Consider the following 113,062-nt stretch of genomic DNA (forward strand, 5'->3'; position numbering starts at 1 on the left):
GAGTAATTGCGGCTTCGAGGTGCAGGCCTGGAGCGAGTTGATGGTCAGCAAATTCGCCGGCGCACCGCTGAAAAACATCGCCATTGGCCTCAATGACGACGTCCCACGGCTCGGCGAATGTGTGATCACGGTGACCGGGATTGAAGGCAGTTTGATCTACGCCTTGTCGGCGCCGATCCGCGAAGCCATCAATCAGCACGGCTCGGCGACGATTCACCTCGACCTGTTGCCGGGCAGGGCTGTGGATAAAGTCCAGACTGCGCTGAGCAAACCGCGTGGGTCTCGTTCCATGTCGAAACATTTGCACAGCCAGCTCGGGATCGAGGGTGTGAAAGCGGCGTTGCTGCGCGAACTCACTCCGGCCGAATGCTTCGCTGATCCGGCGCTGCTGGCCAAAGCGATCAAGGCGTTGCCACTGACGTTGGTGAAAACCCGTCCGCTGGATGAAGCCATCAGCAGCGCCGGTGGCGTGATGTTCGAATCGATGGATGAACGATTGATGCTCAAGCAACTGCCTGGCGTGTTCTGCGCGGGGGAAATGCTGGATTGGGAAGCGCCGACGGGGGGGTATTTGCTGACGGCGTGTTTTGCCAGTGGTAGAGCGGCGGGGTTGGGGATGGTGGAGTGGTTGAAGCGAGGGGCGTGATGATCGTTCCCACGCTCTGCGTGGGAATGCCTCTTCGGACGCTCCGCGTTCGGCTTTGAAGGGACGCGGAGCGTCCCGGGCTGCATTCCCACGCAGAGCGTGGGAACGATCAACAGACGCCGCAGAGAATCAAGGCTTACGCTTACGCGGCCCAGTATTAAACACTGGCACCTTGCGCACAGGCTTGATCGAAGGTTCCGGCGCCGAAGCATCACCACTCTCAACCCACTTGCCCAGATTGCGTTTGCCGCCGCCGGACGTCTTCGGCTTCTTCGGTTTTTTCGGCTTCTTGACCACCTGACCGCTGGCATCGGTATCCGGCACCCGGTGCTCAGGCTCGAAGTCATGCTCCATCTGGCGAGGCAATGTCTGACGGGTCAACGTCTCGATGGCCGACAGCAGATTCACTTCATCGGCGCAGACCAGCGAAATAGCCTGCCCGGTGGCACCCGCGCGACCGGTACGACCAATCCGGTGGATGTAGTCCTCAGCCACGATCGGCAGGTCGAAGTTGACCACCAATGGCAAATCTTCGATATCCAGACCACGGGCCGCGACGTCGGTGGCCACAAGAATCTGCACTTCACTGGCCTTGAAACGGTCCAGCGCACGCTGACGGGTCGCCTGCGGTTTGTCACCGTGGATGCCGTCGGCGTTGATGCCCAGGCCCTGGAGTTTTTCCACCAGCGCGTCCACGCCATTGCGGGTCTTGGCGAACACCAGCACCTGCTTCCACTTGCCCTTGCGCAGCAAATGGATGAACAGCTCCGGCTTGCGCTTCTTGTCCACCACCACAACCCATTGCTTGACGGTGTTGGCAGCGACGTTGCGCGGGCTGACTTCGATGCTCAACGGATCGTTGAGCATTTGTCCGGCCAGCAAACGGATCGCGTCGGAGAAGGTCGCGGAAAACAACAGCGTCTGACGTTGCTTCGGCAGCACACGGTAAATGTTCCCCAGCTCCTCGGAAAAACCCAGATCCAGCATGCGGTCGGCTTCGTCAAGAATCAGGGTTTGCAGCTGATTGAACTTTAGGGCCTTCTGGCGATACAGGTCGAGCAAACGACCCGGGGTCGCCACCAGCACGTCGACACCTTTGCGCAGCTTCATCATTTGCGGGTTGATGCTGACGCCGCCGTACACCGCGTAAGTGCTCAACGGTAGATTCTCGGCGTACTGACGCACGGCTTCGTGAACCTGTTCCGCCAGTTCGCGGGTCGGCACCAGGATCAGGGCGCGCACCGAGTTGGAGGCAACTTTCGGCCCTTCCATGGCCAGCAACTGCAGCAGCGGCAGCGCGAAACCGGCGGTCTTGCCGGTGCCGGTCTGGGCCGCAGCCATCAGGTCGCGACCGGCCAGCACCGCCGGAATGGCTTGCGCCTGAACCGGCGTAGGAGTCTGGTAGCCGAGCGTCTCGAGAGAGCGCAGCAAGGGTTCGATCAGGCCAAGGGAGGCGAAAGTCATGGGATTACCGTAGGAAAATTCAGCGCGGGTTTTTCAAAACAAGTGTGCAAAACGAGATGCAATGGCGCGCAGTTTACCCTAATTCACACGGGATTCTGTCGGCACCGCTACGGCAGGTCGAACGGGAGCTCGACGCCACTGCGGCAACCCGATCAACACTACGGCACTGATGATCACCAGCATCGCCAGCCCTTCTTCAATACCGATGGTCTCACCGACAAACACGATCCCCAGCAACACCGCCACCGCCGGGTTGACGTAGGCATAACTGGTGGCCGCCGCCGGACGCACGTTTTTCAACAGGTACATGTAGGCGTTGAAAGCGATGATCGAACCGAAGACCGTCAGGTAGGCCAAGGCTGCCCAGCCTTCAATCGGCGGCATGCTTTCCAGATGTTCACCGCTCAGCGCACTGCCGATCAACAACGCCACGCCGCCCACCAGCATTTCCACGGCACTGGCCATCGCGCCCTGGGGCAACGGCAAATGTTTGCTCCAGACTGAACCGAAGGCCCAGGAAGCTGCCGCGAATATCAGCAATGCGGCGCCCAGCGGGCTCGATTGCAAGTTGGAGCCGAGGTTGAGCATGGCAATGCCGATCAGCCCGAGCATAATCCCGGCCCATTCGAGACGGGTATTACGCGCACCCCAGAAGTATCCGCAAAGCAAGGTAAACAGCGGCACTGTCGCCACCGCCAGCGCGGCAACGCCGGAAGCGACACCCGTGTGTTCGGCGACACTGACCGCACCGTTGCCGCACGTCAGCAGCAAGATCCCGATGATCCCGGCGGCCTTCCACTGCGCCCAGGTCGGTGCCGGCGCCCCGCGCCAACGCAGGAACGCGTACATCAGCGTCCCGGCGATCACGAAACGAATACCGGCGAGCAGCAACGGCGGCCAGTACTCCACGCCGATGCGAATCACCAGGTAGGTCGAGCCCCAAATCACGTACAACGCGAAAAAGGCGGCGATCAACGGCAAGGGAAAACGGCGTAGGCCAGGCATGGGGCGGCTCGTAGGCAAGACAAGTGAACAGCTATTCTAGAAAGGCCAGCGGCGTAAAATAAGTTACAAAACCTGTTTATAGCGCCGGTACACTTTTCAAAACACGGAGATTGCCGTTATAAACCGTGCTTTCGAAAGTCAGTCATTTTTCAGGATTACCACGATGGATAAATACGACCGCACGCTCCTCAGCGCCCTGCTGGAAAACGGTCGTGCGTCCTACGCCGACCTGGCGCGCAAAGTGAACCTGTCCGCCCCGGCCGTGGCCGAGCGCGTGGCCAAACTCGAAGCCTGCGGGGTGATCACCGGGTACCAGGCGAAAGTCGACATGGCCAAGCTTGGATTGCCGATCCAATGCGTCATCGAACTGCGCCTGAACCAGCACGGTAATCAGAAGGCCTACGATGATCTGGTCAAAATCCCACAACTGACCGAATGCCACCGGGTGACGGGTGATCCGTGCGTGATCATGCAGGCGGCGGTGGGATCGATGCCGGAGCTGGAAGAGTTGATTAACCGGATTGCCAAGTTCGGGTTCAGCAAGACGTCGATTGTGTTGTCGAGCGCGATAGAGAAGCGCGTGCCGTTGGGGCAGCTGGAAGGAATACGATAACAACACCCAACTGCCACAACTTAAACGATACGATCAACTAGTTAACAAAACTATTAAACCAACCATTTTATGCATTTAACTTTCTCTGAGAAAATATATTTATCTTCCTGCGAAACTCCTGATACGACGCCAGCTCTCTAACGGGACCATCGGGATTCAGGTCAACAGTTAATCGAGCACGCATCTCAGAAAACCGCTTCTTGAATTTTCCCAGTCGCGCCCCTTGCGTTTCACTAGCCTCGCACAAAGCATCCATCAATAATTGTTTTGTATCTCGAGCACCTTCGAGTCGACGTATCGTTGGAATACTAAGAGCCCCACGATACCCTGAATTACCGGCAACGAGCTTTATCGCATCTACATCAGCCAATAGCCAAGTTTCAAGCATGGTGACTGGAATTACTGGAACGACACGCTCAGCATCAACAACCCCTTCACTTGCAGCCCATATTTCTTGTTCCCGGACGGCTGCACCAACATTATCAGCATCACGATGAACAAGTATCAAATCGGCATGAGGATAGTATTTCATCAAAGCTAAAAGTTTTTCCCGAACGGAACGCCCCACTGCGGGCGTGAACATACCTAAATCTGGGATCTCACCACTAACTTCAGAAAATCCCTCATTAATCAGAATAGTTTGTATATGTTCAACCAGCCGAAGATCTGAGGATCCCTCCCCAGTAAGCACAAATCTTATTTTCATACCTAGGTGTCCTTGATCTCAGTCTTCAAATTCCATTGAGATTTGGCTGTCCGGAGGAAGCGCGAGATAAGCTATAATTGAGCCCTTATCAATACACTCAGAGCCAGATTTAAAGCGCCAACTTTCGCGCAGACTTTTGCAGCGAATTGTAGATGCCGGCATCCCATCGGGACCACGCACCTTAACGACGTCCGCATAAATCAAGTCATCTGGAGTCTCCAACTTAACTAGCACTGGAGAATGCGTAGCAATTAATATCTGGCGCATAGGATTGTCTTCTCCTACCGGATAGTTAGTATCAACAGCCAACTCTTTCAACAAAGACAGCATCGCACCCATTTTTGCTGGATGAATACCATTTTCCGGTTCCTCGAAGCACAGTAACCCCTTGAAGTCAGGGTCTTCAGCCATGATACACAAAGCCATAAAGCGCAGCGTCCCATCTGAAAGTGCACGAGCAGGTAAAAAAGCGCCGGAGCGTTCTTTAACCTCAACAGTCAACAGCTGCCGGACCTGATCAACATCAACTCTCACGTCCGTTGTAGGCACTATCTCAGAAAGACGGCTAGCAATTCGCGAATAAACATTTGCATCTTTACGATGCAACTTATGCAATGCCGCGGCCAGTCTTCCGCCATCGGCTCCAACGCTAGTTTCTTCGTGCATCTTATTTGAACGCCTCATGGCGCTCGGTTCTAAAGACAGAAAACGCCACGACTGCATTTCCCGTCGCGCGGCTAATATAGTTGGCCAAACGGCACTATTAGTGTTAGCAACCACTGTTTTTGGAATATATCTAGCAGGAATTTTCTGCGGCTGCCCGCTACTACCACCATCCTGATGTAAATGTATCTCTACCACTCCGTCATCTACTTTTTGGGTCGAAATAAAACCAGCACCCTTTCGCTTGTTCAAGACAACCTGATCACGAAATTGCGAAACACTCAAAGGAAAATGCAAAAGATTGGTAGCTTCGCCCTTATTTATATGAACAAGCGTTTCTCGAGAAAGATACAAACCTAGAGATCCCGACTTTTCCTCTGATGGGTCTCTAGCAATCTCCACCTCGTAGCGCAGAAACGTGGACGTAGCTTGAGCCTTACGACCAAAGTCATCAACAATATCTAATGGAACAATCATTTCAACGGCGAGTTTTAAGCTCTCAACTCGGTAGTCTCCATTAGTCCAAAAAATATCTAAAGGATCAGTAGACTCAGAGTCTCGAACAGCTAACGCTGCCTCGACAATCGACTTATCGCTAAGCAGTGATAGAAATTTTATAGCATCAAAAATATTCGACTTCCCAACACCATTGAGCCCTGCGATACAATTAAAAGGGCCGAAAGATACAGAAAATTCAAGGAGATTTTTGAAACCATGAGCTTCGAGTTTGGTAAGCATATGAGCTCTCTGTCATCGAGCAGTGGCTAAATTCTACTGGAGTATCTTTGAAGTGACCGCTGGACTCAAGCGAAGAAAAAATACGTGTCGATATCCAGAGCTGACGACACTAGCACCTATGGGACGTACTCAGGCATAGCTCCGTACATACCGACCTAGCCTACCTTGCAGATACGCATAATTCTGAGAAATTTAGCCACGAAAAAAACGATAACAAGGTTTGAAATCAACCCGTAATTTGCCTTAGTAAAATTCTTCGCTGCCCTTCACTGCTCATTGATCTTCACCGAAGGCGCTTCTCGCAAGCGGGAGAACAAATCATGCGAAATAGACTAGTCACTCGGGCCGGCAAACCGCACCACAGGCACAACATCGTACTTGCGGGGTGGGCTTGCCGGCGAAGCGATGTGTCAAACGCCGCTATAACCTGCAGACAACAAACTCGGCATATCGCGCAGACGAACCCAAGGTTCTTTCCGCCAATGCAGCAGCCGCAGCGTTCCGCCGGCCCACTCCATCACCCGCATATGCGGCGTTTGGGTCGATACGGGTCCCGCCTCCTCCCGCAACATCGGCACCACATGGTGGGTCAACCAACGCCGTAAATGGCGGTTTTCCGGGCAGTAGTGATAGACCAACATCGCGTACACGCCCGACTCACTCAGCATCAATGTCTCTTGCGAGTCGTCGCTTTCGGACAAACACATCATCCGCCGCTGATCCGCATCAAGCTTGAGCGCTTGTCTCCCGTTTATATCTACTCCCATCAACCGGCCGATATCGCGGGCGCAGAACCACGCTTCAGCATGCAGTAACAGTGCTCGCAGCTGGATGTGGTGACGGATGAATGTTTTTGGAATGAAGTGAGCTGCGCTCGTAGCTGCTTGCGCAGAGTCTTCAGGGGGATTGGAGGTAACTTTAGCCATGGCGGATCTCCTATAGAAAGTCGGAGCTGCCAGCATCACTTGCAGATGATGGGTGGCAGCTGTGCGCGGGTCTGCAAGACCGAGTAGGAGACCAATCCCGGCAGACCCGAAGGTCTCCCGCACACAGCTACCATAAATCGATGGTCGCTAATTAAAGCGACGCGATTATAGGTGCGCATGTGGCCTCCTCACAAACTATCGGCGGGCTTGCAGTCCCGGTCGCTGAATTGGCAGCGACGTCCCAGAGGTTATCGATGCTCCAGATGGGGAGCAAGACGGACAATCCCTAAAGTTCGGTAGGATCGATCGTCGAGCCAGAGGCAGCTTTAAACACACCAATAAACCAGCATCGCAATAGAGAAACGGGCGCCGTTGGGGCAGCTGGAAGGGAATGGAGAGGTTTGATAGGACACAGCCCCTGTGGGAGCGGGCTTGCCCGCTCCCACAGGGTTTATGTGCGATTCAAAACCCGCGATGGCGCTTCAGATGCTCATTGATCTTCGCCGCCGGCACTTTCTGCAAGCTGACCAGCAGATCATGCGACAACTCGCGCAACCCGTGCTTGTGCCGCAGTTCCTGCGCGAGGTGCGCCGTCAGGTTGGCCGCCATCTCGGCATCGGCCATGGCCCGGTGAGCCTTGCCGGTGTTGGGCAGGCAGGCAAACGTGGTGAGGGTGCCAAGTTTGTGGTTCGGCGCGGCGGGCATCAAACGGCGGGCGAGTAGCAGCGAGCAGGCAAAGTTCTGCAAGCGTGTGCGCTTGATGCGGCCGAGTTCAAAGTCCCAGAACTTCTGGTCGAACGCGGCGTTGTGCGCCAGCAGCGGTGTGATGCCGACGAACTCGTTGACTTCGTTCATTACCTGCTCGGCCGACGGCGCGGTGCGCAGCATGGCGTTGCTGATGCCGGTGAGTTGTTCGATAAAGGCCGGGACGCGCACGCCGGCATTCATCAGGCTCTGGTAACGCTCGACGATGCGCCCCTGTTCAAGGATCACCACGGCAATTTCCGTGGCCCGGCAGCTGCTGCTCGGGGAGATCCCGGTGGTTTCAAAGTCGATGACTGCTATGCGTTCCAAACCTGTTTCAACTCCGTAAAAATCAATTCTTGAGCAGCAACGCGCCTTCGATCGGCACGTAGCGGCTGGCGGCGCGGATCAGCGAGTTGGCCGTCAGGCCCGGCACGCCGTAGGCCACTGCTTGCACCCCGTGTTTAGTGATGATGCGCTCCAGCAGCATGTCGAAATCACCGTCACCGGAGGCCAGCACCACTTCGTCGACATGATCGGCGGCGTCCATGATATCGAGGGTGATGCCCACGTCCCAGTCGCCCTTGGCCGAGCCATCGCTGCGCTGGATGTAGGGCTTGAGCTTCACGGTGAAACCGAGGTTGCGCAGGATCTGCTGGAATTGCTGCTGTTTGCTGTCGCCACGATCGATCGCGTAGGCATAGGCCTCGACGATCTGCCCCTGTTTGCTGATGTCAGCCCACAGGGCGGCATAGTTGAAGTGGCAACCATAAGCCTGACGCACGGTGTAATAGAGGTTCTGGACATCGGCGAACACTGCGATTTTTTTCACCGGTCATCCTCATTAGCGCGCCGGAGCGCGGGCAGGATCAGGCACCAGGCCCGAAAAGTGGTCCAGTATGCCAGCCCGAAGGATTGTTCCGCGAATAATCGGTCCGAAGCGCCAGAGCGCTCCAGACGAATGGCGTATCAGACGAAGGAATCGTCGTCGCCGAAGAACGATGAGCTGTCATCGCTATAGTCGGCGTCGGTAAAGCCGCCCTGATCATTGCTGTAAGAATCGTTACCAGCCACGCGCTGATCATCGCCTCCGCCATTGCCGCTGTCGCTCTGATCATTGACCTGAGCCGGTTCTTCCTTGATGACTTCAGCCACTTCCGGCTGCTGATTGTGGTGGAACAGGCTGCTGATGCCTTGCGCCAGCATCACGCCACCGGCCACACCGGCTGCGGTTTTCAGCGCACCACCGAGGAAACCGCTGCCGGCAGGCTGTTGCGCAGCGTCATTCTGCTGAGGAGGCGCTGAGCCGAAGTTCTGTTGTGGCGGCTGCGAATTGAACGACGGCCCCGCCGGTTCACGCCAGCCGCCACCGCTCGATGCGGGTGGGCTTTGGGTTGGAGCAGGCTGCGAATCACGGGAACCGCCACCGAATATGCTCGATAGAAAGCCGCCGCTGGTTGCCGGAACCGCCGGCTGAGCTTTGGCCTGCTGCAGTTCGGCCTGCAATTGCTGGATTTGCTGGGCGAGCTGCTTGTTCTGTTCGTCGAGGCTCTTGATGGCCGCCTCTTGCACCAGAATCGCCTGGGTCATGAAATAGCCTGCCGCTGGCTGGCGAGTCAGATGTTCCTTGATCCGCGCCTCAGCCTGGGCGTCGCGCGGGGCTGAGTCCGTTTCGGCCTGTTGCAGCCGGGAAAACAGTCCATCGATCAGGGTTTGTTCTTCGCTGTTCATGGCGACCTCGTAGATTGCCGGGAATATCTGCCCTATCCACTGTGGATAAGGGACACCCCTCTAATGGAGGTTGATGCAGGATGTTTCAATGGTCTTTACCGAACGTTTACGTTTGCGCCCCAAAGCGCTTCATCGGTTAAAGTGTGCCACTGCTTCCAACCTGCGATACCGACTGATGAATTCGTTCGATGTACTGCGTGACTCTCTGTATTTCTTCAAACGCAATCTGGGCCAGATCGTTCGGCTGTGCCTGCCGCTGGTGATCTTCGAGGCGCTGTTGCAACTGGTGGTCGACCACTCCACCGAGCCGGACAGTTTTCCTGGTATCAGCGTGATGGTCGGCTTGCTGGTCTACCCGCTTTACACCGGCGCACTGATCCTGTTTCTCGATGCCCGCAGCCGTGGCGAATCGCCGCGCAATCGCGACCTGCTGGCGATGTCCGCGACCCTGTGGCCGCGCTTCGCCCTGCTCACCGCCCTCAATACCCTGCTGATCCTGATCGGCCTGTCGCTGTATTTCCTGCCGGGCATCTGGCTGATGGTGACCCTGGCGTTTGGCGAATACCTGTTGGTGCTACGCGGCCTGGCCCCGCTGGCGGCGATGAAGGAAAGCCTGCGCCTGACCCGCGGCCACTTCCTGCGCATTCTGGTGTGCATTTTGTGCGTGATGGCGCCGTTGTGGCTACTCAAGGGCGCGACCCTCGCGGTTTACCCAGAGCCGCAGAACCCGGTGTTTTCTCTGCTGATCGACAGTGCTCACAGCTTCCTGCAACTGTTCACCAGCGTGGTGCTGTTCCGCTTGTTCATGCTGATCAGCGATGTGCCCGAAAAAATTGACGGGCCGCTCTGACTAGACGACGCGCCCCTTGTAGCAGCTGGCGCAGCCTGCGTTCGGCTGCGAAGCAGTCGCAAAATCAGTGCTCAGGGTGAATCAGGTAAATCGCGTGAGCCGGTTTAACGACTGCTTCGCAGCCGAACGCAGGCTTCGCCAGCTGCTACAGGGGCGTGTCACGGCTAATTGATGGGTATGCCGTTTCGCCCTTGGGCTTAAGCCGGATGCTCGGTTATGCTCGGGGTCAACTTTTGTAACGCTATAAGCCGAGCCATGACCCGTCTACTGCGCTACACCCTGCTGGGCCTGTTGATGATGACCGGCCTGATTGCCTTGCTGATCTACAACCTGACCTGGCGTCCCGAACCCAAGGAAGCATTACCGGTCAGTTGCAACGCCCAGGCACCGACGCTGGTGCCCGGTCAGGCGCTGAAGGTGATGACCTGGAACGTCCAGTACCTGGCGGGAAAACGCTACGTATTCTGGAATGACCTGGCGGCCGGCAATGACGAAAAACCCACGCCCGATGACATGGCCTTCAGCCTCGATGAAGTGGCGCGGGTGATCCGCGACGAGCAACCGGATGTCGTGCTGTTGCAGGAGATCGATGACGGCGCCAAGGCCAGTGATTACCAAAACCAGTTCACGCTGCTTCAGGAGCGGGTCGCGGACCTTTATCCGTGCAGCGCTCATGCCTTCGACTGGAAAGCCGATTTCGTGCCTGAGTCGCACATTTTCGGCAGCGTCGGCCGGCAACTGGCCGCCCTCAGCCGCTATCAGATCGAGCACGCCGAACGCCTTCAATTACCGGTCGCGCCGGCCAACTTCGTCACCCGCCAGTTCAAACCGAAAAACGCCTTGCTGGTCACCTATCTGCCGTTGAGCGACGGCGGTCAGGTAGCGGTGCTCAACACCCATCTGGACCGCGTTACCCAGCCCGACGAAACGCTGCAAGCCCAGGTGACGGCCGTGGCCAAAGTCCTCGACACGTTCGAAAGCCGCGGCACGCCGTGGTTGATCGGCGGGGACTTCAACCTGTTGCCGCTGGGGCAATATCGACGCCTGCCCGATGAGCAACGCACGCCCTACTCCGCCGACAGTGCGCTGCATGTGCTGTGGGACAAGTACCCGATGATCCCGACCAACAACGAAGCCAGCGGCATTGATCGAGCGCGGTGGCTGACCCACTACCCGAACGATCCGGGCTTGAACGGCCCGGACCGGACGGTCGACTACCTGTTCTACAGTCCACGGATCAAACGGGTCGAGGCGATGGTGAGGCAGGACGACACCTTGCGCATTTCCGATCACTTGCCGGTGATCGCACGGTTCCTCTTGCCTGCGGCGCCTTAGGGCTGAATCAATGCTCCTCCTCCAGCTCATCGTGCAATAACCCGAAGATCTTGCGCTTCATGTCGATGAACGAGCGCTCCATGACCCTGTCCAGGGTCCGTGGGCGCTCGATCGGTACGTCCAGAATCTGCTTGATCCGCCCAGGCCTGGCCCCCATCACGTAGACCCGGTCACCCAGCAGAATCGCCTCGTCGATATCGTGGGTCACGAACAACACAGTCTTCTTGCTGTTGCCCCAGACCCGCAACAACAGCTGCTGCATTTGCAGGCGCGTCTGGCTGTCGAGTGCGCCGAAGGGCTCGTCCATCAGCAGGATTTGCGGGTCGTTGGCCAGCGCCCGGGCAATGGCGACGCGCTGCATCATGCCGCCGGAAAGCTGCTTGGCGTAGTTATCGGCGAACCCGGTCAGACCCACTTCGTTGACGTAGTAGTCGACGATATCCTTGCGCTGGGCGGCCGCCATGCCGCGACGCTTGAGGCCGAACTCGACGTTCTGGCGCACGGTCAGCCACGGGAACAGCGTATAGCTCTGGAACACCATGCCGCGATCCGCGCCCGGGCCCTGCACGTGCTGACCGCCGACGTAGATTTCGCCTTCCGTGGGCTCATTCAGACCTGCCGTGAGATACAGCAGACTCGACTTGCCGCAGCCCGAAGGCCCGACCAGTACGGCGAATTGTTGATCCGGCACTTCGAAAGACACCTGCTCTAACGCTGTGAATATTCCGCCATCAGGCTTCTGATAACGCAGGCTGACCTTGTCCACTTGCAGCCGTGGCGCGGCGTGCACCGGGGCCGCCTGTGGCGTGATGAAACGCGGGTTGACGGCGCTTACTGAGCCCATGCGGTGATCCTCAGACGTAGGAAACGAAACAGTTGATCGGTGACCAGGCCCAACAGGCCGATGATCGCGATGGCCAGAAAGATCACATCCACTTGAAAGCCGCGCATGGCTTTAAGGCTCAGGTAACCCAGGCCGCTGGACGCCGCAACCAGCTCGGCGACCACCAGGTAAGTCCAGGCCCAGCCCATCGTCACGCGCAAGGCATCGAGCACACCCGGCAACGACGCCGGGGCAATCACATGCAGCACCGCATCGCGGCGGTTCGAACCCAAGGTGTAAGACGCGTTGATCAGGTCCTTGGAGATACCTTTGGACACGTCCGCGATCATCACCAGTTGCTGGAAAAACACGCCGAAGATGATCACCGAGACCCGCTGCTCCAGACCGATGCCGATCCACAAAATGAACAACGGCACGAACGAAGTGACCGGCAGGTAGCGGATGAAATTGACCATCGGCTCAAGGAACGCCTGGACGATGCGAAAGCTGCCCATCAGCAACCCCAGCGGCACCGCCACCAACGACGAGACGATGAAACCGACCATCACCACTTCGAGGCTGGCCCATACATGCAGGCCGAGGGTGCCGTCGCGGCTCAGGCGCACGGCGGCCTCGACCACCGCGCCCGGTGTCGGCAAGAACATGCCCGGCACCACGCCGCCGTAAGACAATCCGGCCCACAGGCCGATCAACAACACCCAGGCCAGACCGCTCGCGCTCCAAATCACCGAAACCGGCAAACCGGTCTTGGGCGTGATGCAGCGGCTCAGCCATGAATTGCGCTTGAACATGCGGACCTCCTAGAGCGGGCTGACGAAGCGGTTGTCGATCAGGTCGTCATTGCTGACGTTGTAGGGTTTGCCCTGCAATTCACTGGCGGTCTCGTTGGCCAGTTTGATCAGCGGTGCGCTGTCGCCCGGTTTGCCTGGCGAGCCGAAGAGTTTTTCGCTCATGGCCTGATCGTAAAAGCGCACGCCTTGTGCGGCAGCCGCCAGCTCCTTCGGATCGGCGAGGTAACCGCCGACGCCTTTGGCCATGATTTTATAGGCTTCTTCTGGATGGTCCTTGGTGTACTGGACCGCTTTGTACAGACCAGCCACCAACGCCTTGACGTCTTCCGGCTGCTTCTCGATGACCGTGCAGTTAAGCGCGACCACGTCGACAATCACTCCCGGCGTGCTGCTGCTGTCGATCAGCACCTTGCCTTGTTGCTTGTTGCGGACCATCGACAGATGCGGTTCCCAGGTCACGGCGGCCGGCACGCGACCGGCGATGAACGCGGTGGCGGCATCGTCGGCGGTCATGTTCTGCACGGTGATGTCGCTCATTTTCATGCCGTGTTTTTTCAGCAAGTACGACAGCCAGAACTGCGAGGTCGAACCTTCGTTCACCGCCACGGCTTTGCCCTTCAGCTCCTGCAGACTCTTGACGTCCTTGCCCACGAGCACGCCGTCGCCACCATGGCTGTCATCGAGTGCGGCCACCGCTTTGAAGCAAAATTGCGGGCGGTACTTGAGCACTTCGTCGATGGTCGACGCCGAGCCCGACAACTCTCCCGAGGCTTGCGCAGCCATGTACATCGAAGCCTCTTCGACGACGGGCAATTCGACGGTCAGACCGTTTTCCTTGAAGTAGCCCAGATCCCGGGCCAGGTAGAGCGTGCCATATCCGACCCACGTGGTGTGGCCGATGGACAGGGTGCCGGCCTGGGCGCTGGTAGCGACCGTCGCGGCGATGGCGGTGACCGCCAGTGGATGAGCGAAGCGGGTAAGCAAGGACTTGATCATGGAGCACTCCCAAAGCTGTTGATTTAGTTTTGTCATGGGCAGTACGGCCAGTGGCCTTGGAGCAGAAGCAACCTGAGGTCTCTGATGGACCTTTCGGTGGTCAGCGTTTGGCTGACTGGCGAGGTCGATGTTGGCCCAAGGCGGGGATTAGGAAAATTAGGAAATATGTCGATGGGAGTGATGAAAAAACTGGGTAGCGTGCGCGGTAAAAGGGCAGTGTTGGCGGGGGTGCACGGGGTGGGTGCAAAAGGTGAGACGATGATCGTTCCCACGCTCCGCGTGGGAAATGCAGCCCGGGACGCTCCGTGTCCCAAAGCGGACGCAGAGCGTCCATTGAGGCATTCCCACGCAGAGCGTGGGAACGATCAGTGGAGCTCAGAGTCGGCCGTATTCCTGCGCCGTGCGATCGACTGCCTTGAGGGTCTTGCCGACCAACTCATCAACCTCTTCGCGACTGGCAATCAACGCCGGCGCCATGATCATCCGCCCCAGCGTCGAGCGAATAATCACCCCTTCTTCGAAGCCGATCGTGCGGCAACGCCAGGCAATGTCGTTCTCATTGGCGAAGCGCTTGCGACTGGTTTTGTCCTCCGCCAACTGCAGCGCCGCGACCATGCCGACACCCTGAATATCGCCCACCAACGGGTGATTGCCGAATACCTCGCGCAAGCACTGTTGCAGGTACGGGCCGATGTCATCCTTGACCCGCGTCACCACCCCTTCATCACGCAAGGCCTTGAGGTTGGCGATGGCCACCGCCGCCGCCACCGGGTGCCCGGAGTAGGTCAAGCCGTGGGCAAACACCCCGCCCTGCTCCACCAATACCTGGGCGATTTTCTTCGACAGAATCAGACCGCCCATGGGGATGTAACCCGAGGTCAACCCCTTGGCGATGGATAAGGTGTCCGGCTCGAAACCGAAGTGCTCGTGGGCGAACCATTCACCGGTACGACCGAAGCCACCGATCACTTCATCGGCGCACAACAGCACGTCGTACTGGCGGCAGATTCGTTGAATCTCCGGCCAGTAACTCTCCGGCGGAAAGATCATTCCGCCGGCGCCCTGGAACGGTTCGGCGATAAACCCTGCGACCTTGTCGGCACCCAGTTCGAGAATCTTCGCTTCCAGTTGCTGCGCCGCCCGCAGGCCAAATTCAGCCGGGGTCAGATTGCCCTCGTGGGCGAAAAAGTACGGCTCGTCGATGTGCTCGATGTCGGGGAGCATGCCGCCCATTTCGTGCATGAACTTCATGCCACCGAGCGCCGTCGCCGCCAAGGTCGAGCCGTGGTAACCGTTCCAGCGACCGATCATGATTTTCTTCTCGGGCTTGCCGAGAATCGTCCAGTAACGACGCACGGTGCGGATCAGCACCTCGTTGGCTTCGGAGCCGGAGTTGGTGTAGATCGCGTGGCTGTAGTGCCCCGGCAACAGGCTGAACAGCAACTCCGAAAGCTCGATGACCTGTGGGTGGGTGGTGTGGAAAAACATGTTGTAGTACGGCAACTGTTCCAGCTGCCGGGTCGCTGCAGCCGCCAGATCCTTGCGCCCGTAACCGAGGTTGGTGCACCACAGCCCGGACATGCCGTCGAGGTAACGCCGACCATCGTTGTCCCACAGGTGCAGACGCTCGCCACGGACCATCACCCGAGGGCCTTCATCGTTGAGCGCTTTTTGATCGACGAATGCGTGGATGTGGTGCGCAGCGTCGGCGGCCTGGTAGTCGCGGGTTTCACGTGGTGTGGTCATCGCCAGTTCTCCGTTTTGTTATTAGCGGCTGTTATGAGCGCAGCTGAAACCAGGTGGTTTTCAACTGCGTGTATTTATCGAATGAATGCAGCGACAGGTCGCGGCCGAAACCGGATTGTTTACCGCCGCCGAAAGGGACGGTCACGTCCAGCGCATCGACGCTGTTGACCGACACCGTGCCTGCTCGCAATTGCCGCGCCACGCGGTGGGCACGATTGAGATCATCGGTCCACAGCGAGGCCGCCAATCCGTAGACGCTGTCGTTGGCCAGCTGCAAGGCGTGAGCCTCGTCATCAAACGCCGTGACCGCCAGCACCGGGCCGAACACTTCATCGCGAAACAGCGGCATGTCCGGGCTCACGCCGGTGAAAATCGTCGGCTGGATGAAGTTGTCGGAACCGTGGAAAATCGACTGCCGCCCACCGCACACCTTCGTTGCACCGTGGCGCTCAGCCTGCTGAATAAACTTCATGATGCGCGCGGTCTGACGGCTGTCGACAATCGCCCCGGCGCGGCTCGACGGGTCCAGCGGATCACCCGGCTGCCAGCACTCGGCCTGCGCCTTGAGGCGCTCGACGAACTCGTCATGGATCGAACGTTCCACCAGCAACCGCGAGTTGGCCGAACACACTTCACCCTGATTGAAGAAGATCCCGAATGCGGCTTTCTGCGCCGCCAGATCGAGGTCCTGGCAATCGGCGAACACCAGATTGGCGCTCTTGCCGCCGCACTCCAGCCACACCTGTTTCAGGTTCGATTGCGCGGAGTACTGCATGAAATACTTGCCCACTTCGGTGGAGCCGGTGAACACCAGGCAATCGACATCCGGGTGCAAACCGAGGGCTTTGCCGGTCTGCTCGCCGAGCCCCGGCAGCACGTTCAGCACGCCGGCTGGCAAGCCGGCTTCCAGCGCCAGCTCGGCCAGACGCAACGCGGAAAACGGTGATTGCTCGGCGGGTTTGAGGATCACTGAATTGCCCGCCGCCAGCGCGGGAGCGAGTTTCCAGGCGGCCATGTCCAACGGGAAATTCCACGGCACCACCGCAGCGACCACGCCCAGCGCCTCGCGGGTGATGGTTGCCAACACGTTTTGCGCGCTGGGGGCGATCTGGTCGTAGAGTTTGTCGAGACTTTCGGCGTACCAGCGAAACACCCCGGCGGCGCCCGGTACGTCGATGTTGTAGGCGTCCATCACCGGCTTGCCCATGTTCAGCGAATCGAGCAGCGCCAGTTCTTCGCGGTGGGCCATGATCAGGTCGGCGAGGCGCAGCAGCACTTGCTTGCGCTCGCCCGGCGATCGCGCCGACCAGGTCCCGGCCTCGAACACTTGCCGCGCATTGCTGACCGCGGCGTTCACCTCTTCATCGCCGCACGCAGTCACATTTGCCAGACACTGGCCGGTGGCCGGATTGATCGCTGCGAAAGTCTGGCCCGACTGCGCCGAGCGAGATTTGCCGTCGATGACGGCCTGGTCGGGTAACCGCAGCGCGGCAGCTTTGTTTTGCCAATATGCAAGCTCGAACACGTTCAGATGCTCCATGGACTTTTCTTGTGTCTGGATGGTGGCCCAGGCCCGTGTCCAGGAAAAATAGTAAAAATATCTTCGCAGACCATGAAAAAACTGGGCAGCCAATCTCCCCGGTGGCGCGGTATGTGGTTATTGTTCAGGCATAACAACACCGTCGTCAGAACGGATGCAGTCGGCGCAAAAATTGCCTGGATGTCGAGTCCATCCACCCCGAGGTTTGCCGTGGCTGCCTACAACCTGCGTCAATTGAAATACTTCATCACCACCGTTGATTGCGGCAGTGTCGCCGAGGCTTCGCGTAAGCTGTACATCGCCCAGCCGGCGATCTCCACGGCGATCAAAGGCCTGGAGGACAGCTTCGGCGTGCAACTGCTGATCCGTCATCATGCCCAGGGCGTGTCCTTGACCCCGAGCGGCGCGCGCTTTTATCGAAAGGCCCAGGATCTGCTGCGCATGGCCAAGGAGTTCGAACAGAACGCCCTCGCCGACAACGACGTGGTGGCCGGGCAAATCGATATCGGTTGCTTCGAAACGGTCGCTCCGCTGTACCTGCCACAGTTGATTGCCGGGTTCTCGGCGCTGTACCCGGGGGTGAAAATCCGCATCCGCGACGGCGAGCAGCAAGAGCTGGTGCAAGGCCTGACGTCGGGCACCTTCGACCTGGCGATCCTGTACGAACACGACCTCGACGCCACCATCCAGACCGAACCGCTGATGCCGGCGCAGCGCCCTTATGCGTTGTTGCCGGCGGATCATCGCTTTGCTCAGCTCAAGCAAGTGTCGCTGCGCGATCTGTGCCTGGAGCCGATGATTCTGCTGGATGTGCAACCGAGCCGGACCTACTTCGTCAGCTTGTTCGAAGAGTTGGGGCTGACGCCGAACATTGCCTTCAGCTCACCGTCGATCGAGATGGTGCGGGGGATGGTCGGGCAAGGGTTCGGTTTCTCGATCCTGGTCACCCGGCCGCATTCGGAATGCACCTATGACGGCCAGAAAGTGGTGTGCGTGGACATCGTCGAAGACGTCACCGGCTCAGGGCTGGTGGCGGCGTGGCTCAAGCGCGGGCAGTTGACCAAACCCGCGCAGTTGTTTGCGGATTATTGCCGGGAGCAACTCACCGCCAAGGCCGGGGCCAGGCCTTAGCGATTATTTGCGGGGCTTGATTCGCGCCGTTGCTTCAGCCACCAGCGGATCATCCGGCCAGTAGTGCTTGGGGTACCGACCCTTCAAGTCCTTCTTCACCTCGGCATACGTGCTGCGCCAGAAGTTTGCCAGGTCCTGGGTCACCTGCACCGGCCGTCGCGCCGGGGACAGTAAATGCAGTTTGACCACCTGCCGACCACCGGCAATCCGCGGGGTTTCGGCCAGACCGAACAGCTCCTGCAACCGCACCGCCAGAATCGGCGGCTGCTCGCTGTAATCCAGACGAATCGACGAACCCGACGGCACGCTCAGATGATGCGGCGCCAGCTCATCGAGCCGTTGCGGCAGCGGCCACGGCAATAGGTTATGAACAATGCTCGACAGGTCCAGATTGGCGAAATGGCTGAGCCGCGAAACTCTCCCCAGATACGGCATCAGCCACTGTTCGAGGCTTTTGAGCAACGCAGCATCGCTGACATCCGGCCATTCACTCTGCTCCTTACTGCCGAGGTCCAGCTGCCGCAACAACGCCACCCGCGCCTGCCATTGACGCAGTTCTGGCGTCCACGGCAACAGCTCCAGACCTTTGCGTCGCACCAGATTGACCAGTGCCTGACTGCGGGCCGTTTCATCGAGGCCGGTCAGGGGTTCGCGGCTGAGGATCAATTCACCAACCTTGCGCTGACGCTCGGCCCGCAACACGCCTTCACGCTCGTCCCAATCCAGTTGATCGACGCAGCGCACCTGTTCGGCCAGCACCGAATCGAACAGCGCCGGATCGAAATCCGCCGCCAGATAAATTCGTTCTTCACGCTGGCCCTGACGACTGCCGAGGTCGGCGATCACCAGCCAGGGTTGCTTCATCAAACTGTCGGCTTCGGCAAACAGCGCTGCACGACCGTTGGCCAAACGATATTCCGCACCACCGGCCCGGCGCTGTTGGGCGACCCGATCCGGATAGGCCAACGCCAACAGCGCGCCGAGCCAACGCGGATGATCCGGATCGCTGACCGGCTCCGATGCTTTACTCCGCAGGTAACCGCGGTACTGCCGCGCCAATTGCCGAGCCCTTTGCACGCCACCCTGAGCGCCGCGTGCGGCCCGTTCTTCGCCGGACAACAACACCAATCGGCTGTGCAGATCCGCGCCGGCGCCACGCAAAATATCCCGCTCACCGAGCAAGGCCGCGACATCGCACGCCATGTCGGCCAAGCCGAGCGCCTGACCGCGCAACAACAAATGCGCGATGCGCGGATGAGCCGGCAGTTCGGCCATGGCCTGACCGTGCCGGGTCAATGCTTCACCGTCCAATGCGCCCAAGCGCTCCAGCAGATCTTGAGCCTGTGCATATGCCGCCGCGGGCGGTACGTCGAGCCAAACCAACTGCCCCGGCGTAACGCCCCAGCGACTGAGTTGCAATGCCAGACCGGCGAGGTCCGCCGAAAGGATTTCCGCGCTAGCGTAGGCCGCCAATTGTTCGTGCTGATCCAGCGACCACAACCGATAACACACGCCCGGTTCCAAGCGCCCTGCCCGACCCGCACGCTGAGTGGCGCTGGCGCGAGAAATACGTTGGGTGTCGAGGCGGGTCATGCCGCTACCGGGATCGAACCGCGGCACTCGCGCCAACCCGGCATCAATCACTACGCGCACGCCGTCGATGGTCAGACTGGTCTCGGCGATGTTGGTGGCCAGCACCACTTTGCGAAAGCCTGCCGGTGCCGGGTCGATCGCGGCGCGTTGCGCGGCCAGGTCCAGTTCACCGTGCAATGGGCAGAGCAACACCTGCGTGCTCGCGCCCAGCGCATCGGCGAGTTGCTGATGCACCCGACGGATTTCCGCCTGCCCCGGCAGGAACACCAGCACGCTGCCGGTTTCATCATTCAAGGCTTCAAGGATGGTCTGTACCAGACGTGGCTCGATGAATTCACCGGGCTGGAACGGTCGGCCCCAGCGCATCGCCACCGGGTACATGCGACCTTCGCTGCGCAAGATCGGCGCGTCATCCAGCAACCCCGCCAGGCGTTCGCCTTCAAGGGTTGCCGACATCAACAGGATCTTCAGCGCTTGATCATCACGAAACAGCTCGCGGCCATTCAGGCTCAAGGCCAACGCCAGGTCGGCGTCGAGGCTGCGTTCGTGGAATTCGTCGAAGATCAGCAAACCCACACCTTCCAGCGCCGGGTCGTCCTGCAAACGCCGGGTGAGGATGCCTTCGGTGACCACTTCGATACGGGTGTTGGGGCCGACTTTGCTGTCGAGACGAATGCGATAACCGACGGTTTCACCGACCTTCTCGCCCAGCTCACTGGCCAAGCGCTCCGCCGCCGCCCGCGCCGCCAACCGGCGCGGTTCGAGCATCAGAATGGTCTGCCCGGCCAACCAGGGCTCGTTGAGCAAGGCCAACGGCACGCGGGTGGTTTTACCGGCACCGGGCGGTGCTTCGAGCACGGCTTCGTGGCGTGTAGCCAAGGCTTCACGCAGGGCGGGTAAAACTTCATCAATCGGCAAAGAAATCATGCTGGGTCCCCAGGGCGTGCCCACAGTAAATTGCGAGTCGCGTTGAAGCTGTGGGCGTGCCAGGCAAGGCGCGGGACGCCGGTAAGGGTCGTTTCCTTACCAAGTTCCGCAACGCAGCATGGCGCGTCCACAGCTTCAGCCCGGAGGGCCGAACCCCGATAAAATTTATCAGCCGTCGCGCGTTGTCGATCTGGAAAAAACAACATCAATCCTCAACAATTCCAGTGGGGGTGAGACGAGGGCGCAATTTACTGTGGGCACGCCCTGCCGGCGCGAGTATAACGGCGAACTGCTTGTCGCTCGTTGCTGTCCTAATTCATATCGACGACGCTTCGTTTTCCAGATGACTCAGGAGATTTCATATGCGTATTCCCTTTCGCTTGATTGGCGGTGTATTGGTCGCGACGTTGCTGACGCAAGTGACCGCTTGCGGATCGATTTTCTACCCTGACCGTCGTGGTCAGATCGACGGCAAGATCGACCCGGCCATCGCCGCGCTCGATGCCGTGGGCCTGCTGTTCTACATCATTCCCGGCCTGATCGCGTTTGCCGTGGACTTCGCCACTGGCGCGATTTACTTCGAGCCCGGCAAGACCACCCAAGTGGCCCCGGAAAAACTCAAGGAAGCCATCGGCGCCGACGGCAAGGTCGATAACCACAAGTTGCAGACTATTCTCGAAACCGAACTGGGACGTAGCTTCCCGCTGGACGACCCGCGTCTGATTCAGCATAAGGGCAGCGCGCAGCAACTGGCCATGTTCGGCCTGCAACCTGCCGCGTAATCCGTGCCTGTGAAGGAACACTTAAAGGACAAGCCGCCCCTATGATCGCAAGCTCCGAACACGCCCGCCTGTTGCGGCTGGCGACCCGCGCCTCGGTCGCGGTGGCGTGTACGCTGATCGTCGCCAAAGCCATCGCCTGGTGGTTGAGCGGTTCGGTGAGCATGCTCGCCGGGCTGACCGACTCGACCCTCGACGGCGTCACCTCGCTGCTCAACTTGCTTGCGGTGCATTACGCCTTGCGCCCGGCCGACGACGATCACCGTTATGGTCACGGCAAGGCCGAGTCGCTGGCAGGCATGGCTCAGGCGTTGTTCATTGGTGGCAGTGCTGTGCTGATTGCCTTGCAGGCGATCGATCGACTCAAACACCCGGAACCGGTGGGGGCGCCATGGATCAGCATCGGGGTGATCGTGTTTTCCCTGGTGCTGACGCTGGCCCTGCTGATGTTGCAACATCGGGTCGTCAAGGCGACCGGCTCCAACGCGGTGCGCGCCGACTCTCTGCATTACCGCTCGGACATGCTGCTCAACGGCAGCATTCTGGTGGCGCTGGTGCTCGCCGGGTTTGGCTGGCATCAGGTCGACCCTTGGTTTGGATTGGCGATCGCCGTCTACATTCTCTGGAGCGCGATTCAGATCGGCCGGGAAAGTTTTACGGTGCTGATGGATGAAGAACTGCCGTCGGACGTCAGCCAGCACATGCTCGAACTGGCCTGCGGCGTACCGGGAGTATTGGGGGCGCACGACTTGCGTACACGGATTTCCGGTAGCCAGTGGTTCGTGCAGTTGCATCTGGAATTACCGGGGGATTTGACCCTGTCAGTCGCTCACGGCATCAGCGACCAAGCCGCCGATGCTATTCATGCCGCCTACCCGCGAGCCGAAGTACTGGTGCACGCCGACCCGCAGGAAGTGGTGCAGACCACCAGGGCTCAGAAACTCACCTGATAACCGCGACTGCTCAGGCAGTTGCCCTGGGCCTGGCGGTAGGCTTGCACCACCGAGGGGTCCGGCTGGTAGGTGGCCGTTCGCGGATCGAAGCCACTCTGCTGCACTGCGTATTGATAGCACTCGTAACCGTCCTGGTTGACCTGCTCCGGCGACTGACCGTTGGCTGGATACGCCACCACGTCATAACTATTGCTGACCGGTTGCAGCTGCGGTTGCACGGGCGGCTCGACCACGATGTAATCCTGAGTGCTGTCCTGATAGGCGTAATACGAGCCGGCCGCCAGGAACAACAGCGCACCGCCGATCCACACTTCACGCGCGTAATCGGGCAAGTAGCGGGTGCGAATCCCGCGTGGAGGCTGCACCACTACATAACGCGGGCCGAGCGGGCGATACCAGTAGCCGCCGGAGTAGAAGTAATCCTGCCCACGATAGGGCACGCGGTAATCACGGTCCGGGAAGCGATCGATCACATGACCGGGTCGGTACTGCGGGCCGGAGCCCCAGCCATTACCGTGCCCATCCGGGCGACCGGTCCAGCGATGGTCATTGGGACGCGGACCGTTGTTCTGCCAATGCGGGTTGTTATCGTTGCGCCGCGGCACGTCCTGATAGTAACCACGCTGCGGCTGCTGGGTCTGGCGCACGGTGTCGGGCCGACCCTGGATCGGCAGGTCATTGGCCGGTAGTTGCGGCGGCGGCGGTGGTGGTCGAACCGGACTGTTGTAGTCGTGCGGCTGACGGTTCTGCTGATTCTGGCCGTTGTGCTCGAACTGGCGACTGTTGTCGCCACGAATGATGTCGTTGTTCTGCGGACGCGATTGATTCTGCTGCTGATTATCGCCGCCATGGCCCTGATTGTTTCCCTGATGGCCGTCCGAGCCACGTTGTCCACCATCGGGACCCCGGTTTTGCGGCTCATCGGCCAGCGATTGCGCAGTGACACATACACACAGCAAACCAACACCGGCCAAACGCCAGATGCGCGACTTCATGCTTTTCCTCACTGCGGGTTAGGGCCTGTACGTAAGACTGGGAAAGCACCGGCCGGTTCTGCAACAGGTTATCAGCCCTCCACTTATTTATTGAGGAAGACTTTATCTAGGGCATGCCAAATTCCGGGCAAAAGAAAAGGGAGACCCGTCGGCCTCCCTTTGAGAACTTCGTCCGTGCTCGACGCTTTTGACGTCGGCTCACCTCACGCCGTCTTCTGGACAGTGTGTAGCTCGGGGGCCGGCTCATCCCCTGTGGGGGTGGCGACCGCAGCTGGCCTGATTGGGCGAGCCGCACTGGACTGTTTGTCCGAGCAGTGATTCTGGTGATAAGAATAGGCTCGCGGCGCCAGCAGAGGATTGCGAAGATTGCTCAAATAAACATCACTTGCGCAATTTTTAACCCTGGATAGATAATCCGCCGCAATAGTTATGACAAAGGCCTGATTGATGAGCAAACTCGACCGATACGACCTGAGCATTTTGGCGGAATTGCAGCGTGACGCGCGCATCTCCAACCAGGAGCTGGCCGAACGCATCGGCCTTTCCCCTTCGCCATGCTCTCGACGGGTCAAGCAGCTGGAAGACGACGGTTACATCTCCCGTCAGGTGGCCCTGCTGGACCGCAAGATGCTCGGCCTGAGCCTGACGGCTTACGTGTTGATCGGCATGGACCGACACACACCGGAGCGTTTCGAAAACTTCGAAGCGGCCATTCGTACGTTGCCGCAGGTGCTGGAATGCAGTTTGGTGACCGGAATGGATGCCGACTATCAGCTCAAGGTGGTGGTGCCGGACATGGACCATTATCAGAAATTGCTGCTGGGGCATCTCACACGGATTGAAGGGGTGACGAGTGTGCGGTCGAGTTTTGTGTTGAACCAGGTGCTCAATAGTACCGAGTTGCCGTTGACTCATTTGCGCGGCTGAACGATCACTACCAGGGCGACGAATAGCTGCGACACACTGCCGCAGGTCAATGCCCGGCCAATCCCCCATGACGTATACTCCAGCGCCTTTTAGCCCCGCCAGCGCTGGAGATGTTCGATGGATCCTGCAGTATTCGAAGAGTGGATGATGACCAGCCTGGTCAGCATCCTGATCATTTTCATGGGTTTCATCGTTTGGGACCTGGCGAAGAAGTCCAAGGCCGGGCGCTTTGGCTCGTTCATTCTGTTTTCCGTACTCGGCCTGGGCGTGGCCGCGTTCGTGATCAAAAGCGTGGTGATCGGCCTGATCGAATCCGGCTCGTTATAAACGCGCCGGCACTTCCTTCCACTGGCCCTGATCAAGCCCTTCGATGGTCCAGTCGCCAATTTTGACCCGCACCAGGCGCAATGTCGGCAACCCCACCGCCGCGGTCATGCGCCGTACCTGACGGTTGCGCCCTTCGCGAATCACCAGCTCCAGCCAGCGGGTCGGCACGCTTTTGCGAAACCGCACCGGCGGATTGCGTGGCCACAGCTCGGGCTCTTCCAACTGTCGCGCCTCGGCTGGCAAGGTCATACCGTCATTCAGCTCGACGCCATCGCGCAAACGCTGCAATTGCTCGGCACTCGGCTCGCCTTCCACTTGCACCCAATAGGTCTTGGCCAGTTTGTGTTTCGGGTCGGCGATCCGCGCCTGAAGCTGGCCGTCGTTGGTCAGCAGCAGCAAACCTTCGCTGTCACGGTCAAGCCGTCCTGCCGGGTAAATCCCGGGAATCTCGATGAAATCCTTGAGCGTCGCCCGCCCTTCGCCGTCGCTGAATTGCGTTAGCACATCGAACGGTTTGTTGAACAGAATCAGCTTCGGCTCGGCCGGCGGCGCTTTGGCGACACGACGCGGGGCTGAAGGAGCTGGCTTCGCACCTGGATGGCGGGAAGGAGGACGCGGGGGACGGGACATGGGGAAAACAACATCTAACGGTCAGGACTGCTAATGCTAGTGCCCCGACCGCCAAATGACCACGACAAACCGTTAGCGGAACGGCGGCTCGTCGAAGCTGCGCAGTTTGCGTGAGTGCAGAGAGTTGAGCTCGGTGCGCAACAAGTCCACCGCCTCGATGCCGATCTTCAAGTGCTGGCTGACCGCGCGCTCATAGAAAGCGTTGGCCGAACCCGGCAGCTTGATTTCACTGTGCAACGGTTTGTCCGAGACACAGAGCAACGTGCCATATGGGACCCGCAAACGATAACCTTGCGCGGCGATGGTGCCGCTTTCCATGTCCACCGCCACGGCGCGAGACAGGTTGATCAGCGGACGTTCTTGAGCCCAGCGCAATTCCCAGTTACGGTCGTCGTAGGTCAGTACGGTGCCGGTGCGCAGGCGTTTTTTCAGCTCGTCGCCCTTCTCTCCAGTGATGTTGGCCGCCGCTTGCTGCAACGCCATCTGCACTTCGGCCAGGGCCGGAATCGGGATATTCGGCGGTACGACCCGATCGAGAATCCCGTCGCGGCGCATGTAGGCGTGCGCCAGCACGTAATCGCCAATGGTCTGCGACTGACGCAAGCCGCCACAGTGGCCGATCATCAGCCAGCAGTGCGGACGCAGCACTGCCAGGTGGTCGGTGATGTTCTTGGCGTTGGACGGGCCGACGCCGATGTTGACCAGAGTCACGCCATGGCCGTCGGTGGCGATCAGGTGATAGGCCGGCATCTGATAACGGTGCCAGACCACGCCCGCGGCAATCGCCGAGGCTTCGCCGTGGTCCATGCTCTTTTCGATGATGACGTTGCCCGGCAAGACCATACGCACGAAACGCGGATCGCTGCGCAACTGTTCCAGACCATGAACGATGAACTGGTCGACGTAGCGGTGGTAGTTGGTCAGCAGAATCCACGGTTGCACATGGCGCCAGTCGCTGCCGGTGTAATGCACCAGGCGGCGCAGGGAGAAATCCACCCGCGCGGCGTCGAACAAAGCCAACGGCAGCGGATCGGTGTTTTCCCAATCGTACAAACCATCGGCGATGCCGTCGGTGGCGGCGGACAGGTCAGTACTCGGAAACACCCGCGCCAGCGTCGCTGCGGTGACGCCGGAGCCGGCCAGTTCATCGCCCTGCTCAACCACGTACGGATAAGGAATGTTTTGCTGGCTGATACCGACTTCCACCGTCACGGTGAAGTCGTGCATCAAAGGAACAAGCTGTTCCAGCAGATATTTACGGAAAGCCGCCGGATGGGTGACGGTGACGCTGTACGTCCCCGGCAATTGAACCTTGGCATAGGCGCGCGTGGTCTGTGGGACTTCGCCCTGGCAGAGGTAGGTCAGGCGCAGTTCGGGATAACGAAACATCGCACGCTGTTCGGCGTCCGGTTCGACACGATCCTTGAGGTAACGCTTGAGCGCCTGGTTCAGCGCGGTGGTTGCACGATTGTGCAAGAGCGCAAGCCGATCCACGGCTTGCTCGGCGGTTTGAACGACAATAAAAGCTTCGGTCACGATCAGCATCCTGTGTTCTGACTTGCAGACCTTCATCTTGCCTGCAAGTCAGCGCGATCAGAAGCCCTGTGGTGTCGAGCGGGCAACAATCGCTTCCACATCCAACCCACGTGGCAACGCGCCATACACCCGACCGGCGGAACCCAAGCGGCTCGCAATGAACGCATCACTGACGGCGCTGTTGCCAGCCTCCAGCAACAGCTTGGCCTGAAGGCCCAAGGCGATGTCTTCGGTGAGCTGGCGGGCGCGGTATTGAATATCGCGGGTGTCCTTGAAGGCCGCCTTCAATTGGCTGATGTGCGCGGCCAAGCGTTGGTCGCCATGACCATCGCCCAATTCGCTGAACAATACGTCGAGCACACCCGGCTCCTTCGACAACGCTCGCAAAACGTCGAGGCATTGCACGTTGCCGGAACCTTCCCACGTCGAATTGACCGGTGCCTCACGGTACAACCGCGGCAAGATGCTGTCTTCGACATAACCGGCGCCGCCCATGCATTCGGCGGCTTCGTTGATCATCCCTGGCGCGCGTTTGCAGATCCAGTACTTGCCCACCGCCGTGACCAGCCGAGCGAATTTGGCTTCATGGTCGTCATCCAGATGATCCAGCGCCTGGCCCATGCGCAGGCTCAACGCCAGGGCGGCTTCGCTTTCCAGAGCCAGGTCGGCCAGTACGTTCTGCATCAAGGGTTGTTCGCTGAGCAACTTGCCGCCAACCCTACGGTGAGCGCAGTGATGGCTGGCCTGGGTCAGGGCCTGGCGCATCAGCGAACTGGAACCGACCATGCAATCGAAGCGGGTCATGGCGACCATTTCGATGATGGTCGGAACGCCCCGCCCCTCCTCGCCGACCATCCATGCCAGTGCACCACGGAACTCCACTTCACTGGAAGCGTTGGAGCAATTGCCGAGCTTGTTCTTCAGGCGCTGTATGTAGAACTGATTGCGCGAGTCGTCCGGGCGATGGCGCGGCAACAGGAAACAGGTCAGCCCCTTGTCAGTCTGGGCCAGGGTCAGGAAGGCATCGCACATCGGCGCCGAACAGAACCACTTGTGACCCACCAGCTCATACGCCTGGCCCGGACCACTGGCGCCGACCGGATAAGCCTTGGTGGTGTTGGCCCGCACGTCGGTGCCGCCCTGTTTCTCGGTCATCGCCATACCGATGGTGACCCCGGCCTTGTGGGCCATGCCGACATTGCGCGGGTCGTATTCGGTGGAGAGGATTTTCGGCAGCCATTGCTTGGCCAGATCCGGCTGCAAACGCATCGCCGGGACGCTGGCGAAGGTCATGGTTAGCGGGCAACCACTACCGGCTTCGGCCTGGCTGTGCAGGTAGGTCAGGGCGGCGCGGGCGACGTGGGCGCCGGACTGCGGATGCGCCCAGGGCAACGAGGTCAAACCGTGCTCGACCGCCGTGCGCATCAGTTCGTGATAGGCCGGGTGAAATTCCACCAGGTCAATGCGATGGCCGTAACGGTCATGACTGCTGAAAACCGGCTTGTTCTGATTGGCCAGGAACCCCGCGTCCATCAGCGGCCCGCCTGCCAGGGCGCCGTAAGCGTCGATCCGCGACTCGGCCCACCCGGCCCCGAAACGCCGCGACCACTCCTGCAACGGCAGGTCGATGCGATACAGGTTGGTGCCGTCCAGCGACGGTGGCTGGTTGGTGACTTCGTGGGTTTCGGCGAACTGATGCAGGTTCATGACGGGGCTCCTTTGGTCAGCCAAGGGACTTCAGTTAAGCACCGCCCCTTAGCGGAACAAAGTGTCATATCTGCCTAACTGCCGGCGCTTTCGCCTTGCCTTGGACAGAGCACGCGACGATAGAGCGCTGCCTGCAGGTCCTCGAACTTCACCGGTTTGTTCAGGTAATCGATCAAGGCACCGGTCGGAAAGCGTTCCCGATCAATGCTCAAGGCAATCACGAATACTGGCAATTCGCTGCAGCCCGGCAACGCGCGGATCTGGCAACAGAGGGACGCGCCGTCCAGAGGTGTTAGCTGGCAATCGAGCAATACCGCATCAAAGGTTTCGCGCTGCAAGTGATCAAGCGCGGTAGCGCCATTGTCGGCGGTGCGCACCCGGAACCCCAGTTTGAGCAACATCCCGCGCATCACCAACTGATTGATGCTGTTGTCATCGACCAGCAGCACCGTGCAGTCCTGAGGCAATCGCAGGCGAGGAAATTCCTGGGTCATCAAGGGCACTGACGGCCGTTCCACCACGGGCAGTTCGAGTTCGACGTCGAGCTGGAAGCGGCTGCCCCGGCCAGGCTCGGAGCGGTGAGTCAGGCGCCCGCCGAGTAATTCCACCAACTGCCGACAGATCGCCAGGCCGACGCCCAGACCGCCGTATTCTCGGGTCATCGAGCCGTCGAGCTGGAAGAACCGCTGATAAAGGGTCGCCTCTCCCAGATCGCTGAAGCCGATGCCGGTGTCGATCACCGCAAACGACAGTGCCAGTCGGTTGGGCTCCACGGGTTTACCCGTCACCCGCAGCGCTAACCCGCCAATTCGAGTGAACTTGATCGCGTTATCCAGCAGGCATTCCAGGCACTGCGCCAACTTGGCGCTGTCGCCGTGCAAGCGATCCGGCAGCCCCGCCGTCACGTCAACTTTGAAGTCCAACGACTTGCTCAGGGCGTTGCCCTCAAACTGCAGGCGCAAAGCCTCAACCACGCCGCGCAAACTGAAGGTAGCCGGATAGGTCTTGAGTTTGCCGGCCTGCAACTCGGTCAGGGTCAGGATGCCGTTGACCATGCGCATCATGTCTCGCGCCGAACCTGCGGCTGTTTGCTGGTATTGCTCCAACTCCGGGCCCATCTCGACGGTCTGCATCAGCTCCAGCGAACCGATCACGCCATTCATAGGCGTGCGCAGTTCGTGGGTCAGGGTGGCGAGGAATTCGTCCTTGAGCTTGTTACTGTGAGCCAATTGCTGGTTCAGCACTTCGAGCTTTTGACCGGCATCGAACAGGGTCTGCGCCTGTTGCTCGCGCATGGCATTGATGCGATCGGCCAGTGCCAGGGACAGCAGCGCCACTTCAATCGCCGAGCCGATCTGGCTGGAATACATGGTCAGGAACACGTTCGGCAGGTAACCCAGCACCATCAGCGTGTTGACGATGCCGCCGAGCAGGAAGGCCGACCAGGCGATGATGAAATACCGCGCCACTCGCAGGCCACGCAGCCAGGCGAAAATCCCTGCGGCAAAAATCACTAGGGTGAAGGCCAGTGCCAGCGCTGTCGCCAGACGCAAGGCCAGGGCGTAACTGGCCATCAATGACAACCCGACCACCACCGCGCTGAACGCAATCAATGCCAACAGCAAGCGGTCGAGCCAACGGCTGTACGTTGTGATCTGCAAGAAACTACGGGCGAACTGGCTGCCGAAGAGCCCCGAGCAACCGATGAAAAACGGCGTGGCGGCGTTGGCCCACCACGGGTTGTCTGGCCAGAAATATTCCACGGCTGCGCCGTTTACCGACAGCTGATACAGGCCGAACGAGGCGATGTAGAAGATGTAATAGAGGTAACTGGTATCGCGCACGCTGAGGTAGATGAACAGGTTGTAGACCAGCATGCCCAACAACACGCCGTAGATCAGGCCCAACACATAGAGTCGGACCGGTTGTTCTTCGAGCAAAGCAGTACTCGACCACAACGTGACCGGCGCCTGGATCGACCCTTCACTCTGCAGGCGCAGGTACACGGTTTGCGCTTGATCAGCGGTGAAGTTCATATCGAACAGGTAGTTGTTCTGGCGGATTTCGCGAGTGGCGAACGGCAAGGCATCACCGGTCTGTCGGGCCAACTGATAGCCACCGGCAGCATCGGGCAAGTACAGATCAAGGTGATCAAGGGGCGGATAGGCCAGTTCCAGCAACCAGGTGCGTTGCACCGCGGGATTGGTCGGGCGGTAATGCAGGTCAATTTTCAACCAGAACGCTGAACGCGAGTAACCGGCGTTGAGGGTCGCTTTGTCGTGAGGCTTGAAGTTTCCGCCCGCGGCTTGCGCACGGACGTCGGCGATGGTCGCCTGACCGCCCGCGTCTTCAAACACTTGCAGGGTTCGGCCCAGGGGAAGGCTTTGAGTGAATTCATCGAACTCGACGGCACTCGCCATGAGGGGCAAGCACAACAGTAACATCAGCAAATAGCGCATTTAAGCCCCAGCGTGGCCTGTCCGGTTATCTCAGGAAGCCCCTCATTCCTTTTGAGTAGACGTAAAACCGGTATTACCTGTTATTGGTTTGGATCCACTCTAGCATAGCCATTGATGGCCATTGAGCACTATTAAAATTTTTCCTACAAAGGCTCTAACACGGGCGTTCCAGCTCAATGCGTTGGGATAGAGCTGTTTACCCGTCAGCGTGTGGCAATGGCTTATTCCCTGCAGCAGCTGGCGAAGCCTGCGTTCGGCTGCGTAGCAGTCGTAAAATGAACACGCGGTCTGCCTGATGCACCGCAGCGACTGACTTCACGACTGCTGCGCAGCCGAACGCAGCCTTCGGCAGCTGCTACATGGACCGCCTCATGACTCACTGGTCGACACCCGAAAAAAGATGTTTGGTGGTAAGCTCGCGCACCATGAATATCTACAGCTCCCGCCCCGTTGTCCTCTGTCTCTCCGGCCACGACCCAAGTGGTGGCGCCGGCTTGCAGGCAGATATCGAAGCCCTGCTCGCTCAGGGTTGTCATGCGGCCCCGGCCGTCACCGCCCTGACCGTGCAAGACACGGTCAATGTCACTGACTTCCGCGTCCTCGACCGTGAGTGGGTGTTGGCCCAGGCCAATGCCGTGCTCAACGACTCGACGGTAGCAGCGGTCAAACTGGGCATGCTCGGTTCCCTGGAAATGGTCGACACCGTGGTCGAACTGCTGTCGGCCCACCCGGATTTGCCGGTGGTCTGCGACCCGGTGCTGCGCGCTGGCGGCGGCGGACGCCTGGGCAAGGACGAAGTCGGCTACGCCATGCGCGAACGCCTGCTGCCCCTGTCGATCATCGCCACCCCTAATCTTCCCGAAGCCCGCATCCTCGCCGAACTGCCCGAAGGCACCGCGGACGAGTGCGCTGAAAAACTCCTGCCATTCGTCAAACACCTGCTGATCACTGGCGGCCATGGCGATGAACACGAAATCCACAATCGCCTGTACAGCCGCGACGGTCACCGCGAAACCTTCACCTGCCAACGCCTGCCCGGCAGTTATCACGGTTCCGGTTGCACGTTGGCCAGCGCCCTGGCGGGTCGTCTGGCCCTCGGTGAAAACCTCGCCAGCGCCGTACAGTCGGCACTTAACTACACTTGGCGTACCCTGCGTGACGCGGAGCAGCTAGGCAAAGGCCAGTTCGTGCCGCGCCGCCTGCCGCTGGACTTCTGTTCGTAACTTTTCATTTGTAATGCGGGGAGGCTTGTCCGATGAAACTACGTGGCCTGTACGCCATTACCGATAGCCAACTGCTGGCCGGTAAATTTCTTTCGTACGTGGAGGCGGCGCTGGAAGGCGGCGTCACCCTGCTGCAATACCGCGACAAGAGCAGCGATGAGGCCCGCCGACTGCGCGAGGCCGAAACGCTGCGCGATCTGTGCGATCGCTACAAGACCCAGCTGATCATTAACGACGATGCCGAACTGGCCGCGCGTCTGAACGTCGGCGTGCACCTGGGCCAGACCGATGGCCCGCTGACTCCGGCCCGCGCGTTGCTCGGTCGCCAGGCGATCATCGGTTCGACTTGCCACGCGCAGCTCGAACTCGCCGAGCAAGCCGCCAAAGAAGGCGCCAGCTATGTTGCCTTTGGTCGTTTTTTCAACTCCAACACCAAACCCGGCGCACCGACTTGCAGTCTCGAACTGCTCGACAAGGCCCGCAGCAAACTGCACCTGCCGATCTGCGCGATCGGCGGTATCACCTTGGATAACGCCGCCCCGCTGGTGGCCCACGGGGTCGATCTGCTGGCGGTAGTCCATGGCCTGTTTGGCGCCGAGAGCACTGCCGAAGTGACGCGCCGCGCCCGCGCCTTTAACGAATTGTTCAAATCCTGATTTTTGAGAGCCCGATCATGTCTCGTTCCGAAACGCTGTTTGCCAATGCCCAGAAACACATTCCCGGTGGCGTGAACTCGCCTGTTCGCGCGTTCAAAAGCGTCGGCGGCACGCCGTTGTTCTTAAAGCACGCTGAAGGCGCCTACGTCACTGACGAAGACGACAAGCGTTACGTGGATTACGTCGGTTCCTGGGGGCCGATGATTCTCGGTCACAGTCATCCCGACGTGCTGGACGCGGTACGCAAACAGCTTGAGCACGGATTGTCCTACGGCGCCCCGACCGAGATGGAAACCCAGATGGCTGATCTGGTTTGCTCGATCGTGCCGTCGATGGAAATGGTGCGCATGGTCAGCTCCGGCACCGAAGCGACCATGAGCGCGATCCGCCTGGCCCGTGGTTTCACTGGCCGCGACAGCATCATCAAGTTCGAAGGCTGCTACCACGGTCACTCCGACAGCCTGCTGGTCAAGGCCGGTTCCGGCGCCCTGACCCAAGGCGTGCCGAGCTCGGCCGGTGTGCCGGCGGCCTTCGCCAAACACACCCTGACCCTGCCGTTCAACGACATCGAAGCCGTAGACACCCTGCTCGCCGAAGTCGGCCAGGAAGTGGCGTGCATCATCGTCGAGCCAGTGGCCGGCAACATGAACTGCGTGCCTCCGGCGCCAGGTTTCCTCGAAGGTCTGCGGACCCTGTGCGACAAGCATGGCGTGGTGCTGATTTTCGACGAAGTGATGACCGGTTTCCGTGTCGCCCTCGGCGGCGCACAAGCCCACTACGGCGTGACGCCTGACCTGACCACCTTCGGCAAGATCATCGGTGGCGGCATGCCGGTTGGCTGCTTCGGTGGCAAGCGCGAAATCATGTCGCACATCGCGCCATTGGGCCCGGTCTATCAGGCGGGCACCTTGTCGGGTAACCCGCTGGCTATGGCTGCCGGTCTGACAACATTGCGTTTGGTCAGCCGTCCGGGTTTCCACGCCGAGCTGAGCGACTACACCAGCCGCCTGCTCGATGGCCTGCAACAGCGCGCCGATGCGGCGGGCATTCCGTTCGTGACCACACAGGCCGGTGGCATGTTCGGCCTGTACTTCAGCGGCGCCGACGACATCGTCACCTTCGATGACGTGATGGCCAGCGACGCCGCCCTCTTCGGGCGCTTCTTCCACCTGATGCTCGAAGGCGGCGTGTACCTGGCGCCAAGCGCATTCGAAGCGGGCTTCACTTCGATCGCCCATGGTGAAACCGAGCTGAAACTGACGCTGGATGCCGCCGAGCGTGCATTTGCCGCATTGAAATAACGCTGTGCCGCTGACGTTGGCGATTGCCAGCGTCAGCTTTCACCTACCTTTACGTCCTTATTCCTACGCTTCTGCTCAATATCCCCAGCAAAGTGGGCGATATATTCCCCGCGCAGCAGAAAAACGAGTAAAGACTTTGTAAGGTTGGCCCTGCTTATTTCATAATGCGCGCTTATTGGATCCCTCGATGGGTCCGCGCGCCCTTCAGAGGTAAGTCGATTCCCATGAACCGCACCGGCCGCGCCCTTGCATTGGGCTGCCTGTTGCTCCTTCAGCCCCTGCTCGCGCTCGCACAAGCAGGCGGCAACTCGTTGTTAATCCCAGCGATGGGTCGTTGCACCCTCAATACTCAGCCGCAAGACCTGGCGCAGGCTCTCGCCGCCTGCCAGAAAGCGTCGGATGAAGGGGATGCGCAAGCGCAATACGAGTTGGGTGAGTTCTACTACGACGGCAAAAACGCGCCGCGCGACCTCAAAAAAGCCATGGGCTACTTCGAAAAGGCCTCGCTGCAAGGCCACGCACAGGCGCAATTCAAACTTGGCACCATGTTCTTCCACGGCGAAGGCGTGCCGGCCAATAACATCCAGGCTTACATCGTGCTGAAAATGGCTGCGGTCAATGGCGCTGAAGATGCGTTGGATACCGCCGACGAAGTCGCCGAGAAAATGCCCCGCGAAGAACTTGAGGTGGCTACCCAGGTGCTCGGGCAAATCTTCCGCAAGTACCTGATGGAATTGCAAAGCGCCGATGGGCGTACGCCGTTTTCACCACTTCCCTGATTAGCCGGATCCGATAGCTCCCACGCTCTGCGTGGGAACGATCAATCTGAATCTGCTTACTTCTCAGGCATCGGCATCGGAAACGGCATGACATTGCCTACCGCACCGCGGGCTTCGCTGATTTTCGGCGTGCCGAGGCGCTCGACCTCGTCGATGCGCACGATCGAATGCATCGGCACAAAACTGCGCACAACGCCTTCGAACTGAGCCTTGAGCTTCTCTTCGCTCGGATCGACGACCACTTGCGTGCGCTCGCCAAAGACGAACTCTTCCACTTCCAGGAAGCCCCACAGATCACTTTGATAGATCTGCTTGGCATACATTTCGTACACCTGGCCCTGGTTGAGGAAAATCACCTTGTAGATTGGGGCTTCACGTTTGGTCATGGTGGGCGGGCAACACATCGGAGATAAAAATGAGGGCGCGAACTATAGCATAGCCACCGGACGCACAGCGGTAGGAACCTTGGGACATGTTCCCTATAATGCGCGGTTCTTTGAATCACGTGACGACTCTTTCCATGGCCAAGAAGCTTTACATCGAAACCCACGGTTGCCAGATGAACGAGTACGACAGCTCGCGCATGGTCGATCTGCTGGGTGAACATCAGGCCCTGGAAGTCACCGCTCGCGCTGAAGATGCCGACGTGATCCTGCTCAATACCTGTTCGATCCGCGAACGCGCCCAGGACCGTGTGTACTCCCAACTCGGCCGCTGGCGCGAATTGAAACTGGCAAACCCGGACATGGTCATCGCCGTCGGCGGTTGCGTGGCCAGTCAGGAAGGCGCCGCCATCCGCGACCGCGCCCCGTATGTCGACGTCGTGTTCGGCCCGCAGACCCTGCACCGCCTGCCGGAAATGATCGACGCCGCGCGCGCGACCAAACTGCCGCAAGTCGACGTCTCGTTCCCGGAAATCGAAAAGTTCGACCACTTGCCCGAGCCGCGCATCGATGGCCCAAGCGCCTACGTGTCGGTCATGGAAGGCTGCAGCAAGTACTGCACCTTCTGCGTGGTGCCTTACACACGAGGTGAAGAAGTCAGCCGACCGTTCGATGACGTGATCGCCGAGGTCATCCACCTGGCCGAAAACGGCGTGCGCGAAGTGACCCTGCTGGGGCAGAACGTCAATGGCTATCGCGGGACCACTCACGATGGCCGCCTGGCGGATCTCGCCGAGCTGATCCGCGTGGTGGCCGCCGTCGATGGCATTGACCGCATCCGCTACACCACCTCACACCCGCTGGAGTTCTCCGACAGCCTGATCCAGGCCCACGCCGACGTGCCGGAACTGGTCAAGCATCTGCACTTGCCGGTGCAGTCGGGCTCGGACCGAATCCTGGCGGCGATGAAGCGCAACCACACCGCGCTGGAATACAAATCCAAACTGCGCAAGCTGCGTGCCGCCGTGCCGGGGATCTGCATCAGTTCTGACTTCATCGTCGGCTTTCCGGGCGAAACCGAAAAAGACTTCGAACAGACCATGAAGCTGATCGAAGACGTCGGTTTCGACTTCTCCTACTCGTTCGTCTACAGCCAGCGCCCGGGCACTCCGGCTGCCGATCTGGCCGACGAAACGCCAGAAGCGTTGAAGAAAGAACGCCTGAATGCGCTGCAACATCGCCTGAACCAGCAAGGTTTCGAGATCAGCCGACAAATGGTCGGTTCAATCCAGCGGATCCTGGTGACCGATTATTCGAAAAAAGACCCCGGCGAACTACAAGGCCGGACCGAGAATAACCGCATCGTCAACTTCCGCTGCGACAATCCCACGCTGATTGGCCAGTTTGCCGACGTGCACATCGACGCCGCCCAGCCGCACTCGCTGCGGGGCTCGCTGCTGTAGGAGCGATGCTTGCTCGCGAAGGCCACGCCGCTATCTGTCTGACGGATCGCGTTATCGTTCTTCGCGAGCAAGCTTCGCTCCTACAGGGACGGTGTTTGGCCTTGCGATATTTAAGAGCTTTCGCACCCAGGCCACTGGCGTTATCCTTGATTTCATCTTAATTGCCCCAGGGCGGCTAAATACGACCTTGAACGCACCCATAGAACCACATCGTTTTATCCTCGAGCCCTTTGAGGCTCGCCGCTTCGCCAATCTGTGCGGGCAATTCGACGAGCATCTGCGCTTGATCGAACAGCGCCTGACCATCGAGATCCGCAACCGCGGAAACCAGTTCGAACTGATCGGTGAGCCCAAACACACCACCTCCGCGGAAAACCTCCTGCGCCGCCTGTACCAGGAAACCAAGGGTACCGAGCTGTCGCCGGACGTGGTTCACCTGTTCCTGCAGGAATCGGCCGTCGAAGAGATGGACAACGTCTCCCCCGGCGAACCCTCCGTGGCCCTGCGCACCAAGAAAGGCATGATTCGCCCTCGCGGCTTGAATCAGTTGCGCTACGTGAAGGAAATCCTCGGCAACGACATCAACTTCGGCATCGGCCCGGCCGGTACCGGCAAGACCTATCTGGCCGTTGCCTGCGCGGTAGACGCGCTGGAACGCGAGCAGATTCGCCGCATCCTGCTGGTGCGTCCGGCGGTTGAAGCGGGCGAAAAGCTCGGTTTCCTGCCCGGCGACCTGTCGCAGAAGATCGACCCGTACCTGCGCCCGCTCTACGATGCCCTCTATGAAATGCTCGGCTTCGAACACGTCGCCAAGTTGATCGAGCGTCAGGTGATCGAAGTTGCGCCGCTGGCCTACATGCGCGGTCGTACCCTGAACAACAGTTTCATCATCCTCGACGAAAGCCAGAACACCACCGTCGAGCAAATGAAGATGTTCCTGACCCGGATCGGCTTCGGCTCCACGGCGGTCATCACTGGTGACATCACCCAGGTCGATCTGCCAAAAGGCACCAAGTCCGGGCTGCACCATGTGATCGAGGTACTTAAAGACGTGCCGGGCATCAGCTTCACCCATTTCAAGCCCAAGGACGTAGTGCGCCATCCACTGGTGCAACGCATCGTCGAAGCCTATGAGCGCTTCGAAAATCGCGTGGCCGATGATGCCCCGAAGGATAGCCGCCGCGATGCTTGAGCTTGATCTGCAACTGGCTACCGAAGCGTCTGCCCCAAGCGAAGCCGAGTTCCGCCAATGGTGCGAACTGGCTCTGCGTCAGCGCACAGCTGACTCCGAAATGACCATCCGTTTGGTCGATGAAGAGGAAGGTCGCGAGCTGAACCACACCTGGCGGCAAAAGGATTACGCCACTAACGTTCTTTCGTTCCCCGCCGACGTTCCGGACGAATTTCTGGATATCCCGCTGCTGGGCGATCTGGTGATCTGCGTGGCGGTGGTCGAGCGCGAAGCTGCCGAACAAGGCAAGGAACTCAAGGCCCATTGGGCGCATCTGGTGATTCACGGCTGCTTGCATCTGCTGGGTTACGACCATATAGATGACGACGAAGCCGAAGAAATGGAAGCACTGGAACGAACGTTGCTTGCTGAGTTGGGCCATCCCGACCCTTATGCGGACGACGAAACAGACGCATCCCCTATCGTTACAACAAAGGATTCAGAGTAATCGCTATGAGCGAAGATCGATCGAGCAACGGGCAAAAGTCATGGTTGGGTAAACTCACCCAAGCTTTTGCCCACGAGCCGAAGAACCGCCAGGAGCTGCTGGAGCTGCTGCGCGATGCACACCAAAACAAGTTGCTGGACAGCGAAGCGCTGGCCATCGTCGAAGGCGCCATCCAGGTCGCTGACCTGCAAGTACGGGACATCATGGTCCCGCGCTCGCAGATGATCAGCATCAAGGCGACCCAGACACCCCGCGAGTTCCTGCCTGCCGTGGTCGACTCGGCCCACTCCCGCTACCCGGTGATCGGCGAAAGCCACGATGACGTGATGGGCGTATTGCTGGCCAAGGACTTGCTGCCGTTGATCCTAAAAGAGAACGGCGACAGCTTCAACATCAAGGACCTGCTGCGCCCGGCCACTTTCGTGCCCGAGTCCAAGCGCCTGAATGTGCTGCTGCGCGAGTTCCGCGCCAACCACAACCACATGGCCATCGTCATTGACGAATATGGCGGTGTGGCGGGCCTGGTGACCATCGAAGACGTGCTGGAACAAATCGTCGGCGACATCGAAGACGAGCATGACGTCGAAGAAGACAGCTACATCAAGCCGCTGCCCAGCGGTGACTTCCTGATCAAGGCCCTGACGCCGATCGAGAACTTCAACGAGTTCTTCGACAGCCAATTCTCCGACGACGAATTCGACACCGTCGGCGGCCTGGTGATGAGCGCGTTCGGACACCTGCCAAAACGCAACGAAATCACTGAAATCGGCCCTTATCGCTTCCGCATTCTGAACGCCGACAGCCGTCGGATTCACTTGCTTCGCCTGACGCCCATTGCCCGTTAAGGATTGACATGCTCCGCGTAACCCGCCCCGGCTGGCCCGGTAATCTGCTGGCCGTGGCGGCCGGTGCAATCACCACTCTGGCCCTGGCGCCGTTCGATATCTGGCCGTTGGCGTTGCTGGCGGTCGGATTCTTCTATGCCGGCTTGCGAGAACTGAACCCCCGCCAGGCTCTCGGACGTGGCTGGTGTTTCGGTTTCGGCCTGTTTGGCGCCGGTACCAGCTGGATCTACTACAGCATTCACCACTTCGGCGGCGCTTCAGTGCTGCTGGCCGGTTTCCTGATGTTGATCTTCACGGCGGCGATTGCCTGGTTCTTCGCCCTGCCCGCCTGGATCTGGGCGCGCTGGCTGCGCCGTAACGAAGCGCCGCTGGCCGACGCCCTGGCGTTCGCGGCGTTGTGGGTCGGTCAGGAAGCCTTTCGCGGCTGGTTCCTGACCGGTTTCCCCTGGCTCTATTCCGGCTACAGTCAGCTCAACGGCCCGCTGGCCGGGCTCGCGCCAGTTGGCGGAATGTGGCTGATTTCCTTCACTCTGGCCCTGACGGCCGCGCTGATCTATAACGCCTTGCGCCTGGTTCGCACGGGGCGCAAAGGTTTCATCGCCGCAGGTGTGTTGCTGCTGGTCGGCCCTTGGGTGGCCGGCGTGGCGCTCAAGGAGCATGCCTGGACCAGCCCGGCGGGCGCACCGCTGAGTGTCGCGGCGATTCAGGGCAATATCGAACAGAGCATGAAGTGGGACCCGGCGCAGCTCAACGCGCAACTGGCGCTGTACCGCGACATGAGCTTTAGCTCGAAGCCGGTCGACTTGCTGATCTGGCCGGAAACGGCCATCCCGGTGCTCAAGGAGTCCGCCGAGGGCTACCTGAACATGATGGGAAACTTCGCTGCAGAGCGTAAGTCCGCGCTGATCACCGGCGTACCAATCCGCCAGGAAGTCCATCACGAGAAGCGCTTCTTCAACGGTATCACCGTGGCGGGTGAAGGCGATGGCACTTACCTCAAGCAGAAACTGGTGCCGTTTGGCGAATACGTTCCGTTGCAGGAAGTGTTGCGGGGGCTGATCGCTTTCTTCGACCTGCCGATGTCGGACTTTGCCCGTGGCCCTGCCGATCAGCCGATGCTGCAAGCCAAGGGTTATCAGATTGCACCGTTCATCTGCTACGAAGTGGTTTACCCGGAATTCGCCGCCAGCCTCGCGGCGCGTAGCGATTTGCTGCTGACCATCAGCAATGACACCTGGTTCGGCACCTCCATCGGCCCGCTGCAACACTTGCAGATGGCGCAGATGCGCGCGCTTGAGGCCGGTCGCTGGATGATCCGCGCCACCAACAACGGCGTAACCGGTTTGATCAACCCGTTCGGCCAGATCACCGTGCAGATCCCGCAATTCGAACGCGGCATTCTGTACGGTGAAGTGGTGCCCATGCACAACCTGACGCCCTATCTGGAATGGCGCTCGTGGCCGCTGATCATTGTTTGCGTGCTGTTGTTTGGCTGGGCGCTCGTGGCGAGCCGGATGGCCAAGACTGTCTGAGAATGTAAGGTGTAAGCCAAAAGATCGGGCCGCGTTCGGACGATCTTTTGCTTTTCAGCGGTAAAACACCGAATAGCCGATCTGCCCCACCGCCTCATTCATCAGCTGCCCACTCTGCCAGATAGACTTGAATTCCGGCATCCAGCCGCCCAGTGGCCGAGCGTTGTCCACGCCTAAAAACCCCATCGGCGCTGGCACCACTTCAAATCCTGCCTTCTTGAAACTCCAGACCGCTCGCGGCATGTGCCAGGCCTGAGTCACGACGACCACGCGCTTGATTCCTTGCGGCAACAACACCTCGGCGCTGAACTGCGCGTTCTCCCAGGTCGTGCGGCTGCGCCCTTCCTGCCAACGCACAGTCACGCCGAAATCATCGAGCAAAGAGTCTGCCATCAACTTGGCTTCGGTCGGCGGTGTGCCGTAATGCAGGCCGCCACTGGTCAGGATCGGCAGGCCCGACGCCTTGGCCAATCGCGCCGCATAACGCTGGCGCTGCAGCGCCACACCCGTCGGCTGGTCGCCACCCCAGGCCAGATCACCACGTTCACGCCCCGCACCCAGCACCACAATCGCGTCAGCGTGCTGAGCCAACGTCGCCCATTCGTCGCGAGCCAACGGTGCTTCTCGCTCCAGCGCCTTGGCGCCCCACTGCACCACCACCGGCAGGCTCATCAGCCAGAAGCCGCCCACGCCCAGCGCAAAGCACCATCCGGCAAGGCGCGGTCTTGAGCGGCGGAACCACCAGGCAAGCACCAATAGCAGCAAAAGAATGCCGGGAGGCAGCAGAAGTTGTTTAACGAAATATCGAAAAGGCATCGAGCATCTCCAAAAGATGCTCGAAGCCTAAGTGGGTTGACGCAATGCGACAACAAATGCGGAAGGACTATGCTTCAAAAAACCGTACGTCATGGCTTCAAGTGCCCTTACTTGAATTGCAGAGACCGGACCTTTACCGCGTCCCTGCCGGGTGTTTTGTCCTTGAGCCAGATGATCTTGGCCGAACGTGGTGCGTCGAGTTGCTTCACTGCTTCTGACAGGCATCCGTGTGTCTCACGTTCACTGCGATCGAGATACGCCTTGACCAGTGCAAACTCTGCGGGGCTCAAGCCTCGCAATTCCAGTTCCAGCGGACGCTCATCGCGTAACCGGCCAGCGGTTTTGGCCGCGTCCAGGGCCATTCCCAGACGATCGATCAATCTTTCGTACAGCTCCGGTTTTGTAACTTTTTGCCGTGACTCAACCATCCCTCACCTCATTGAAGATAAGACTCACTCCCCATTTAGAGCTTAGCTTCCATGAACAAACCGGCTGAGTGCTGCGACCAACGGCCCTCGCAGCGGTTTTTGGGAGGCCCGCAGCAGTAATCAGGGTTTCCCTCGGTAGAGTGCGGTCATGTATGCTACGGCGCTTCCTGTAACTCCACTTCCAGCTCGCCTGGACACCGAAACGTCGATTTGACGTGCTCACCGTCCAGCGTTGCATTGAAGAGGATTAGGCCACCCCTATTCAGTTCAAAAGTAGCCATGCACGAACAATATCAGCCCCGTGAAATCGAAGCCGCCGCCCAGTCGTTCTGGGACGAGCAAAAGTCCTTTGAAGTCAGTGAACAGCCAGGCAAGGAGACCTTCTACTGCCTGTCGATGTTCCCTTACCCCAGCGGCAAGCTACACATGGGGCACGTGCGCAACTACACCATCGGCGACGTAATCTCCCGCTACCAGCGCATGCAAGGCAAAAACGTCCTGCAACCCATGGGTTGGGACGCCTTCGGCATGCCGGCGGAAAACGCCGCGATGAAGAACAACGTAGCGCCCGCCAAATGGACCTACGAAAACATCGCCTACATGAAAACCCAGCTGCGCAGCCTGGGCCTGGCGGTGGACTGGTCCCGCGAAATCACCACCTGCAAGCCTGATTACTACCGCTGGGAACAATGGCTGTTCACTCGCTTGTTCGAAAAAGGCGTGATCTACCGTAAAAACGGCACCGTGAACTGGGACCCGGTCGATCAGACCGTTCTGGCCAACGAACAGGTGATCGACGGTCGCGGCTGGCGTTCCGGCGCGCTGATCGAAAAACGCGAAATTCCGATGTACTACTTCAAGATCACCGCTTACGCGGATGAGTTGCTGTCGAGCCTCGACGAACTGACGGGCTGGCCTGAACAGGTCAAGACCATGCAGCGCAACTGGATCGGCAAGTCCCGAGGCATGGAAGTGCAGTTCCCGTACAACGTCGATTCCATCGGCGAAGCCGGCGTACTGAAAGTCTTCACGACCCGTCCGGACACCCTGATGGGCGCGACCTACGTTGCTGTGGCCGCCGAACACCCTCTGGCGACCCTGGCCGCGCAGAACAACCCTGAGCTGCAAGCGTTCATCGCTGAATGCAAGGGCGGCAGCGTCGCAGAAGCCGACGTCGCCACTCAAGAGAAAAAAGGCCTGCCGACCTCGCTGTTCGTCGAGCACCCGCTGACCGGTGAGAAACTCCCGGTGTGGGTCGCCAACTATGTGCTGATGCACTACGGCGATGGCGCGGTAATGGCCGTCCCGGCGCACGACGAACGTGATTTCGAGTTCGCCACCCAGTACAACCTGCCGATCAAATCGGTAGTGCGTACCAGCTCCGGCAGCACTAACCCGTCGCCATGGCAGGACGCCTACGGTGAACACGGCACGCTGATCAATTCCGGCGAGTTCGACGGCCTCGACTTCGAAGGTGCCTTCGACGCCATCGAAGTCGCGCTGATCAAGAAAAACCTCGGTGCCTCTCGCACCCAGTTCCGCCTGCGCGACTGGGGCATCAGCCGCCAGCGCTACTGGGGCTGCCCGATTCCGATCATCCACTGCGACACCTGCGGTGATGTGCCGGTCCCGGAAGATCAGTTGCCCGTTGTGTTGCCGGAAGACGTTGTACCGGACGGCGCGGGTTCGCCGCTGGCGCGCATGCCGCAGTTCTACGAGTGCGAGTGCCCGAAATGCGGCGCACCGGCCAAGCGTGAAACCGACACCATGGACACCTTCGTCGAGTCCTCGTGGTACTACGCCCGCTACGCCTCGCCGCACTATGAAGGCGGCCTGGTGGAAAAAGCCGCGGCCGACCACTGGCTGCCGGTGGATCAGTACATTGGCGGTATCGAACACGCCATTCTTCACCTGCTGTACGCGCGCTTCTTCCACAAGCTGATGCGCGACGAAGGCCTGGTGAGTTCCAACGAGCCGTTCAAGAACCTGCTGACCCAAGGCATGGTGATCGCCGAGACTTACTACCGTCGCGAAGCCAACGGCAGTTACACCTGGTTCAACCCGGCGGACGTCGAACTCGAGCGCGACAGCAAGGCCAAGATCATTGGCGCCAAACTGATTTCGGACGGCCTGCCGGTGGAAATCGGTGGCACCGAGAAAATGGCCAAGTCCAAGAACAACGGCGTTGACCCGCAGTCGATGATCGACCAGTACGGTGCAGACACCTGCCGCCTGTTCATGATGTTCGCCTCGCCGCCTGACATGAGCCTGGAATGGTCCGACTCCGGCGTCGAAGGTTCGCACCGCTTCCTCAAGCGCGTCTGGCGTCTGGCTCAGGCCCACGTCGGCCAAGGCTTGCCGGGGAAACTGGACATCGCCTCGCTGAACGACGAACAGAAAGTCATTCGTCGCTCGATCCATCTGGCCATCAAGCAAGCCAGCCAGGACGTCGGCCAGCACCACAAATTCAACACCGCCATCGCCCAGGTGATGACGCTGATGAACGTGCTGGAAAAAGCCCCGCAAGGCACCGCGCAGGATCGCGCACTGATTCACGAAGGTCTGGAAACCGTGGCCCTGCTGCTGGCACCGATCACTCCGCACATCAGCCATGAACTGTGGCATCACCTGGGTCACGCCGAACCAGTGATCGATGCAGGTTGGCCGGTACTGGACGAGAGCGCTCTGGTGCAAGACAGTCTGCAGCTTGTCATTCAAGTGAATGGCAAACTGCGCGGCCACATTGAAATGCCCGCCAGTGCCAGTCGCGAAGAAGTCGAAGCCGCTGCACGGGCCAACGAGAACGTACTGCGCTTTGTCGACGGCCTGACTATTCGTAAAGTGATCGTAGTGCCCGGGAAACTGGTCAATATCGTCGCCAGCTAATTGGATCAGGCGCCAGGTGAGCCTGGCGCCGCGTAAAACCTTTCGGGCCGCATGATCGGCCCACCTGGTTTCAAGGGGAGCAACAAGATGATCAAACGCAATTTGCTGGTGATGGGCCTTGCGGTCCTGTTGAGCGCCTGCGGTTTCCAGCTGCGCGGCACCGGCACCACTGAACTGGCGATCAAGGAACTCGACCTGAGTGCCCGCAATGCCTACGGCGAAATCGTGACGCAACTGCGTCAGGTGCTGCAAAGCAGCGGCGTCAAGGTCTACAGCGGAGCACCTTACAAACTGGTGCTGACCGACGAGCAGGAAAGCCAGCGCATCTTGAGCTATGCCGGTGCCGGTCGTACTGGCGAGTATCAGGTGAGCACAGTGTTGAACTACGACATCCGTGGTGAGAGCAACCTGACGCTGCTGAGCGACAAACTCGAAGTACAAAAAATCTTTATCCACGACGGTAGCAACCTGGTGGGTTCCGACCAGGAAGCCAACGACGCCCGCAAGGAAACCCGTCGTGAACTGGTTCAACGCATGATGCTGCGCCTGCAACAGCTCACTCCGGTTCAGTTGGATCAGCTGCAACAGACCGCTAACGCCAAAGCCAAGGCTGAAGCCGATGCACTGGAAGCGGCGCAGAAGGCTGAAGCGGCAACCCCGCGCCAGTCGCCTATCGAACTGCCGCAGCAGTAAGACTTACGGGGCGCGCAGGCGCCCCGTTCGCCCTCTCCTATGAAACTCGCCCCCGCCCAACTCGCTAAACACCTGCAAGGCGCCCTCGCGCCGGTCTACATCATCAGTGGCGATGACCCACTGCTGTGTCAGGAAGCCGCCGACGCCATTCGTGCCGCCGCCCGCCAACAGGGATTCGACGAGCGCCAGGTCTTCGCCGCCGACGCCAGTTTCGACTGGGGTACGTTGCTGCAGGCCGGAGCGAGCATGTCGCTGTTCGCCGAAAAGCGTCTGCTGGAACTGCGTCTACCGTCCGGCAAACCCGGTGACAAAGGTGCCGCCGCGTTCATTGAGTACTGCTCGCGACCGGCCGAAGACACGGTGCTGTTGATCAGCCTGCCCAAGCTTGATGGCAGCGCGCAGAAAACCAAGTGGGGCAAGGCGCTGGTCGAAGGCCAGCAGACCCAGTTCGTGCAAATCTGGCCGGTAGAGGCCAACCAGTTGCCGAGCTGGATCCGTCAACGGCTGTCCCAGGCCGGCCTTTCCGCCAGCCAGGACGCCGTCGAATTGATCGCCGCACGGGTCGAGGGCAATTTGCTGGCTGCCGCCCAGGAAATCGAAAAGCTCAAACTGATGGCCGAAGGCGGTCAGATCACCGTTGAAACCGTGCAAGCGGCCGTTGCTGACAGTGCGCGCTTCGATGTCTTTGGACTGACCGATGCGATTCTTAACGGCGAAGCGGCTCATGCCCTGCGCATGCTCGAAGGGCTGCGTGGCGAAGGCGTCGAACCACCCGTGATTCTCTGGGCGCTGGCTCGGGAGCTGCGTCTGCTGGCCAGCTTGTCGCTGCAATACAGCCAGGGTGTGCCGCTGGACAAAGCCTTCAGCTCTGCCCGACCGCCGGTCTGGGACAAACGCAAACCGCTGATGAGCAAAGCCCTGCAACGCTACTCGGCGCAACGCTGGGCGCAGTTATTGCTGGAGGCGCAGCGCATCGATGCACAGATCAAAGGCCAGGCCGCCGGCTCACCGTGGATGAGTTTGAGTCGGTTGTCGTTGTTGATGGCCGGCCAAAGATTGTCGTTACCCGCCGAGTAAACACGCCCTCTGTAGCAGCTGGCGAAGCCTGCGTTCGGCTGCGAAGCAGTCGCAAAATCAGGCGACGCGGCGTGTCAGATGATCCCGGATTCAGGGTTTACGACTGCTTCGCAGCCGAACGCAGGCTTCGCCAGCTGCTACAGGGCGATCGGCGAAAAGTCCTACACATCACGTGGACTAGACAAAACCCAGACTTCGGCCGATGATTTGCACCGCAAAACCCACTCACTTGCGAGAAATCATCATGAGCAAAAAGCCATCCAAAAATGGCCCCAACAAGGCCAAATCCATCATCGCCCAGCCACTGTTCCGCAGCCGTCAGGAACCCGCCGGCAAGGGCAAAGGCAGCTACCGCCGCGAAGCCTTCCAGTCTAATAGCTGGGAGGCTTCTTACTTTCTGGCGGCCTGAAAGGCAAGCGCTCGCTCAACATGTTAAGGTCTGCACCTGATTCGTACTCTCTGGACCCGTGCATGCCCTTTTGTATTTCCCGTCGTTGGCACCTGCGCCAACTGATCGCTGCCTCCAGCCTCATTTTGCTTGTTGCCTGCGCGGAAAAACCCACCGCGGCCAACGCCAAGCCGCTTCAGACCCTTCCCGTCGCGACAGCCCCTGCGGTCATTCCGCCCGTGGTTCCGACCGGTGAAAACCTCGACATCCAACCAACCCAGACCTTCGCCGAATGGCAGGCGGGTTTCCGCAGGGATGCGCTGGCCGCCGGCATCCGCGCCGACCTGTTCGATCGCGCCTTCGCCAATGTCAGCCTGGACACCAGCGTCATCCGTGCCGACCGCAGCCAGCCGGAATTCTCCCGCCCGGTCTGGGAATACCTCGACGGCGCCCTTTCGCCACTGCGGGTACGCAACGGTCAGGCGCTGGTCAGCCAGTACGCTGACATCCTGCAAAGCATCGAACAGCGCTACGGCGTCGACCGTCAGGCGCTGGTCTCGGTGTGGGGCATGGAAAGTAACTTCGGGCAGTTCCAGGGCAACAAGTCGGTGATTAATTCCCTGGCGACCCTGGCCTATGAAGGCCGGCGTCCGGGATTTGCCCACGCACAACTGATCGCCGCCCTGCAGATCCTGCAACAAGGTGATATCGAACCGGAAAAAATGCTCGGTTCCTGGGCTGGCGCCATGGGCCAGACCCAGTTCATCCCGACCACCTACAACACCCACGCCGTGGACTTCGATGGCGATGGCCGCCGCGACATCTGGGGCAGCCCCGCCGACGCCCTGGCCTCGACGGCGCACTACCTGCAAAGCTCAGGCTGGCAGAAAGGCCAGCCGTGGGGTTTCGAAGTGCAACTGGCGAGTGGCTTCAACTACGTCCTGGCCGATGGCACGACTCGCAAGAGCGTCGCTGAATGGCTGCAACTGGGCGTCACCCTGCCCAATGGCGGTCAGGTTCCGGCAGGCTCCGAGCACCTGTCAGCCGCCCTGCTGCTGCCGGCCGGTTACCGTGGCCCGGCGTTCCTGGTCCTCGACAACTTCCGCGCGATCCTCAAGTACAACAACTCGTCGTCCTACGCGTTGGCCGTGAGTCTGTTGTCCGAGCGTTTCAACGGTGCGGGCCTGATCAACGGCACATGGCCGAAAGATGATTTGCCGTTGAGCCGTACCGAGCGGATCGAATTGCAAAGCCTGTTAAGCGCGCAGAACTACGACGCGGGCAACGCCGACGGCATTATCGGCGCCAATACGCGCAAAGCGATCCGCAGCGCCCAGCAGTCGTTTGGCTGGCCGGCGGATGGGTATCCGACGCACAAGTTGCTCGAAGGCCTGCGTAACCGCTAAAAGCATCGCGGGCAAGCCTCGCTCCTACGGATCACGCAATCGTGTAGGAGCGAGGCTTGCCCGCGATGACTGACTGTCAGACGACCAATATCTAACGTTTGACGACCACATCCTGCTCCAACATTAATTCCTTGTTCCCCGCATCCAGCCTCACCAGCGCGCCCATCGGTAACGTCAGGTTCGGATCGCAATGCCCGCTGCGCCACCCGGCCAGCACCGGGATGCGCAACGGCGCAAAGGTCTGCTTGAGCAAACGCTCCAGCGCAACCCCATCTACCCCCGCCACATCCCCCACCAGAACCCCGCGCAGTTTGTTCAACGTGCCCGCCAGGCGCAGATGGGTCAGCAGCCGGTCGATTCGATACAACGGCTCGTTGATGTCCTCGATGAACAGAATGACGCCCTCGGCATCCATTTCGTAAGGCGTACCCATGGTCGCAGCGATCATCGACAAATTACCCCCAAGCAAACGCCCGTGAGCGATGCCAGGCCCAATCGTGGCAAGCGGGTAGGCTACCGGGTGCGTCAGCACGCTGCCGGCCCTCACCTGTCCTCTCAGCATGTTGAAGAACGAAGACTCGGTAGGTTTTTGCTTGTCGCCGAGCAGGTCGGCGTTGAGCATCGGGCCATGAAAGGTCACGAAACCCGCATAACGGCTGATCGCCAAGTGCAGCGCGGTGACGTCACTGTAGCCGATGAACGGCTTGGCATTGTTGCGCAGCAATTCGAAATCAATACGGTCAAGCAAACGCGGCGTACCGTAACCACCGCGCAGACAGATGATTGCGTCGACCTCACTGTCAGCGAACGCCCGGTGCAGATCATTGAGCCGTACATCATCACTGCCGGCCAGATAGTCATCTTTCTCGTACACGCCGGGGAAAACCCGCAGCGAATATCCGCGAGCGCGCATCCAGGCGATGGCTTTATCGGTGTCCAGCGGTGCGGGACCGGCGGGCGCAATGACGCCAATCAGCCCTTGCGACGGCAAGGCCGGAACGGGTGTGTGAGGGCAAAGCGTGTGGGTCGGTCGAACGGTCATCCATGAATCTCCCTGCGTGCAAGCGTCAAGCACACAGTAGTCAGGAACGGGGACAAACAGAAGAGGATCAGTCGCCCCGCAGGTTGCAGGAAAAGACTGCAGTGGCCGTAGGCACGGCCAACAAAAACGCCCGCAAGGCTGAAAAGCCTTGCGGGCGCTTTGTTATAAGGACGACATCAATTCAGCTTTAACCAGCTTCGCCTGCTCGTCGGCGTGGTACGAGGAACGTACCAGCGGGCCGGAAGCGACGTTCTTGAAGCCCATCTTGTAACCTTCCTCGGCGAACCAGGCGAAGATGTCCGGGTGCACAAAACGCTGCACCGGCAAGTGGCTACGGGACGGTTGCAGGTACTGGCCCAGGGTAAGCATGTCGATGTCGTGTTCGCGCATGCGCTTCATGACTTCGATGACTTCTTCGTCGGTTTCGCCCAAGCCCAGCATCAGGCCGGACTTGGTCGGAATGTGCGGCATCATTTGCTTGAAGCGTTGCAGCAGGGTCAGCGACCACTGGTAATCCGAGCCCGGGCGCGCAGCCTTGTACAGGCGTGGCACGGTTTCCAGGTTGTGGTTGAACACATCCGGCGGCTCGGCAGCGGTGATTTCCAGCGCTACGTCCATACGGCCGCGGTAGTCCGGGACCAGGGTTTCGAGCTGTACGTTCGGCGACAGTTTGCGGATTTCGCGAATGCAGTCGGCAAAGTGCTGGGCACCGCCGTCACGCAGGTCGTCGCGGTCTACCGAGGTAATCACCACGTACTTGAGTTTCAGGTCGGCAATGGCAATGGCCAGGCTTTCCGGCTCGTTGACGTCCAGCGGCTTCGGACGACCGTGACCCACATCGCAGAACGGGCAGCGACGGGTGCAGATGTCACCCATGATCATGAAGGTCGCAGTGCCACCGGAGAAGCATTCGCCCAGGTTCGGGCAGGACGCCTCTTCGCACACACTGTGCAGCTTGTGTTTGCGCAGCAGGGCCTTGATGCGGTCGACTTCCGGGGAAACCGGGATGCGCACGCGGATCCAGTCGGGTTTCTTCGGCAGTTCGGTGGTCGGAATGATCTTCACCGGGATACGTGCAACCTTCTCGGCGCCGCGCAGCTTGACGCCGGCTTCAACCTTGGCACGCGGGGCCGGACGTTCGGTGACATCGAGCGTCGGGATCATGGTTTGCACTGCATCAGTAGTCATATCAGTCGATTCCGCCCGTTAGGGTCGTCTGCTCAGCATAGTCGAGGTGTTTGACGAGCTGCGCGCGCAGCCGGGCACTTACCTCGGCAAATTCAATCGATCCTGCGTGATCGCGCAACTGGGTCATCGCCAGCCCGGCGTAGCCGCAGGGATTAATCCGTCGAAACGGTTCCAGGTCCATGTCCACGTTCAGGGCCAAGCCATGAAAGGAGCAACCATGGCGGATCCGCAGGCCGAGAGAAGCGATTTTCGCCCCATTGACGTAGACACCCGGAGCATCCGGTTTGGCCACGGCGGTGACGCCGTAGCTGGCCAGCAACTCAATCAGGCAGTGTTCCATGCGGCTGACCAGGTCACGCACGCCAAAACCCAGCTTGCGAACGTCGAGCAACAGGTAGGCCACCAGTTGACCGGGGCCGTGATAAGTCACCTGACCACCGCGATCAACCTTTACCACCGGAATATCCCCCGGCAGCAACACGTGCTCGGCCTTGCCGGCCTGCCCCTGGGTGAACACCGGTGGGTGCTCGACCAGCCAGATCTCGTCGGCGGCATCGCTGCCGCGTTCGTTGGTGAAGCGTTGCATGGCATGCCAGACCGGCTCGTAAGCCAGCTGGCCGAGCTCGCGAAAGCCCAGCGTGCCAGACATCACAGCACCATGTGCACGAAACCGGTAGCACGCAACTCACTGTTGATGTCGTACAGCTGATCTTGACCGGTGGCGATGATGTGCAACTGGATGGTGGTGTACTTGCCGTTACTGCTTTGGCGTTCGTCCACTTTCTCATCGTTGATCGTCGCGTGTTTCTTGACGATATCGATGATCTTTTGCTTGATGTCGACAATGGTGTCGCCGATCACTTTGATCGGGTAATCATTGGCAGGGAATTCGATCTTTGGCGCCTTTACTTCGGTGTCTGTCATGGCGTAACGGCCTCGTAAGCCGTGGCAACGGACATGGCCCCGTTCCGGATTGGAACAGGGCCATGCAAGTCCACACTAATTCAGTTGAACAAGCCGTAGAAGAATAGACGGATGCTATCCCACATGCGACGGAAGATACCACCCTCGTCAACCGCGTCCAGAGCGATCAGATCAGCGCTGTGCACGACCTTGTCGTCCAGTTTCACTTCGACTTTACCGATCACGTCGCCCTTGGCGATTGGCGCAACCAGTTGCGGGTTCATGGTCATGCTGGCGGCGAGCTTTTTCAGCTGGCCTTTCGGCAGGGTCATGGTCAGGTCTTGGGCCAGGCCGGCCTTGACTTGATTGGTGGTGCCTTTCCAGACAGGAGCCTGAGCCAGCTCGGCGCCTTTCTGATAGAACGTCTGGGTTTCGAAGAAGCGGAAACCGTACGTCAGCAACTTCTGGGTTTCAGACGCACGCGCCACTTCGCTGTTGGTGCCGAACACCACGGCGATCAGGCGCATGCCGTCACGCACAGCCGAAGACACCATGCAGTAGCCGGCTTCGTCGGTGTGACCGGTTTTCAGACCGTCGACAGTCTTGTCGCGCCACAGCAGCAGGTTACGGTTAGGCTGCTTGATGCCGTTCCAGAAGAACTCTTTCTGCGAGTAGATCGCATAGTGAGCCGGGTCTTCGTGGATGATCGCGCGAGCCAGCACGGCCATGTCGTGAGCCGACGAGTAGTGCTCAGGGTTCGGCAGGCCGGTCGGGTTCATGAAGTGGCTGTTGGTCATGCGCAGGTCGGCCACGGTTTTGTTCATCATGTCAGCGAAGGCGTCTTCGCTGCCGGCGATGTGCTCGGAGAGCGCAACACTGGCGTCGTTACCCGACTGAATGATGATGCCGTGCAGCAGGTCGCTGACAGTCACCTGCGAGCCGACTTTAATGAACATCCGCGAACCGCCGGTACGCCAGGCGTTTTCGCTGACGGTCACCGGATCGTTTTCACCGATCTGGCCACGACGAATTTCCAGGGTCGCGATGTACGCGGTCATCAGCTTGGTCAGGCTGGCCGGAGGCAGACGCTGGTCACCGTTGTTCTCTACCAGCACGTTGCCGCTGCTGGCATCCATGAGTACGTAGGCTTTGGCGGCCAGTTGCGGTGGCGACGGCATCATCTCGACCGCGAAAGCGGCAGGCGAGAGGAGCAGCGGGACTAGCAGGCACAGGCGTTTGGCAAAGGTGGTGATGTTCATCCGTCTCTCGAAATCGCTAATGGAAACTGCCTAAAGGCAAAACTAATCAGATGACCTTCTAACGGGTCATCGCGTGTTCAGTTGCTCACTCTTTAACCCTTGCCGGGCTTTTGTTCTTCAACGAGCCAACAACCCGGTTCGCCCCCCAAAACCGCAAGCGAACCGTCAATCAAGTACTACGTATTACTCGGCAGTGACCAGGCTCGGCGAACCGAGATTGGCCATTCGCACGCTGTTCTGCACTTGCTGGATTTCACCCGGCGAACCGATTGGCCCCAGGCGCACCCGATGCAGCGTCTGTTGATTGCGCACGATCGAGCTGATGAACACCGGAGCGCTCACCATCCCGCTGAGCTTCGATCTCAGGAGTTCTGCAGCGTCCGGGTTGGCGAACGCGCCCACCTGCAGATACTGGCCAGAGGCTGGTACAGAAGCGTTTTTTTTTGCATCGATCTGCAAGGGCACAACGGCCGCGGCGTGTTGCTGCGGCGGTGGCGTCCATTGCTCGACCGTGCCGGCCGAAGCGGTAATCACCGGGGCGCTATTCTGCGCGACTTGCGGCTCGTTGAGCATCAAAGGCGCCGGACGGCCCTTTTGTGCCCACCACTGCTGCGGATCGATACCTTCGACCTTGACCCGCGCGGTACCAGTTTCGGCGTAACCGAGCTTTTTGGCGGCGGCATAGGACAAGTCGATGATCCGGTCCGAGTAGAACGGCCCGCGGTCGTTGACACGCAGGATCACCGTTTTGTTGTTGTCCAGGTTGGTCACCCGAACGTAACTCGGCAGTGGCAAGGTTTTGTGTGCGGCGCTCATGCCGTACAGGTCGTAAACCTCGCCATTGGCGGTGTTCTGACCGTGAAACTTGGTGCCGTACCACGACGCTGTGCCCGAAGCGACGTAAGTCTTGGACTCTTGCAGCGGGAAGTAAGTCTTGCCCAGCACGGTGTACGGATTGGCTTTATAAGGACCGGAATGCAGGGTCGGCGTGGCATCCGGGATGCGCGATACATCGACGTCCCACCACGGCGCGCCATCTTTGTGCGCACGGTTGATGTCCAGTCCCGGCGCTGCACGCACGGCGGTGGACGACTTTTGGGCCGGCGAACGGCTGGTAGAACAACTGGCGACCAGCACCGCCAACGCGGCGAATGCCATCAGCTTCAGGGGTTTATTCATAGGCAATGCCCGCATTACTTGACGCCCCGTGCTTGGACCAGCTGTTCAGACAGTTGATGTACGGCCATGGCGTACATCACGCTGCGGTTATAACGCGTGATTGCGTAAAAATTCGTCAGGCCCATCCAGTATTCGGGGCCATTGTCACCTTCCAGGCGGAAAGCCGTGACCGGCATATCATCGCGCAGCGCATCATGACTTGACCACCCTAGCGCCCGCAACTCCCCGACGGTTTTAGTGGGTTCGATGCCCGTGGTCAAACCTTCGTCCACCTGCTCGCCACGAACATCGGCGCGGCTGACCACCGGTTCGCCGGCGACCCAGCCGTGACGCTTGAAATAACTGGCGACGCTGCCAATGGCATCGTCCGGATTGGTCCAGATATTGATGTGGCCATCACCGTCGAAGTCCACCGCATAGGCGCGAAAACTGCTCGGCATGAACTGCGGCAAGCCCATTGCTCCGGCGTAAGAGCCTTTGAGGGTCAGCGGATCGACCTGCTCTTCCCGGGCCAGCAACAGGAACTCACGCAATTCCTTGCGGAAAAATTCGGCACGGGGAGGATAGTCGAAACCCAGGGTCGACAAGGCATCGATCACCCGGAAATTACCGGTATTTCGCCCAAAAAAGGTCTCAACACCAATGATCGAAACAATAACCTGCGCCGGCACGCCATATTCCTGCTCGGCACGGGCCAGTACCGCCTCGTGCTGACGCCAGAAGTCGACACCACGGGCGACACGCGCGTCGGTGATGAACATCGGGCGATACTCGTTCCACTGCTTGACCCGCTCGGCAGGTTTCGAGATAGCGTCCAGAATCGACTGCTTGCGCTCTGCGTCGCGGAACACGCCCATCAGTTGTTCACCGGCGAAACCGTAGTCGCGGGTCATTTCACCGACGAATTCGGCCACCTGGGGTGAGCCTTCGTAATCGCCGGCCAACGCTTCCTGCGCTGTGCCAAGGATGCTTACCAGGCCGACCCATGGCGCATATCGAGTCGCCCAGCCACGCATTACTTGCATTGAGATCTTCACCTTATTCAAACCTGAGCGATCCACTTACGATGGGTATGGATCGACATCAAAACCCCAAACGCTGACAGCAGCGTCACCAGCGAAGTTCCTCCGTAGCTAATGAACGGCAACGGCACCCCCACAACCGGCAACAGGCCACTGACCATACCGATGTTGACGAAAACGTAAACAAAAAACGTCATGGTCAGGCTGCCCGCGAGCAATTTGCCGAACAATGTCTGTGCCTGGGCAGTAATCACCAGTCCCCGACCGATCAACAACAGGTAAATCAGCAGCAACGCGCAGATACCCACCAAGCCGAATTCTTCGCCCATGACCGCAATAATGAAGTCGGTGTGGCTTTCCGGCAGGAAGTCCAGGTGCGACTGAGTACCGAGCAGCCAGCCCTTGCCGAACACACCGCCGGAACCGATGGCGGCTTTCGACTGAATAATGTTCCAGCCAGTGCCCAGCGGATCGCTCTCGGGGTCGAGGAAGGTCAGTATTCGCTGCTTCTGGTAGTCGTGCATGATGAAGTACCACATGCCGACCGCCACCGGCACAGCCGCGGCGAGCACGCTGAGGATCCAGCGCCAGCGCAGGCCGCCCATGAACAACACGAAAGCACCACCGGCGAGGATCAGCAGCGAAGTGCCGAGGTCGGGCTGGCGCACGATCAGGATGAACGGCAACCCGATCAGAAACAGACTGACGCCCACATGCTTGAGCTGCGGTGGCAAGGTGCGCTTGGACAGGTACCAGGCGATGGTCGCCGGCATCAGGATCTTCATGAATTCCGAGGGCTGGAAGCGGATCACCCCGGGAATGTTGATCCAGCGCGTGGCACCCATGGCGTTATGGCCCATGACGTCCACCACCACCAGCAAGAGCACACCAAGCACATAACCGACGGGCACCCAACGGGCCATGAAGCGTGGTTCGAACTGAGCAATGACGATCATCGACACCAGGCCGATGCCGAACGAAGTGGCTTGCTTGGCCAGCAGATCCCAGCTCTTGCCGCTGGCCGAATACAGCACGAACAGGCTGCCAGCGGCGAGGGTCAGCAGCAGGATCAGCAACGGGCCGTCGATGTGCATGCGTTGCAACAGCGTCGCGCGGCGACGCATCACGTCCTCGCTGGAGAGGATGCGATCGAAATTACTCTTCACGGGCCGTAGCCTCCGCACTGATAGGGCTGGCGTATTCGGCCTTCAACCGACCGTCCTGGTCCAGAAGCCAGGCGTCCATGATCTGACGCACCACCGGCGCGGCAACGCCGGAGCCGGATTCACCGTTCTCGACCATCACCGACACTACGATTTGCGGGTTATCGGCCGGCGCGAAGCCGACGAACAAGGCGTGGTCGCGATGGCGCTCCTGAACCTTGGAGCGGTCGTACTTCTCGCCCTGCTTGATCGCGACCACCTGGGCCGTACCACTTTTACCCGCGATGCGGTATTGCGAACCGATCGCCGCTTTGCGTGCCGTACCACGGGCACCGTGCATGACCTGCTGCATCCCGTGATTGACCTTGGTCCAGTCGGAGGGGTCACGCAGGACGATGTCCGGCATCGGGTTTTCGTCCTTCGGCTTCTCGCCTTCGACGGTCTTGGCCAGGTGCGGACGGTTCCAGACACCTTTGTTGGCGACCAGCGCGGTGGCCTGGGCCAGCTGCAACGGCGTGGACTGCATGTAGCCCTGCCCAATCCCGAGAATCAGTGTTTCGCCCGGGTACCAGGCCTGACGTCGGGTTGCACGCTTCCATTCCCGTGTCGGCATCAATCCCGGCGACTCTTCGAACATGTCGAGGGAGACCTTCTGGCCAATGCCGAATTTGCTCATGTAGGCCGACAACCGATCAATCCCCAGCTTGTGCGCCAAGTCATAGAAGTAGGTGTCGTTGGACCGCATGATCGCCGTGTCCAGATCGACGTAGCCGTCACCGGTACGGTTCCAGTTACGGTATTTGTGGTCGTAATTGGGCAACTGGTAATAGCCGGGATCGTAGACCCGACTCGACGCAGTCACGACACCAGCATCCAGCCCGGCAATCGCCACCGCCGGCTTGATGGTCGAGCCCGGCGGGTAGAGGCCACGCAGCACGCGGTTGAACAGTGGCCGGTCGATGGAATCGCGCAGCTCGGCATAGGCTTTGAAGCCGATGCCGGTGACGAACAGGTTCGGGTCAAAACTCGGCTGACTGACCATCGCCAGGACTTCGCCGGTTTTCGGGTCCAGCGCCACCACCGCGCCACGACGACCGCCGAGTGCAGCTTCGGCCGCTTCCTGCAATTTGATGTCCAGGCTCAAGACGATGTCCTTGCCGGGAATCGGATCGGTACGCTTGAGCACACGCAATACGCGGCCTCGAGCGTTGGTCTCGACTTCTTCGTAACCCACCTGACCGTGCAGCTCGGGCTCGTAAAAGCGCTCGATACCGGTCTTGCCGATGTGGTGGGTGCCGCTGTAATTGACCGGATCGAGCGACTTCAGCTCTTTCTCGTTGATCCGCCCCATGTAACCCACCGAGTGCGCAAAATGCGCGCCCTGCGGGTAATGACGCACCAGCTGCGCGACCACTTCCACACCGGGCAGGCGGAACTGGTTCACCGCGATGCGGGCGATCTGCTCTTCGGTCAGCTCGAACAGGATTGGCACCGGTTCGAACGGCCGGCGCCCCTGACGCATGCGCTTCTCGAAGATCACCCGATCTTCGGGCGTCAGCTCCAGCACTTCGACGATCACGTCGAGCACTTGCTGCCAGTCGCCCGAGCGCTCGCGGGTCATGCTCAGGCTGAAGCTGGGCCGGTTATCGGCCACCACCACACCATTGCGATCGAAGATCAATCCGCGAGTCGGCGGAATCGGCTGCACATGGACGCGGTTGTTTTCCGACAGGGTCGAGTGGTACTCGTACTGGATCACCTGGAGGAAATACAGCCGCGCAATCAGCACGCAGATCAGCACCACCACCGCAATTGCCCCGAACACGACGCGGCCACGCACCAGACGGGCGTCTTTTTCGTGGTCCTTGATGCGGATCGGCTGGGGCATGAGGGCAGAACTACTTGTGGTAAGGGTGGCCGGACAAGACTGTCCAGGCACGATACAGCTGTTCGCCGATCAGAATTCGCACCAGCGGGTGCGGCAACGTCAACGGCGAGAGCGACCAGCGCTGATCGGCCCGGGCACAGACTTCCGGCGCCAGCCCTTCGGGGCCACCGACCATGAAATTCACCGTGCGCGAGTCCAGCCGCCAACGATCGAGCTCGACCGCCAGCTGCTCGGTGCTCCAGGGCTTGCCGTGGACTTCGAGGGTCACAACGCGCTCGTTCGGCCCGACCTTGGCCAGCATGGCTTCGCCTTCCTGACGGATGAAGCGTGCCACGTCGGCGTTCTTGCCACGGGTGTTGAGCGGTATTTCCACCAGTTCCAGCGCCAGCTCGGACGGAAGACGCTTGGCATATTCATGCCAGCCTTCTTCCACCCACTTGGGCATGCGTGAACCGACGGCGATCAGTCGCAGTCGCACAGCGGTCCCTTATTGCTGGTCTTTGTTGAGCTTGACGAAGTGCTCATGGGTGTTTTCCGGGCTGTGGTGAGCCGCGTTCAGAGCACGGCTCTGTTCTGCACCGGACCACAGACGCTCCAGGTCGTAAAACTGACGAGCCGAGGCGGTCATCATGTGCACGATGACGTCATCCATATCCAGCAGCACCCAGTCGCTGTCGCCCTTGCCTTCTTCACCCAGCGGCTTGACGCCCAGGGCTTTGACCGCTTCGCGGACCTTGTCCAGCATCGCGCCGATCTGACGGTTCGAAGTACCGGTGGCGATGATCATGAAGTCAGTGATGCTCTGCTTTTCACGAACGTCGATGACCTGGATGTCCTGGCCCTTCACGTCTTCCAGGGCCGCTACGGCAACCTTGACCAGTTCTTCACCACGCAGCTCAGGGCCGGTTTGAGCCTCTACTGGCAGCGGGGCGCTCTTGAACGTGCCTTTGCGCTTTACTTTAGTTACGTCTTTGTTCGTCATATAAAACTCGTTTTGCTCGTATGTTCGGGCGCTTCGTTACACGTGATCACGTGCCTTGAAGCGCGCCCTTTTTCAGTTCGACGCACGGTAAAGTCCGTGCGCATCGATGTAGGCCAGGACCGCGTCGGGCACCAGGAAACGTACCGACTTACCGCTGGCCAGCAGTTGACGGATCTGGGTGGCGGATACCGCGAGCGGTGTCTGCCAGACGAATGCAATCTGTCCACTCGGCCCCTTCAGGGCCAGCGGGTCGCTTACCGAGCGCGCTGCCAGCAGATTGCGCAAGGCATCCGGCGGTTCGCTGTCGGCATCCGGGCGTTGCAGCACCAGGATGTGGCAATGCTGGAGTAAGTCTTCCCAGCGGTGCCAAGTGGGCAGGCCGCAAAATGCGTCCCAGCCCAAAAGTAGAAAAACCTGGTCTTCAGCGGCCAATTCAGCGCGCATCAGTTCCAGGGTGTCGATGGTGTAGGACGGTTTGTCCCGCTGCAATTCGCGGGCGTCCACCACCAACGGTGCCACGCCGGCCACCGCACACTCGACCATCGCCAGACGGTCCTTTGCCGACACCTGCGGCGTACCGCGATGCGGCGGTCTGGCACTGGGTGTCAGACGCAACTCGTCGAGCGCCAGCGATTCGGCGACTTCCAGCGCACCGCGCAAATGGCCGATGTGCACCGGGTCGAAGGTCCCGCCCAACACGCCAATGCGTCGAGGCGCAGGCTCGCTGGCGGTTTCCGGGGCTGACGCTTTGAGGTCGCCCAAGTCAGACCGACGCCTGGCCGCGCAACTGACCATCACCGACCACGATGTACTTCTCGCAGGTCAGCCCTTCGAGGCCCACCGGGCCGCGGGCGTGCAGCTTATCAGTAGAAATGCCGATCTCGGCACCCAATCCGTATTCGAAGCCATCGGCGAAGCACGTCGGCGTGTTGATCATCACCGACGAGGAATCAACTTCCGCGACGAAACGCCGGGTATCTGCAAGGTTTTCGCTGACGATCGAATCGGTGTGGTGGGAGCCGTACGTATTAATGTGCTCGATGGCCTGGTCCAGCCCGTCGACCACGCGGATCGACAGAATCGGTGCCAGGTATTCGGTGTTCCAGTCTTTTTCTGTTGCCGCGACAGCATCGATGATCGCCCGCGTGCGTTCGCAGCCGCGCAGTTCGACGCCTTTTTCGCGGAACTGTGCCGCCATCGACGGCAGGAAATCTCTGGCAACGACTTGATCCACCAGCAGGGTTTCCATGGCGCCGCAGATGCCATAGCGGTAAGTCTTGGCATTGAACGCGATGCGCTGGGCTTTCGGCAGGTCGGCGTGGGCACTCACGTAGACGTGACAGATGCCGTCCAGGTGTTTGATCACCGGTACACGTGCATCGCGACTGACCCGTTCGATCAGGCCACGGCCGCCACGGGGCACGATGACGTCGACGTATTCAGGCATGGTAATCAGCGCACCAACGGCGGCACGATCGGTCGTTTCGACCACTTGCACCACGGCGGCGGGCAAATCGGCCTCGGCCAGACCGCGCTGGAGGCAGGCCGCGATGGCACGATTGGAATGAATCGCCTCGGAGCCGCCACGCAGGATGGTCGCGTTGCCGGACTTCAGGCACAGGCTGGCGGCATCGATGGTCACGTTCGGTCGAGATTCGTAGATGATCCCGATCACGCCCAACGGCACGCGCATCTTGCCGACCTGAATGCCCGAAGGCCGATAGCTCATGTCGCGGATCGCACCGACCGGGTCCGGCAGCGCCGCCACCTGACGCAGACCCACAATCATGCCGTCAATGCGTTCCGGGGTCAGCGCCAGGCGCTCAAGCAATGCGGGTTCAAGACCATTGGCACGGCCAGCAGCCAAATCCAGCTCATTGGCAGCCGTCAGCTCGGCGCGTGCAGCGTCCAACGCATTGGCAGTAGCCTGCAACGCACGGTTTTTCTGCGCAGTGCTGGCACGGCCGATGACGCGAGAAGCTTCGCGGGCAGCGCGACCCAAACGGGTCATGTAGTCAAGAACGGACTCAGTCATTGTCTGTGGTGGTCTTTGCTAAGGTCTTGGTAAAGAGTAAAGCGGCAGATTATAGCTGGCGCGCCCCCCGACTAACAGCGGTGACGGGCGGATGGTCGAAATGGAGGGCAATTTGCCGACGTTCAGCCGTGATTAAGCTGCAAATTGTTATCATCACGACTCAATCAGCCCTGATTAACGCCGTTCATCATGTCCAATCTGACTGTTCGCACGTCCGCTACGAGCCTGCCCAAGGGGCTCGCGGATGCTTTTTTCGACAGAGATGCCCAAACGCTGGCCCGGGATCTACTCGGCAAAGTCATCCGTCACCGGGTCGGTGATCTGTGGCTCAGTGCCCGGATTATCGAGACTGAGGCCTATTACTTCGAAGAAAAAGGCAGCCACGCCTCTCTCGGCTACACAGAAAAACGTAAGGCTTTGTTTCTGGATGGCGGCCATATCTATATGTACTACGCCCGCGGTGGCGACTCCCTGAACTTCAGCGCCAAAGGCCCCGGCAATGCGGTGCTGATTAAATCCGGCTATCCATGGGTTGATGAGCTGAGCGGGCCGGCGAGCCTGGCGCAGATGCTGGTGAACAATCCCGATGCTCAGGGCCGCCCTCGCCCCTCGCAAAAGCTTTGCGCCGGACAGACTTTGCTCTGCAAGGCGCTGGGCCTGAAGGTACCGGTCTGGGACGCCAGGCGCTTCGACCATGAAGTGCTGCTGGTGGAAGATGTCGGCCCGGCGCCTGGTCACATCATACAAACCACACGCCTGGGCATTCCCCACGGACGCGATGAGCATTTGATGTACCGTTTCGTCGATTCGGCTTACGCGCCGTATTGCACGCGCAACCCGCTGCGACGGGGACAGGTCGAAGGTCGCGATTATTTTTTGCTGACCTGAACAATGAAAATCCAATGTGGGAGCGAGCTTGCTCGCTCCCACAGGGGCTCTGTAGCGTTTTGAAAATTGCATTCGTCCCTTGGGGCCAATTGAATAGTCGATGGAGTTGTTTTTATGGGCCCATGGCTCGATAGCGTGACCGGTTGGTTGACGGTCAACCCGCAATGGCTGGCCGTCGCGGTGTTCATAGTGGCCTGCGTGGAATGCCTGGCGATTGCCGGGCTGATCGTGCCCGGCACGGTGCTGCTGTTTGCCGTGGCGGTGCTGGCCGGCAGCGGTGCGCTTTCGCTGGGCGAAACGCTATTGCTGGGCTTCCTCGGCGGCGTGTTGGGCGACATCATTTCGTACTTCCTCGGGCGACATTTCCATCAAAACATCCGGCGCCTGCCAGGGTTGCGCCATCATCCAGAATGGATCGCCGGGGCCGAGGCCTATTTCCAGCGTTACGGCATCGCCAGTCTTTTGGTCGGGCGTTTCATCGGCCCGCTGCGGCCGATGCTGCCGATGGTCGCCGGAATGTTCGACATGCCCTTCCCGCGCTTCGCCGCCGTTAGCCTGCTGGCCGCCGCCGGCTGGAGCGTCGCGTATCTGCTGCCCGGTTGGGCCACGGGTGCGGCCATTCGCTTACCATTGCCGGAAGGTTTCTGGCCTGAGACCGGAATCGTCGCCGGCAGCATCGCCGTCATGCTGGGCTTGAGCGTTACCAGCAGTCTGCGCCGCCATCGCAAGGCCACCGTGCTGATTACCGGGATGAGCTTTCTGATTCTGGCGGGACTGTTTATCGGCTATCCGCACCTGACCGCTCTCGATCAGGGCGTGATGACCCTGGTGCAGGAACACCGCAGCCCGTTGCTCGATGAGGTCGCTGTGACGTTCACGCTGATCGGCGAGTTCCGCAACATGCTGATCTTCAGCGCCCTGCTGACCGGCCTGTTGTTGCTCACCCGACAATGGCGACAAGCGGTCTTCGCCGGCAGCACTATGCTTTGCACCGCGTTGGGCAACACCGTGACCAAACATTTTTTCGCCCGCGTGCGCCCGGAAGTGCTGAGTGATCCTCTCACCAGCTACAGCATGCCCAGCGGCCATGCCTCAGGCTCCTTTGCGCTGTTTCTGACGCTAGCCGTGCTGGCCGGCCGCGGGCAACCACCTCGGATGCGTCTGACCTGGCTGCTGCTGGGTTGCTTGCCGGCGCTGGCGATTGCCCTGTCGCGGGTGTACCTGGGGGCGCACTGGCCAACGGATGTGGTGGCCGGCGCCATGCTGGCGGCGTGCGTATGTGCGGCGAGCTTGTGGCTGAGTCAGCGCCACGTACCGCTCGACGCCATGCCACCGAAGGTCTGGTGGCTGGTGTTGCCGGCGCTGGTGGCGTTGTTCGGATTCTTTGCTTTGCGACACTTACCGCATGCAATGCTGCGGTATGCCTACTGATCAGGCAAACAACTCACCCTGCAACTCATCCAGCAACGCCTGAATCGCATCCAGTCGCTGCTGCGGATCATCGAGTTGCAGCAGGTCGATCTTGTCCACTTCGGCAAACGGCAACAGATACGCCAACTGATTGGCCAGCGACTGTTGCCCAGTCGCTTCGGTGCCCATGTTCAACGCTTCGACCATCGGGTGTTCGGCCAAGGCTTTAAGCAGCGCAACCAGGTCGGCGTCCTCATCCTGCAGTGGTTGCTCAGGCTCGTCTTCGAGCCACTCGACCTCGGCGACGGTCAGATGATCGCGCTGAATCTCGGTGCGCAACACATTGAAACGCCGTCCGCCCTGCACCCGGATGCCCAACAACCCGTTGTCCTGCTGTTTGAAATCGGTGATCAGCGCTTCACACCCGACCTGCGCGTAGCCGGCCGGAGCAATGCCGACTTCTTCGCCGTCGAGGATGCACACCACGCCGAAGCCGCCGCCCTGTTTCATGCAGCGACTGATCATGTCCAGGTAGCGCGCCTCGAAAATCTGCAAATCGAGGATGCAGCCCGGAAACAGCACCGTGTTCAGCGGAAAAAGCGGCAAGCTCATAGACATTTCCTTACACCACCATCGACACCGCCAACGGCAGGAAAACTGCCGTGGCCACGCCCATCAGACTCATCGCCAGCGCCGCGAAGGCGCCGCATTCTTCACTTTCCTGCATCGCCACCGCCGTGCCGACCGCGTGGGCGGTCATGCCCAGCGCCATACCGCGCGCCTCGGGGCTGTGAACACCAAGCCGGGTCAAAAGACTCGGCCCGAAGATCGCCCCGATCACCCCAGTGATCAATACGAATACGGCCGCCAGCGCCGCGACGCCACCGATCTGTTCTGCCACCAGCATGGCAATCGGCGACGTCACCGACTTCGGTGCCATGGTCATCAGGATCATGTGCTCGGCACCAAACGACCAGCCCAGCAATACGCCCATGCCGGTGGCGACGACGCCACCTATCACCAGCGTAGTAAATATCGGCCAGAACAACTGCCGAATGCGTCGCAGATTGAGGTACAGCGGCACGGCCAGCGCCACGGTCGCAGGCCCGAGCAAGATGCTGAGGATCTCGGTGCTCTTACGGTACTCGGCATAGGTCAGGCCGCAGCCCACCAGTACGCCGATCACCAGCAGCATCGAGACCAGCACCGGTTGCAGAAAGATCCAGCGGGTTTTCTCGAACGCCGCCAACACCAGCTGATAAGCACCCAGCGTAATGCCGATGCCGAACAACGGATGATGAATCACCGACGCCCAGGCGCCGTGCCAGTCGAAGATCATTGGCCGTCCTCATGATGAGCGTGACGCTTGACCATGCGCTGCATCAGCACGCCGGCGAAGGCCAGGGACAGCAACAGTGACAACACCAGCGCGCCGACGATAGCCCAGAAATCCGCGGCAATGTCTTTGGCGTAAACCATCACACCCACGGCGGGCGGCACCAGCAGCAACGGCAGGTAACGCAGCAGACTACTGGCCGCGAGGTTCAGCGGTTCGCCGACCTCGCCACGGCCGATCAGGAACACCAGCAGTAACAGCAGGCCGACAATCGGCCCCGGCAGCACCGGTAAAAACAAGTGGTTGATGGCTGTGCCCAGCAATTGGAACAGCACCAGCCAGGTCAGGCCACGTAACAACATCCGTCATCTCCCGCCAAGATCATCCCGCACAAGCGGGCCGACCATTATAAGCACGCCAACGCTATAGACCGGCATTCGCCAAAAGCATGGACAGTTGACCGGAGCCATTTGCCATGTTGATCTAAAGTGGTAATCCGGGAGGTCAAATCCCCCCACCTCAAAACTATAAAACCGATGAACCCAAGGAGAGTCTCAATGCCCTATGTTCCCGTTGCAGAGCTCAAAGATTATGTCGGCAAGGAACTCGGACGTTCCGAATGGCTCACCATCGATCAGGAGCGCATCAACCTGTTCGCCGAAGCCACAGGGGATTATCAGTTCATCCACGTCGACCCGGTCAAAGCCGCGCAAACGCCATTTGGCAGCACCATTGCACACGGTTTCCTGTCGCTGTCGCTGATCCCCAAACTGATGGAGGACATCCTCATCCTGCCTGAAGGGGTGAAGATGGTGGTCAACTACGGCTTGGACAGCGTACGTTTCATCCAGCCAGTGAAGGTCAACTCCAGGGTTCGACTCAAGGTCGACATGAACGAAGTCACCGAGAAGAAACCCGGCCAATGGCTACTCAAGGCCACCGCCACGCTTGAGATCGAAGGCTCGGACAAACCGGCCTACATCGCCGAGCCACTGTCCCTCTGCTTCGTGTAAACCATCCCGGATGCGAAGCAGCTCTCGCTGTTTCGCGCCCTCTCCTGTTTTCCCGGCTATATAAGGTTATAGAGCTGCGGCATACTCGCTCGCTTAATTGCCCGGATCCCGCTATGCGCTCACTTGCACTCCTCGCTCTGACCCTATTGCTCACCGCTTGCGGCGACGGCGAATCGCTATTGCCCCCCGACGCCCGATTGCCGGACGGCGGACGCTATCGCGGTGAACTGGTCAACGGGTGGCTGCAAGGCCAGGGCCGTATCGATTACCCAAACGGCAGCTGGTACGCCGGCAACTTCGACAAGGGCCAATGGCATGGCCAGGGTGAGTGGCACGGCAGCAACGGCGAAGTCTATCGCGGGGAATTCAATCAAGGGCTGTTCGACGGCAAGGGCACACTGACCACCAGCGGCAGCAGCTTTACCGGCGGTTTCAAAGCCGGTCGACGGGACGGCGAAGGCACCCTCAAAGAAAACGGTATGACCTACCGCGGTGAATTCAAGGCCGATCAATATTCAGGGCTAGGTCGTCTGGAGCTCGAAGACGGCAGCTCATATCAGGGCCAGTTCGCCCACGGCAAACCCAACGGCGAAGGCCAGCGCGGCGACGCCAGCGGCAATCAGTTCACCGGGCATTTCGTCGACGGTCAGCTCGAAGGCAATGGGACGTTCAACAGCGCCGACGGCGATATCTATGTCGGCGGCTTCAAGAACAACCAACTGCACGGCAAAGGCCGCTACGAGAACGCCGACGGTGATGTCTGGCTCGGTCAGTTCAAGGAAGGATCACTGAACGGCAAGGGCGAGTTGATCGGCGCCGATGGCAGCCATTACATCGGCCAGTTCAGTGACTGGCGCTTCACCGGCCAAGGTCGATTGAACCTGTCCGACGGCAGCTTCTACATCGGCCAATTCGACGGTGACAGTTACTCGGGGCACGGTACCCTGGTGCTGACTGACGGCACGGTGCAAAGCGGTTCGTGGATCAATGGCCAGCGTGTTCGCGATGCCGATGGCAAGTTGCTGCCCGATAGCCTGGAACTCGGTTTGCTGGCCCAGGGCCGTTTGCTCGACGATGCACTGTTCAACGTGCCGGCCTCGACCCCGGCAGTCGAGTTGTACACCCTGACCGTCGGCGGTGACGGCAAGCAAAGCGTGTTCCTGCGCGAATCCGATTATGTCAGCAACATGCTCAGCAGCCGCTTTGGTGCGTTTGGCCAGCTCCGTCTGGTGAACCATCGCGACCACCTCGTCGACCGGCCAATGGCCACCCGGGAAAACCTGCGCCGCGCCGCCACCACCCTGGCCGAACGCAGCGGCCCGGAAGACTTGATCTTCATCTACATGACCAGCCACGGTACCAGCGAACACGAACTGGTGCTCGACCAGCCGCGCATGGAACTGTCCGACCTGCCGGCCGACGAACTCGCCGCAGTTCTCGCTCCGCTGAAAAACCGCGACAAGATCATCGTGATTTCATCCTGCTACTCCGGTGGCTTCATCCCCGCTCTCAAGGATGAGCGCACCCTGATCATGACCGCCTCGCGCGCTGACCGCGTGTCCTTCGGATGCTCGGAAGAAGCCAACTTCACCTACTTCGGCGACGCGCTGTTCGCCCAGGCACTGAACCAGACCGACGATCTGGAGCAAGCCTTCAAACGGGCCAAGGCCACCGTCGCCGAGCGCGAACTGGCGGACAGCTTCGAAGCCTCCGAGCCGCAGATCTGGGCACCGAAAGCCGTTCTGTCCCACTGGCAGCTGTTACGCAAACAGCAGGCACGAAAAGCACTACAAAGTGTCTCTATCAGCAGCAAGGATGCAAAGAACAACTAAGCTGAACAGTATCAAGGGGGAAACACTATGTACTTGACGCCTCAGCATGTATTGCTTGCCGGAGCTACCGGGTTAACGGGTGAACATTTGCTTGATCGTCTGCTCAATGAGCCAACGATTTCAAGGGTACTAGCCCCCTCACGCCGGCCACTGGCCGAGCATCCCCATCTGGACAACCCAGTCGGCGACCCGGCGGTGTTCCTGCCGCAACTGAACGGTCGCGTCGACATCGCCTACTGCTGCCTCGGCACCACCCTCAAGCAGGCCGGCTCGGAACAGGCGTTTCGCGCAGTGGACCTGGACATGGTGGTGGCGTTCGCCAAACGTGCGCGGGAAATGGGTGCACGGCACCTGATCGTGATCAGTGCCTTGGGGGCCGATCGGAGATCCTCGATTTTCTACAACCGGGTCAAAGGCGAGATGGAATACGCACTGCGCGCACAGGATTGGCCGCAACTGACCATTTGCCGACCTTCGTTGCTGCTCGGCGAGCGACTCGAACCGCGCATGGCCGAGCAACTCGTCGGGCCGCTATCCCGCTTGATCCCCGGCAAATACCGTGGCATCGAAGCCTGTCAACTGGCCAGAGCCATGTGGCGACTGGCGTTGGAAGAGCAGGATGGTGTGCGGATTGTTGAGTCGGATGAGTTGCGCAAGTTAGGTAAATAACGCCCTACAAAGATCGTTCCCACGCTCTGCGTGGGAATGCAGCCCGGGACGCTCCGTGTCCCAATGCGGACGCAGAGCGTCCATTGAGGCATTCCCACGCGGAGCGTGGGAACGATCAAATGCTACAACCCGCCCGTCGCCTGAAAACTCACCCCGATCACCGTCAGTACCGACAGCGGCAATAGCAGCGTGTCGAGCAACGCACTGGCCGGCAGGTCGATACCCGGATAGCTCGGGGCTTCGGCACCGAAGCGGTCCATGGCGCAGCAGCCGCCGTTCATGGCATACAAATCCAGACGCGTCCCCGAATACACCACTGGCGCCCCCGGTTTGGCGGCATCGAGCGTGCGCGCCGTGGCGCAGCCAGCCAATTGCAACGCCAGTACAATCGTCAGCAGCTTATTCATCGCTGGTCAGATGGTGTTCGCCCCAACGCGGCAGCATGTCCTGGGGAATGTTCAGCAGATTAAGAATTCGCGCCACGACGAAATCGATCAGGTCGTCGATGGTTTGCGGCTGATGATAAAAGCCTGGCGACGCCGGCAAAATCGTCACGCCCATGTTCGACAACTTGAGCATGTTCTCCAGATGGATGCTCGAATACGGCGCCTCCCGCGGCACCAGAATCAGCTGACGGCGCTCCTTCAAGGTGACGTCGGCGGCACGCTCGATCAGGTTGTTGCAGGCTCCCGTCGCGATGGCCGACAAGGTCCCCGTGGAACACGGCACCACCACCATCGCCGCCGGCGAGCCGGAGCCCGACGCTACCGGTGACATCCAGTCTTCCTTGCCATACACGCGAATTTGCCCGGCGGCAGCGCCGGTGTACTCGGTGAGGAAGGCCTGCATCATTTGGGTTTTTGGCGGCAACGTAACGTCAGTCTCGGTGGCCATCACCAGTTGCGCAGCCTTGGAGATCAGGAAATGCACCTCGCGGTCTTCGCGTACCAGACAGTCCAGCAGGCGCAAACCATATTGAGCGCCCGAAGCGCCAGTCATCGCCAGCGTGATGCGTTCCGGGCCGTTGTTCATTGCAGCGCCTCGGCCAGTTTGCCGTGCAGGCCGCCGAAGCCGCCATTGCTCATGATCACCACGTGAGTGCCGGGCTGGGCCTGGCTCTTCACACGCTCGATGATGCCTTCCAGCGAATCGCTGACGATCGACGGTACCGTGCACAACGCGGCGGTAGCCCCCAGATCCCACCCGAGGTTGGCCGGCGCGTACCAGATCACCTGATCGGCATCGACCACGCTTTCAGGCAAGCCGTCGCGGTGAGCACCGAGTTTCATGGAGTTGGAGCGCGGCTCGATGATCGCAATCAACGGTGCATCGCCGATGCGCTTGCGCAGGCCGTCGAGGGTCGTCGCAATAGCCGTCGGATGGTGAGCGAAGTCGTCGTAAATGGTAATGCCACGGACCTCCGCGACTTTCTCCATCCGGCGCTTGACGCTTTTGAATGCGCTCAGAGCAGCGACGCCCATGGACGGCACCACGCCGACATGGCGGGCGGCAGCCAATGTGGCCAAGGCGTTGGCGACGTTGTGCTGACCGGTCATGTCCCACTCGACCACACCTTGGGCAACACCTTCGAACATCACTTCGAACTTCGAACCGTCTTCGCTGTGCAGTTTGACCTGCCATTGACCGCCGGCACCGGTGGTTTGCACCGGGGTCCAGCAGCCCATCTCGATCACTCGCTGCAATGCAGGCTCGGTGGTCGGATGGATCACCAGCCCTTCGCTCGGGATGGTCCGCACCAAATGATGAAATTGACGCTCGATGGCAGGCAGATCCGGGAAGATGTCGGCGTGATCGTATTCCAGGTTGTTCAGGATCGCCGTGCGCGGGCGGTAGTGAACGAACTTGGAGCGCTTATCGAAGAACGCGCTGTCGTACTCGTCGGCTTCGATCACGAAGAACGGTGTGCCACCCAAGCGAGCGGACACCGAAAAGTTTTGCGGCACGCCGCCGATCAGGAAACCCGGGCTCATGCCCGCGTGTTCGAGCACCCAAGCGAGCATGCTGCTGGTAGTAGTTTTGCCGTGAGTACCGGCGACGGCCAGCACCCAGCGACCTTGCAGCACGTGGTCCGCCAGCCATTGCGGGCCGGAGACGTACGGCAGGCCTTTGTTCAACACGTATTCGACAGCCGGGTTGCCGCGGGACATGGCATTGCCAATCACCACCAGATCCGGTGCCGGATCAAGCTGCGCCGGGTCGTAACCTTGGGTCAACTCAATGCCCTGAGCCTCAAGCTGAGTGCTCATCGGCGGATAGACGTTGGCATCGGAGCCCGTCACGTGATGGCCCAGCTCTTTGGCCAGAACCGCCATCGAACCCATGAAAGTGCCGCAGATACCAAGAATATGAATGTGCATAGTCGACCTCGTAAACATGGCCGCAGGTTAGCGTAGGGTGGGGGAAATCGCACCTTGTGTTTAGACTGACCGACGATGACTTCCCATTACGCTACTCGACATTCAGAATCGGCCCACGCTGTGGGACAGCACAGTACGGCTAGGTTTTCCTTGATAATACCGCCCTTACCTCCTGGATGACTGCTCGGAAACTGCTCATGAATAACAAGACGTCTCAACTCAGCATCACGCCTGGGTCAAGCACGAAAAAACTGTCCGCCGGGCAGCGGAAATTCAACGGACTTGTCAAAAAAATCGAAAAGCAGCGCCAGACGCTCCTGGCATGGGAAACCGCCACCCCTATATATATTGAACGCTGGCGCGAGGAGTTCATTCCTCAGTTCCACACCTTTAGTCAACGCTCGCTTGAGCTTGTGCAGGTTCTGGATGAACTCAGCGAACGGATCAAACTCTCGAAAACCGATCGTCACACGTTGATTCAGGAAATTTGCGCCCAGACCTTGTCGTTGATCGATAGCGGCAACTACACCGATGAAGATAAAGCCACCTTAAAAGCGCTGTACAACAAGCACAGCGGTCGTGACTTCGATGCCGACGCGAGTGAAGGCGACGAGTTATTGAAACAGGGATTGCAAGAGATATTCGGCGTTGATTTGGGCGACGATATCGACACGCTATCGGCTGAGGAAATTGCGCAAAAAATGCACGAGCGCCTGTGGACCGAGCAAACGGCGCAGCAGCAGCAAAGCACCGGCAAAAAAACCGCAAGCCACCTGCGCCAGGAAGCGGACGCCGCCCAAGCCAGCCAATCTGTGCGCGAGATTTATCGCAAGCTGGCCAGTGCCCTGCACCCCGATCGAGAAACTGACCCCGACGAGCGCGAACGCAAAACCGTGCTGATGCAACGAGTCAACCACGCCTATGGCGAACGGAACCTGCTTGATCTGCTGCAACTGCAATTGGAAATCGAGCACATCAGCGCAGACACCCTTGATGCACTTCCCGCTGATCGGCTTAAACATTACAACCAGGTATTGTCCGAGCAACTCGGAAAGCTGCAAGACGAAGTGTTCGAAAGGGAGCTGGCGTTCAAACAGCAATTCCAGCTCGATCCGTTCGATGAGGTGACCCCCAAGAACCTGGCTGGCAAGTACCAATATCAGCTCAACAGGCTAATCAACGACACCGAAGAGCTGAACGGCCTGCGCGAAGAACTGAAGGATCCCAAAATTTTGAAAGCCTGGCTCAAGGCGCAAAGGGAGTATCAGAAGGAGATGGACGCCATGGACCTTGAAGCGGACCTGTTCGATGAACAGTTCGACGAGCTCCCGGATTCGTTATTCCGCTGAATATCGGTCATCGGGTTTGACTCAACTCCACGCTCCTTAACGAGCAATCCCATGCTTGCGCAACTTTCTATAAAGGGTGTTGCGGCTGACGCCCAATTGCTCGGCGGTGTGGGTCATGTGCCAGCGCTGTTCTTCCAGGGCATTAAGCAGCGCCAGCCGCTCGGCATCCTCCAGCGGATGCTCCGATGGCTGTTCAGGGGCAGCGACCGGTAGCAGCCGATCCTGACGAATCATCGTCGGCAAATCCTCAAGGCCAATCCGCCCGCCATCACACAACGCCGCCAACGTGCGCAGCACATTGCGCAATTGCCGCACGTTCCCCGGCCAGGAGAAGGCCAGCAACGCCTGGCGTGCCGGACTGTCGATCAGTACGGTTTCCCCGCCTGCCTCTTCGGCCAGCAAAAAGTCGAGCAACTGGGACTTATCACTGCGATCACGCAACGCCGGCAAAGCAACTTCCAGCCCATTGAGCCGGTAATACAAATCTTCGCGGAAGCTGCCGTCCTGCACCCGCTCCAGCAAGTTACGGTGAGTGGCGCTGATGATCCGCACATTGACCGATTCCGGCTCGCCGCCGATCGGCACCACCTGACGGTCTTCCAGCACCCTTAATAGTCGGGTCTGCAAGGCCAGGGGCATGTCGCCGATTTCATCGAGGAACAAGGTCCCGCCATCGGCCTGCTGCAACTTGCCGCGCATGCCTTCCTTGCGCGCGCCAGTAAAGCTGCCGCCGCGATAGCCAAACAGTTCGCTCTCGATCAGGCTTTCGGGGATGGCGGCGCAGTTGAGCGCGACGAAGGCTTTATCTGCCCGCCGGCTGGCCTGGTGGACGGCTTTGGCAAACGCTTCTTTGCCGGATCCGGTTTCGCCGTTGATCAGTAGCGGTACGTCCCGCTCGAACACGCGCAAGGATCTGCGGAAGTCTTCCTGCAACCCGGTGTCGCCCAGACAAATGCCCGCCAAGCGCGAAGGTTCGACGATCACCGGGCTTTGCACCACCGGCACCGGAATGCTGCGCGGCTGCCCACGCAACACGGCAAACAGACTCCGCCCGTCGCGCGTGCGCAACGGCCAACTGGCGCTGGCATTGACGCTGGCGCGGCCGAGCAATTCATCCAGCGAGCAGTCGAAAAACGCCTCCACCGGTTTGCCCAGCAGCCCACCGCGAATATGCCCCAACAGGTTCAGCGCACTTTGGTTGACCGCGCTGATCCGCCCTTCCCCGTCAAACGCCAGCAACCCTTCGCTGAACAACCCGACGGATTCGGCCTGAAGGTGAAAACGCAGCAGCCATTGATTGTCGAAATAACGCAGGAAATAGCAGCTCTCGATCATCTTCGCTGAAAGATTGACCATGGCCATGGTGTGGAACTGACTTTGACGAGAGACTTCGTGGCGCGCCGAGGACACGTCGAGCACCGCCAGCAGTTCGCCGTGAGGGTCGAACACCGGGCTCGCCGAGCAGGTCAACCCGGTGTGACGGCCGCGAAAGTGCTCGTCTTGATGGATGGTCAGGGACTGACGTTCCACCAGACAGGTGCCGATGCCGTTCGTGCCTTCGCACGCTTCACTCCAGTCAGCGCCGAGCCAGAGGCCGGCGCGTTCGAAGATCTTCCGTTCAGCCGGTGCGGTGACGCAGTTGAGGATCACGCCGCGGGCGTCGGTCAGCAAGACCGCATGGCCGGCGCCGGAGAGTTGCTGATGAAGGCTGGTCATTTCGCTGCCGGCGATGTGCAGCACTTGCTGCAAGCGCTCGCGGCTTTCCAGTACGCGGCCATGTTCCAGCACCGTGGGTGCCATGGCCAGGGCCGGGTCGAGGTGATAATCCTCAAGACAACGCAGCCAGGAACGGGCAATCGACGGATCGCTGCCGGGACCGTGCAGGTGGGTTTTCCCCTGAGTGACGGTCAGCACCTGCTGGGCATGGCGACTCAAATGGTTGTCGTGCATTTCTTATTGTTCTCCCCGGGGCTCGGCGACCCGTGCGTGAGGTGACGCCCAGCATCCTCCAGCCAACGGAGCATTGCAATGCTGGCGAGACCGCCCCGTCACACGTTGTGCCAGAAGCGGTACAAAGTGTCATCAAGGCTGTACCGAAAGCGTCACAGGCAACGTCCACCGGTCCGACAAAAACTGTGTAAGGCCTTGATTTGCCTGACCTGCAAGGCAGTGGCCCGACCTTTGCTCTACGCTTATAGCAAGCGCACATGCGCTCTCCCTTATAAGCACAAAAGCCAAGGAGAATTCACCATGCGTTACGCTCACCCCGGTACTGAAGGCGCTATCGTTTCGTTCAAGAGCAAATACGGTAACTACATCGGCGGCGAGTTCGTCGCGCCTGTTAAAGGTCAGTACTTCACCAATACCTCGCCAGTGAATGGCCAACCGATTGCCGAATTCCCGCGCTCCACGGCCGAAGACATCGACAAAGCCCTGGACGCTGCCCACGCGGCCGCCGATGCCTGGGGCGCCACGTCCGTCCAGGCTCGCTCGCTGGTGCTGCTGAAAATCGCCGACCGCATCGAACAGAACCTGGAAGTCCTTGCAATCACCGAGTCCTGGGACAACGGCAAAGCCGTGCGCGAAACCCTCAACGCCGACATCCCGCTGGCAGCCGACCACTTCCGCTACTACGCCGGTTGCATCCGCGCCCAGGAAGGCAGCGCCGCCGAGATCGATGGCAACACTGTGGCCTATCACATCCATGAACCATTGGGCGTGGTCGGGCAGATCATCCCGTGGAACTTCCCGATCCTGATGGCCGCCTGGAAACTCGCCCCGGCCCTGGCGGCCGGTAACTGCGTGGTGCTCAAGCCGGCCGAACAAACGCCACTGGGCATTACCGTGCTGATGGAGCTGATCGGCGACCTGCTGCCGCCGGGCGTGCTGAACGTAGTACAAGGCTTCGGCAAAGAAGCTGGCGAAGCGCTGGCCACCAGCAAACGCATTGCCAAGATCGCCTTCACCGGCTCGACCCCGGTCGGCTCGCACATCATGAAATGCGCCGCCGAAAACATCATTCCGTCCACCGTGGAGCTGGGCGGCAAGTCGCCGAACATCTTCTTCGCCGACATCATGCAAGCCGAAGAAACCTTCATCGAAAAAGCCGCCGAAGGCCTGGTGCTGGCGTTCTTCAACCAGGGCGAAGTCTGCACCTGCCCGTCCCGCGCGCTGGTGCAAGAGTCGATCTACGACGACTTCATGAAAGTCGTGATGAAAAAAGTCCTGTCGATCAAACGTGGCGACCCGCTGGACACCGACACCATGGTCGGCGCCCAGGCGTCCGAGCAGCAATTCGATAAAATCCTTTCGTACCTGGAAATCGCCAAGAGCGAAGGCGCCGAGCTGCTGACCGGCGGCAAGGTGGAAAAACTCGAGGGCAACCTGGCGACCGGGTACTACATCCAGCCGACCCTGCTCAAGGGCACCAACAAAATGCGTGTATTCCAGGAAGAAATCTTTGGCCCGGTGGTGAGCATCACCACTTTCAAAGACGAAGCCGAAGCCCTGGCCATCGCCAACGACACCGAGTTCGGCCTGGGTGCCGGTCTCTGGACCCGCGACATCAACCGCGCCTATCGCATGGGCCGCGCCATCAAGGCCGGTCGTGTGTGGACCAACTGCTACCACCTGTACCCGGCGCACGCCGCGTTCGGCGGTTACAAAAAATCCGGCGTCGGTCGTGAAACCCACAAAATGATGCTCGACCACTATCAGCAGACCAAAAACCTGTTGGTGAGCTACGACATCAATCCACTGGGCTTCTTCTAAAAGCGTCTGCCGCAAGCAAGCCACTCTCCTTGTGGGAGTGAGCTTGCTTGCACCTCGGGCCTTCGTGCCAACCCGGCACCACGCCGGCCAAAAACAATAAGAACAGGTGAACTCCTATGCGTAGCGATCAAGCCAGCGTGCAGCCGGCTACCTCCTCGGTCGACTTCGAAAAAGTCGACTCCGACTATTTCCAGCAACGGGAACTGAAAAAAGGTGCGGCAGGCTGGGTCCTGCTAGTGGGTCTGGGCGTGGCCTACGTCATCTCGGGCGATTACGCAGGATGGAACTTCGGACTGGCCCAGGGTGGCTGGGGCGGCATGTTTATCGCCACGTTGCTGATGGCGACCATGTACCTGTGTATGTGCTTTTCCTTGGCGGAACTGTCGTCCATGATCCCTACCGCCGGTGGCGGCTACGGTTTTGCCCGTAGCGCATTCGGCCCCTGGGGCGGATTCCTGACGGGTACCGCGATCCTGATCGAATACGCCATCGCACCCGCAGCGATCGCGGTATTTATCGGCGCCTATTGCGAGTCACTGTTCGGCATCGGTGGCTGGATGATTTACCTGGCGTTCTACATCATCTTTATCGCCATCCACATTTTCGGGGTCGGCGAAGCCCTGAAACTGATGTTCGTCATCACCGCCGTCGCCGCCCTGGCGCTGGGTGTATTTTTGGTGGCGATGGTGCCGCACTTCAGCGTCGCCAACCTGCTCGACATCCCGGTGACCGAGGCCAGGGGCGCCAGCAGCTTCCTGCCGTTCGGCTACGTCGGCGTGTGGGCGGCCATTCCCTACGCGATCTGGTTTTTCCTGGCTGTTGAAGGTGTGCCACTGGCGGCAGAAGAAACCAAAAACCCGAAACGCGACCTGCCACGCGGGTTGATTGGCGCAATGCTGGTGCTGGTGACCTTTGCCCTGCTGATTCTGGTAATTGGCCCTGGCGGTGCGGGCGCCAATGCGTTGATGACCTCGGGTAACCCGTTGGTCGAAGCGCTGAGCAAAGCCTATGGCGGCTCGACCTGGATGGGCCACTTCGTCAATCTGGTGGGCCTCGCGGGCCTGATCGCCAGTTTCTTCTCGATCATCTACGCCTACTCGCGGCAGATCTTTGCGCTGTCCCGCGCCGGCTACCTGCCGCGCAAACTGTCAGAAACCAACAAAAGCAAGGCTCCCGTATTGGCACTGATTATTCCCGGCATCATCGGATTCGGCTTGTCGCTGACCGGTCAGGGTGACTTGCTGATTCTGGTGGCAGTGTTCGGCGCGACCATTTCTTACGTCTTGATGATGGCGGCGCACATCACACTGCGTATTCGGCGCCCCAAAATGGACCGGCCATATCGCACGCCGGGCGGTATCTTCACCTCGGGTGTCGCGCTGGTGCTGGCTTGCATCGCCGTGGTGGCGGGTTTTCTGGTGGACCCGCGTGTAGTGATTGGCGCTGCGATCATCTATGGAGTGTTAATTGCTTACTTTGCCTTCTACAGTCGGCATCACCTCGTAGCAGGCACGCCCGAAGAAGAATTCGCGGCTATTCAGAAAGCTGAAGAAGCCCTGCACTAAGGGCCGAAAATTACGGCGCAGACCCCATCTGCGCCGTCACGGAGAATCTGTATGGCTAGTTTTGCTCACACTGTCGGTGGCCTGACTTATCGCTTCGAAAGCCTCAAGGAGGTGATGGCCAAGGCCAGTCCGGCACGTTCAGGGGATTTCCTGGCTGGCGTCGCGGCACTTAACGATGGCGAGCGCGTTGCCGCGCAGATGGCCTTGGCTGACATCCCGCTCACTCATTTCCTACAGGAAGTGCTGATTCCTTATGAGGCCGATGAAGTCACCCGACTGATCATCGACACTCACGACAAACAAGCCTTCGCTACGGTCAGCCACCTCACCGTCGGTGGGTTCCGCGACTGGCTGCTCAGCGACGCCGCCGATGAACAGAGCCTGCGCACCCTCGCCCCCGGCCTGACCCCGGAAATGGCCGCCGCCGTGTCAAAAGTCATGCGCGTGCAGGATCTGGTGCTGGTGGCTCAGAAAATTCGCGTGGTCACACAGTTTCGCGGCACGATGGGTTTGCGCGGCCGGTTATCCACACGCCTGCAACCCAACCACCCCACTGACGAACCGGCCGGCATCGCCGCGAGCGTTTTGGACGGCCTGCTGTATGGCAATGGCGACGCGATGATCGGCATCAACCCGGCCACCGACAGCATCGCTTCGATCTGCGCCATGCTGGAAATGCTCGACGCAATCATTCAGCGCTACGAAATTCCTACACAGGCCTGCGTTTTGACCCACGTCACCACGTCTATCGAAGCGGTGAATCGCGGTGTCCCGCTGGACCTGGTGTTTCAATCGATCGCCGGCACCGAAGCGGCCAACGCCAGTTTCGGTATCAACCTGAACGTGCTGCAGGAAGGCTACGACGCCGGTTTGAGCCTGAATCGCGGCACGCTGGGCCAAAATCTGATGTATTTCGAGACCGGACAGGGCAGCGCCCTGTCAGCCAACGCCCACCACGGCATCGATCAACAGACCTGCGAAACCCGCGCCTACGCCGTGGCCCGACATTTCAAACCGTTCCTGGTGAACACCGTCGTAGGATTCATCGGCCCGGAATACCTCTACAACGGTAAACAGATCATCCGCGCCGGCCTCGAAGACCACTTCTGCGGCAAGTTGCTGGGCGTACCGATGGGTTGCGATATCTGTTACACCAACCACGCCGAAGCCGACCAGGACGACATGGACACCCTGCTGACCCTGCTGGGCGTGGCCGGGATCAATTTCATCATGGGCATCCCCGGCTCCGATGACATCATGCTCAACTACCAGACCACATCGTTCCACGACGCCCTCTACGCCCGCCAAACCCTGGGCCTGAAACCGGCGCCGGAATTCGAACAATGGCTGGCAAAAATGGGCATCTTCACCCAGGCGGATGGCAAGATTCACTTCGGTGACAGCCTGCCGCCGGCTTTCCGTCAAGCGATGGCGCAACTGGGATGAGTGTTGAAATGGATAAACCACCCGCTGATCCACATAACCCGTTGCTGGAACTGCGTCGCCTGACCCCGGCGCGGATCGCTTTGGGTAGAACTGGCACCAGCATGCCAACCAGCGCACAGCTGGATTTCCAGTACGCCCACGCTCAAGCGCGGGATGCAGTGCACTTGCCGTTCGACCCTGCAGGGCTGAGCTCGCAACTGGCCGAATGCGGGCGCGAGAGTGTGCTGCTGCATAGCGCGGCCGCGGATCGAAACAGCTATTTGCAGCGCCCCGATTTGGGGCGCAAATTGAGTGACGAGTCGGCGCAAACTCTGCGCGATTACGCGTTGGCCCATCCTGGCGGGGTGGATCTGGCGATCGTCGTCGCCGATGGCTTGTCGGCACTGGCCGTTCATCGCCATACCCTGCCGTTTCTGGCGCGGATGGAAGAACAGGTTTCAGCCGAGGGCTGGTCTGTGTCTCCGGTGATTTTGGTGGAACAGGGCCGAGTCGCGGTGGCCGACGAGATCGGCGAACTGCTGGGTGCGAAAATGGTGGTGATCCTGATCGGCGAACGCCCTGGCCTCAGTTCCCCGGACAGCCTGGGGCTGTATTTCACCTACAATCCCAGGATCGGGCTGACGGATGCCTATCGCAACTGCATCTCCAATGTCCGCCTCGAAGGCCTGAGTTATGGCATGGCGGCACACCGTTTGCTGTATTTGATGCGCGAGGCCTGCCGGCGGCAGTTGTCAGGGGTCAATCTAAAGGACGAAGCCCAGATTCAGACACTGGAGTCGGACGCAGGAGCAGGCATGAAAGGTAATTTCCTACTGAGTCCGCCGCAAGCCTGAACCGTTTCCGCATTGCGTTTCTGATCCAGTTTCAGGCAGGATCGACGCACGGCTGTCCGAGTGAGAACCGTTCGCCGTCAGAGTACGTGAAGACAGCCACTTGAAGACGAGACCTACCATGCGGATTATTCAAGCGACCCTCGAACACCTGGACCTGCTGACCCCGTTGTTCGTCAAATATCGCGAGTTTTATGGCTCCCTGGCCTATCCGGACTCGTCCCGGGCGTTCCTCGAGAAACGCCTGCGTCGCAAGGAGTCGGTGATCTACCTGGCGCTGGCCGATGACGACAGCAACAAACTGATTGGTTTTTGTCAGTTGTATCCAAGCTTTTCGTCCCTTTCGCTTAAGCGCGTTTGGATCCTCAACGACATCTACGTCGCCGAAGAGGCCCGCCGCCAGTTGGTGGCCGACAACCTCATCCGCACCGCGAAGAAAATGGCCAAGGAAACCAATGCCGTGCGCATGCGCGTTTCCACCAGCAGCAATAACGAAGTCGCGCAAAAAACCTACGAATCCATCGGGTTCAAGGAAGACACCGAGTTCAAGAACTACGTGTTGCCAATCAGCGACGAGCTGTAAGCCGAAAAGATCGCAGCCCTCATGGGTATGGCCTGAGGCTGCGATTTTCTCCTCACTGCGCTCCGAAATCCCCCGCTACAAACTCAACGCGCTTTTCACCTCTCAGCCCGTATAATGCGGACCTTTCCGGCTTGTAAGAAAAACTACACCCGCCTGTAGCCTTTCGCGAAGTCATCCGCACAAGCCTGCCGAGTCGGGCCGTCACCACAGGTGCTCTCCATGGATTTCAACCCGCTCGACCTTATCCTGCATCTCGATGTTTACCTCGATTTGCTGGTAAACAACTACGGGCCATGGATTTACGCCATTCTGTTCCTGGTGATCTTCTGCGAAACCGGTCTGGTGGTGATGCCGTTCCTGCCGGGCGATTCCCTGTTGTTCATTGCTGGCGCAGTAGCGGCTGGTGGTGGCATGGACCCGGTGTTGCTGGGCGGCTTGCTGATGCTGGCGGCGATTCTCGGCGACAGCACCAACTACGTCATCGGACGTACGGCCGGCGAGAAGCTTTTCAGCAATCCGAACTCAAAAATCTTCCGCCGCGACTACCTGCAACAAACCCACGACTTTTACGACAAGCACGGCGGCAAAACTGTGACCCTGGCGCGCTTCCTGCCAATCATCCGCACCTTTGCACCGTTCGTCGCCGGAGTGGCCAAAATGCCTTACCTGCGTTTCTTGGCTTTTAGCGTCCTCGGCACCCTCCTGTGGGTCGGTGGCCTGGTGACCCTCGGTTATTTCTTCGGAAACGTACCGTTCATCAAGCAAAACCTGTCGCTGCTGGTCGTGGGCATCATCTTGCTGTCGCTGGTTCCGATGATCATCGGCATCGTCCGCAGCCGCTTCGGCAACGCCGCGTCCAAACCCCAATCACGCTGATTCCCCATGTGGTCCCTTAGCGCCTGGCGTCGCCGACGCCTCCTGGCCAAGCATCCGATTGCCGACGACAGGTGGCAGCGGGTGCGCCATCACCTGAGTTTTCTCGATGGCATCAGCGCCGCCGAAGACCAGTGGTTGCGCGAAGCCAGCGTGCTGTTCCTCGAAGACAAGCACCTGACCGCCTTGCCCGGCGTCGAACTTCACCAAGAACAACGCCTGCTGCTGGCCGCCCAGGCGCAATTGCCATTGCTCCATCTGGGCGATTTGAACTGGTATCAGGGCTTCCACGAAATCGTCCTCTATCCCGACGACTTCCTCAGCCCCCAACGCCATCGCGATGCCAGTGGTGTCGAACACGAATGGGATGGCGAACACAGCGGCGAAGCCTGGCAACAAGGCCCGATCATCCTCGCCTGGCCTGGCGTGATGGCCAGCGGTGGCTGGGAAGGCTACAACCTGGTGATCCACGAACTCGCGCACAAACTCGACATGCTCAACGGCGACGCCAACGGCCTGCCGCCGCTGCACGCTGACATGCGGGTCAGCGACTGGGCCAAGGTCATGCAAGAGGCCTACGACGACCTTGATCGGCAACTGGACCGCAATCCCGACGCGGAAACCGCCATCGACCCGTACGCTGCGGAAAACCCCGCCGAATTCTTCGCGGTCACCAGCGAATACTTCTTCAGTGCCCCGGATTTGCTGCACGAGGCGTATCCTCAGGTCTATGAACAGCTGAAGCTGTTTTACCGCCAGGACCCGCTGGCCCGGCTGCGGCAACTTCTGGCCGAGAACCCGGTCTATCAGGCACACGACTAGTGTCCTGTCTCACCGATACGTTGCTCTTTTGGCGAGTGGCCGTTGTGGCCAGGCAAGGCGCCGCGACGAGTCATAGCTGGCTATGGCGAAGAGCGGCAACGCAGCATGGTCGCAACGGACGCCGTCAAAAAGCGACAGTATCGGTGAGACAGGACACCCGGGTCTCTACGACCCTTGGATCGTGGCATCGGCGGCGGAATATGCCTATAATCGCCGCCACTTTTTGGTCAATCCGGCCAAGTGTTTTTGGTCAACTAACGGGGGCACCGCCCAATGAGCTACAGCAAGATTCCGGCTGGCAAAGACCTGCCGAACGACATCTACGTCGCGATCGAGATTCCGGCCAACCACGCGCCGATCAAATACGAAATCGACAAAGACAGCGATTGCCTGTTCGTTGACCGTTTCATGGCCACCCCGATGTTCTACCCGGCCAACTACGGTTTCATCCCGAACACCCTGGCTGACGATGGTGACCCCCTCGACGTGCTGGTCGTGACCCCTTACCCGGTTACTCCAGGTTCGGTCATCCGCGCCCGTCCGGTCGGCATCCTGCACATGACCGACGACGGCGGCGGCGATGCCAAAGTCATCGCAGTCCCTCACGACAAGCTGTCCCAGCTGTACGTCGACGTGAAGGAATACACCGATCTGCCACCTCTGCTGCTGGAACAGATCAAGCACTTCTTCGAGAACTACAAAGACCTCGAAAAGGGCAAATGGGTGAAGATCGAAGGTTGGGGCGACGCAGAAGCCGCTCGTACCGAGATCATGAAGTCGGTTGCTGCCTATAAAGGCTGATTGCCGCGGCTGACATCAGCTTCTACGAAGAACCCCGGTTGATCCGGGGTTTTTTGTGGGCGTTTGAATATCACATTCAACAGCACATTTAACTGGCGGGCAAACCGGTTTTTTCTTGTTTAATTTTTACAAAAGACGTCTTACATCAGGACTTAAATTTGACGCTAGATTTGAACGTTTTGTTGAATCAAAGCCTTATGCCGCACGGCTAGACTCGTGTTTATGAAAAAGAACAAAACCTGCGGTCCACGATTCAGAATGCTCCTGAAAGAGCTCCAAATCACGACAACGAGATTTGCCGAATTCCTGGGCATTTCCGACCCTCAAACTGTCCATAACTGGTATACCCGCGGAGTTCCTGACTACCGTATGGAGGACGTCGCCAGAAGACTGTCCGTGAACACTGAATGGCTGAAATCCGGCGAAGGACCGCAAGACGCCAGGGAATTGCATCTGATCGACGCATCCGGCAACACCTTCGACGCCCAGTCAATCCGGGGCGCCTATCGGGTCATCGAGCCAGTCGATATCGAACTACCCTTTTACAAAGAAGCGGCCACTGCCCCCGGCTCCGACAAAACCCATGTCATCAAAGACCCCAGCGAATCGATCCGCCTGCCGCGCCGCGATCTTGACTCCCTGGAAATCAACCACGCCGATGCCATCTGTGCCCGCATGGTTGGCAATAGCATGGCCGAAAAAATTGAAGACGGCTCCATCGTCGCCATCGACCGCGGGCTCACGCAAATTGTCGACGGAGAGATTTACGCAATCGAGCACGACGGCATGTTGCGCATCAAATACCTGAGCCGGGTACCAGGCAACGCAATACGCATGCGCAGCCACAACAGCTCCGAATACCCGGATGAAGTCTTCAGACCTCCGCAAATCGAAGAACAAAACATAAGGGTCCTGGGATGGGTGTTCTGGTGGTCGACCCTGAATAAACGCAGGCCACCCGTACCTTTTCTGTAAACACATAACCTTGTAGCAGCTGGCGAAGCCTGCGTTCGGCTGCGCAGCAGTCGTAAACCATGCAGCGCGGAGAATCAGACAGACCGTGCCTGCAGGATTGACGACTGCTGCGCAGCCGAACGCAGGCTTCGCCAGCTGCTACACGTAACCGCAATCGCTCTAGGGCGCACGCCACGCTGGGAATTCCCCCAAAAAATCAGTATGCTGCGCCCCACATTTGCGCATCGACCCGCCCCGCGGCGGAGAGTCGCACCGACAAGGCAGATGATTTTCTCGCCAAGTCCCACAGCCGGACGCAAGATCCGGGTGTACGTTTTGAAGGCTGGCGCGGTTTACCAAAAATGAACCAAGCCAGTCCCCGAGAAGCCGGCCACAAGCCGGCTTTTTAATGTCTGGAAGAAAGCATGCCTGTCATCTGAAACTCTGAATGAGGGGTTGTCGGGCCAGCGCCGCAATTGCCACCGTAACGACAAACGTCATTACAGGTATCCACCATGGCTTCCATCAACATCCGCATCGACGATGATCTGAAGCAGCATTCATTTGCTGAGCTGGAAAAGCTCGGGGTAACGCCTTCCGAACTCCTGCGCCAAACTCTTCAATACGTCGCCGAACGCGGGAAACTACCTTTCAAAAGCAGCATTACTCAGCGAAGAGGATGAAGCCCTTATCCCCGTGGTCACCGAACGTCTTGCCGCCCCCAGCGAGTCAAGGTAAGCCTGGATGACCTATAGCCTCGAATTTGATCGTCCCCCTTTGAAAGAGTGAAACAAGCCAAGCGAAAGATGCGCAGGATCGAATCAATCATCAATGCTGACCTATTCTTGCATTCGGCAACAGAAGCCTAAAAGTAAGCAACGTCCCTTTCTTCTGAAGGAAATATCCTTGAAAGCCCAACCTGCTTGCGCACGATAAAAGCGCTGACTAATCTTCGCGCTCCGCCGAAAAACCATAAGGGATAAAAGCATGAGCGACACCCCCGCTAGTCTGAGCATGCCCCCCGACGGTTACGGCGATTGGCTGATCGATCTTAAAAGCAGCATCCATAATGCCCAGCAGCGCGCCACTCTGGCGGTGAACCGCGAGCTGGTGCTGCTGTACTGGCAGATCGGTCAGGATATTTTGACCCGCCAAACACAGCAGGGCTGGGGGACTAAGGTCATCGACCGCTTAGCTCAGGATTTACGCGCGGCTTTTCCGGATATGAAAGGGTTTTCCCCACGCAACCTCAAATACATGCGCGCTTTTGCTGGCGCGTGGCCGGACGCGGAATTTGTGCAAGAGGTGCTTGCACAATTGCCGTGGTATCACCAGATAGCGCTTCTGGACAAATTGTCCAGTCCTGAAAACCGCCGCTGGTATGCCGCCCAGGCCATCGAGCACAACTGGTCGCGCAACATCTTGGTAATGCAGATCGAGACCCGTCTGCTGGAGCGCAACGGCAAGGCCGTCAGCAACTTCGATAGCCAGTTGCCCAAACCGCAATCCGACCTTGCCCGCGAATCACTGAAAGATCCCTACCGTTTCGACTTCCTCGGCTTGACCCTTGATGCTCAGGAGCGCGAGATCGAGAACGCTCTGGTTAAGCATGTCACCGACTTCTTACTGGAACTGGGCGCAGGCTTTGCTTTCGTCGGCCAGCAAGTACTGTTGGATGTAGGCGGTGACGAGTTCTTCATCGATCTACTGTTTTATCACCTCAAGCTACGCTGCTACGTGGTGATCGAACTCAAGGCTGGCAAGTTCAAACCGGAGCATTTGGGGCAACTGAGTTTTTACCTCACGGCAGTGGATGCGCAACTCAAACATCCGCAGGACGGCCCGACCATCGGCCTTCTACTATGCAAGAGCAAGAACAAGGTGGTAGCCGAATATGCGCTGCGAGATAACGCCCGCCCTATCGGCGTGGCCGAGTACCAGTTGGTGGAATCCTTGCCGGCAGAGCTTCAAACCAGCCTGCCCAGCATCGAACAGATTGAGCGCGAGTTGGCCAGTGATGACGCCTTCATGGAGGACGAATCGCAATAATCGGACAACCAAGGATCGGGGACTGCAGCTACGTAAAAACGCTGCGGTCGCTTTATTTCACGCTCACGGATAACTAAACCCCTTAACCAACGTCAACTCCCCCACCGCCCGCATCGGCACCAGGAACGTCTCCATCTTCTCGTTCGGCGTCCCCTCCTCCGTTATCACCGTCACCTGCGCCGTGGTCAGCGGCTGAACCGCATCCTCCTGCCCCTCCTCGTCACTGCGATACCCGCCCCCGAAGTAGTTCACATAGACGAGGTATTGGCCTTTGATCGGCGCCGGCATGGCGAAGATTTCCGGGCCGTAGCCCGTCGTCACGTCAACATCGAGCGCAGCACCATTGGGAACAACGCGGTCACCGTACCAGATGTGGGCGCCGTCGGGGGTGATGAGGTGCAAGTCGAGGTCAGTGCCATCACTGTCCCAAGCCAGTAACACCCGCAATTTCGCTGGAGTGGCCCCGCCGCTGGCGTTCAGAAACTGCGTGCGATGCCGTTGCTGACCATCGGGGCTGCGGACTTCGACGCTGTTACTGCCATTGGGGAATGAGAACGGACGATCAAAGCGGCCGGCAGGATCGATTTTCAGTGGCATGCTGACGCCGTTGACGATCAACCGGCCCGGCTCACCAGACTTGGGCGTGGCTTTGATTTGCCCGGTGATGCGGGCGGTATTGGCTTGACCCACCGGTGTGTTCACCGAGGAGGCTGGGTAGTTAACGGTCTGACGGAAGCTTTCGCCTTCACCCTCAGGTGCGCCGGTGCGCCAGCCGCCAACGGGCGTATCGAGTTTCACGGCGCTCTCAGCCGCAAGAACTGTCGGCAGTACGCAAAAAGAACAAAGGAACAGGAAGACCTGTGGATAACGGAGTTTCATGGCCTATTCCAGCAAGAGGTGGCGGGCGAGCCCTTCGATGTAGGTTTCATCCTGGCCGTTGGGGTGTGCTTCGAAGGCCAGGTGCAGGTATTCGTGGGTCAGGTCGAGGCGGTCTTGCAATGACAGCACGCCGCGCACGTAGATGCGTTGGCGTTCGCGGTCGACGTAGGGGCGACCGAAGGCCAGGCGGCAAACGGCGAAGGTGCTGACTTCGTTGTAGCCAACCTCGTTTTCCAACCGCGGACGCCAGCCGCGGCGTTGGTTCAGCAGCCAGTCTTGCGCGGCGGGCAGTGCTTCGCAGGAGGCGACGGGGTTGTCCCAGCGGCTGAGGCTGGCGCGCGGGTAGGCGTGGAGCAGGATGGCGTCGTAGCGTTGGCCGGCGTTGGCTTGTTCGACGGCTTGCTGCCAGGAGAGTTTGTCCGGGCCGGGTTGGTCGGAGTGGTAGGTGACGGTGCTGCCGGCGAGGACTAGGTCGCTGGTCCAGGCGGCGATGTTGCGCGATTCGGCCGTGGCCGGGCGTGGGGCGACGCGCTGGCGGTTGCTGCTGTCGTCGATGCTCAGACAGTCGCCGTGGCGGGTGGCGTTTTGCAGCAGGTAGGTGCGGATGGCGACGGCCAGGGCTTTGGCGGCTTCGGCGGGTTCGGGCTTGGCTTCGCGCTGGAGGACGCGAGCGACGTATTCTTCGCGGTCCAGGCGGGCGACGAGCTTGTCTTTGAGTAAAAACAATTCGCCGTCGCTGTGAATATCCAGTTGATTGCCGTTGGTGAATTCGACGCGATAATCGCCTTGCAAAGGCCCGGAAGCAACAACGCGATCCCCGGCCAGAACACGCCCGATCGGATAACGGGAAAACAGGCCGACTTCGACGCAACGTCCCACGTCTGCTGGCCCTTCAACAGGCAGCACAGAAGACAACGCTTCACCGTAGTTGCGAAGAACCATCTGACTGGTCCCCCGTCCGCCCGCCCAGATCGGCGTGCCGTCCGCCATCCACCCGGCGAACCCGCCCTGACGCGACGACGGATCCTGATCTCCCAACCAGCTCCAGGTTTTCACCCGCAATCGGCCACCCAGATCGCCCACGACATTGCCGTCAGCCGCATTCAACACCACATCCAGCAACACACGCCGCGCCTGATCCTGCGCCGGCATCACGGCCAACAGCCGTAGTAACTCAGTCACCGAAACCCGGGTGGCAGGTTGCAACGACGGCAAATCCAGCAACCACTCCGGGGCCTGTCGCGCCTGCCAATACCTGCGCCAGTCAGCGCCAGCAATGCCCAACCGCTGCGGTTCAAAGTACAAACCACACGACTTCACCAACGCCTGATCGCGACCAATCTTGCCGCCTGCGGTGCAGCAATAGACTTCCTCTTTCGACTGACCGCGACACTCGTAAGGCGATTCATGAGCGTCGGTATCCACCAGCCAGCCGTACACAAACAACTTCCACACACTGCCCAAAGGCGTCTGCAAATCAGCAGGCAACGGCTCGCGCGCGATCACCTGAGTTCGACTCAAAGAAAGCAACTCACCTTTAAAAGCCAGCCGCAGCGGTTCGTCCTGCGCGGTTGCCAGCACAGGGATCAAACACAGCAGCCACCAGACCAGAGGTCGGGTCATGTCAGTTGACCGTGACCTGACCGAGGGCCGCTTTCTGTTCCTGAGCCTGATGCTGTGGCGCGTAGACCTGAGTGAAGCGCACCGGCGGCAAGTTGAACTGGCCCTTCTGCGAGAAGCGCACCAGATGACGCAGACGCAATTCGCCGCTCAAGGCATCCACCGGAATCGCGTAAGCCATTTGCCCCGGCTCGAAACGCGCTTTCTCCAATGCGGACGGCTCGGTGCCAGCCTTGCCCATCAGCTTGATGCCCCACGTGGTGCGCTCGACATCGGCACCCGGTGGCAGCGGCACTTCGAGCATGCCGTAGCGCAGCGGTTTGGCGGCTTTACTGGTGATGATCACTTCATCCAGGTACAGGCTGTCGCTGGACAACGGTTTGGTACCGACCGCTTCCAGTTTGAAGGTGAAGGCTTCGTCGCCCGGCACCAGGCGCGACAGGCGACGGGTGATGATCACGGCCATCGGATCAATCGGCGGCTGCTTGGTCTGGAAACTCAATGCAGCGCGTAAAGGACGCTCTTGCGCACCGGTCAGCGACAGCACAGCTGGCACTGGCGCAGCACCCTGCCACGTCCAATAAACCTCACCGGTCGCGCCCTGCTCCTGCTTCCAGCCTTCACCAGGCGTCAGCGCGATGGCGGGCGAAGCCTGCTCGATACTGCGTTGCAACCAGGTCAGCGCCAACGCACGCTCCAGCGTCGATTGCTGTGGCAGCAAACGTTGCAGCAACGCTGTCGCGTGAGCCTGATCAAAGGCTTGCAGCGAAAGGTTCAACGCTTCGGCAAACGGTTGAGAACTGACGGCCAAACGCTGCTGAGCGTCCGCCAACTGACGTTTGAAAGACTCCGGCAAAGTGACCTTCGATTGCTTCGCCAAAGAGGCGGTCAACGCACGAGCCGCAGCCAAACCAAGCGCCGATTCGGGATCGCTCATGACCATGCTGTCCTCACCCTCCTCCATCAGGTTCGCCGCATTACCCTCACCCGCTTTCGCCAAGTCATCCATCAAACCGCTGAGCAGGGTGTTCACCGGCAATTGCATCTGTCTGGCGAACGACAGAATCAACGCCCGCTGCAACAACGGCGTGTTCTGCGCCTGCTTCGAATAGACCTCCAGCACCCGTTGCCAATGCTCGGGCGGCAGGCTCAGCTCCAACGCTTTGCTGGCGTGCCAGTCGGCGTAGTAAGCGTAAGCAGTGAGGAATGCATCAGGCTCACCGTCCATGCCCCACCAAGTGAAACTCGCCGAAGGCCCGGCCATTTGCACCAGACGCAGACGGCTGTTCTGCATGATCAAGCGCAAGCGATCGCGGATCTGCGGGTTCGACGACAGCGATGGATAGGCGATGCTCAGCGGCAGCAAACGACTGGCCGTTTGCTCGACGCCGCCATACGGATAGCTCAACAGATCGTCGAGTGCCGAGCGGAACAGCGTTTGCGGACTGTCATCCAGACGCAGGCGAATATCCGTCGCGTCCGCTGGCAAGGTCAGCGGCGTGTCACCGCTGGCCACGTCCAGACTTTGCCTTTGCGTGACCTGCCAGCCTTCACCGGTCGCGGTCAGTCGCACAGCCAACGCATCAGCCGTTTTGCCGTCCTGCACCAGTTCAGCTGTCCACTCACCATTGGCCAACGCAAACGCCGGCAGCGCGATGTAGTTGATGCCGTTATTCAGCGTCACCGGCACGCGCTGTTCGGCGCCAGCGTAATGCATCACCAGCTCAGCCTTGACCGGTTTTTCGGCCTGACTGAAAGCGAACACGCCGAGATCAGGTTTGTCGCCAGCGCGGAATTTGGTTGGCCCGCTCCACTTCAGGTACAGCGGTTTTTCCGAGCGCACGAACTGCTTCTTCTGCCCGACCTGACCGTCATCGGCGATGGCCCGGGCGGTGATGCGCCAGCGGGTCAGCGAGTCCGGCATCTTGAACGTAAAGCGGGTTTTGCCGTTGGCGTCGGTCACCAGTTCCGGCTGCCACGCAGCGGTATCGACGTCTTCACGGCGCGGCCGCTCCAGCACTTTCACGCCTCGCTCGCTGCGGTTAGCTTTGCCCGGCGCACCCGGGCTGCCCGGCAACGCGACGTCATAGCTGATGAACGACAGACTGGCGCTGGTGCGCACGTTGTTGCGGCGCGGGTGGTAGAAAAACTGGTCGATGGTCGGTGCGACTTCCGGTTGCAGGGCGTAGACCATTTCGTCCACCACGCTGACTGTCAGGTGCGCCGGAATCGGCTTGCCAGCGAACTGCGTGGTCAAGTCCACCGACACGGTATCGCCCGGCTGATACGACTCTTTATCGGTGGCGATGGCCACGTCGATCTGCGGCGCGATCACCTTGATGCCGGCGTTCTGGAAGCTGTACTGACCGCCCTTGGTGTAGAGCACCGAAAAGGTCAGGTTCGGAGCGAAATTATCCTTCACCGGGATCCGCGCGCGGTATTGGGTCTCGCTGAGTTTTTCCATCTTCAGCCAGTCGCCGCCCTTGGACAGCAGCGCTGTGGCCTCGACTTTGTCGCGCTCGAGTGACAGCAAGGCATCGCTGATCGGCTCCGGGAAGGTGATCAACGCAAGGGCTTCGTCGCCGGCCTTGTACTCGGGTTTGTCGAGGACAATTTCCACGGTGCCGGGCACGGCTTTGACGCCATCACCAGTGACCGAATGACCGGTCGCACCCACCACGCGACCACGGTCGTCCTTCAGCGTCAGGTTGTACGTGCCCGGACGCTCGAACGCCAACGTGAAACCTTTATCGGCTGCGGCAAGTTTGCCTTCGCCGGTGCTCTGGTCTTCCAGACGAACCCAGCTGTAACCGCTCGGAGTGACCGCTTTGCTTTGCTCGCTGCCGCCTTCATTCAAGTAACTGAACGCAACCTTGTCACTCACCGCACTGAACCGTTGCGGTGCGCGCAGGCTGAAACTCGCGGCGCCACGGTCGATGAGGATTTCCTTGGTGGTCTTGACCCGATACGCCGCACCATCGCTGGCGAACACAGTGAGCATGTAGCGACTCGGCTTCTCGGCAGCCGGCAGATCGAGCGTCGCGTTGCCCTTGGAATCGGTGGTCAGTTCGGTGCTGGTCAACTCAACCGGGAATTGCCCGAGGTATTGCAGTTCGTTGTCGACCATCGACAGTTGTTGGGCGCGCAGGCTCAGGCTCAACCTGGCGTTGGCCACTGGCTTTCCGTCCGGGTACAGCAGCACCAGGTTGCCTTTCACCGGTTCGCCGGTGCGGTAATCCTGCTTGGCCAGGTTCAGGGAAATTTCGAAGTGCGGCTTGATGTATTCGGCCACGCGGAAGGCGCTGCTGTAGGCCTGATCCTTGTAGCTGAAACGCAGCTCATAACCACCCGCTACCGCGTTGTCCGGTAACTGGAACCGGCCTTGAGTACCCGCCTTGGAATCGAGTTTCAGCGCCAGCGATTGCAGCGCTGTGCCGGTCGCATCAAGTACTGTGACATTGACGTCGGCAGCCGTCGGCAGCACCGAGTCGCGGGCATTCTTGAACTCGCGACCGACGATTTTCAGCGACACCCAATCCCCCGGCCGATACAGCGGCCGGTCGGTGAACGCATAGAGTTTGGTGTCGTAGATTTCGCTGTCGTAATAGAAGTTTTCGGAGACGAACACCCCGCCCTCTTCGTCCTCGCCGATCACGAAAGAACGCTCCGGGCTGACGTGCTTCAGACGCAACAAACCATCGGCGTCGGTGGCGCCACTGCTCATTACACCCAGGCCATCGGTCCACAGCACATTGACCTTCGGCACCGAACTGCCTTCGTGTTTGCGCGCGGCCCACACCAGCAGTTCATCACCGGCAATCTTGCTCACGGCCACGGTGTTGGAGACGAAGACCATGGTGGTCGCACGGTATTTACCAATGAGCGCTTCCACCAGGTACAGACCCGGCTTCAGATTGCCCAACGGGATGTAAACGTTACCCGGTGCAACGCTGACGAACTCGCTGGAAGATCCGGCCAGGTTCACGCCCTCAGGCGGCTGGATCGGTTTGGCTTGCCACAGCGGATAACGGAATTGACTGACTACCGGCAAGCCCGGAATCAGCGCGAATTGCGGCTGAGCGTCGTAGGGCGTTGGCGCGGCGATGGCGGTGCCCATCTTCAGTTCCGGCACTTCCTCGGTGACTTGTTTACGCGATTCGTAGGAGAACGCCCGCTGCATCACCCGACGGGATTTGCGGTACCAGTTGTCCCACAAATACGCGAGCGTGTTCGACAGGCCTTCTCCCTTGAACTGGCCGTCGCTGACCACCCGGTGCAGGTTCTTCTGGCGCTTGAGAAAATCCAGCGGCTTGTCGATGCGGTACACGCGAATGTCGGCGCCGCCGTAAGGCTCCATGCGGAACCGCCGGTAGTCGCGACCCGGTGCTTCGAGGCGAACCATCGCCTGTTCGTCGGCGGCGAAGCTGCTATCCGCCAGCAGGAAAAAGCTTTCGCCGGCCACCGGCGTGTAGCCGCTTGGCTCGACGGTGTCTTCGGCGTTGACCGCCGAAAAAGGCAGCACTAATACCAACAGCAGAGGCAGAAAACGCAGCATGCGGGCACCGATCATTGGGAGAGAAAATTCAGTCGATAGACGCCGATGAAGTTGGGGTTGGCTGCGTCGGGGATCCATCGGGTGTCCTTCCATGTCATGAGTTGCTGCAGGCTTGCGGAGCGCATGCCGTTGTCAGTCGGGGTGGCGGTGCCGGTGTGATAGGCGATGTAGCGGCCCATCCAGATCATCAGGTGCTGGTCGTCGCCCTGATCGAAAAACATCAGGTCGCCGGGCCGGGCTTGCGCTAAATCGCGGCCGACCAAATGGCTGTTGAACTGAATCAGTTTGATTGCGTTGACGTAGGGCCCGACCTTGCCGCCGCCCTGCTGCCATTGCTGAGCGAGAGCGCGTTGGGCCTCGCTCAGTTGCAGCTCCGGCGGCAAGTAGCGATTGGACAGGCCATTGCTGCGCAGCCATTTATCGTCATGGACTTTCAGCGCTTCGTTGGCGGCAAAACGGACCAGGCCGGCGCAGTCCTGCTGATACCAGCGCGGGCTCGGGCCTTGGGTCAGTTGTTCCTGAGCGATGCGCACGAACCAGGCACGGAACACCTGGGATTGCTGCACGTCCAGTGGCGGCGCCTCAGTGGCAAATGCCCGAGTGCCCAGCAACATCGCCAGCAGACCAAGGCCTCGGATAAGTGCGGTCACAGGGCTTTCCATTCCAGCGGCAGCCATTGCCAGTGGCCATCGGGTTCGCTGCCTTCCGGAAGCGTCAGTGCGTACTTGCCGTAACCGCCGAGCTTGCGCAGTTTGGGGATCAGGTAGGTTTGCGCCGCGTTGTAGAACACCGGTTCCATGTCTTGCGGCAGGCTGTCGAGGGTTTCCTGTTGCATCAGCTGCGCCATGGAATCAGGGCCGAAGTAGACCGGCATCAGCAGGTCTTTTGGCACCACGTCGGCCATCGGCGGGAAGCGTTTGTCGAGGGTGCCGAGGGCTTTGTCCACCAGCGTGTCGTCGAGGGAGAACAGCAGCGTCGAGCCGTGGCGCGCCAGGCTCACTTTCATGAACGCCTTGCCGGTGATCGCGTCCGGTTGCTCGGCGTCTTTGGCCTTGTAAGGGCCGAAGTTGGAGCTGACCTGACGTTGCCACTGATGGGTTTCACCTTCCTGTTTCTCGACCACCGGGAAGGCATGCTCTTCGACGTTGGCCTCAAAGGCGCCGACCATCGATCCGAACAAATTGCCCAGATCACCGTCGAGTTTTGCGCTGTCATCATCGTTCAGGCTGGCCACCAGCAACGGCGTGTACAACCGCGAATCGGCGTACCAACAGAGGCCGGCGGCACCGGCCATGTGTTCGGTCAGGGCCTGGGCCACCGACTCTTCGGCACCGAGTTTCACCAGCAACGGCTTCTGTTGTTCGGCGGCGAGCGGCAACGCTACGCAGGCGCTGGCGCCCATCGGCATGGCTTGCCAGATCGGTTTGAAATCGAAGTCCGGCTGGTTGTCCAGTTCGTCCAGGGCGAGGAAGCTGTGCCAGCCCTTGTCGTCCATGTCGAAGCGCAGGCCGGCGAAGTTCGGGATGAAACGCTGATAACCCATGGCCAGGACGCTGGAATTGACCGAGAGGCGTTGTTTCACCTCTGGTGCGCGCGGTTGCAGGCCAAAGGCTTCGGGGAACAGTTTGTCGCCATTGAGCAACGCGGCGATGGCCTTGGTTGAGACGCTGCCCGGTTCTTCCGGTGAGCCGCTTTGCGGATCGTAGAGTTTGGTCGGGTTGGACAGCACCACCAGTTTGTCGCCATGGGAAGCGAACAGCAGCGCTTTGCTGGCGTTGTAGCTCAGTTGATAGAGCGCCACATCGTCGGCACCCACTTTCACATCACCGATTTTGCTCAGCTGCGAATCATCCAGCGCCACTTTCGCCAGCGGCTCCAGCACCTTGGCCAGACCACCGCGATCCATCACCAACAAAAAGTCTTTCAAGCGACCATCCGCCCCACGCCACAGCGCCACGTCCGCCGGTTGATCGAAGAGATGCTCGATCAGGCTGTCCTGCAGCTTCAAATCGTGTTCGTAAGTGATCCGTCGCAGACTGCCGATCAAACCGAGACGATCCGCATGCGTTTCGTAATAGAAGACGAAATCTTCAGTCAGGGTTTCCTTGAGGAACGGCACCGCCAGCAAATCCTTGGGCAACCGGCTCAAGGAGTGGGTTTCGAGCAGACCGTCCGGCCGGCTCATGCCCAGTTTGTCGCTGGCCAATTCCGCCGGCGGCGCCTTGGGTTTGTGCATGAACCAGCCCAACCCACCCGCCACGCCGGCCACCAGGCACAGCCCGATCAGGACGGCCGGCCAGCGCCGGGAAGGTTTGGCAGCAGGTGCGTCGGCGGCCGGGGAAACAGTGTTATCGCTCATTTCACAAAGCCCAATTCATCCGTGGTGCGGGATGCTTAATAGTTGAAAGTCTTGACCAGCAGCAGGTCACCGATCGCGCGCAGGGGCACGATGAAGGTTTCGCGTTTTTCGTCGACGGTGTTTTCGTTGAGCACCAGGTTGATCTGCGAGGTGATCACCTCGTTCTGGTTGCTGGTCTCATCGAAGTTATAGCCGCCACTGCCGAAGTTACCCCAATAGTTCACGTAAACCAGATAGGTGCCATGCATCGGCGCGGTCATGGTGAACATTTCCGGGCCGGGGCCATCGACGCCGTCCGGATCCAGGCCGCCGCCGTTGCTCATCGCCGGGCGGGCCCAGAATGCATGCTGGCCGTCGGGGGTGATGATGTGCAGATCGAGTTCGGCTTTCGGGTCGTCCCAACCCAGCACCACGCGAATCCGCGCCGGGGTGCGCAGGTTGTTGGCTTCATAAAATTGGACGCGCTTGAGCGATTTGCCCTCAGCGCTGCGAACTTCGACGCTGTTGGAACCGGCACCGAACGCATACGGCCGGGCGAAACGCCCTTGGTCGTCGGTGTACAGATTCAGAGGATTGCCGTTAACCGCCAGGCTGTGCGGTCCACGCTGAGTGCCGATGGCCTTGAGCTGGCCCTGGATCATTGTGCGATTGCGCTGCACACCCCGATCAATGGGTGGCGTGGGATAGGCGACTTGAGGATTTTCACTGCGGTCCAGCAGGCCGGAATAACGCCAGCCACCCACCGGTTCCGACAGCTCGGCCGAAGGCTCGGCCCAGGCCGCGGTCGCGCAGACAAGCGTGATCAGCAACGTAAGAACACAACGCATGTGACGCCTCCTGCCATGCATAACGAAACCTTGCGCCCGATCCTCGGCGCGTTACAGATCCAAACACTGCGTTTCGTCAGAAAGACCCGTGACTATCGGGTCGTAGAAGGCGCGAAGATTAGCCATTCGGCGGTTTTTTAACAATCGCAGACATCTGAATTTGCGGCAGGAATCACGCTCGTGGCTGGACGGTGAGCCGAATAGGCGTCATATTCGGCTCACCACATGAGCCGAATAACGTTTCTATTCGGCTCACCCACTCCAAGAGCACCGAGTTCATGGCACCTCACTGGATCTGGCAGCAGCCCGATTGGCCGAATTTTAACTGGCAAGCAGAGCGGTTGGGGCCGTTTTTGCGCGAGTGTGTCCAAGCACAAGGGCGACTGATGGGCATGGCGAGCTCAGTGGGCAGTTCTCTGAGCGCTCAAAGCGAACTGGATGCGCTGTTGCAGAACATCGTGACCTCATCCGCCATTGAGGGTGAGCAGCTGAACGTAGGTTCGGTGCGTTCGTCGCTGGCGCGTCGTCTAGGGCTGGATCTGGTGGATCGCAATAACGTCAGCCAGCGCAGCGAAGGGCTGGCGCAATTGATGCTCGATGCCACTCAGCATTTCGCTGAGCCGCTGACACTGGAGCGTCTGCTCGATTGGCACGAATGGCTGTTTCCCGAGCAGGACACCGCCCTCGCCGCCCGACCGATCCCTATCGGTGCGTTACGCGGCGATGATCCGATGCAAGTCGTGTCTGGACGCCTCGACAGGCCGACCGTCCACTTCGAAGCCCCGCCTCGTCAGGGCCTTGAGCGACAGCTCGACACCTTCCTCACCTGGTTTACCGCCAGCCGAAATCAGGCGGGGCTCGATCCATTGCTGCGGGCCGGCATCGCGCACTTCTGGTTTGTCACTCTGCACCCTTTCGACGATGGCAACGGGCGCCTGACGCGCACGATCACCGATCTGGCATTGGCTCAGGGCGAAGCTCAAGCCATCCGCTTCTATGCCATGTCGGCGAGCATTCTCGAAGACCGGTCCGGTTATTATCGAGTGCTCGAAACCTGCCAGAAAGCCACACTGGATATCACCGAGTGGCTCGAATGGTTTCTGCAAACCTTGCTGCGCAGCTTGCAACAAGCCATGGCCCGGATCGAAAGCGTGCTGGGCAAAGCGCGTTTTTGGCAGGCGCACCGGGAGTCCGGGTTGTCGGCCGAACAGATAAAGGTCCTCAACCGCTTGCTCGATGGCGGGGAACGAGGTTTCGAGGCGGGCATCAGCGCGGCGCAATACCAGGCAGTCGCCAAAGTGTCGAAAGCCACCGCGACCCGTCATCTGGCCGAACTGTTGGAGAAGGGCTGCCTGGAACGCCTGCCAGGTGGTGGGCGCAGTACTCGGTACCAGATCAATTATCCAAATGACTCAACCCTTTAAATAAACCAAAAGGTGATCTGTAGCAGCTGGCGAAGCCTGCGTCCGGCTGCGCAGCAGTCGTCAATCCTGCGTGCACGGTATGTCTGATGTAACGCGGGTACTGGTTTTTACGACTGCTGCGCAGCCGGACGCAGGCTGCTACATAGAGTGTGTTGCTGCTGAAACCAGTGGCCAAAACGCCCAGCTCATTTGCCCATACCCCCCATGTCTGCTAGTGTCGCGCCGGTTTAACGTCAACCGGAAATAGCCGCCATGGCCCGCAAAAAAGCTGCACTGGATTTCGAACAATCGCTCGCTGACCTGCAAACGCTGGTAGAGCGTCTGGAGAACGGCGAATTGTCGCTGGAAGATTCGCTGACGGCTTTCGAGCAAGGCATCGGTCTGACCCGCGATTGCCAGGCAGCGCTGGCCCAGGCCGAGCAAAAGGTTCAAGTGCTGCTCGAGCGTGACGGCGAGCTGGCCGAGGAACCCTTCGACGCGGATCAGCCAGAATGATTGCAGCGTATTCGGCGACCAGCCAGGCCCGCGTCAACGCTGCACTGGAAACCCTGTTCAACGCGCCGAGCCCTGAGCTGGCACGTCTGTACGAAGCCATGCGCTACAGCGTGATGAATGGCGGCAAACGTGTCCGCCCGCTGCTGGCCTACGCCGCCTGCGAAGCGCTGGGCGGCAAGGCTGAGCAAGCCAATGGGGCTGCTTGCGCGGTGGAGCTGATTCACGCTTATTCCCTGGTGCATGACGATTTGCCGGCCATGGACGACGATGATCTGCGTCGCGGCCAGCCGACCACCCACAAGAAATTCGATGAAGCCTGCGCGATTTTGGCCGGTGACGGCTTGCAGAGCCTGGCCTTCAGCGCCCTGCTTGATCCGCGCCTGAGCACCTCGGACGCGGAAGTTCGCCTGCAGATGGTCAGCGCTCTAGCGTTAGCGGCAGGCCCGGCCGGCATGGTCGGCGGTCAAGCCATTGACCTCGGTTCGGTCGGTGTGAAACTCGATCAAAAAGCCCTTGAATACATGCACCGGCACAAGACCGGCGCGCTGATCGAAGTCAGCGTCAAGCTTGGCGCTCTGGCCAGTGGCCGTGCCGAGAAAGACGAACTGAAATCTTTGCAGGCTTATGCTCAGGCCATCGGTCTGGCATTCCAGGTCCAGGACGACATTCTCGACGTCGAAAGCGATACCGAAACCCTCGGCAAACGCCAGGGCGCGGACATCGCACGCGACAAGCCAACCTACCCGGCCCTGCTCGGTCTCGACGCCGCCAAGGCCTACGCCCTGGAACTGCGCGATCAGGCCCTGCACGCGCTGCGACCGTTTGACGCGGCAGCCGAGCCATTGCGCGATCTGGCCCGTTATATCGTCGAACGCCGCAGCTGACGGCGTATCTGCCAAAAAAGACCAACGCGTGGGCAGGGGGCGATGCATCAGGTAAACTGCCGCATCTTTTATACCTATAACGATTCGCCTGATGCCCACGACGTTTCATGAGATTCCCCGCAAGCGCCCGACCACGCCCCTGCTCGACCGTGCCAACACGCCGGACGGCCTGCGCCGGTTAGGCGAAGCCGAGCTGGAAACCCTGGCCGATGAGTTGCGCCTGGAATTGCTCTACACGGTCGGTCAGACCGGCGGGCATTTTGGTGCCGGCCTGGGCGTCATCGAGCTGACCATCGCGTTGCATTACGTCTTCGACACCCCGGACGACCGGCTGGTGTGGGACGTCGGTCATCAGGCCTATCCGCACAAAATCCTCACCGGCCGTCGCGAGCGCATGGGCACCCTGCGCCAGAAGGACGGCGTCGCGGCGTTCCCGCGTCGTTCCGAGAGCGAGTACGACACCTTCGGCGTCGGCCACTCCAGCACCTCGATCAGCGCCGCGCTGGGCATGGCCATTGCCGCCCGTCTGCAGAACAGTGATCGCAAGGCGATTGCAGTGATCGGCGACGGCGCGCTGACCGCCGGCATGGCCTTCGAGGCGCTGAACCATGCGCCCGAAGTGAACGCCAACATGCTGGTGATCCTCAACGACAACGACATGTCGATCTCGCGCAACGTTGGCGGGCTGTCGAATTATCTGGCGAAAATCCTTTCCAGCCGCACTTACGCGAGCATGCGTGAAGGCAGCAAAAAGGTCCTGTCGCGCCTGCCCGGCGCCTGGGAAATCGCCCGTCGCACCGAAGAATACGCAAAAGGCATGCTGGTTCCCGGCACGCTGTTCGAAGAGCTGGGCTGGAACTACATCGGCCCGATCGATGGCCACGACCTGCCGACCCTGATCGCCACCCTGCGCAACATGCGCGATCTGAAAGGCCCGCAATTCCTGCACGTCGTCACCAAGAAAGGCAAAGGCTTCGCTCCGGCGGAAGTCGACCCGATCGGTTACCACGCCATTACCAAACTCGAACCCCTGGACGCGCCGGCCGCTGCGCCGAAAAAGGCCGGCGGGCCGAAGTATTCCGGTGTGTTCGGCGAATGGTTGTGTGACATGGCCGCGTCCGATCCGCGTCTTGTCGGGATCACTCCAGCGATGAAAGAAGGCTCCGATCTGGTGGCTTTCAGCGAGCGCTTCCCGCTGCGCTACTTCGACGTGGCGATTGCCGAGCAACACGCCGTGACCTTCGCCGCCGGCATGGCGTGCGAAGGCGCGAAACCGGTGGTGGCGATCTACTCGACGTTCCTGCAGCGCGGTTACGATCAACTGATTCATGACGTCGCGGTGCAAAACCTCGACGTGTTGTTCGCCATCGACCGCGCAGGTTTAGTGGGTGAAGACGGCCCGACGCACGCGGGCAGCTTCGACCTGTCGTTCCTGCGCTGCATCCCCGGCATGTTGGTGATGACCCCGAGTGACGAAAACGAATTGCGCAAAATGCTCACCACCGGTCACCTGTTCAACGGCCCGGCGGCCGTGCGTTATCCGCGCGGCAATGGTCCGAATGCGACGATCGAAAAAAACCTCGAACCGATCGAAATCGGCAAAGGCGTGGTTCGTCGTCAGGGCCGCAAAGTCGCCCTGCTGGTGTTCGGCGTGCAACTGGCCGAGGCGCTGAAAGTCGCCGAAACGCTGGATGCAACCGTGGTCGACATGCGGTTCGTCAAACCGCTCGATGAAGCACTGGTTCGCGAAATCTCCGGTAGCCATGAGCTGCTGGTGACGATCGAAGAGAACGCGATCATGGGCGGTGCCGGTGGCGCCGTCAGCGAGTTTCTCGCCCGCGAAAACATTCTCAAGTCGATGCTCCATTTGGGCTTGCCGGACAGTTATGTCGAGCACGCCAAGCCTGCGCAAATGCTGGCTGAGTGTGGGCTGGATGAGGCTGGGATCGAGGCTTCGATTCGTCAGCGCCTGCAACTGCTCAATACCTGAAGAAAACGGCGCACGCCCGTGCGCCGTGCTTCACCCCCGCCACGGATGACCGATGAAACTCTCTCCCCTCGCCCTGACGCTGACCCTTCTGCCGTCTGGCCCGCTCCTGGCCGACACCTTCGAACGCGATCAGGCCCTGAAGCTTCCCGACGTGCTGATCAGCGCCAACCGTCAGGTCGAAGCGCGCAATGACAGCAGCGCTGCCAACACCGTGTTCACCCGCGAAGACATTGATCGCCTGCAACCGAGCAGCGTCACTGACTTGCTGCGCCGTGTACCCGGCGTGCAAGTCGGGCAAACCGGTGGGCGCGGCAGTCTGCCGGGGATTTACATTCGCGGCACCAAATCAGCCCAGAGTCTGGTGCTGGTCGACGGCCAGCGCATCGGCAATTCCACCTCCGGTGACAGCAACCTGCAGCACATCAACATCGAACAGGTTGAGCGCGTGGAAGTGCTGCGCGGCTCACGCTCGGTGATTTATGGCAGCGACGCGATAGGTGGGGTGATTCAGATCTTCACCCGCCATGGCGGCGAACCCGGTTTGCAACCGCGAATGCACGCAGGTTTCGGCAGCAACCGGACCTGGGAACGCAGCCTCGGGTTGTCCGGCGGTGACGATCAGACCCGATTCAATCTCGGCGCCAGCCTCGATGAAACCGCCGGAATCAATCGCACTCGCGAGTCGTATCCCAGCGACGGCGATCATGACGACTACCGCAACAAATCGGTGAGTTTGAGCCTGAGTCACGCCCTCACCGATGACATCGAAATCGGCGCCAACCTGCTGGATAACCGTGGCAAAAGTGAGTTCGACAATCCGTTCGGCCGCTTCGACATGGACACGTTCGAGTCAGTCCAGCAGCAGCCCTACAGCGACTTCGCGGTCAGCAGCATCAGCAGTTACGTCGATGCGCGTATCAACGACCGGTGGAAAACCCGCGTCGAGTTCGGCCACAGCGAAAACCGCGAGAGGACTTTAGACAAGCTCAGTGACGAACGCAGCGTGTTCAACACGTACCGTGATTCGGTGAACTGGCAGAACGACCTGACCCTCGACGAGCGCAACAGCCTGATCCTCGGCGGCGACTGGTACGAGGACCGAATCAACAGCAGCACGCCATTCGACGAGGACAGCCGCTGGAACCGTGCGGCGTTCATTCAGCATCACTACCAGTCGGATAGCTTCTCCACCGAACTGGGTCTGCGCCGCGATCAGAACCAGCAGTTCGGCGGCCAGAACAGCTGGAGCGGCACCTTCACCCTGCCGCTGAATCCGGACAACGATGTGCTGCTGACCTACAGCGAAGGTTTCCGCGCGCCGACGTTCAATGATCTGTATTACCCCGATTTCAGTAATCCGGATCTGAAACCCGAGACCTCGAAAAGCTACGAGCTGCAATGGCGCAGTCAGCTGACCGACACCGCTCGCCTGGAAGCTTCGCTTTACCGTACGGACCTGGAAGACGCGATTATTTTCGGCAGCAACTCACGTCCGCAGAACGTGGCCTCGGCACGGATCAACGGGTTCGAAGCGGCGTTGAAACAGGAACTGTTCGGCTGGCAGAGCAACCTCGGCGTGGCGATCATCGACCCGCGGGATCGCGACAGTGGTCACACCCTGGCTCGCCGTGCACGGCGGACCTTGAGCCTGGATCTGGATCGGCAGTTCGAACGCTTGGGGCTCGGCGCCAGTTGGCAGGCCGTGAGCAGCAGCTACGACGATGAAAACAATCAGCAGCCGTTGGGCGGGTATGCACTGCTGGGGTTGCGCAGCAGCTGGGCGTTGAATCGTGAGATCAAGCTTGAGCTTAAGGTCGATAACGTGCTGGACAAGGGTTATAGCCGAGCGCTGTACAGCCATGATGGCAGTCAGCATGGGTATCGCGAGGAAGGTCGGGCGTGGATGTTTGGGGTGACCTGGACGCCGAAGCTCTGACCTGAGATTAGCGGCGTTTGGGCTGGCCCCATCGCGGTCTCAGCGATCGGGTGCGATCAGCTGGCACAACTTGACCGTCGCTTCGATCATCTGCCCACTCGGCCGTTCCAGCCCTTTATCCGCCACCAACAGCAATTGCCCCTGCGCCACTGCCGCCACTTGCGGCCAGGTTTTCCACGCATCGAGTTGCGCCTGATCGCTGGCCAGAATCACTTCTGGATTACGCTGCAATACCGCCTCAATACTGACCTGCGGCGCCGGCAGTGTCAGGTCGGCAAACACATTGCGCGCCCCGCACACTTCAAGCGCATCGCTGATGATCTGCCCGCCGCCAACGGTGTACAGCGGTCGATCCCAGACCTGATAAAACACCCGCAATGGCTCATCCCGACGATAACGCTGGCGCAGCGAATCCAGTCGCTGACGCAACTTTTCAGCCAATGAAACGCCACGCTCCGGACGGCCGAGCTGCGAGGCAATCGCCTCAATCTGCGACGTGAGTTGTTCGAGGTTGTGGGGGTCGGCAACGTAGGTCGGGATGTTCAACCGCTTGAGTTGTTCACGCTGGGCCGGGCCAACGCTGCCGGGCCAGAGCAACAGCAGATCGGGCTTGAGACTGAGCAGCTGTTCCATGTCCAGCTGACCGTACCGGCCAACGGAAGGAAGGTCTTTGAGTTTGGCAGGACGCTCACCGGCATCCAGCACACCCACCAACAGGTCGGCTGAATCCAGCTCAACAACGATTTCAGAGAGGGACGGCGCGAGGCTGACAACGCGTTCGACCGCAGCCGCCGGGCCACTGACGGCCAGCAGCAAAACCGCCAGCCAGACAGATCGCATCAACCGAGTTGACGCGGAATACGGTAAAGGTAGAACAGCACCAGGGTCGACAGCGCCAACAACATCAACGGCACCGCTTCGAGGCCGACGAATACCGCCAACGCGCCGATCCAGGCCGGCAGGCCGGCAGCCAGGAACGCGGTGCGACGCTTGGCCGCCAGGGCGATCCAGGCAGCAGGTTCTTCAGGGGTGTCGAGGGCTTTTTGAGTGGCGATCAACGCGTGCTTGTAGCCGCCAAAGAATTTCAGGCTGACAAACATCGAAGCCACACCCGCGATGAAAAACGGCATTGCCAGCACCGGCAGGAGCGCCTCCCTCTGGCCAAACACGCCGTTGATCACGAACAGCGGCAATAAGGCCAACGCCAGGTATTGCCACCAGTTGACGGACAGTCGCCGCCGCACCTGACCTCGGGTCACGCGCGGTCAGCCTCACCCTGATGCTCGTTGCCCATCATGTGGTCGAGCTTGCTGGCCTTGGTGGCCAGGTAGAGTTTGTTGTGCGGGTTGTGGCCGGTGTGCAGCGGCACGCGCTCGGCGACCACGATGCCCATGTCGGTCAAGGCTTTGACCTTGCGTGGGTTGTTGGTCATCAAACGCAGGGACTTCACGCCCAAGTGCTCCAGCATCGGCAGGCACATGGCATAGTCACGCTGATCAGCGGCAAAGCCCAGACGCTCGTTGGCTTCAACGGTGTCGGCACCGCCATCCTGCAATTCATAGGCGCGGATCTTGTTCAGCAGACCAATGCCACGGCCTTCCTGACGCAAGTAGAGCAACACACCACGGCCTTCACGAGCGATGGCCTGCAAGGCGGCCTCGAGTTGCGAGCCGCAGTCGCAACGCTGGCTGAACAAGGCATCGCCGGTCAGGCACTCGGAGTGCAACCGGCCGAGTACCGGGGCACCGTCGGCGAACTCACCCAGGCTCAGCACAACGTGCTCGCGCCCGTTTTCTTCATCGAGAAAGCCGTGCATGGTGAATTGCGCAAAAGGCGTTGGCAGCTTGGAAGCGGCGACAAAAACGACAGGCACCGGTGTGCTCCTGATCAATAAGTACTGGAGATTCGCAGACGCGGCATTGTAACAGCACGTTCCTACAGACGCTCAGGCTGAATTATGGGGTATAACGATCAAAAAGTTGGATCTCAGGCGCCTGAGGCCCGGTCTGCGCACGCCCTGTAGCAGCTGGCGAAGCCTGCGTTCGGCGGCGCAGCCATCGTAAATTCAGGCACTGAGGTGTATCAAACTGACCGAGTCGGCAGGTTTCACGACGGCTCTGCCGCCGAACGCAGGCTTCGCCAGCTGCTACAGGGTTCGTGCTTAGTTTGAGTCGAATGGATAGGGTTGTTTCCAGCGCTCGAAGATCGGTTTCAGCTGACCGCTTTTCACCAGCACGTCCATGCGCTGATCGAACAGCGCCATCAGTGTTCGGGCCTTGGGCGTCTTGGCAAAACACAGATACAGCGGCAATTCCGCGATGTGGGTGCGACGAAACTGCGACGGATCCTTGGCCCGCTTGATGACGTAGTCGACCTCGGTCAACGCGTCGATGTAAAAGTCGGCGCGATTGTGGGTCAACATCGACAAAATCCCGGTACGCCGCATGACTTCGTTATAGCGGCGTACGTTGGGCAGGTAATCCTGATAGTCGTAGCCGCGGACCCAGGCCAGTCGATAGTTGCCCAGGGTTTCCGGGGTCGGTGCGGGGGTGCTGGCCAGCCCTAGGGCGTAGATGTGATCGGTATCGAAGTTCCAGCGCGGATAGAGCAGATCGCTGGACTCATCATGATAGGAGCCGACACACGCGTCGACTTCGCCGCGCTGGGCCAGGCCCATGGAGCGGACGTAGGGTTCGCTGCGGATGTCCAGTTTGACCCCCGCTGGCTCGAAGACTTCCCGCAACACGTCCCAGCCCAGACCGTGGCCATCGGCGGCGGTGTAGTCTTCCCAGTCTTCGCTGGCCAGATGAATCACCGACGGCGTCGTCGCCCCGTCACCCGCCTGGGCGAGCGAGCAAAACATCGTGAAAACCATCACCGCCAACCAGCGTCGAGCCATCCTTAGTCCCCCTGTTTCGCCCTTCAGGCGAAAATCCATACCAGCCCCTGCATCGCCAGCCACGCAAACACCCCGGCCAATACGTCATCAAGCATGATCCCGACGCCGCCATGCACATGCCGGTCGATCCAGTGGATCGGCCACGGCTTGAGTATGTCGAAGAAGCGGAACATCAAAAACCCAGCCAGCAACCAATACCAACCTTCCGGCACCAGCCACAGGGTGATCCACATCCCGACCATTTCGTCCCAGACGATGCCTTCGTGGTCGTGCACCCGCAAATCGTCGGCCACTTTGCCACACAGCCAGAAGCCGAACAGCATGGTGATACCCAGCATCAGCCAGTAGCCCCAGTCGGGCAACATCTGCCACAACGGGATAAAGGGTAGCGCAACTAACGAACCCCAGGTGCCCGGTGCTTTTGGCAGGGTGCCCGAGCCGAAGCCGAACGCCAGGAAATGCCACGGATTGCGCCAGACTGACGGCGGTACGAATTCCGCCGGAACCTGTTTGGGATGATCTGTCACGGTGTCTCCCGAAAATGTTGATAGCCCCGGGCTTGCGGGGTGATGTCATGCCCAACGGCGTCCAGCAGCACCACACCCTGCCCCGTCACAACGCGCCCGACCACATGGATCGGCCAGCCGTCGCTCAACAATTGCGCTAACTCCACGGACGGCAAGGTAAAGGCCAGTACGTAATCATCACCGCCGCTCAGGGCCGCTACTTCTGCACCCGATTGACCGAGAAAGGCGACTAAAGCGTTCGACAATGGCAGCGTGTCCCGTTCAATCTGAATGCCGACCTTCGACGCGAGGGCAATATGCCCGCAGTCCGCGAGCAGGCCGTCGGAGATGTCCAGCGCCGAGGTGGCTTTACCGCGAAGCGCCATTCCCAGCCCAAGCTGCGGCTGCGGCGACCAGTAATGCGCCAGCAGCGGATCGGCGATGGCCGCTTCAGCCGTTCGCTGACCAAGCACCAACGGCAAGGCGCCGGCAGCGTTGCCCAGGTCACCGCCAACGCACAGCAAGTCGCCTGGCTGCGCGCCGCTGCGGGTCAACGCCTTGCCCGCCGGCACACGACCGAACACGGTCATGGTCAGGCTCAACGGCCCACGGGAGGTATCACCACCCACCAGCGCCACACCGCAGCTCTGCGCCATGGTGTTCAAACCACGGGCATAGGCATCCAGCCAATCGGCAGTCACCGTCGGCAACGTCAGGGCAAGGGTAAAGGCAACGGGGGTGGCGCCCATGGCAGCCAGATCGCTGACGGCCACGGCCAGCGAGCGCTGACCGAGCAGAAACGGGTCGCAAGGATCTGCGAAATGCACACCGGCCACGAGAGTGTCGGTGGAAATCGCCAACTGCTCCCCGGGAGGAACAGCCAGCAAGGCGCAGTCATCGCCGATTCCGAGGGCAACGCCTTCGCCGCCCTGCGCACAAGGCGCGGCGGCGAAGAAGTTGCGGATCAGCTCAAACTCGCCCATTGGGTATCAAGCGCGTTTCAGCGCTTGAACGCCTTGACTTCAGCTTCACGCAGACGCGGGGCCAGCTTGTCGAGTACACCGTTGACGAACTTGTGGCCGTCGGTGGAACCGTAGACCTTGGCCAGTTCAATACCTTCGTTGATCACCACGCGGTATGGAACGTCGACGCGCTTGAGCAGTTCCCAGGTGGACAGGCGCAAAACCGCCAGTTCAACCGGATCGAGCTCGTCGATGGTGATGTCCAGGCACGGGCCGAGGGCAGAATCGATCTCGGTCTTGTGCGCCGGCACGCCGTGCAGGATGTCGTGGAAGTAGGCGGCATCGACATCGCTGAAATCGTTATCGACCCGGAACTGCGCTTCGATTTCGTTCAGCGAAGTTTTGGCCATGTGCCATTGATACAGCGCCTGAGTCGCGAGCTGACGGGCTTCGCGACGCTTGACGCTTTTCGATGGCTTGCCGGCATCCGCAGGCTTTGGATCGCGCGGGTTGAAACGATCGCTTTCGTCGCTAATCACTTGGCCTCCAACTGCGCCAGCAGGCTGACCATTTCCAGAGCGGACAGGGCAGCTTCAGCACCTTTGTTGCCGGCCTTGGTGCCGGAACGTTCGATGGCTTGCTCGATGGAATCAACGGTCAGCACGCCGAAAGCGACCGGTACGCCGAACTCCATGGACACCTGGGCCAGGCCCTTGGTGCATTCGCCAGCCACGTATTCGAAGTGCGGAGTACCGCCACGAATGACCGCGCCCAGGGCGATGATTGCTGCGTATTCGCCCTTTTGAGCGACTTTTTGCGCAACCAGCGGGATTTCGAAGGCGCCAGGCGCGCGGATGAGGGTGATGTCGCTTTCGCTCACGCCGTGGCGAACCAGGGCATCAACTGCACCGCTGACCAGGCTTTCAACGACGAAGCTGTTGAAACGGCCTACTACCAAAGCGTAGCGGCCTTTAGGGGCGATGAAGGTACCTTCGATGGTCTTCAGGGTCATTCGTTAGATCTCTTAAAGAGCCGGGACGCGTTTTCTACGCGTCCCTCAGTGATGTGTTAACCGCGAATCAAGGACTGGAAACAACCGGTCATTATTCGGAGGGCACGTATTCTACAACTTCCAGATCGAAACCGGATATCGCATTAAATTTCATTGGCGCACTCATCAGGCGCATTTTGCGCACGCCCAGGTCCCGAAGGATCTGCGAACCGGCACCGACGATGCTGTAGGTGGTCGGTTTTTTCGCCGGTACGTGCTCCGCGGTTTCGCGGATGTGCGCCAGCAACACGTCGCCATCGAGCGGGTGACCGAGCAACAGCACGACGCCGCTGCCAGCCTCGGCCACCGCAGCCATCGCGGCGCGCAGGCTCCAGCGGCCAGGCTGTTTGACCATCAACAGGTCGCGCAGCGGGTCCATGTTGTGCACCCGAACCAGGGTCGGCTCGTCGGCGCACACGGTGCCCAGGGTCAGGGCCATGTGCACGTCGCCTTCCACGGAATCACGATAGGTCACCAGGTTGAATTGGCCCAGTTCGCTGTCCAGCGGCTGCTCGGCAATCCGCTGAACGGTACGTTCGTGGATCATCCGGTAGTGAATCAGGTCGGCGATGGTGCCGATCTTGATGTGGTGCTCGGCAGCAAAAGCTTCCAGTTCCGTGCGGCGGGACATGGTGCCGTCATCGTTCATCACTTCGCAGATCACGCCGCTAGGCTCGAAACCGGCCATGCGCGCCAGGTCGCACGCCGCTTCGGTGTGGCCGGCGCGAGCCAGCGTACCGCCAGCCTGGGCCATCAGCGGGAAGATGTGGCCGGGGCTGACGATGTCTTCAGCCTTGGCGTCTTTCGCGGCAGCGGCTTGCACGGTGCGCGCACGGTCGGCAGCGGAGATACCGGTGGTCACGCCGGTGGCCGCTTCGATGGACACGGTGAACTTGGTGCCGAAACCGGAACCGTTGCGCGGTGCCATCAAGGGCAACTTCAGCAGTTCGCAGCGCTCGCGGCTCATCGGCATGCAGATCAGGCCACGGGCGTGCTTGGCCATGAAATTGATGTGTTCTGGCTGGCAGCACTCGGCGGCCATGATCAGGTCGCCTTCGTTCTCACGGTCTTCGTCATCCATGAGGATGACCATCTTGCCTTGGCGGATGTCTTCAACCAGTTCTTCGATGCTATTGAGCGCCACAAGGCACCCCCTTGGGTCAGGATTTGAGGTAGCCGTTGGCGGCCAGAAAGCTTTCGGTGATGCTTCCGGACGGCCTTTGAAAAGAGTCAGACTCTGCGGCCTTGTCGCCCAACAGCAGGCGTTCCAGATAACGAGCCAGCAAGTCAACTTCGAGGTTCACCCGGCGACCTGGCTGGTAAGACGCCATGATGGTTTCGCTCAGGGTGTGCGGAATGATTGTCAGCAAGAACTCGGCGCCATCGACCGCGTTCACGGTCAGGCTGGTGCCGTCGACGGTGATCGAGCCTTTATGGGCGATGTATTTGGCCAGCTCTTTCGGTGCGCGGATGCGGAACTCCACAGCGCGAGCATTCTCGGTACGGGCAACCACTTCGCCCACGCCATCGACGTGCCCGCTGACCAGATGCCCGCCGAGGCGAGTGGTCGGGGTCAAGGCTTTTTCCAGGTTGACCGGGCTGCCGCTTTTCAGGTCATTCATGGCGGTGCAGTCGAGGGTTTCGCGACTGACGTCCGCCGCAAAGCCGTTGCCTGGCAATTCAACCGCAGTCAGGCATACGCCGTTGACCGCGATACTGTCGCCCAGTTTGACGTCGCTCAGGTCGAGCTTGCCGGTTTCTACGTGTACCCGCACATCTCCGCCTTTTGGGGTCAATGCACGAATACTGCCGATGGATTCGATGATGCCGGTAAACATGGAGTCCTCCTCGAGAACAGGGCTGTCGCGTGGCGCAGGCCCAGAATTATACGCTCGCCGCTGGCGAAGGAATGGCGATGACTCGCCAGTCATCGCCAACCGCACGGATTTCGGTGATTTTAAGTTCCGGCGCGTCTTTCATCTGCGCCAGCGGCCAGTCCAGCAACGGTCGCGCCGAAGAGCCGAGAAACTTGCCGGCGATGAAAATCTGGAACTCGTCCACCAGCCCTTGCTGAGCAAAAGCCCCGGCCAGACGCGGGCCCGCCTCGACCAACACTTCGTTGACCCCACGGGCGGCAAGTTCGACCAGCAGTTTGCGCAGGTCGACCAAACCATCCTCGCCCGCCACGATCAGGCACTCCGGGCCATTGGCGTATTGCTCTTCGATCGCCATGCACGTGGCGACCAGCGCCGGGCCGGCCTTGAAGAACGGCGCGTCCAGCGGCACGCGCAGACGGCCGTCAATCAGCACGCGCAGCGGCAGGCGACTCATGGCCAGGGCCGTTTGTTCAGGGTCCAGGCCTAACTCATCGGCACGCACGGTGAGACGAGCGTTGTCCGCCAGCACCGTGTCGGCGCCGGTCAGCACCACACTCGCCTGGGCGCGCAGGCGTTGTACCGCCGAACGCGCCGCAGGACCGGTGATCCATTGGCTTTCGCCGCTTTCCATCGCCGTGCGGCCGTCGAGGCTCATGGCCAACTTGACCCGCACGAACGGCAAGCCGTGCTCCATGCGCTTGAGGAAACCTTCATTGAGCTTGCGCGCTTCGCCTTCCAGCACACCGCTTTCAGTGGCGATGCCGGCCTGGGCCAGGCGCTGCATGCCACGACCGGCAACCGACGGGTTCGGGTCTTGCATCGCCGCGACTACCCGAGCCACGCCCGCATGTACCAGCGCATCGGCGCAGGGCGGCGTACGTCCGTGGTGGCTGCAAGGTTCGAGGGTCACGTAAGCGGTGGCGCCTCGCGCCTTATCGCCGGCGGCGCGCAGGGCGTGGACTTCGGCGTGGGGTTCGCCGGTGCGCACGTGCCAGCCTTCGCCGACAATCTGCCCGTCCCGCACGATCACGCAGCCCACCCGAGGGTTGGGGTGTGTCGTGTAATGACCTTTGCGCGCCAGTTCCAGGGCGCGAGCCATGTAATGGGCGTCGAGGATGGCTTGTTCTACGGAGGTGGTCATTCTTTCACCGGCTCACGGGCCAGGCGATCGATCTCTTCGCGGAACTCATTGAGGTCCTGGAAGCGGCGATACACCGAAGCAAAGCGGATATAGGCGACTTCGTCGAGCTTTTGCAGCTCGGCCATCACCAGTTCACCGACGACAAGGGATTTAACCTCTCGCTCACCGGTGGCGCGCAGTTTGTGTTTGATGTGCACCAACGACGATTCCAGGCGCTCGACACTCACCGGGCGCTTCTCCAGCGCACGCTGCATGCCGGCGCGGAGTTTTTCTTCGTCGAACGGCTGACGGCTGCCGTCGGTTTTGATCAGGCGCGGCAACACCAGTTCGGCAGTCTCGAACGTTGTAAAACGCTCGCCGCAGGCCAGGCATTCACGCCGGCGGCGTACCTGTTCGCCCTCGGCGACCAGACGCGAGTCGATGACCTTGGTGTCGTTGGCACCGCAGAAGGGACAGTGCATGGTGGCAGGCAACAAAAAAAGGGAGGGCCATGGTAGCGCATCCCGGTGGCAAGACAAGCCATAGGGTTTACGGTATACAGACGGGTTATAGAGCTAGATCCATGGATTTCACCTTGCTGGAGCCGCAAATGTCCCTAAGACCGCTCGTTTTGCTCAGTCTTTTCAGCCTGCTGGTGGCCTGCAGCAGCGATGCGCCCAAGCCCCAGCCACCGACGCCAGGCCCCGCGCCGCAACAGGCGCAGAAGAAAGCCAAGGAGTCAGCCAACCTCGGCCCGCTGCCCGCTTATCAGCGTGAATTGAGCGGCACCCTGCAAGGCGTGCCGGCCGGCGCCGAAGTCGAACTGGCGCTGCTGGTGATCGACGACAAGGACCGCCCGCAGCAATTGCTGGCCAGCTCCAGCCTGATCGGCACCAACCAAGTTCTGCCGTTTCACCTGCGTTTCAACCCGGAATCCTTCCCGGTCGGTGCCCGCGTTGAACTGCGTGGCCGCGCCAGCCAGTCCGGCCAGCTGATTTTGCATCTGCCGTCGCGGGTCATCACGCAGCCAACGACGCAAGTACTGGGTCAGCTGCAATTCGTCAAAGCGCCATGATTGCACCGTTCGACCTGCAACAGGCGTTAGGCGAACTGCTCGGTGACGCACAGCTGGTTGCCTGTGAATTACCGGACACCGATCTGAAGCTTTGGCTGATCGACGGCGACAACATGGACCGCGCGTTCAGCCCGGAAGAAACCCGGCGAATTCTCCATGAGCCGCCTTACTGGAGTTTTTGCTGGGCCAGTGGGCTGGCGGTCGCCCGTTATCTCGCCCAGAACCCGCACTGGGTCGAGGGCAAACGGGTGCTGGATTTCGGCGCCGGTTCCGGAGTGGCGGGGATTGCGGCGGTGAAGGCCGGCGCGCTGGAAGTAGTCGCCTGCGACCTGGACCCGCTGGCGATTGCCGCGTGTCGGGCGAATGCCGAACTCAATGACGTACACCTCAGCTACTCGACAGACTTTTTCGCCGAAGCGGATCGCTTTGATCTGATTCTGGTGGCGGACGTGCTGTACGACCGGGCGAATCTGCCGTTGCTCGATGAATTCTTGAGTCGTGGCCAGGAAGCGCTGG

At 60.0% G+C, this 113,062-nt stretch carries 106 protein-coding genes and 1 pseudogene (2 of these 107 only partly in view); 47 read left to right on the plus strand and 60 right to left on the minus strand.

What is annotated here, in order from left to right:
- Positions 1 to 646, plus strand: partial view of a TIGR03862 family flavoprotein gene (locus tag ACYZT3_RS25735; RefSeq protein WP_462031019.1) — the 3' portion only. It extends 596 nt beyond the left edge of the window; the window shows 646 of its 1,242 coding nt (coding positions 597-1,242); its start codon lies off the left edge, out of view; the stop codon is at positions 644 to 646.
- Between the two features lie 129 nt (positions 647 to 775).
- On the opposite strand, the gene ACYZT3_RS25740 is transcribed toward ACYZT3_RS25735, so the two are convergent.
- Complete coding sequence (locus tag ACYZT3_RS25740; protein WP_282381292.1) at positions 776 to 2,110, minus strand: DEAD/DEAH box helicase; 1,335 nt, start codon at positions 2,108 to 2,110, stop codon at positions 776 to 778.
- A 78-nt stretch (positions 2,111 to 2,188) separates the two neighbouring features.
- A complete protein-coding gene (gene yedA, locus ACYZT3_RS25745; RefSeq protein ID WP_282381293.1) occupies positions 2,189 to 3,115 on the minus strand; it encodes a drug/metabolite exporter YedA in 927 nt (308 codons plus the stop codon).
- A gap of 163 nt (positions 3,116 to 3,278) precedes the next feature.
- Between yedA and ACYZT3_RS25750 the strand changes: the two genes are divergently transcribed.
- Positions 3,279 to 3,728 (plus strand): Lrp/AsnC family transcriptional regulator, encoded by a 450-nt coding sequence (locus tag ACYZT3_RS25750; RefSeq protein WP_462031020.1) that lies wholly within the window; start codon positions 3,279 to 3,281, stop codon positions 3,726 to 3,728.
- A gap of 67 nt (positions 3,729 to 3,795) precedes the next feature.
- On the opposite strand, the gene ACYZT3_RS25755 is transcribed toward ACYZT3_RS25750, so the two are convergent.
- From ACYZT3_RS25755 to ACYZT3_RS25780, 6 genes are all read right to left on the minus strand, one after another.
- The gene (locus ACYZT3_RS25755; protein WP_462031021.1) at positions 3,796 to 4,434 is read right to left on the minus strand and encodes a hypothetical protein; all 639 of its coding nucleotides are present in this window, start codon (positions 4,432 to 4,434) and stop codon (positions 3,796 to 3,798) included.
- An 18-nt stretch (positions 4,435 to 4,452) separates the two neighbouring features.
- The gene (locus tag ACYZT3_RS25760; protein ID WP_462031022.1) at positions 4,453 to 5,835 is read right to left on the minus strand and encodes an AAA family ATPase; all 1,383 of its coding nucleotides are present in this window, start codon (positions 5,833 to 5,835) and stop codon (positions 4,453 to 4,455) included.
- A gap of 410 nt (positions 5,836 to 6,245) precedes the next feature.
- Positions 6,246 to 6,761, minus strand: a complete 516-nt coding sequence (locus ACYZT3_RS25765; protein ID WP_462031023.1) for a BRO-N domain-containing protein — start codon at positions 6,759 to 6,761, stop codon at positions 6,246 to 6,248.
- Between the two features lie 462 nt (positions 6,762 to 7,223).
- Positions 7,224 to 7,835 carry a 3'-5' exonuclease gene (locus ACYZT3_RS25770; RefSeq protein ID WP_462031024.1) on the minus strand — a complete coding sequence of 204 codons (612 nt, stop codon included), beginning with the start codon at positions 7,833 to 7,835 and terminating at the stop codon, positions 7,224 to 7,226.
- 22 nt (positions 7,836 to 7,857) lie between these two features.
- Complete coding sequence (locus ACYZT3_RS25775) at positions 7,858 to 8,337, minus strand: LabA-like NYN domain-containing protein (RefSeq protein ID WP_236483033.1); 480 nt, start codon at positions 8,335 to 8,337, stop codon at positions 7,858 to 7,860.
- Between the two features lie 137 nt (positions 8,338 to 8,474).
- A complete protein-coding gene (locus tag ACYZT3_RS25780; protein WP_462031025.1) occupies positions 8,475 to 9,236 on the minus strand; it encodes a DUF2076 domain-containing protein in 762 nt (253 codons plus the stop codon).
- Between the two features lie 175 nt (positions 9,237 to 9,411).
- Here ACYZT3_RS25780 and ACYZT3_RS25785 point away from each other — a divergent pair, with 175 nt between their 5' ends.
- Both ACYZT3_RS25785 and ACYZT3_RS25790 read left to right on the plus strand, forming a co-directional pair.
- On the plus strand, positions 9,412 to 10,086 hold the full coding sequence (locus ACYZT3_RS25785; protein WP_449645750.1) for a YciC family protein: 675 nt from the start codon (positions 9,412 to 9,414) through the stop codon (positions 10,084 to 10,086).
- A gap of 255 nt (positions 10,087 to 10,341) precedes the next feature.
- Positions 10,342 to 11,421: an endonuclease/exonuclease/phosphatase family protein gene (locus ACYZT3_RS25790; protein WP_462031026.1), complete on the plus strand. Its 1,080-nt coding sequence runs from the start codon at positions 10,342 to 10,344 to the stop codon at positions 11,419 to 11,421.
- A gap of 7 nt (positions 11,422 to 11,428) precedes the next feature.
- Here the strand turns inward: ACYZT3_RS25790 and ACYZT3_RS25795 are convergent, their stop codons facing one another.
- The 5 genes from ACYZT3_RS25795 to ACYZT3_RS25815 all read right to left on the minus strand — a co-directional run bounded on the left by ACYZT3_RS25795 (position 11,429) and on the right by ACYZT3_RS25815 (position 17,323).
- Positions 11,429 to 12,265 carry an ABC transporter ATP-binding protein gene (locus ACYZT3_RS25795; RefSeq protein ID WP_282381313.1) on the minus strand — a complete coding sequence of 279 codons (837 nt, stop codon included), beginning with the start codon at positions 12,263 to 12,265 and terminating at the stop codon, positions 11,429 to 11,431.
- Positions 12,253 to 13,056, minus strand: coding sequence for an ABC transporter permease (locus ACYZT3_RS25800; protein ID WP_462031027.1), 804 nt, complete (start codon positions 13,054 to 13,056; stop codon positions 12,253 to 12,255). The genes ACYZT3_RS25795 and ACYZT3_RS25800 overlap by 13 nt, the downstream gene beginning before the upstream one ends.
- Before the next feature lie 9 nt (positions 13,057 to 13,065).
- Positions 13,066 to 14,052: an ABC transporter substrate-binding protein gene (locus ACYZT3_RS25805; RefSeq protein ID WP_462031028.1), complete on the minus strand. Its 987-nt coding sequence runs from the start codon at positions 14,050 to 14,052 to the stop codon at positions 13,066 to 13,068.
- A gap of 375 nt (positions 14,053 to 14,427) precedes the next feature.
- Positions 14,428 to 15,798: an aspartate aminotransferase family protein gene (locus ACYZT3_RS25810; protein ID WP_462031029.1), complete on the minus strand. Its 1,371-nt coding sequence runs from the start codon at positions 15,796 to 15,798 to the stop codon at positions 14,428 to 14,430.
- Positions 15,799 to 15,829: 31 nt separating this feature from the next.
- The gene (locus tag ACYZT3_RS25815) at positions 15,830 to 17,323 is read right to left on the minus strand and encodes an aldehyde dehydrogenase (RefSeq protein WP_462032427.1); all 1,494 of its coding nucleotides are present in this window, start codon (positions 17,321 to 17,323) and stop codon (positions 15,830 to 15,832) included.
- A gap of 225 nt (positions 17,324 to 17,548) precedes the next feature.
- Here ACYZT3_RS25815 and ACYZT3_RS25820 point away from each other — a divergent pair, with 225 nt between their 5' ends.
- Complete coding sequence (locus tag ACYZT3_RS25820; protein ID WP_282381354.1) at positions 17,549 to 18,469, plus strand: LysR substrate-binding domain-containing protein; 921 nt, start codon at positions 17,549 to 17,551, stop codon at positions 18,467 to 18,469.
- Between the two features lie 3 nt (positions 18,470 to 18,472).
- Here the strand turns inward: ACYZT3_RS25820 and hrpB are convergent, their stop codons facing one another.
- A complete protein-coding gene (gene hrpB / locus ACYZT3_RS25825; protein WP_462031030.1) occupies positions 18,473 to 20,989 on the minus strand; it encodes an ATP-dependent helicase HrpB in 2,517 nt (838 codons plus the stop codon).
- 362 nt (positions 20,990 to 21,351) lie between these two features.
- On the opposite strand from hrpB, the gene ACYZT3_RS25830 reads away from it, so the two are divergent.
- Both ACYZT3_RS25830 and ACYZT3_RS25835 read left to right on the plus strand, forming a co-directional pair.
- A complete protein-coding gene (locus ACYZT3_RS25830) occupies positions 21,352 to 21,771 on the plus strand; it encodes a polyribonucleotide nucleotidyltransferase (RefSeq protein ID WP_282381321.1) in 420 nt (139 codons plus the stop codon).
- 41 nt (positions 21,772 to 21,812) lie between these two features.
- Positions 21,813 to 22,718 carry a cation diffusion facilitator family transporter gene (locus ACYZT3_RS25835; RefSeq protein ID WP_282381323.1) on the plus strand — a complete coding sequence of 302 codons (906 nt, stop codon included), beginning with the start codon at positions 21,813 to 21,815 and terminating at the stop codon, positions 22,716 to 22,718.
- Here ACYZT3_RS25835 and ACYZT3_RS25840 read toward each other — a convergent pair.
- Positions 22,703 to 23,716, minus strand: coding sequence for a DUF6515 family protein (locus ACYZT3_RS25840; protein WP_282381325.1), 1,014 nt, complete (start codon positions 23,714 to 23,716; stop codon positions 22,703 to 22,705). The genes ACYZT3_RS25835 and ACYZT3_RS25840 overlap by 16 nt on opposite strands.
- A 447-nt stretch (positions 23,717 to 24,163) precedes the next feature.
- On the opposite strand from ACYZT3_RS25840, the gene ACYZT3_RS25845 reads away from it, so the two are divergent.
- Positions 24,164 to 24,643 carry an Lrp/AsnC family transcriptional regulator gene (locus ACYZT3_RS25845; protein WP_054052470.1) on the plus strand — a complete coding sequence of 160 codons (480 nt, stop codon included), beginning with the start codon at positions 24,164 to 24,166 and terminating at the stop codon, positions 24,641 to 24,643.
- 117 nt (positions 24,644 to 24,760) lie between these two features.
- On the plus strand, positions 24,761 to 24,970 hold the full coding sequence (locus tag ACYZT3_RS25850) for a DUF2788 domain-containing protein (RefSeq protein WP_282381329.1): 210 nt from the start codon (positions 24,761 to 24,763) through the stop codon (positions 24,968 to 24,970).
- Here ACYZT3_RS25850 and ACYZT3_RS25855 read toward each other — a convergent pair.
- The 4 genes from ACYZT3_RS25855 to ACYZT3_RS25870 form a co-directional block, all read right to left on the minus strand.
- Positions 24,965 to 25,600 (minus strand): pseudouridine synthase, encoded by a 636-nt coding sequence (locus tag ACYZT3_RS25855; protein ID WP_282381331.1) that lies wholly within the window; start codon positions 25,598 to 25,600, stop codon positions 24,965 to 24,967. The two genes, ACYZT3_RS25850 and ACYZT3_RS25855, sit on opposite strands and share 6 nt — an antisense overlap.
- A 72-nt stretch (positions 25,601 to 25,672) precedes the next feature.
- Positions 25,673 to 27,172, minus strand: a complete 1,500-nt coding sequence (gene amn, locus ACYZT3_RS25860; RefSeq protein WP_282381334.1) for an AMP nucleosidase — start codon at positions 27,170 to 27,172, stop codon at positions 25,673 to 25,675.
- Between the two features lie 21 nt (positions 27,173 to 27,193).
- Complete coding sequence (locus ACYZT3_RS25865; protein WP_462031031.1) at positions 27,194 to 28,843, minus strand: acyl-CoA dehydrogenase family protein; 1,650 nt, start codon at positions 28,841 to 28,843, stop codon at positions 27,194 to 27,196.
- A 74-nt stretch (positions 28,844 to 28,917) separates the two neighbouring features.
- Entirely contained in the window at positions 28,918 to 31,302 is a 2,385-nt protein-coding gene (locus tag ACYZT3_RS25870) for a 7TM diverse intracellular signaling domain-containing protein (RefSeq protein WP_462031032.1), read from the minus strand.
- A gap of 425 nt (positions 31,303 to 31,727) precedes the next feature.
- On the opposite strand from ACYZT3_RS25870, the gene ACYZT3_RS25875 reads away from it, so the two are divergent.
- The 4 genes from ACYZT3_RS25875 to ACYZT3_RS25890 all read left to right on the plus strand — a co-directional run bounded on the left by ACYZT3_RS25875 (position 31,728) and on the right by ACYZT3_RS25890 (position 35,261).
- The gene (locus tag ACYZT3_RS25875) at positions 31,728 to 32,525 is read left to right on the plus strand and encodes a hydroxymethylpyrimidine/phosphomethylpyrimidine kinase (RefSeq protein WP_282381340.1); all 798 of its coding nucleotides are present in this window, start codon (positions 31,728 to 31,730) and stop codon (positions 32,523 to 32,525) included.
- Positions 32,526 to 32,557: 32 nt separating this feature from the next.
- A complete protein-coding gene (thiE, locus tag ACYZT3_RS25880; protein ID WP_282381341.1) occupies positions 32,558 to 33,181 on the plus strand; it encodes a thiamine phosphate synthase in 624 nt (207 codons plus the stop codon).
- A gap of 17 nt (positions 33,182 to 33,198) precedes the next feature.
- On the plus strand, positions 33,199 to 34,482 hold the full coding sequence (hemL, locus tag ACYZT3_RS25885) for a glutamate-1-semialdehyde 2,1-aminomutase (protein WP_462031033.1): 1,284 nt from the start codon (positions 33,199 to 33,201) through the stop codon (positions 34,480 to 34,482).
- Positions 34,483 to 34,706: 224 nt separating this feature from the next.
- Positions 34,707 to 35,261 (plus strand): tetratricopeptide repeat protein, encoded by a 555-nt coding sequence (locus ACYZT3_RS25890; RefSeq protein WP_282381345.1) that lies wholly within the window; start codon positions 34,707 to 34,709, stop codon positions 35,259 to 35,261.
- A 56-nt stretch (positions 35,262 to 35,317) separates the two neighbouring features.
- Here ACYZT3_RS25890 and ACYZT3_RS25895 read toward each other — a convergent pair whose 3' ends face one another.
- Complete coding sequence (locus ACYZT3_RS25895) at positions 35,318 to 35,647, minus strand: DUF1820 family protein (RefSeq protein ID WP_007894425.1); 330 nt, start codon at positions 35,645 to 35,647, stop codon at positions 35,318 to 35,320.
- A 134-nt stretch (positions 35,648 to 35,781) separates the two neighbouring features.
- Between ACYZT3_RS25895 and miaB the strand changes: the two genes are divergently transcribed.
- The 5 genes from miaB to lnt all read left to right on the plus strand — a co-directional run bounded on the left by miaB (position 35,782) and on the right by lnt (position 41,163).
- Positions 35,782 to 37,107, plus strand: a complete 1,326-nt coding sequence (gene miaB / locus ACYZT3_RS25900) for a tRNA (N6-isopentenyl adenosine(37)-C2)-methylthiotransferase MiaB (RefSeq protein WP_282381347.1) — start codon at positions 35,782 to 35,784, stop codon at positions 37,105 to 37,107.
- A gap of 187 nt (positions 37,108 to 37,294) precedes the next feature.
- Complete coding sequence (locus ACYZT3_RS25905) at positions 37,295 to 38,299, plus strand: PhoH family protein (protein WP_462031034.1); 1,005 nt, start codon at positions 37,295 to 37,297, stop codon at positions 38,297 to 38,299.
- A complete protein-coding gene (gene ybeY / locus ACYZT3_RS25910) occupies positions 38,292 to 38,786 on the plus strand; it encodes an rRNA maturation RNase YbeY (protein ID WP_282383321.1) in 495 nt (164 codons plus the stop codon). The genes ACYZT3_RS25905 and ybeY overlap by 8 nt, the downstream gene beginning before the upstream one ends.
- Before the next feature lie 5 nt (positions 38,787 to 38,791).
- On the plus strand, positions 38,792 to 39,631 hold the full coding sequence (locus ACYZT3_RS25915; protein WP_008152854.1) for an HlyC/CorC family transporter: 840 nt from the start codon (positions 38,792 to 38,794) through the stop codon (positions 39,629 to 39,631).
- A gap of 8 nt (positions 39,632 to 39,639) precedes the next feature.
- The gene (gene lnt / locus ACYZT3_RS25920) at positions 39,640 to 41,163 is read left to right on the plus strand and encodes an apolipoprotein N-acyltransferase (RefSeq protein WP_282383324.1); all 1,524 of its coding nucleotides are present in this window, start codon (positions 39,640 to 39,642) and stop codon (positions 41,161 to 41,163) included.
- Between the two features lie 54 nt (positions 41,164 to 41,217).
- On the opposite strand, the gene ACYZT3_RS25925 is transcribed toward lnt, so the two are convergent.
- Together ACYZT3_RS25925 and ACYZT3_RS25930 are read right to left on the minus strand one after the other, a co-directional pair.
- The gene (locus tag ACYZT3_RS25925) at positions 41,218 to 41,979 is read right to left on the minus strand and encodes a YdcF family protein (protein WP_462031035.1); all 762 of its coding nucleotides are present in this window, start codon (positions 41,977 to 41,979) and stop codon (positions 41,218 to 41,220) included.
- A 107-nt stretch (positions 41,980 to 42,086) separates the two neighbouring features.
- Positions 42,087 to 42,407, minus strand: a complete 321-nt coding sequence (locus ACYZT3_RS25930) for a hypothetical protein (RefSeq protein ID WP_282383331.1) — start codon at positions 42,405 to 42,407, stop codon at positions 42,087 to 42,089.
- Between the two features lie 279 nt (positions 42,408 to 42,686).
- Between ACYZT3_RS25930 and leuS the strand changes: the two genes are divergently transcribed.
- The 5 genes from leuS (at position 42,687) to ACYZT3_RS25955 (ending at position 48,857) form a co-directional block, all read left to right on the plus strand.
- Complete coding sequence (gene leuS, locus ACYZT3_RS25935; protein ID WP_282383333.1) at positions 42,687 to 45,293, plus strand: leucine--tRNA ligase; 2,607 nt, start codon at positions 42,687 to 42,689, stop codon at positions 45,291 to 45,293.
- 87 nt (positions 45,294 to 45,380) lie between these two features.
- Positions 45,381 to 45,986 carry an LPS-assembly lipoprotein LptE gene (locus ACYZT3_RS25940; RefSeq protein WP_282383336.1) on the plus strand — a complete coding sequence of 202 codons (606 nt, stop codon included), beginning with the start codon at positions 45,381 to 45,383 and terminating at the stop codon, positions 45,984 to 45,986.
- A 39-nt stretch (positions 45,987 to 46,025) separates the two neighbouring features.
- Positions 46,026 to 47,063 carry a DNA polymerase III subunit delta gene (gene holA, locus ACYZT3_RS25945; RefSeq protein WP_462031036.1) on the plus strand — a complete coding sequence of 346 codons (1,038 nt, stop codon included), beginning with the start codon at positions 46,026 to 46,028 and terminating at the stop codon, positions 47,061 to 47,063.
- A 244-nt stretch (positions 47,064 to 47,307) separates the two neighbouring features.
- Positions 47,308 to 47,472, plus strand: a complete 165-nt coding sequence (arfA, locus tag ACYZT3_RS25950; RefSeq protein ID WP_008152840.1) for an alternative ribosome rescue factor ArfA — start codon at positions 47,308 to 47,310, stop codon at positions 47,470 to 47,472.
- 62 nt (positions 47,473 to 47,534) lie between these two features.
- Complete coding sequence (locus ACYZT3_RS25955; protein ID WP_282379081.1) at positions 47,535 to 48,857, plus strand: lytic murein transglycosylase; 1,323 nt, start codon at positions 47,535 to 47,537, stop codon at positions 48,855 to 48,857.
- 91 nt (positions 48,858 to 48,948) lie between these two features.
- Here the strand turns inward: ACYZT3_RS25955 and ACYZT3_RS25960 are convergent, their stop codons facing one another.
- The 13 genes from ACYZT3_RS25960 to ACYZT3_RS26020 form a co-directional block, all read right to left on the minus strand.
- Positions 48,949 to 49,899 (minus strand): S66 peptidase family protein, encoded by a 951-nt coding sequence (locus tag ACYZT3_RS25960; RefSeq protein WP_462031037.1) that lies wholly within the window; start codon positions 49,897 to 49,899, stop codon positions 48,949 to 48,951.
- 162 nt (positions 49,900 to 50,061) lie between these two features.
- Entirely contained in the window at positions 50,062 to 51,087 is a 1,026-nt protein-coding gene (gene lipA / locus ACYZT3_RS25965) for a lipoyl synthase (RefSeq protein WP_449645723.1), read from the minus strand.
- Between the two features lies 1 nt (position 51,088).
- Positions 51,089 to 51,736, minus strand: coding sequence for a lipoyl(octanoyl) transferase LipB (lipB, locus tag ACYZT3_RS25970; RefSeq protein ID WP_282379085.1), 648 nt, complete (start codon positions 51,734 to 51,736; stop codon positions 51,089 to 51,091).
- On the minus strand, positions 51,736 to 52,011 hold the full coding sequence (locus ACYZT3_RS25975) for a DUF493 domain-containing protein (protein WP_054052426.1): 276 nt from the start codon (positions 52,009 to 52,011) through the stop codon (positions 51,736 to 51,738). The genes lipB and ACYZT3_RS25975 overlap by 1 nt, the downstream gene beginning before the upstream one ends.
- Before the next feature lie 80 nt (positions 52,012 to 52,091).
- On the minus strand, positions 52,092 to 53,249 hold the full coding sequence (locus ACYZT3_RS25980) for a D-alanyl-D-alanine carboxypeptidase family protein (RefSeq protein WP_282379090.1): 1,158 nt from the start codon (positions 53,247 to 53,249) through the stop codon (positions 52,092 to 52,094).
- A gap of 183 nt (positions 53,250 to 53,432) precedes the next feature.
- On the minus strand, positions 53,433 to 54,443 hold the full coding sequence (locus tag ACYZT3_RS25985) for a septal ring lytic transglycosylase RlpA family protein (RefSeq protein WP_282379092.1): 1,011 nt from the start codon (positions 54,441 to 54,443) through the stop codon (positions 53,433 to 53,435).
- A complete protein-coding gene (gene mltB, locus ACYZT3_RS25990; RefSeq protein ID WP_462031038.1) occupies positions 54,443 to 55,453 on the minus strand; it encodes a lytic murein transglycosylase B in 1,011 nt (336 codons plus the stop codon). The genes ACYZT3_RS25985 and mltB overlap by 1 nt, the downstream gene beginning before the upstream one ends.
- Before the next feature lie 17 nt (positions 55,454 to 55,470).
- Positions 55,471 to 56,574, minus strand: a complete 1,104-nt coding sequence (rodA, locus tag ACYZT3_RS25995; protein WP_462032428.1) for a rod shape-determining protein RodA — start codon at positions 56,572 to 56,574, stop codon at positions 55,471 to 55,473.
- 31 nt (positions 56,575 to 56,605) lie between these two features.
- Positions 56,606 to 58,501: a penicillin-binding protein 2 gene (gene mrdA, locus ACYZT3_RS26000; protein ID WP_462031039.1), complete on the minus strand. Its 1,896-nt coding sequence runs from the start codon at positions 58,499 to 58,501 to the stop codon at positions 56,606 to 56,608.
- Between the two features lie 10 nt (positions 58,502 to 58,511).
- On the minus strand, positions 58,512 to 58,979 hold the full coding sequence (gene rlmH, locus ACYZT3_RS26005; protein WP_007937439.1) for a 23S rRNA (pseudouridine(1915)-N(3))-methyltransferase RlmH: 468 nt from the start codon (positions 58,977 to 58,979) through the stop codon (positions 58,512 to 58,514).
- A 9-nt stretch (positions 58,980 to 58,988) separates the two neighbouring features.
- Complete coding sequence (gene rsfS, locus ACYZT3_RS26010) at positions 58,989 to 59,483, minus strand: ribosome silencing factor (protein ID WP_282379099.1); 495 nt, start codon at positions 59,481 to 59,483, stop codon at positions 58,989 to 58,991.
- Positions 59,484 to 59,555: 72 nt separating this feature from the next.
- A complete protein-coding gene (gene nadD / locus ACYZT3_RS26015) occupies positions 59,556 to 60,245 on the minus strand; it encodes a nicotinate-nucleotide adenylyltransferase (protein ID WP_282379101.1) in 690 nt (229 codons plus the stop codon).
- A 1-nt stretch (position 60,246) separates the two neighbouring features.
- A complete protein-coding gene (locus ACYZT3_RS26020; protein ID WP_282379104.1) occupies positions 60,247 to 61,518 on the minus strand; it encodes a glutamate-5-semialdehyde dehydrogenase in 1,272 nt (423 codons plus the stop codon).
- Between the two features lie 189 nt (positions 61,519 to 61,707).
- On the opposite strand from ACYZT3_RS26020, the gene ACYZT3_RS26025 reads away from it, so the two are divergent.
- Together ACYZT3_RS26025 and ACYZT3_RS26030 are read left to right on the plus strand one after the other, a co-directional pair.
- A complete protein-coding gene (locus ACYZT3_RS26025) occupies positions 61,708 to 62,406 on the plus strand; it encodes a DNA-3-methyladenine glycosylase (RefSeq protein ID WP_282379106.1) in 699 nt (232 codons plus the stop codon).
- A 114-nt stretch (positions 62,407 to 62,520) separates the two neighbouring features.
- Positions 62,521 to 63,837 carry a bifunctional DedA family/phosphatase PAP2 family protein gene (locus ACYZT3_RS26030; protein ID WP_282379108.1) on the plus strand — a complete coding sequence of 439 codons (1,317 nt, stop codon included), beginning with the start codon at positions 62,521 to 62,523 and terminating at the stop codon, positions 63,835 to 63,837.
- Here the strand turns inward: ACYZT3_RS26030 and ACYZT3_RS26035 are convergent, their stop codons facing one another.
- From ACYZT3_RS26035 to ACYZT3_RS26045, 3 genes are read right to left on the minus strand one after another with little or no spacing between them, the layout of a single operon-like run.
- On the minus strand, positions 63,838 to 64,428 hold the full coding sequence (locus tag ACYZT3_RS26035; RefSeq protein ID WP_282379110.1) for an LON peptidase substrate-binding domain-containing protein: 591 nt from the start codon (positions 64,426 to 64,428) through the stop codon (positions 63,838 to 63,840). It lies immediately after the preceding gene.
- Between the two features lie 10 nt (positions 64,429 to 64,438).
- Positions 64,439 to 65,155 (minus strand): LrgB family protein, encoded by a 717-nt coding sequence (locus tag ACYZT3_RS26040; protein WP_282379112.1) that lies wholly within the window; start codon positions 65,153 to 65,155, stop codon positions 64,439 to 64,441.
- Positions 65,152 to 65,514 (minus strand): CidA/LrgA family protein, encoded by a 363-nt coding sequence (locus ACYZT3_RS26045; protein ID WP_282379114.1) that lies wholly within the window; start codon positions 65,512 to 65,514, stop codon positions 65,152 to 65,154. The genes ACYZT3_RS26040 and ACYZT3_RS26045 overlap by 4 nt, the downstream gene beginning before the upstream one ends.
- 195 nt (positions 65,515 to 65,709) lie before the next feature.
- Between ACYZT3_RS26045 and ACYZT3_RS26050 the strand changes: the two genes are divergently transcribed.
- The 3 genes from ACYZT3_RS26050 (at position 65,710) to ACYZT3_RS26060 (ending at position 68,666) form a co-directional block, all read left to right on the plus strand.
- The gene (locus ACYZT3_RS26050; RefSeq protein ID WP_429529308.1) at positions 65,710 to 66,165 is read left to right on the plus strand and encodes a MaoC family dehydratase; all 456 of its coding nucleotides are present in this window, start codon (positions 65,710 to 65,712) and stop codon (positions 66,163 to 66,165) included.
- Positions 66,166 to 66,278: 113 nt separating this feature from the next.
- Positions 66,279 to 67,997, plus strand: coding sequence for a C13 family peptidase (locus ACYZT3_RS26055; protein ID WP_462031040.1), 1,719 nt, complete (start codon positions 66,279 to 66,281; stop codon positions 67,995 to 67,997).
- 27 nt (positions 67,998 to 68,024) lie between these two features.
- Positions 68,025 to 68,666 carry an oxidoreductase gene (locus ACYZT3_RS26060; protein ID WP_462031041.1) on the plus strand — a complete coding sequence of 214 codons (642 nt, stop codon included), beginning with the start codon at positions 68,025 to 68,027 and terminating at the stop codon, positions 68,664 to 68,666.
- 122 nt (positions 68,667 to 68,788) lie between these two features.
- Here ACYZT3_RS26060 and ACYZT3_RS26065 read toward each other — a convergent pair whose 3' ends face one another.
- The 3 genes from ACYZT3_RS26065 to mpl are packed head-to-tail and all read right to left on the minus strand — an operon-like array spanning position 68,789 to position 71,044.
- A complete protein-coding gene (locus ACYZT3_RS26065; RefSeq protein ID WP_282379122.1) occupies positions 68,789 to 69,073 on the minus strand; it encodes a YceK/YidQ family lipoprotein in 285 nt (94 codons plus the stop codon).
- Entirely contained in the window at positions 69,066 to 69,698 is a 633-nt protein-coding gene (gene ubiX / locus ACYZT3_RS26070) for a flavin prenyltransferase UbiX (protein WP_282379124.1), read from the minus strand. Before ubiX ends, ACYZT3_RS26065 begins: the two co-directional genes overlap by 8 nt.
- Positions 69,695 to 71,044, minus strand: coding sequence for a UDP-N-acetylmuramate:L-alanyl-gamma-D-glutamyl-meso-diaminopimelate ligase (gene mpl, locus ACYZT3_RS26075; RefSeq protein WP_282379126.1), 1,350 nt, complete (start codon positions 71,042 to 71,044; stop codon positions 69,695 to 69,697). Before mpl ends, ubiX begins: the two co-directional genes overlap by 4 nt.
- Before the next feature lie 197 nt (positions 71,045 to 71,241).
- Here mpl and ACYZT3_RS26080 point away from each other — a divergent pair, with 197 nt between their 5' ends.
- Positions 71,242 to 72,393 (plus strand): J domain-containing protein, encoded by a 1,152-nt coding sequence (locus ACYZT3_RS26080; RefSeq protein WP_282379128.1) that lies wholly within the window; start codon positions 71,242 to 71,244, stop codon positions 72,391 to 72,393.
- A 36-nt stretch (positions 72,394 to 72,429) separates the two neighbouring features.
- Here the strand turns inward: ACYZT3_RS26080 and ACYZT3_RS26085 are convergent, their stop codons facing one another.
- Positions 72,430 to 74,343, minus strand: a complete 1,914-nt coding sequence (locus ACYZT3_RS26085; protein WP_462031042.1) for a sigma-54-dependent Fis family transcriptional regulator — start codon at positions 74,341 to 74,343, stop codon at positions 72,430 to 72,432.
- A 300-nt stretch (positions 74,344 to 74,643) separates the two neighbouring features.
- On the opposite strand from ACYZT3_RS26085, the gene exaC reads away from it, so the two are divergent.
- From exaC to ACYZT3_RS26140, 11 genes and pseudogenes are all read left to right on the plus strand, one after another.
- Positions 74,644 to 76,164 (plus strand): acetaldehyde dehydrogenase ExaC, encoded by a 1,521-nt coding sequence (gene exaC / locus ACYZT3_RS26090; RefSeq protein ID WP_462031043.1) that lies wholly within the window; start codon positions 74,644 to 74,646, stop codon positions 76,162 to 76,164.
- A gap of 116 nt (positions 76,165 to 76,280) precedes the next feature.
- Complete coding sequence (gene eat, locus ACYZT3_RS26095) at positions 76,281 to 77,729, plus strand: ethanolamine permease (RefSeq protein WP_462031044.1); 1,449 nt, start codon at positions 76,281 to 76,283, stop codon at positions 77,727 to 77,729.
- A gap of 51 nt (positions 77,730 to 77,780) precedes the next feature.
- Positions 77,781 to 79,175, plus strand: coding sequence for an ethanolamine ammonia-lyase subunit EutB (locus ACYZT3_RS26100; protein WP_462031045.1), 1,395 nt, complete (start codon positions 77,781 to 77,783; stop codon positions 79,173 to 79,175).
- Positions 79,176 to 79,183: 8 nt separating this feature from the next.
- The gene (eutC, locus tag ACYZT3_RS26105; RefSeq protein ID WP_462031046.1) at positions 79,184 to 80,008 is read left to right on the plus strand and encodes an ethanolamine ammonia-lyase subunit EutC; all 825 of its coding nucleotides are present in this window, start codon (positions 79,184 to 79,186) and stop codon (positions 80,006 to 80,008) included.
- Positions 80,009 to 80,126: 118 nt separating this feature from the next.
- Complete coding sequence (locus ACYZT3_RS26110) at positions 80,127 to 80,588, plus strand: GNAT family N-acetyltransferase (protein WP_462031047.1); 462 nt, start codon at positions 80,127 to 80,129, stop codon at positions 80,586 to 80,588.
- 219 nt (positions 80,589 to 80,807) lie between these two features.
- Entirely contained in the window at positions 80,808 to 81,464 is a 657-nt protein-coding gene (locus ACYZT3_RS26115; protein WP_282379148.1) for a DedA family protein, read from the plus strand.
- A gap of 6 nt (positions 81,465 to 81,470) precedes the next feature.
- Positions 81,471 to 82,283, plus strand: coding sequence for a M90 family metallopeptidase (locus tag ACYZT3_RS26120; protein WP_462031048.1), 813 nt, complete (start codon positions 81,471 to 81,473; stop codon positions 82,281 to 82,283).
- A gap of 273 nt (positions 82,284 to 82,556) precedes the next feature.
- On the plus strand, positions 82,557 to 83,084 hold the full coding sequence (gene ppa / locus ACYZT3_RS26125; protein WP_282379152.1) for an inorganic diphosphatase: 528 nt from the start codon (positions 82,557 to 82,559) through the stop codon (positions 83,082 to 83,084).
- Positions 83,085 to 83,306: 222 nt separating this feature from the next.
- Positions 83,307 to 84,059 (plus strand): S24 family peptidase, encoded by a 753-nt coding sequence (locus tag ACYZT3_RS26130; protein WP_449645160.1) that lies wholly within the window; start codon positions 83,307 to 83,309, stop codon positions 84,057 to 84,059.
- Positions 84,060 to 84,553: 494 nt separating this feature from the next.
- Positions 84,554 to 84,793, plus strand: a pseudogene (locus ACYZT3_RS26135) (type II toxin-antitoxin system RelB/DinJ family antitoxin).
- A 232-nt stretch (positions 84,794 to 85,025) separates the two neighbouring features.
- On the plus strand, positions 85,026 to 86,087 hold the full coding sequence (locus tag ACYZT3_RS26140) for a PDDEXK nuclease domain-containing protein (protein WP_462031049.1): 1,062 nt from the start codon (positions 85,026 to 85,028) through the stop codon (positions 86,085 to 86,087).
- A 63-nt stretch (positions 86,088 to 86,150) separates the two neighbouring features.
- On the opposite strand, the gene ACYZT3_RS26145 is transcribed toward ACYZT3_RS26140, so the two are convergent.
- From ACYZT3_RS26145 to ACYZT3_RS26170, 6 genes are read right to left on the minus strand one after another with little or no spacing between them, the layout of a single operon-like run.
- Positions 86,151 to 86,966: a YfaP family protein gene (locus ACYZT3_RS26145; RefSeq protein ID WP_462031050.1), complete on the minus strand. Its 816-nt coding sequence runs from the start codon at positions 86,964 to 86,966 to the stop codon at positions 86,151 to 86,153.
- Positions 86,967 to 86,969: 3 nt separating this feature from the next.
- Positions 86,970 to 88,589, minus strand: a complete 1,620-nt coding sequence (locus ACYZT3_RS26150; RefSeq protein ID WP_462031051.1) for a DUF2300 domain-containing protein — start codon at positions 88,587 to 88,589, stop codon at positions 86,970 to 86,972.
- A gap of 1 nt (position 88,590) precedes the next feature.
- Positions 88,591 to 93,156 carry an alpha-2-macroglobulin family protein gene (locus tag ACYZT3_RS26155; protein WP_462031052.1) on the minus strand — a complete coding sequence of 1,522 codons (4,566 nt, stop codon included), beginning with the start codon at positions 93,154 to 93,156 and terminating at the stop codon, positions 88,591 to 88,593.
- Positions 93,153 to 93,755, minus strand: a complete 603-nt coding sequence (locus ACYZT3_RS26160) for a DUF1175 domain-containing protein (RefSeq protein WP_282379336.1) — start codon at positions 93,753 to 93,755, stop codon at positions 93,153 to 93,155. The genes ACYZT3_RS26155 and ACYZT3_RS26160 overlap by 4 nt, the downstream gene beginning before the upstream one ends.
- 32 nt (positions 93,756 to 93,787) lie before the next feature.
- The gene (locus ACYZT3_RS26165; RefSeq protein ID WP_462031053.1) at positions 93,788 to 95,500 is read right to left on the minus strand and encodes a DUF2138 domain-containing protein; all 1,713 of its coding nucleotides are present in this window, start codon (positions 95,498 to 95,500) and stop codon (positions 93,788 to 93,790) included.
- A gap of 35 nt (positions 95,501 to 95,535) precedes the next feature.
- A complete protein-coding gene (locus tag ACYZT3_RS26170; protein ID WP_282379172.1) occupies positions 95,536 to 96,327 on the minus strand; it encodes a YfaP family protein in 792 nt (263 codons plus the stop codon).
- A 278-nt stretch (positions 96,328 to 96,605) separates the two neighbouring features.
- Between ACYZT3_RS26170 and ACYZT3_RS26175 the strand changes: the two genes are divergently transcribed.
- The 5 genes from ACYZT3_RS26175 to ACYZT3_RS26195 all read left to right on the plus strand — a co-directional run bounded on the left by ACYZT3_RS26175 (position 96,606) and on the right by ACYZT3_RS26195 (position 103,056).
- Positions 96,606 to 97,751 (plus strand): Fic family protein, encoded by a 1,146-nt coding sequence (locus ACYZT3_RS26175; RefSeq protein ID WP_462031054.1) that lies wholly within the window; start codon positions 96,606 to 96,608, stop codon positions 97,749 to 97,751.
- Between the two features lie 252 nt (positions 97,752 to 98,003).
- On the plus strand, positions 98,004 to 98,246 hold the full coding sequence (locus ACYZT3_RS26180; RefSeq protein WP_007894317.1) for an exodeoxyribonuclease VII small subunit: 243 nt from the start codon (positions 98,004 to 98,006) through the stop codon (positions 98,244 to 98,246).
- On the plus strand, positions 98,243 to 99,130 hold the full coding sequence (gene ispA / locus ACYZT3_RS26185) for a (2E,6E)-farnesyl diphosphate synthase (RefSeq protein WP_462031055.1): 888 nt from the start codon (positions 98,243 to 98,245) through the stop codon (positions 99,128 to 99,130). The genes ACYZT3_RS26180 and ispA overlap by 4 nt, the downstream gene beginning before the upstream one ends.
- A 91-nt stretch (positions 99,131 to 99,221) precedes the next feature.
- Entirely contained in the window at positions 99,222 to 101,120 is a 1,899-nt protein-coding gene (gene dxs / locus ACYZT3_RS26190) for a 1-deoxy-D-xylulose-5-phosphate synthase (RefSeq protein WP_282379180.1), read from the plus strand.
- Positions 101,121 to 101,172: 52 nt separating this feature from the next.
- A complete protein-coding gene (locus ACYZT3_RS26195; protein WP_282379182.1) occupies positions 101,173 to 103,056 on the plus strand; it encodes a TonB-dependent receptor domain-containing protein in 1,884 nt (627 codons plus the stop codon).
- Between the two features lie 39 nt (positions 103,057 to 103,095).
- Here the strand turns inward: ACYZT3_RS26195 and ACYZT3_RS26200 are convergent, their stop codons facing one another.
- The 12 genes from ACYZT3_RS26200 to nrdR all read right to left on the minus strand — a co-directional run bounded on the left by ACYZT3_RS26200 (position 103,096) and on the right by nrdR (position 111,953).
- Positions 103,096 to 103,896, minus strand: a complete 801-nt coding sequence (locus ACYZT3_RS26200; protein ID WP_462031056.1) for a cobalamin-binding protein — start codon at positions 103,894 to 103,896, stop codon at positions 103,096 to 103,098.
- On the minus strand, positions 103,896 to 104,315 hold the full coding sequence (locus ACYZT3_RS26205; protein WP_462031057.1) for an MFS transporter: 420 nt from the start codon (positions 104,313 to 104,315) through the stop codon (positions 103,896 to 103,898). Before ACYZT3_RS26205 ends, ACYZT3_RS26200 begins: the two co-directional genes overlap by 1 nt.
- Complete coding sequence (gene ribA, locus ACYZT3_RS26210; RefSeq protein WP_027924335.1) at positions 104,312 to 104,929, minus strand: GTP cyclohydrolase II; 618 nt, start codon at positions 104,927 to 104,929, stop codon at positions 104,312 to 104,314. Before ribA ends, ACYZT3_RS26205 begins: the two co-directional genes overlap by 4 nt.
- A 288-nt stretch (positions 104,930 to 105,217) precedes the next feature.
- Entirely contained in the window at positions 105,218 to 105,955 is a 738-nt protein-coding gene (locus ACYZT3_RS26215; protein WP_282379194.1) for a substrate-binding periplasmic protein, read from the minus strand.
- A 23-nt stretch (positions 105,956 to 105,978) separates the two neighbouring features.
- On the minus strand, positions 105,979 to 106,482 hold the full coding sequence (locus tag ACYZT3_RS26220; RefSeq protein ID WP_150782649.1) for a phosphatidylglycerophosphatase A family protein: 504 nt from the start codon (positions 106,480 to 106,482) through the stop codon (positions 105,979 to 105,981).
- Entirely contained in the window at positions 106,479 to 107,444 is a 966-nt protein-coding gene (thiL, locus tag ACYZT3_RS26225; protein WP_462031058.1) for a thiamine-phosphate kinase, read from the minus strand. Before thiL ends, ACYZT3_RS26220 begins: the two co-directional genes overlap by 4 nt.
- 17 nt (positions 107,445 to 107,461) lie before the next feature.
- On the minus strand, positions 107,462 to 107,962 hold the full coding sequence (gene nusB, locus ACYZT3_RS26230) for a transcription antitermination factor NusB (protein ID WP_131062003.1): 501 nt from the start codon (positions 107,960 to 107,962) through the stop codon (positions 107,462 to 107,464).
- Complete coding sequence (gene ribH / locus ACYZT3_RS26235) at positions 107,959 to 108,435, minus strand: 6,7-dimethyl-8-ribityllumazine synthase (protein ID WP_095109665.1); 477 nt, start codon at positions 108,433 to 108,435, stop codon at positions 107,959 to 107,961. The genes nusB and ribH overlap by 4 nt, the downstream gene beginning before the upstream one ends.
- 91 nt (positions 108,436 to 108,526) lie before the next feature.
- Positions 108,527 to 109,618 (minus strand): bifunctional 3,4-dihydroxy-2-butanone-4-phosphate synthase/GTP cyclohydrolase II, encoded by a 1,092-nt coding sequence (gene ribBA / locus ACYZT3_RS26240; RefSeq protein ID WP_462031059.1) that lies wholly within the window; start codon positions 109,616 to 109,618, stop codon positions 108,527 to 108,529.
- 16 nt (positions 109,619 to 109,634) lie between these two features.
- Positions 109,635 to 110,312 carry a riboflavin synthase gene (locus tag ACYZT3_RS26245; RefSeq protein WP_282379210.1) on the minus strand — a complete coding sequence of 226 codons (678 nt, stop codon included), beginning with the start codon at positions 110,310 to 110,312 and terminating at the stop codon, positions 109,635 to 109,637.
- A gap of 46 nt (positions 110,313 to 110,358) precedes the next feature.
- The gene (gene ribD, locus ACYZT3_RS26250; RefSeq protein WP_282379212.1) at positions 110,359 to 111,492 is read right to left on the minus strand and encodes a bifunctional diaminohydroxyphosphoribosylaminopyrimidine deaminase/5-amino-6-(5-phosphoribosylamino)uracil reductase RibD; all 1,134 of its coding nucleotides are present in this window, start codon (positions 111,490 to 111,492) and stop codon (positions 110,359 to 110,361) included.
- Positions 111,489 to 111,953 (minus strand): transcriptional regulator NrdR, encoded by a 465-nt coding sequence (gene nrdR, locus ACYZT3_RS26255; RefSeq protein WP_003228656.1) that lies wholly within the window; start codon positions 111,951 to 111,953, stop codon positions 111,489 to 111,491. The genes ribD and nrdR overlap by 4 nt, the downstream gene beginning before the upstream one ends.
- Before the next feature lie 128 nt (positions 111,954 to 112,081).
- Here nrdR and ACYZT3_RS26260 point away from each other — a divergent pair, with 128 nt between their 5' ends.
- Positions 112,082 to 112,546 carry a YbaY family lipoprotein gene (locus tag ACYZT3_RS26260; RefSeq protein WP_282379337.1) on the plus strand — a complete coding sequence of 155 codons (465 nt, stop codon included), beginning with the start codon at positions 112,082 to 112,084 and terminating at the stop codon, positions 112,544 to 112,546.
- Positions 112,543 to 113,062, plus strand: partial view of a class I SAM-dependent methyltransferase gene (locus ACYZT3_RS26265; RefSeq protein WP_282379215.1) — the 5' portion only. It continues 137 nt past the right edge of the window; the window shows 520 of its 657 coding nt (coding positions 1-520); its start codon is at positions 112,543 to 112,545; its stop codon lies off the right edge, out of view. Before ACYZT3_RS26260 ends, ACYZT3_RS26265 begins: the two co-directional genes overlap by 4 nt.

This window comes from Pseudomonas sp. MDT1-16 (assembly GCF_054898115.1).

What these genes read in the sequence shown, in the direction of transcription:
- ACYZT3_RS25740 (WP_282381292.1), bottom strand. Translation starts at nt 2,110, where the DNA reads ATGACTTTCGCCTCCCTTGGCCTGATCGAACCCTTGCTGCGCTCTCTC.
- yedA (WP_282381293.1), bottom strand. Translation starts at nt 3,115, where the DNA reads ATGCCTGGCCTACGCCGTTTTCCCTTGCCGTTGATCGCCGCCTTTTTC.
- ACYZT3_RS25750 (WP_462031020.1), top strand. Translation starts at nt 3,279, where the DNA reads ATGGATAAATACGACCGCACGCTCCTCAGCGCCCTGCTGGAAAACGGT.
- ACYZT3_RS25755 (WP_462031021.1), bottom strand. Translation starts at nt 4,434, where the DNA reads ATGAAAATAAGATTTGTGCTTACTGGGGAGGGATCCTCAGATCTTCGG.
- ACYZT3_RS25760 (WP_462031022.1), bottom strand. Translation starts at nt 5,835, where the DNA reads ATGCTTACCAAACTCGAAGCTCATGGTTTCAAAAATCTCCTTGAATTT.
- ACYZT3_RS25765 (WP_462031023.1), bottom strand. Translation starts at nt 6,761, where the DNA reads ATGGCTAAAGTTACCTCCAATCCCCCTGAAGACTCTGCGCAAGCAGCT.
- ACYZT3_RS25780 (WP_462031025.1), bottom strand. Translation starts at nt 9,236, where the DNA reads ATGAACAGCGAAGAACAAACCCTGATCGATGGACTGTTTTCCCGGCTG.
- ACYZT3_RS25785 (WP_449645750.1), top strand. Translation starts at nt 9,412, where the DNA reads ATGAATTCGTTCGATGTACTGCGTGACTCTCTGTATTTCTTCAAACGC.
- ACYZT3_RS25790 (WP_462031026.1), top strand. Translation starts at nt 10,342, where the DNA reads ATGACCCGTCTACTGCGCTACACCCTGCTGGGCCTGTTGATGATGACC.
- ACYZT3_RS25795 (WP_282381313.1), bottom strand. Translation starts at nt 12,265, where the DNA reads ATGGGCTCAGTAAGCGCCGTCAACCCGCGTTTCATCACGCCACAGGCG.
- ACYZT3_RS25800 (WP_462031027.1), bottom strand. Translation starts at nt 13,056, where the DNA reads ATGTTCAAGCGCAATTCATGGCTGAGCCGCTGCATCACGCCCAAGACC.
- ACYZT3_RS25805 (WP_462031028.1), bottom strand. Translation starts at nt 14,052, where the DNA reads ATGATCAAGTCCTTGCTTACCCGCTTCGCTCATCCACTGGCGGTCACC.
- ACYZT3_RS25810 (WP_462031029.1), bottom strand. Translation starts at nt 15,798, where the DNA reads ATGACCACACCACGTGAAACCCGCGACTACCAGGCCGCCGACGCTGCG.
- hrpB (WP_462031030.1), bottom strand. Translation starts at nt 20,989, where the DNA reads ATGATTTCTTTGCCGATTGATGAAGTTTTACCCGCCCTGCGTGAAGCC.
- ACYZT3_RS25830 (WP_282381321.1), top strand. Translation starts at nt 21,352, where the DNA reads ATGCGTATTCCCTTTCGCTTGATTGGCGGTGTATTGGTCGCGACGTTG.
- ACYZT3_RS25835 (WP_282381323.1), top strand. Translation starts at nt 21,813, where the DNA reads ATGATCGCAAGCTCCGAACACGCCCGCCTGTTGCGGCTGGCGACCCGC.
- ACYZT3_RS25840 (WP_282381325.1), bottom strand. Translation starts at nt 23,716, where the DNA reads ATGAAGTCGCGCATCTGGCGTTTGGCCGGTGTTGGTTTGCTGTGTGTA.
- ACYZT3_RS25845 (WP_054052470.1), top strand. Translation starts at nt 24,164, where the DNA reads ATGAGCAAACTCGACCGATACGACCTGAGCATTTTGGCGGAATTGCAG.
- ACYZT3_RS25850 (WP_282381329.1), top strand. Translation starts at nt 24,761, where the DNA reads ATGGATCCTGCAGTATTCGAAGAGTGGATGATGACCAGCCTGGTCAGC.
- ACYZT3_RS25855 (WP_282381331.1), bottom strand. Translation starts at nt 25,600, where the DNA reads ATGTCCCGTCCCCCGCGTCCTCCTTCCCGCCATCCAGGTGCGAAGCCA.
- amn (WP_282381334.1), bottom strand. Translation starts at nt 27,172, where the DNA reads ATGAAGGTCTGCAAGTCAGAACACAGGATGCTGATCGTGACCGAAGCT.
- ACYZT3_RS25865 (WP_462031031.1), bottom strand. Translation starts at nt 28,843, where the DNA reads ATGAACCTGCATCAGTTCGCCGAAACCCACGAAGTCACCAACCAGCCA.
- ACYZT3_RS25870 (WP_462031032.1), bottom strand. Translation starts at nt 31,302, where the DNA reads ATGCGCTATTTGCTGATGTTACTGTTGTGCTTGCCCCTCATGGCGAGT.
- ACYZT3_RS25875 (WP_282381340.1), top strand. Translation starts at nt 31,728, where the DNA reads ATGAATATCTACAGCTCCCGCCCCGTTGTCCTCTGTCTCTCCGGCCAC.
- thiE (WP_282381341.1), top strand. Translation starts at nt 32,558, where the DNA reads ATGAAACTACGTGGCCTGTACGCCATTACCGATAGCCAACTGCTGGCC.
- hemL (WP_462031033.1), top strand. Translation starts at nt 33,199, where the DNA reads ATGTCTCGTTCCGAAACGCTGTTTGCCAATGCCCAGAAACACATTCCC.
- ACYZT3_RS25890 (WP_282381345.1), top strand. Translation starts at nt 34,707, where the DNA reads ATGAACCGCACCGGCCGCGCCCTTGCATTGGGCTGCCTGTTGCTCCTT.
- ACYZT3_RS25895 (WP_007894425.1), bottom strand. Translation starts at nt 35,647, where the DNA reads ATGACCAAACGTGAAGCCCCAATCTACAAGGTGATTTTCCTCAACCAG.
- miaB (WP_282381347.1), top strand. Translation starts at nt 35,782, where the DNA reads ATGGCCAAGAAGCTTTACATCGAAACCCACGGTTGCCAGATGAACGAG.
- ybeY (WP_282383321.1), top strand. Translation starts at nt 38,292, where the DNA reads ATGCTTGAGCTTGATCTGCAACTGGCTACCGAAGCGTCTGCCCCAAGC.
- ACYZT3_RS25915 (WP_008152854.1), top strand. Translation starts at nt 38,792, where the DNA reads ATGAGCGAAGATCGATCGAGCAACGGGCAAAAGTCATGGTTGGGTAAA.
- lnt (WP_282383324.1), top strand. Translation starts at nt 39,640, where the DNA reads ATGCTCCGCGTAACCCGCCCCGGCTGGCCCGGTAATCTGCTGGCCGTG.
- ACYZT3_RS25925 (WP_462031035.1), bottom strand. Translation starts at nt 41,979, where the DNA reads ATGCCTTTTCGATATTTCGTTAAACAACTTCTGCTGCCTCCCGGCATT.
- ACYZT3_RS25930 (WP_282383331.1), bottom strand. Translation starts at nt 42,407, where the DNA reads ATGGTTGAGTCACGGCAAAAAGTTACAAAACCGGAGCTGTACGAAAGA.
- leuS (WP_282383333.1), top strand. Translation starts at nt 42,687, where the DNA reads ATGCACGAACAATATCAGCCCCGTGAAATCGAAGCCGCCGCCCAGTCG.
- ACYZT3_RS25940 (WP_282383336.1), top strand. Translation starts at nt 45,381, where the DNA reads ATGATCAAACGCAATTTGCTGGTGATGGGCCTTGCGGTCCTGTTGAGC.
- holA (WP_462031036.1), top strand. Translation starts at nt 46,026, where the DNA reads ATGAAACTCGCCCCCGCCCAACTCGCTAAACACCTGCAAGGCGCCCTC.
- arfA (WP_008152840.1), top strand. Translation starts at nt 47,308, where the DNA reads ATGAGCAAAAAGCCATCCAAAAATGGCCCCAACAAGGCCAAATCCATC.
- ACYZT3_RS25955 (WP_282379081.1), top strand. Translation starts at nt 47,535, where the DNA reads ATGCCCTTTTGTATTTCCCGTCGTTGGCACCTGCGCCAACTGATCGCT.
- ACYZT3_RS25960 (WP_462031037.1), bottom strand. Translation starts at nt 49,899, where the DNA reads ATGACCGTTCGACCGACCCACACGCTTTGCCCTCACACACCCGTTCCG.
- lipA (WP_449645723.1), bottom strand. Translation starts at nt 51,087, where the DNA reads ATGACTACTGATGCAGTGCAAACCATGATCCCGACGCTCGATGTCACC.
- lipB (WP_282379085.1), bottom strand. Translation starts at nt 51,736, where the DNA reads ATGTCTGGCACGCTGGGCTTTCGCGAGCTCGGCCAGCTGGCTTACGAG.
- ACYZT3_RS25975 (WP_054052426.1), bottom strand. Translation starts at nt 52,011, where the DNA reads ATGACAGACACCGAAGTAAAGGCGCCAAAGATCGAATTCCCTGCCAAT.
- ACYZT3_RS25980 (WP_282379090.1), bottom strand. Translation starts at nt 53,249, where the DNA reads ATGAACATCACCACCTTTGCCAAACGCCTGTGCCTGCTAGTCCCGCTG.
- ACYZT3_RS25985 (WP_282379092.1), bottom strand. Translation starts at nt 54,443, where the DNA reads ATGCGGGCATTGCCTATGAATAAACCCCTGAAGCTGATGGCATTCGCC.
- mltB (WP_462031038.1), bottom strand. Translation starts at nt 55,453, where the DNA reads ATGCAAGTAATGCGTGGCTGGGCGACTCGATATGCGCCATGGGTCGGC.
- rodA (WP_462032428.1), bottom strand. Translation starts at nt 56,574, where the DNA reads ATGCGTCGCCGCGCGACGCTGTTGCAACGCATGCACATCGACGGCCCG.
- mrdA (WP_462031039.1), bottom strand. Translation starts at nt 58,501, where the DNA reads ATGCCCCAGCCGATCCGCATCAAGGACCACGAAAAAGACGCCCGTCTG.
- rsfS (WP_282379099.1), bottom strand. Translation starts at nt 59,483, where the DNA reads ATGACGAACAAAGACGTAACTAAAGTAAAGCGCAAAGGCACGTTCAAG.
- ACYZT3_RS26020 (WP_282379104.1), bottom strand. Translation starts at nt 61,518, where the DNA reads ATGACTGAGTCCGTTCTTGACTACATGACCCGTTTGGGTCGCGCTGCC.
- ACYZT3_RS26025 (WP_282379106.1), top strand. Translation starts at nt 61,708, where the DNA reads ATGTCCAATCTGACTGTTCGCACGTCCGCTACGAGCCTGCCCAAGGGG.
- ACYZT3_RS26030 (WP_282379108.1), top strand. Translation starts at nt 62,521, where the DNA reads ATGGGCCCATGGCTCGATAGCGTGACCGGTTGGTTGACGGTCAACCCG.
- ACYZT3_RS26035 (WP_282379110.1), bottom strand. Translation starts at nt 64,428, where the DNA reads ATGAGCTTGCCGCTTTTTCCGCTGAACACGGTGCTGTTTCCGGGCTGC.
- ACYZT3_RS26040 (WP_282379112.1), bottom strand. Translation starts at nt 65,155, where the DNA reads ATGATCTTCGACTGGCACGGCGCCTGGGCGTCGGTGATTCATCATCCG.
- ACYZT3_RS26045 (WP_282379114.1), bottom strand. Translation starts at nt 65,514, where the DNA reads ATGTTGTTACGTGGCCTGACCTGGCTGGTGCTGTTCCAATTGCTGGGC.
- ACYZT3_RS26050 (WP_429529308.1), top strand. Translation starts at nt 65,710, where the DNA reads ATGCCCTATGTTCCCGTTGCAGAGCTCAAAGATTATGTCGGCAAGGAA.
- ACYZT3_RS26055 (WP_462031040.1), top strand. Translation starts at nt 66,279, where the DNA reads ATGCGCTCACTTGCACTCCTCGCTCTGACCCTATTGCTCACCGCTTGC.
- ACYZT3_RS26060 (WP_462031041.1), top strand. Translation starts at nt 68,025, where the DNA reads ATGTACTTGACGCCTCAGCATGTATTGCTTGCCGGAGCTACCGGGTTA.
- ACYZT3_RS26065 (WP_282379122.1), bottom strand. Translation starts at nt 69,073, where the DNA reads ATGAATAAGCTGCTGACGATTGTACTGGCGTTGCAATTGGCTGGCTGC.
- ubiX (WP_282379124.1), bottom strand. Translation starts at nt 69,698, where the DNA reads ATGAACAACGGCCCGGAACGCATCACGCTGGCGATGACTGGCGCTTCG.
- mpl (WP_282379126.1), bottom strand. Translation starts at nt 71,044, where the DNA reads ATGCACATTCATATTCTTGGTATCTGCGGCACTTTCATGGGTTCGATG.
- ACYZT3_RS26080 (WP_282379128.1), top strand. Translation starts at nt 71,242, where the DNA reads ATGAATAACAAGACGTCTCAACTCAGCATCACGCCTGGGTCAAGCACG.
- ACYZT3_RS26085 (WP_462031042.1), bottom strand. Translation starts at nt 74,343, where the DNA reads ATGCACGACAACCATTTGAGTCGCCATGCCCAGCAGGTGCTGACCGTC.
- exaC (WP_462031043.1), top strand. Translation starts at nt 74,644, where the DNA reads ATGCGTTACGCTCACCCCGGTACTGAAGGCGCTATCGTTTCGTTCAAG.
- eat (WP_462031044.1), top strand. Translation starts at nt 76,281, where the DNA reads ATGCGTAGCGATCAAGCCAGCGTGCAGCCGGCTACCTCCTCGGTCGAC.
- ACYZT3_RS26100 (WP_462031045.1), top strand. Translation starts at nt 77,781, where the DNA reads ATGGCTAGTTTTGCTCACACTGTCGGTGGCCTGACTTATCGCTTCGAA.
- eutC (WP_462031046.1), top strand. Translation starts at nt 79,184, where the DNA reads ATGGATAAACCACCCGCTGATCCACATAACCCGTTGCTGGAACTGCGT.
- ACYZT3_RS26110 (WP_462031047.1), top strand. Translation starts at nt 80,127, where the DNA reads ATGCGGATTATTCAAGCGACCCTCGAACACCTGGACCTGCTGACCCCG.
- ACYZT3_RS26115 (WP_282379148.1), top strand. Translation starts at nt 80,808, where the DNA reads ATGGATTTCAACCCGCTCGACCTTATCCTGCATCTCGATGTTTACCTC.
- ACYZT3_RS26120 (WP_462031048.1), top strand. Translation starts at nt 81,471, where the DNA reads ATGTGGTCCCTTAGCGCCTGGCGTCGCCGACGCCTCCTGGCCAAGCAT.
- ppa (WP_282379152.1), top strand. Translation starts at nt 82,557, where the DNA reads ATGAGCTACAGCAAGATTCCGGCTGGCAAAGACCTGCCGAACGACATC.
- ACYZT3_RS26130 (WP_449645160.1), top strand. Translation starts at nt 83,307, where the DNA reads ATGAAAAAGAACAAAACCTGCGGTCCACGATTCAGAATGCTCCTGAAA.
- ACYZT3_RS26140 (WP_462031049.1), top strand. Translation starts at nt 85,026, where the DNA reads ATGAGCGACACCCCCGCTAGTCTGAGCATGCCCCCCGACGGTTACGGC.
- ACYZT3_RS26145 (WP_462031050.1), bottom strand. Translation starts at nt 86,966, where the DNA reads ATGAAACTCCGTTATCCACAGGTCTTCCTGTTCCTTTGTTCTTTTTGC.
- ACYZT3_RS26150 (WP_462031051.1), bottom strand. Translation starts at nt 88,589, where the DNA reads ATGACCCGACCTCTGGTCTGGTGGCTGCTGTGTTTGATCCCTGTGCTG.
- ACYZT3_RS26155 (WP_462031052.1), bottom strand. Translation starts at nt 93,156, where the DNA reads ATGATCGGTGCCCGCATGCTGCGTTTTCTGCCTCTGCTGTTGGTATTA.
- ACYZT3_RS26160 (WP_282379336.1), bottom strand. Translation starts at nt 93,755, where the DNA reads ATGTTGCTGGGCACTCGGGCATTTGCCACTGAGGCGCCGCCACTGGAC.
- ACYZT3_RS26165 (WP_462031053.1), bottom strand. Translation starts at nt 95,500, where the DNA reads ATGAGCGATAACACTGTTTCCCCGGCCGCCGACGCACCTGCTGCCAAA.
- ACYZT3_RS26170 (WP_282379172.1), bottom strand. Translation starts at nt 96,327, where the DNA reads ATGCGTTGTGTTCTTACGTTGCTGATCACGCTTGTCTGCGCGACCGCG.
- ACYZT3_RS26175 (WP_462031054.1), top strand. Translation starts at nt 96,606, where the DNA reads ATGGCACCTCACTGGATCTGGCAGCAGCCCGATTGGCCGAATTTTAAC.
- ACYZT3_RS26180 (WP_007894317.1), top strand. Translation starts at nt 98,004, where the DNA reads ATGGCCCGCAAAAAAGCTGCACTGGATTTCGAACAATCGCTCGCTGAC.
- ispA (WP_462031055.1), top strand. Translation starts at nt 98,243, where the DNA reads ATGATTGCAGCGTATTCGGCGACCAGCCAGGCCCGCGTCAACGCTGCA.
- dxs (WP_282379180.1), top strand. Translation starts at nt 99,222, where the DNA reads ATGCCCACGACGTTTCATGAGATTCCCCGCAAGCGCCCGACCACGCCC.
- ACYZT3_RS26195 (WP_282379182.1), top strand. Translation starts at nt 101,173, where the DNA reads ATGAAACTCTCTCCCCTCGCCCTGACGCTGACCCTTCTGCCGTCTGGC.
- ACYZT3_RS26200 (WP_462031056.1), bottom strand. Translation starts at nt 103,896, where the DNA reads ATGCGATCTGTCTGGCTGGCGGTTTTGCTGCTGGCCGTCAGTGGCCCG.
- ACYZT3_RS26215 (WP_282379194.1), bottom strand. Translation starts at nt 105,955, where the DNA reads ATGGCTCGACGCTGGTTGGCGGTGATGGTTTTCACGATGTTTTGCTCG.
- thiL (WP_462031058.1), bottom strand. Translation starts at nt 107,444, where the DNA reads ATGGGCGAGTTTGAGCTGATCCGCAACTTCTTCGCCGCCGCGCCTTGT.
- ribH (WP_095109665.1), bottom strand. Translation starts at nt 108,435, where the DNA reads ATGACCCTGAAGACCATCGAAGGTACCTTCATCGCCCCTAAAGGCCGC.
- ACYZT3_RS26245 (WP_282379210.1), bottom strand. Translation starts at nt 110,312, where the DNA reads ATGTTTACCGGCATCATCGAATCCATCGGCAGTATTCGTGCATTGACC.
- ribD (WP_282379212.1), bottom strand. Translation starts at nt 111,492, where the DNA reads ATGACCACCTCCGTAGAACAAGCCATCCTCGACGCCCATTACATGGCT.
- nrdR (WP_003228656.1), bottom strand. Translation starts at nt 111,953, where the DNA reads ATGCACTGTCCCTTCTGCGGTGCCAACGACACCAAGGTCATCGACTCG.
- ACYZT3_RS26260 (WP_282379337.1), top strand. Translation starts at nt 112,082, where the DNA reads ATGTCCCTAAGACCGCTCGTTTTGCTCAGTCTTTTCAGCCTGCTGGTG.